The organism is Vallitalea sp. (genome assembly GCF_025211055.1).
Classification (GTDB): Bacteria; Bacillota; Clostridia; order Lachnospirales; family Vallitaleaceae; genus Vallitalea.
On record NZ_JAOARO010000057.1, the window covers coordinates 57672 to 173014 of the forward strand.

At 30.7% G+C, this 115343-nt stretch carries 96 protein-coding genes, 2 CRISPR repeat arrays and 1 other annotated feature (2 of these 99 cut by a window edge); of the genes, 13 read left to right on the forward strand and 83 right to left on the reverse strand.

The features are described from left to right. The 5 genes from N4A55_RS07455 to N4A55_RS07475 form a co-directional block, all read right to left on the reverse strand. On the reverse strand, positions 1 to 251 hold the start of the coding sequence (locus N4A55_RS07455) for a cellulase N-terminal Ig-like domain-containing protein (RefSeq protein WP_293754969.1). It extends 2710 nt beyond the left edge of the window; only the first 251 of its 2961 coding nucleotides appear in the window; the start codon lies at positions 249 to 251; the stop codon falls past the left edge of the window. Positions 252 to 296: 45 nt separating this feature from the next. Beyond that, a complete protein-coding gene (locus tag N4A55_RS07460; RefSeq protein WP_293754970.1) occupies positions 297 to 2873 on the reverse strand; it encodes a GH116 family glycosyl-hydrolase in 2577 nt (858 codons plus the stop codon). Positions 2874 to 2929: 56 nt separating this feature from the next. Then, positions 2930 to 4513 carry an extracellular solute-binding protein gene (locus N4A55_RS07465; protein WP_293754971.1) on the reverse strand — a complete coding sequence of 528 codons (1584 nt, stop codon included), beginning with the start codon at positions 4511 to 4513 and terminating at the stop codon, positions 2930 to 2932. Positions 4514 to 4600: 87 nt separating this feature from the next. Beyond that, a complete protein-coding gene (locus tag N4A55_RS07470) occupies positions 4601 to 5491 on the reverse strand; it encodes a carbohydrate ABC transporter permease (RefSeq protein ID WP_293754972.1) in 891 nt (296 codons plus the stop codon). 15 nt (positions 5492 to 5506) lie between these two features. Further along, positions 5507 to 6457: an ABC transporter permease gene (locus N4A55_RS07475; RefSeq protein WP_293754973.1), complete on the reverse strand. Its 951-nt coding sequence runs from the start codon at positions 6455 to 6457 to the stop codon at positions 5507 to 5509. A gap of 260 nt (positions 6458 to 6717) precedes the next feature. On the opposite strand from N4A55_RS07475, the gene N4A55_RS07480 reads away from it, so the two are divergent. Further along, positions 6718 to 7482 carry a response regulator transcription factor gene (locus N4A55_RS07480; RefSeq protein WP_293754974.1) on the forward strand — a complete coding sequence of 255 codons (765 nt, stop codon included), beginning with the start codon at positions 6718 to 6720 and terminating at the stop codon, positions 7480 to 7482. Continuing rightward, a complete protein-coding gene (locus tag N4A55_RS07485; RefSeq protein WP_293754975.1) occupies positions 7479 to 9269 on the forward strand; it encodes a sensor histidine kinase in 1791 nt (596 codons plus the stop codon). Before N4A55_RS07480 ends, N4A55_RS07485 begins: the two co-directional genes overlap by 4 nt. Before the next feature lie 534 nt (positions 9270 to 9803). Here the strand turns inward: N4A55_RS07485 and N4A55_RS07490 are convergent. Next, positions 9804 to 10160, reverse strand: a complete 357-nt coding sequence (locus tag N4A55_RS07490) for a sigma-70 family RNA polymerase sigma factor (RefSeq protein ID WP_293754976.1) — start codon at positions 10158 to 10160, stop codon at positions 9804 to 9806. A gap of 100 nt (positions 10161 to 10260) precedes the next feature. On the opposite strand from N4A55_RS07490, the gene N4A55_RS17035 reads away from it, so the two are divergent. Further along, positions 10261 to 10380 (forward strand): helix-turn-helix domain-containing protein, encoded by a 120-nt coding sequence (locus N4A55_RS17035; protein ID WP_443083826.1) that lies wholly within the window; start codon positions 10261 to 10263, stop codon positions 10378 to 10380. 587 nt (positions 10381 to 10967) lie between these two features. Here the strand turns inward: N4A55_RS17035 and N4A55_RS07495 are convergent. Together N4A55_RS07495 and N4A55_RS07500 are read right to left on the reverse strand one after the other, a co-directional pair. Next, positions 10968 to 11591, reverse strand: coding sequence for a hypothetical protein (locus tag N4A55_RS07495; RefSeq protein ID WP_293754977.1), 624 nt, complete (start codon positions 11589 to 11591; stop codon positions 10968 to 10970). Positions 11592 to 11795: 204 nt separating this feature from the next. Next, on the reverse strand, positions 11796 to 12125 hold the full coding sequence (locus N4A55_RS07500) for a hypothetical protein (RefSeq protein WP_293754978.1): 330 nt from the start codon (positions 12123 to 12125) through the stop codon (positions 11796 to 11798). Between the two features lie 398 nt (positions 12126 to 12523). Here N4A55_RS07500 and N4A55_RS07505 point away from each other — a divergent pair, with 398 nt between their 5' ends. After that, positions 12524 to 12709 (forward strand): hypothetical protein, encoded by a 186-nt coding sequence (locus N4A55_RS07505; RefSeq protein WP_293754979.1) that lies wholly within the window; start codon positions 12524 to 12526, stop codon positions 12707 to 12709. A gap of 75 nt (positions 12710 to 12784) precedes the next feature. Here N4A55_RS07505 and N4A55_RS07510 read toward each other — a convergent pair whose 3' ends face one another. The 3 genes from N4A55_RS07510 to N4A55_RS07520 form a co-directional block, all read right to left on the reverse strand. After that, complete coding sequence (locus N4A55_RS07510) at positions 12785 to 13078, reverse strand: hypothetical protein (RefSeq protein ID WP_293754980.1); 294 nt, start codon at positions 13076 to 13078, stop codon at positions 12785 to 12787. A gap of 159 nt (positions 13079 to 13237) precedes the next feature. Continuing rightward, complete coding sequence (locus tag N4A55_RS07515) at positions 13238 to 13459, reverse strand: hypothetical protein (RefSeq protein WP_293754981.1); 222 nt, start codon at positions 13457 to 13459, stop codon at positions 13238 to 13240. Between the two features lie 150 nt (positions 13460 to 13609). After that, complete coding sequence (locus tag N4A55_RS07520) at positions 13610 to 13831, reverse strand: hypothetical protein (RefSeq protein ID WP_293754982.1); 222 nt, start codon at positions 13829 to 13831, stop codon at positions 13610 to 13612. Positions 13832 to 14147: 316 nt separating this feature from the next. Between N4A55_RS07520 and N4A55_RS07525 the strand changes: the two genes are divergently transcribed. Beyond that, positions 14148 to 15770 carry a recombinase family protein gene (locus tag N4A55_RS07525; RefSeq protein WP_293754983.1) on the forward strand — a complete coding sequence of 541 codons (1623 nt, stop codon included), beginning with the start codon at positions 14148 to 14150 and terminating at the stop codon, positions 15768 to 15770. On the opposite strand, the gene N4A55_RS07530 is transcribed toward N4A55_RS07525, so the two are convergent. The 11 genes from N4A55_RS07530 to mtaB form a co-directional block, all read right to left on the reverse strand. Further along, positions 15767 to 16117, reverse strand: coding sequence for a sigma-70 family RNA polymerase sigma factor (locus N4A55_RS07530; protein WP_334303779.1), 351 nt, complete (start codon positions 16115 to 16117; stop codon positions 15767 to 15769). The two genes, N4A55_RS07525 and N4A55_RS07530, sit on opposite strands and share 4 nt — an antisense overlap. A gap of 92 nt (positions 16118 to 16209) precedes the next feature. After that, positions 16210 to 17445 (reverse strand): peptidase U32 family protein, encoded by a 1236-nt coding sequence (locus tag N4A55_RS07535; protein WP_293754985.1) that lies wholly within the window; start codon positions 17443 to 17445, stop codon positions 16210 to 16212. A gap of 38 nt (positions 17446 to 17483) precedes the next feature. After that, complete coding sequence (locus tag N4A55_RS07540; protein ID WP_293754986.1) at positions 17484 to 18131, reverse strand: O-methyltransferase; 648 nt, start codon at positions 18129 to 18131, stop codon at positions 17484 to 17486. 185 nt (positions 18132 to 18316) lie between these two features. Continuing rightward, positions 18317 to 19387: an endolytic transglycosylase MltG gene (gene mltG / locus N4A55_RS07545; protein ID WP_293754987.1), complete on the reverse strand. Its 1071-nt coding sequence runs from the start codon at positions 19385 to 19387 to the stop codon at positions 18317 to 18319. Between the two features lie 78 nt (positions 19388 to 19465). Then, entirely contained in the window at positions 19466 to 19810 is a 345-nt protein-coding gene (locus N4A55_RS07550) for a YlbF family regulator (protein ID WP_293754988.1), read from the reverse strand. Between the two features lie 58 nt (positions 19811 to 19868). Next, on the reverse strand, positions 19869 to 21530 hold the full coding sequence (locus N4A55_RS07555; protein WP_293754989.1) for a ribonuclease J: 1662 nt from the start codon (positions 21528 to 21530) through the stop codon (positions 19869 to 19871). 264 nt (positions 21531 to 21794) lie between these two features. After that, positions 21795 to 22238, reverse strand: a complete 444-nt coding sequence (locus N4A55_RS07560) for a Fur family transcriptional regulator (RefSeq protein WP_293754990.1) — start codon at positions 22236 to 22238, stop codon at positions 21795 to 21797. 166 nt (positions 22239 to 22404) lie between these two features. Continuing rightward, complete coding sequence (locus tag N4A55_RS07565; protein ID WP_293754991.1) at positions 22405 to 22671, reverse strand: DUF1292 domain-containing protein; 267 nt, start codon at positions 22669 to 22671, stop codon at positions 22405 to 22407. Positions 22672 to 22789: 118 nt separating this feature from the next. Continuing rightward, positions 22790 to 23215 (reverse strand): Holliday junction resolvase RuvX, encoded by a 426-nt coding sequence (ruvX, locus tag N4A55_RS07570; protein WP_293754992.1) that lies wholly within the window; start codon positions 23213 to 23215, stop codon positions 22790 to 22792. A gap of 128 nt (positions 23216 to 23343) precedes the next feature. Beyond that, positions 23344 to 23604: an IreB family regulatory phosphoprotein gene (locus N4A55_RS07575; protein ID WP_293754993.1), complete on the reverse strand. Its 261-nt coding sequence runs from the start codon at positions 23602 to 23604 to the stop codon at positions 23344 to 23346. Positions 23605 to 23741: 137 nt separating this feature from the next. Next, positions 23742 to 25043, reverse strand: a complete 1302-nt coding sequence (mtaB, locus tag N4A55_RS07580) for a tRNA (N(6)-L-threonylcarbamoyladenosine(37)-C(2))-methylthiotransferase MtaB (protein ID WP_293754994.1) — start codon at positions 25041 to 25043, stop codon at positions 23742 to 23744. Positions 25044 to 25219: 176 nt separating this feature from the next. Here mtaB and N4A55_RS07585 point away from each other — a divergent pair, with 176 nt between their 5' ends. Beyond that, complete coding sequence (locus N4A55_RS07585; protein ID WP_293754995.1) at positions 25220 to 25453, forward strand: HPr family phosphocarrier protein; 234 nt, start codon at positions 25220 to 25222, stop codon at positions 25451 to 25453. Positions 25454 to 25560: 107 nt separating this feature from the next. On the opposite strand, the gene thiI is transcribed toward N4A55_RS07585, so the two are convergent. From thiI to gpr, 13 genes are all read right to left on the reverse strand, one after another. After that, entirely contained in the window at positions 25561 to 26757 is a 1197-nt protein-coding gene (thiI, locus tag N4A55_RS07590; protein ID WP_293754996.1) for a tRNA uracil 4-sulfurtransferase ThiI, read from the reverse strand. Positions 26758 to 26804: 47 nt separating this feature from the next. Continuing rightward, positions 26805 to 27962 (reverse strand): cysteine desulfurase family protein, encoded by a 1158-nt coding sequence (locus N4A55_RS07595; RefSeq protein WP_293754997.1) that lies wholly within the window; start codon positions 27960 to 27962, stop codon positions 26805 to 26807. A gap of 139 nt (positions 27963 to 28101) precedes the next feature. Beyond that, positions 28102 to 28467: a response regulator gene (locus tag N4A55_RS07600; RefSeq protein WP_293754998.1), complete on the reverse strand. Its 366-nt coding sequence runs from the start codon at positions 28465 to 28467 to the stop codon at positions 28102 to 28104. 1 nt (position 28468) lies between these two features. Further along, positions 28469 to 29206: a 16S rRNA (uracil(1498)-N(3))-methyltransferase gene (locus tag N4A55_RS07605; RefSeq protein ID WP_293754999.1), complete on the reverse strand. Its 738-nt coding sequence runs from the start codon at positions 29204 to 29206 to the stop codon at positions 28469 to 28471. A 27-nt stretch (positions 29207 to 29233) separates the two neighbouring features. Beyond that, a complete protein-coding gene (prmA, locus tag N4A55_RS07610; protein ID WP_293755000.1) occupies positions 29234 to 30169 on the reverse strand; it encodes a 50S ribosomal protein L11 methyltransferase in 936 nt (311 codons plus the stop codon). A gap of 55 nt (positions 30170 to 30224) precedes the next feature. After that, positions 30225 to 31370: a molecular chaperone DnaJ gene (gene dnaJ / locus N4A55_RS07615; protein ID WP_293755001.1), complete on the reverse strand. Its 1146-nt coding sequence runs from the start codon at positions 31368 to 31370 to the stop codon at positions 30225 to 30227. A gap of 335 nt (positions 31371 to 31705) precedes the next feature. Continuing rightward, a complete protein-coding gene (dnaK, locus tag N4A55_RS07620) occupies positions 31706 to 33583 on the reverse strand; it encodes a molecular chaperone DnaK (RefSeq protein WP_293755002.1) in 1878 nt (625 codons plus the stop codon). Between the two features lie 156 nt (positions 33584 to 33739). Next, entirely contained in the window at positions 33740 to 34330 is a 591-nt protein-coding gene (grpE, locus tag N4A55_RS07625) for a nucleotide exchange factor GrpE (RefSeq protein WP_293755003.1), read from the reverse strand. Positions 34331 to 34345: 15 nt separating this feature from the next. Further along, positions 34346 to 35380 carry a heat-inducible transcriptional repressor HrcA gene (hrcA, locus tag N4A55_RS07630; protein ID WP_293755004.1) on the reverse strand — a complete coding sequence of 345 codons (1035 nt, stop codon included), beginning with the start codon at positions 35378 to 35380 and terminating at the stop codon, positions 34346 to 34348. A gap of 184 nt (positions 35381 to 35564) precedes the next feature. Next, entirely contained in the window at positions 35565 to 36704 is a 1140-nt protein-coding gene (gene hemW, locus N4A55_RS07635) for a radical SAM family heme chaperone HemW (RefSeq protein ID WP_293755005.1), read from the reverse strand. Positions 36705 to 36713: 9 nt separating this feature from the next. Continuing rightward, positions 36714 to 38525: a translation elongation factor 4 gene (lepA, locus tag N4A55_RS07640; RefSeq protein WP_293755006.1), complete on the reverse strand. Its 1812-nt coding sequence runs from the start codon at positions 38523 to 38525 to the stop codon at positions 36714 to 36716. 111 nt (positions 38526 to 38636) lie between these two features. Continuing rightward, positions 38637 to 39851: a stage II sporulation protein P gene (spoIIP, locus tag N4A55_RS07645; RefSeq protein ID WP_293755007.1), complete on the reverse strand. Its 1215-nt coding sequence runs from the start codon at positions 39849 to 39851 to the stop codon at positions 38637 to 38639. A 348-nt stretch (positions 39852 to 40199) separates the two neighbouring features. Continuing rightward, positions 40200 to 41222, reverse strand: coding sequence for a GPR endopeptidase (gene gpr, locus N4A55_RS07650; protein WP_293755008.1), 1023 nt, complete (start codon positions 41220 to 41222; stop codon positions 40200 to 40202). 248 nt (positions 41223 to 41470) lie between these two features. Here gpr and rpsT point away from each other — a divergent pair, with 248 nt between their 5' ends. Then, complete coding sequence (gene rpsT, locus N4A55_RS07655; RefSeq protein ID WP_293755009.1) at positions 41471 to 41731, forward strand: 30S ribosomal protein S20; 261 nt, start codon at positions 41471 to 41473, stop codon at positions 41729 to 41731. 160 nt (positions 41732 to 41891) lie between these two features. On the opposite strand, the gene holA is transcribed toward rpsT, so the two are convergent. From holA to N4A55_RS07690, 7 genes are all read right to left on the reverse strand, one after another. Beyond that, positions 41892 to 42878, reverse strand: coding sequence for a DNA polymerase III subunit delta (holA, locus tag N4A55_RS07660; protein ID WP_293755010.1), 987 nt, complete (start codon positions 42876 to 42878; stop codon positions 41892 to 41894). Between the two features lie 15 nt (positions 42879 to 42893). Beyond that, positions 42894 to 45332, reverse strand: a complete 2439-nt coding sequence (locus N4A55_RS07665; RefSeq protein ID WP_293755011.1) for a DNA internalization-related competence protein ComEC/Rec2 — start codon at positions 45330 to 45332, stop codon at positions 42894 to 42896. Positions 45333 to 45377: 45 nt separating this feature from the next. Then, positions 45378 to 46331, reverse strand: coding sequence for a GerMN domain-containing protein (locus N4A55_RS07670; protein ID WP_293755012.1), 954 nt, complete (start codon positions 46329 to 46331; stop codon positions 45378 to 45380). 34 nt (positions 46332 to 46365) lie between these two features. Beyond that, a complete protein-coding gene (locus N4A55_RS07675) occupies positions 46366 to 47802 on the reverse strand; it encodes a sensor histidine kinase (protein WP_293755013.1) in 1437 nt (478 codons plus the stop codon). After that, a complete protein-coding gene (locus tag N4A55_RS07680; RefSeq protein WP_293755014.1) occupies positions 47768 to 48466 on the reverse strand; it encodes a response regulator transcription factor in 699 nt (232 codons plus the stop codon). Before N4A55_RS07680 ends, N4A55_RS07675 begins: the two co-directional genes overlap by 35 nt. A 10-nt stretch (positions 48467 to 48476) precedes the next feature. Further along, the gene (locus tag N4A55_RS07685; RefSeq protein ID WP_293755015.1) at positions 48477 to 49091 is read right to left on the reverse strand and encodes a helix-hairpin-helix domain-containing protein; all 615 of its coding nucleotides are present in this window, start codon (positions 49089 to 49091) and stop codon (positions 48477 to 48479) included. A gap of 89 nt (positions 49092 to 49180) precedes the next feature. Beyond that, positions 49181 to 49630 carry a methylglyoxal synthase gene (locus N4A55_RS07690; RefSeq protein ID WP_293755016.1) on the reverse strand — a complete coding sequence of 150 codons (450 nt, stop codon included), beginning with the start codon at positions 49628 to 49630 and terminating at the stop codon, positions 49181 to 49183. A 472-nt stretch (positions 49631 to 50102) separates the two neighbouring features. On the opposite strand from N4A55_RS07690, the gene N4A55_RS07695 reads away from it, so the two are divergent. The 3 genes from N4A55_RS07695 to N4A55_RS07705 all read left to right on the forward strand — a co-directional run bounded on the left by N4A55_RS07695 (position 50103) and on the right by N4A55_RS07705 (position 52831). After that, the gene (locus tag N4A55_RS07695) at positions 50103 to 50327 is read left to right on the forward strand and encodes a hypothetical protein (RefSeq protein WP_293755017.1); all 225 of its coding nucleotides are present in this window, start codon (positions 50103 to 50105) and stop codon (positions 50325 to 50327) included. A gap of 150 nt (positions 50328 to 50477) precedes the next feature. After that, entirely contained in the window at positions 50478 to 50690 is a 213-nt protein-coding gene (locus tag N4A55_RS16925) for a TraX family protein (RefSeq protein WP_293755151.1), read from the forward strand. Between the two features lie 200 nt (positions 50691 to 50890). After that, positions 50891 to 52831, forward strand: a complete 1941-nt coding sequence (locus tag N4A55_RS07705) for an NAD(+) synthase (protein ID WP_334303780.1) — start codon at positions 50891 to 50893, stop codon at positions 52829 to 52831. Between the two features lie 52 nt (positions 52832 to 52883). On the opposite strand, the gene N4A55_RS07710 is transcribed toward N4A55_RS07705, so the two are convergent. The 11 genes from N4A55_RS07710 to argC all read right to left on the reverse strand — a co-directional run bounded on the left by N4A55_RS07710 (position 52884) and on the right by argC (position 66248). Beyond that, positions 52884 to 53300: a hypothetical protein gene (locus N4A55_RS07710; protein ID WP_293755019.1), complete on the reverse strand. Its 417-nt coding sequence runs from the start codon at positions 53298 to 53300 to the stop codon at positions 52884 to 52886. A gap of 77 nt (positions 53301 to 53377) precedes the next feature. Next, positions 53378 to 54334: a hypothetical protein gene (locus tag N4A55_RS07715; protein ID WP_293755020.1), complete on the reverse strand. Its 957-nt coding sequence runs from the start codon at positions 54332 to 54334 to the stop codon at positions 53378 to 53380. Between the two features lie 160 nt (positions 54335 to 54494). Further along, positions 54495 to 54923: a DMT family transporter gene (locus N4A55_RS07720; RefSeq protein WP_293755021.1), complete on the reverse strand. Its 429-nt coding sequence runs from the start codon at positions 54921 to 54923 to the stop codon at positions 54495 to 54497. A 169-nt stretch (positions 54924 to 55092) separates the two neighbouring features. Continuing rightward, positions 55093 to 56481, reverse strand: coding sequence for an NADPH-dependent glutamate synthase (gene gltA, locus N4A55_RS07725; RefSeq protein WP_293755022.1), 1389 nt, complete (start codon positions 56479 to 56481; stop codon positions 55093 to 55095). A gap of 12 nt (positions 56482 to 56493) precedes the next feature. Next, entirely contained in the window at positions 56494 to 57327 is an 834-nt protein-coding gene (locus tag N4A55_RS07730; RefSeq protein WP_293755023.1) for a sulfide/dihydroorotate dehydrogenase-like FAD/NAD-binding protein, read from the reverse strand. Between the two features lie 244 nt (positions 57328 to 57571). Further along, on the reverse strand, positions 57572 to 60769 hold the full coding sequence (gene carB, locus N4A55_RS07735) for a carbamoyl-phosphate synthase large subunit (protein WP_293755024.1): 3198 nt from the start codon (positions 60767 to 60769) through the stop codon (positions 57572 to 57574). A gap of 27 nt (positions 60770 to 60796) precedes the next feature. Beyond that, on the reverse strand, positions 60797 to 61849 hold the full coding sequence (carA, locus tag N4A55_RS07740; RefSeq protein WP_293755025.1) for a glutamine-hydrolyzing carbamoyl-phosphate synthase small subunit: 1053 nt from the start codon (positions 61847 to 61849) through the stop codon (positions 60797 to 60799). Further along, complete coding sequence (locus N4A55_RS07745) at positions 61849 to 63036, reverse strand: aspartate aminotransferase family protein (RefSeq protein ID WP_293755026.1); 1188 nt, start codon at positions 63034 to 63036, stop codon at positions 61849 to 61851. Before N4A55_RS07745 ends, carA begins: the two co-directional genes overlap by 1 nt. 28 nt (positions 63037 to 63064) lie before the next feature. Further along, positions 63065 to 63928 carry an acetylglutamate kinase gene (argB, locus tag N4A55_RS07750; RefSeq protein WP_293755027.1) on the reverse strand — a complete coding sequence of 288 codons (864 nt, stop codon included), beginning with the start codon at positions 63926 to 63928 and terminating at the stop codon, positions 63065 to 63067. Positions 63929 to 63946: 18 nt separating this feature from the next. Then, a complete protein-coding gene (argJ, locus tag N4A55_RS07755; protein ID WP_293755028.1) occupies positions 63947 to 65167 on the reverse strand; it encodes a bifunctional ornithine acetyltransferase/N-acetylglutamate synthase in 1221 nt (406 codons plus the stop codon). A 37-nt stretch (positions 65168 to 65204) separates the two neighbouring features. Continuing rightward, on the reverse strand, positions 65205 to 66248 hold the full coding sequence (gene argC / locus N4A55_RS07760; protein WP_293755029.1) for an N-acetyl-gamma-glutamyl-phosphate reductase: 1044 nt from the start codon (positions 66246 to 66248) through the stop codon (positions 65205 to 65207). A gap of 165 nt (positions 66249 to 66413) precedes the next feature. Here argC and cls point away from each other — a divergent pair, with 165 nt between their 5' ends. From cls to argH, 3 genes are all read left to right on the forward strand, one after another. Beyond that, positions 66414 to 67877, forward strand: a complete 1464-nt coding sequence (gene cls, locus N4A55_RS07765) for a cardiolipin synthase (RefSeq protein ID WP_293755030.1) — start codon at positions 66414 to 66416, stop codon at positions 67875 to 67877. A gap of 144 nt (positions 67878 to 68021) precedes the next feature. Further along, positions 68022 to 69257, forward strand: a complete 1236-nt coding sequence (locus tag N4A55_RS07770; RefSeq protein WP_293755031.1) for an argininosuccinate synthase — start codon at positions 68022 to 68024, stop codon at positions 69255 to 69257. A gap of 99 nt (positions 69258 to 69356) precedes the next feature. After that, a complete protein-coding gene (gene argH, locus N4A55_RS07775; protein WP_334303781.1) occupies positions 69357 to 70751 on the forward strand; it encodes an argininosuccinate lyase in 1395 nt (464 codons plus the stop codon). A 101-nt stretch (positions 70752 to 70852) separates the two neighbouring features. Here argH and N4A55_RS07780 read toward each other — a convergent pair whose 3' ends face one another. From N4A55_RS07780 to N4A55_RS07925, 30 genes are all read right to left on the reverse strand, one after another. Next, on the reverse strand, positions 70853 to 71623 hold the full coding sequence (locus N4A55_RS07780) for a zinc dependent phospholipase C family protein (protein ID WP_293755033.1): 771 nt from the start codon (positions 71621 to 71623) through the stop codon (positions 70853 to 70855). A gap of 34 nt (positions 71624 to 71657) precedes the next feature. Then, positions 71658 to 72389 (reverse strand): ZIP family metal transporter, encoded by a 732-nt coding sequence (locus tag N4A55_RS07785; RefSeq protein WP_293755034.1) that lies wholly within the window; start codon positions 72387 to 72389, stop codon positions 71658 to 71660. A 301-nt stretch (positions 72390 to 72690) separates the two neighbouring features. Continuing rightward, a complete protein-coding gene (locus N4A55_RS07790) occupies positions 72691 to 72912 on the reverse strand; it encodes a hypothetical protein (protein WP_293755035.1) in 222 nt (73 codons plus the stop codon). 219 nt (positions 72913 to 73131) lie between these two features. After that, a CRISPR array of direct repeats spans positions 73132 to 76860; the repeat unit is 30 nt; unit sequence ATTTCAATACAACTATTGTTAAGGTTCAAC. Between the two features lie 176 nt (positions 76861 to 77036). After that, positions 77037 to 77327 carry a CRISPR-associated endonuclease Cas2 gene (gene cas2, locus N4A55_RS07795; RefSeq protein WP_293755036.1) on the reverse strand — a complete coding sequence of 97 codons (291 nt, stop codon included), beginning with the start codon at positions 77325 to 77327 and terminating at the stop codon, positions 77037 to 77039. A 10-nt stretch (positions 77328 to 77337) separates the two neighbouring features. Next, a complete protein-coding gene (cas1b, locus tag N4A55_RS07800) occupies positions 77338 to 78339 on the reverse strand; it encodes a type I-B CRISPR-associated endonuclease Cas1b (protein WP_293755037.1) in 1002 nt (333 codons plus the stop codon). Between the two features lie 11 nt (positions 78340 to 78350). Next, the gene (gene cas4 / locus N4A55_RS07805; RefSeq protein ID WP_293755038.1) at positions 78351 to 78845 is read right to left on the reverse strand and encodes a CRISPR-associated protein Cas4; all 495 of its coding nucleotides are present in this window, start codon (positions 78843 to 78845) and stop codon (positions 78351 to 78353) included. A 10-nt stretch (positions 78846 to 78855) separates the two neighbouring features. Then, a complete protein-coding gene (gene cas3 / locus N4A55_RS07810) occupies positions 78856 to 81447 on the reverse strand; it encodes a CRISPR-associated helicase Cas3' (protein WP_293755039.1) in 2592 nt (863 codons plus the stop codon). Between the two features lie 165 nt (positions 81448 to 81612). Beyond that, positions 81613 to 82371 (reverse strand): type I-B CRISPR-associated protein Cas5b, encoded by a 759-nt coding sequence (cas5b, locus tag N4A55_RS07815; RefSeq protein WP_293755040.1) that lies wholly within the window; start codon positions 82369 to 82371, stop codon positions 81613 to 81615. Continuing rightward, complete coding sequence (locus N4A55_RS07820; RefSeq protein ID WP_293755041.1) at positions 82371 to 83270, reverse strand: type I CRISPR-associated protein Cas7; 900 nt, start codon at positions 83268 to 83270, stop codon at positions 82371 to 82373. The genes cas5b and N4A55_RS07820 overlap by 1 nt, the downstream gene beginning before the upstream one ends. Beyond that, complete coding sequence (locus N4A55_RS07825) at positions 83271 to 84992, reverse strand: hypothetical protein (RefSeq protein WP_293755042.1); 1722 nt, start codon at positions 84990 to 84992, stop codon at positions 83271 to 83273. It abuts the gene before it with no gap. Positions 84993 to 84996: 4 nt separating this feature from the next. Then, the gene (cas6, locus tag N4A55_RS07830) at positions 84997 to 85695 is read right to left on the reverse strand and encodes a CRISPR-associated endoribonuclease Cas6 (protein WP_293755043.1); all 699 of its coding nucleotides are present in this window, start codon (positions 85693 to 85695) and stop codon (positions 84997 to 84999) included. Positions 85696 to 86234: 539 nt separating this feature from the next. After that, positions 86235 to 88496: direct repeats of the CRISPR family, unit length 30 nt; unit sequence ATTTCAATACAACTCTTGTTAAGGTTCAAC. A 376-nt stretch (positions 88497 to 88872) separates the two neighbouring features. After that, positions 88873 to 89103, reverse strand: a complete 231-nt coding sequence (locus N4A55_RS07835) for a DUF2164 domain-containing protein (protein ID WP_293755044.1) — start codon at positions 89101 to 89103, stop codon at positions 88873 to 88875. Positions 89104 to 89273: 170 nt separating this feature from the next. Beyond that, on the reverse strand, positions 89274 to 91463 hold the full coding sequence (gene glgB / locus N4A55_RS07840; protein WP_293755045.1) for a 1,4-alpha-glucan branching protein GlgB: 2190 nt from the start codon (positions 91461 to 91463) through the stop codon (positions 89274 to 89276). 273 nt (positions 91464 to 91736) lie between these two features. Continuing rightward, entirely contained in the window at positions 91737 to 92666 is a 930-nt protein-coding gene (locus N4A55_RS07845; RefSeq protein WP_293755046.1) for an SPFH domain-containing protein, read from the reverse strand. Positions 92667 to 92680: 14 nt separating this feature from the next. Further along, the gene (gene hflK, locus N4A55_RS07850; protein WP_293755047.1) at positions 92681 to 93715 is read right to left on the reverse strand and encodes an FtsH protease activity modulator HflK; all 1035 of its coding nucleotides are present in this window, start codon (positions 93713 to 93715) and stop codon (positions 92681 to 92683) included. Between the two features lie 224 nt (positions 93716 to 93939). Continuing rightward, positions 93940 to 95184 carry a DUF1015 domain-containing protein gene (locus tag N4A55_RS07855; RefSeq protein ID WP_293755048.1) on the reverse strand — a complete coding sequence of 415 codons (1245 nt, stop codon included), beginning with the start codon at positions 95182 to 95184 and terminating at the stop codon, positions 93940 to 93942. A 51-nt stretch (positions 95185 to 95235) separates the two neighbouring features. Then, entirely contained in the window at positions 95236 to 96399 is a 1164-nt protein-coding gene (locus tag N4A55_RS07860) for a phosphoglycerate dehydrogenase (RefSeq protein WP_293755049.1), read from the reverse strand. A gap of 42 nt (positions 96400 to 96441) precedes the next feature. Then, positions 96442 to 97524: a 3-phosphoserine/phosphohydroxythreonine transaminase gene (gene serC / locus N4A55_RS07865; RefSeq protein WP_293755050.1), complete on the reverse strand. Its 1083-nt coding sequence runs from the start codon at positions 97522 to 97524 to the stop codon at positions 96442 to 96444. 440 nt (positions 97525 to 97964) lie between these two features. Then, positions 97965 to 98513, reverse strand: coding sequence for a GNAT family N-acetyltransferase (locus N4A55_RS07870; RefSeq protein WP_293755051.1), 549 nt, complete (start codon positions 98511 to 98513; stop codon positions 97965 to 97967). 24 nt (positions 98514 to 98537) lie between these two features. Continuing rightward, entirely contained in the window at positions 98538 to 100199 is a 1662-nt protein-coding gene (gene ilvB / locus N4A55_RS07875) for a biosynthetic-type acetolactate synthase large subunit (protein ID WP_293755052.1), read from the reverse strand. A 47-nt stretch (positions 100200 to 100246) separates the two neighbouring features. Then, a complete protein-coding gene (ilvD, locus tag N4A55_RS07880) occupies positions 100247 to 101905 on the reverse strand; it encodes a dihydroxy-acid dehydratase (protein ID WP_293755053.1) in 1659 nt (552 codons plus the stop codon). Positions 101906 to 101924: 19 nt separating this feature from the next. Beyond that, entirely contained in the window at positions 101925 to 102980 is a 1056-nt protein-coding gene (gene leuB / locus N4A55_RS07885; RefSeq protein WP_293755054.1) for a 3-isopropylmalate dehydrogenase, read from the reverse strand. A 169-nt stretch (positions 102981 to 103149) separates the two neighbouring features. After that, a complete protein-coding gene (gene leuD, locus N4A55_RS07890; RefSeq protein ID WP_293755055.1) occupies positions 103150 to 103638 on the reverse strand; it encodes a 3-isopropylmalate dehydratase small subunit in 489 nt (162 codons plus the stop codon). 96 nt (positions 103639 to 103734) lie between these two features. Then, on the reverse strand, positions 103735 to 104994 hold the full coding sequence (leuC, locus tag N4A55_RS07895; protein ID WP_293755056.1) for a 3-isopropylmalate dehydratase large subunit: 1260 nt from the start codon (positions 104992 to 104994) through the stop codon (positions 103735 to 103737). Between the two features lie 107 nt (positions 104995 to 105101). After that, on the reverse strand, positions 105102 to 106694 hold the full coding sequence (gene cimA, locus N4A55_RS07900) for a citramalate synthase (RefSeq protein ID WP_293755057.1): 1593 nt from the start codon (positions 106692 to 106694) through the stop codon (positions 105102 to 105104). A 182-nt stretch (positions 106695 to 106876) separates the two neighbouring features. Continuing rightward, complete coding sequence (gene ilvC, locus N4A55_RS07905) at positions 106877 to 107863, reverse strand: ketol-acid reductoisomerase (protein ID WP_293755058.1); 987 nt, start codon at positions 107861 to 107863, stop codon at positions 106877 to 106879. Positions 107864 to 107901: 38 nt separating this feature from the next. Beyond that, positions 107902 to 108405, reverse strand: a complete 504-nt coding sequence (ilvN, locus tag N4A55_RS07910; protein WP_293755059.1) for an acetolactate synthase small subunit — start codon at positions 108403 to 108405, stop codon at positions 107902 to 107904. Positions 108406 to 108588: 183 nt separating this feature from the next. Then, positions 108589 to 108823, reverse strand: a binding site (T-box leader). A gap of 280 nt (positions 108824 to 109103) precedes the next feature. Continuing rightward, positions 109104 to 111527, reverse strand: coding sequence for a homocysteine S-methyltransferase family protein (locus N4A55_RS07915; RefSeq protein ID WP_293755060.1), 2424 nt, complete (start codon positions 111525 to 111527; stop codon positions 109104 to 109106). 84 nt (positions 111528 to 111611) lie between these two features. Beyond that, on the reverse strand, positions 111612 to 113390 hold the full coding sequence (locus N4A55_RS07920) for a bifunctional homocysteine S-methyltransferase/methylenetetrahydrofolate reductase (protein ID WP_293755061.1): 1779 nt from the start codon (positions 113388 to 113390) through the stop codon (positions 111612 to 111614). A gap of 9 nt (positions 113391 to 113399) precedes the next feature. After that, a protein-coding gene (locus N4A55_RS07925) for a DNA topoisomerase III (protein WP_293755062.1) crosses the window boundary here: on the reverse strand, positions 113400 to 115343 show its 3' portion. The gene runs 195 nt beyond the window's last position; 1944 of the gene's 2139 nt are visible here — the last part of the coding sequence; the start codon falls outside the window, past its right edge — the gene reads right to left on this strand; the stop codon is at positions 113400 to 113402.

The following is a 115343-nucleotide window of genomic DNA, read 5'->3' on the forward strand; positions in this document are numbered from 1 at the left end:
TGAGCTGCGGTAGTGTCGTTATATAACATAATCGTTGATTCATAGGATAAATCCCTTGCTGTCTCTTCAAAGTTCATACTTGCCGTATTTGTTCCACGACCAATTACTTGGGGACTATTATTTTCCATGCCACTTGGAAAAACTGATGGCCAAGTTAGTGTGTTCCCTGTATAAGCATTAATTGTACTAACATTCATGGTTCCTGTTAATAAAGCAATACATAATATTATATATAACATTCTATTTTTCATAATTTACCTCTCTCCTTAAACATAATATTAGTTTAACCTTTATCTTTACTCCATGACTAATCTTATTTTCTGATCAATTTTTATTGTTGTACCACTAAACAAAATAACACCCTTATTTACAGCAAATTCAACCTCTTCATCTGCAATATATACTTTTTTTACTTGTTCCGCCTTTACAAGACCTATAGATTTTAATTGCAATGAGCCATATTTTACAAAGATAACTTGTTGTTCTTCATTAGACTCATAACTCCCCCATGCACTGTTTATACACCAGAACGTGTTAAACTCTTCTTCATTTACTTTTGGTGCAAATCCAATATGTTGCTTTTTCATATCATATTCAAATCCGCTAAGAGCCAAAAGCAGACTATAAGACGCCATACTTCTAGCATAATTGCTCCCGCATTCAATCTCATTATATGGATTACGCTTCTTTCCATCATAACGATCTCTTATGGCAGCTATAACTTCAAAAGCCTCATCTATTAACCCTTCATAGATCATATGAGAAGCTATCTGATATTCAAAACCAGTCATACACTCTGCTGCATATGGCACTGGAACTTTGGGTCTATTACCCTTTGGCCATGTACAAATCATTGTACCTTTTTCATCATTTAATGCATAGACTCTATATGGATTTGGATACTCTCTAAAAGCTTCTACAAAATTATACTTATATATAGATTTTAGGGATTTTACTACCTTATCTTTATCAAAGATATAACCAATGCCTAATATATGAGCATACCATTGACCAATTACTTGATCTATATGACACCCTTCGCCTATTTGGTATTTCATTTCACCTATCTCATCATCAATAGGATACGCAGAATCTGTCAAATCAATTTTTTGGTGAAAATACTCCCCATTAAATAGATTGTTATTTACCCATTCCTTAGCGTTTTCAAACATATCTCTATATTTCCCTGCTTGGTCATCATTAACAGCCTTCGCCATTTCAGATGCTGTAAGAAGTGCCAACATATAATAGCCAGCTATATATGAGTTAGGTCCATACATATCTACATCTAGAGTATGATGTTGAATTCCTTCCATAATTCCGTCGGCATCACGATCCCACCATTCGTTATTGTTAGGATTCCATGCATACTCTAGTGCTTTTTTAGTTGACGGCCAAATTTTTCTTAGCCAATTATCATCGCCACTAATTTTCCACTCACGATATGTCTTAAAAATACCGCCCATCTGTCCATCTGCCGCTGCTTTCCCAGTTCCAGCAAGTTCATTAGATTGTTCTTCCCCGCCTCTTCCTGGTGGCAATAACATTCTAAAGAACATTTTCCCATGTTCATTCTGATTACTATTATAATCAATCTCTCTCATAGAACGCTCCAAACTTGGGAACAAGAAAGCAGTTGCCTGTACATAGTTCCATACATGTGTACAAGACCCTTCACAACATCCAGCATGAGTATGGCATCCTTCAAATCCGTACAAAGTTCCATCTGTTAAACGAGTACATGTAGCTGATTTGAGTACTGATAGATTACTAGCAATAGCATCCACAATAAATTCTTTGTAAGTTGAAGCAAATAGAGTGTCTCTGAAACACAATGTTTCTTCATATAAACGGTCAATATGTTTCCATGTATAATTCATGGCATCTTGAGAATCCCTATATACAGTGGCATAGTAATTCTTCCATTTTGGATTTTTCACTTCTCCAGGATTCCAGTAATTAATGAAGTTTGGGAAATACCAGTGAATCATAAATTGAAAAGTTTCTGTATCTCCCGGTTGAATAGTCTTTTCACTACAAAGAGTACCTACATCACAAAAGTTCACTGTAGCATTCCAACTATTACTATCTTTTACTTGATCGTATATACGATCTTTTAATGGCCCTTTTTTAGCGAAATCATCCCAGAATACCATAAGATTATCAAACCATTCACCTCTGTACCAATAAGTTTGTCTACTAACATTTTGATCCATAGTACTTAATGTCATATCTCCATACTCCACATCATCTTGGTCATAATGAGTAGTTCCAAACTTAATGGATTTCACCTTATTAGATTCAATATAAGAATTAACTCCACCTTTATTAAAAGGATTAGATAAACTTCCAGCTAAACTAACTACAACTTCCTCTTCTCCTTTATTAGTTACATCAAACATAAAAATCGCACATGGAATTGATGAATCTTTATCATTTAATGGAATGAAAGGATTAAAAGCAGTCATTTTTATATCAATTAGTGCTTTTTCTTCTTTAAAATTAATAGATGCCATAGGGAATGTACCAGTGAACTCTGCTGTCTTAAAATGAGGCATACCAGATAGATATTCCCTTTTCACTCCAAACCCATACGTCCAGTCTTCATTACCATTTCCAATATAACCATTATTTAAATCACCATTAAGTACCTTGGCAAAAACTGTCCCATCATTTTTTTCACATTTGACAGAGAAAAAAGAATAACCATTAGTACTACCATTCTTATTAGGTCTATTAAAAATTTCCCAATCAATAAGCCTTCCGTTACCAGCTAGACCTATACATCCTGTTCCAATTCCTCCCAAAGGAAATGAAATCTCTGTAGTATACTCCCCTGTATATGTTTTATATGAATGTTCATTTATTGTCATTATTCTGCCTCCTGCTCCTTGTATTACAAAAAGTATGTGGATACTAATCAATTAATTTATTTAATACCTTGTTTCCTAACTTCTTCATTAAATTCATCAATAACCTCTTGCATATTGTAATTATCATATACATTTTTTAGGTAATCATTGAAATGTTTCTCTATATCAGTTGTTCCCATAAATCCTTTAAATAACATTTCTCTATAGATATCTCCAATTTGCATTGAATCTACTGCTGGAGTTGAGATATATCTAACTCTAGGATCAATATCTCTCTCATAAGGTACTAACAAATCATGTGCTTTCTTTTCAAGCTCTATACAACGCTCAGGCATAGATGGCTCTAACCATCTTCCATCAACATCCCAAGTAACTAATGCTTTTATACCCGCTGTAGGTTGCTCTAATGTCAATGTCTTAGGTAAGTTTGTGTCTGGATCAATTGGAAGTAAACTTTTGTAATTATCTCCATCCATTTCAAAATGCTTATCTTCAAGACCAAAACGTCCAAGTTCTAATCCTTCTTCTGATAATAAGAAATCATATATTTCAAGACAACGTTTCATCTTATCATCGTCCATAGAGCCTTTAAATAACGTACCTGACCAATAGTTATCAAAACTATTAACAACAGGATCACCATATTCTGTTGCAACAGGTGCAATAATATCTACTACATCTGGACCCCATTCTGAATTAATCTTCATCATTTTATCTACTAGATTTTCTTTAAAATGATAAGCTTCTGATGTATATGCTATTGCACCAACTTTACCAGAGATAAATTTATCCATACCTTGTTCAGGTCTAATAGTTGTATAGTCAGGATCTATAATACCTTCGTCATATAATCTCTTCAAATACTTAATAGCATCAATGTTTCTCTTAGATATCTTACCAGGAATGTATCTGCCATCTTCTTCAATCCAGTTCGCATCTTCAATCTGGAACATATTAAGAACCCAAAGATCTTCTCCACCTTTTGTAATACCATAAGTATCATCTTTACCATTTCCATCTGGATCGTCATATGTAAAAGCTTTTAATAATTCATATAATTCTTCTGAATCAGTTGGCATCTTAGTTATTCCAACATTCTCCATCCAATCTTTTCTAACCCACATTGCCTGACTTACAAATGCATTTTCTGGTTTCCATGCAGTTCTTGGTAACATATAATGAGAACCTTCTCTAGTTCTTAAGAACTCAAAGTCTTTCATAAGTGCTGAGATATTCTTATATTCGCTAAGATCTTCTGGTAGTGGTTTAATTACCTCATGTTGAATCCATTGGAAAAATGTTGTTCTTGTATCTACATTACTCCAAGCAGGATGAGCAAACATATCTGGTAACGATTCACTTGATGCAGCAACATTCAAACTTTGTAAATAATCTGCCCAACTAAAATTTTCAAATGATAATGTCACATTGAACTTTTCATTTAGATACTCAGCTATATCATCATCACCATAATTAGCACTATCCCATAATCCTATTTTAATATTATAATGTTTATTAGTTGCTTCTCCACCATTGCTTGATACAGCCTCATTATCTTTATCTGCTGTTTTGCCGCATCCAACACTGGCGAGTATGGTAATTATTAAACATATACTTAATACTACTTTAATTTTTTTCATAAAACTTTCTCCTCCTTTTAAAATCCCAAAAATTAATTATAACTATAATACTTTTGTTATATTGCACCTCCTATTAACAATAACTATTTATTGCTTCACTGCCCCAGCCATAACTCCTTTTACAAAATACTTCTGAAAGAAAGGAAATAATACGGCAATAGGAACAATGGTAACAACCGCAGTCGCCATTTTGACAGCTTCACCACCTACATAAGAACCCGTTACTTTACGATAACTTTTTGCCATGTTACCTGCACCAAAATTATTAAAAACAATATCTCTTAATAATTTCTGTAATGGTATTTTGTCTGTATCTTTAATGAACAACATAGCATTAAACCATTCATTCCATCTCTCTACTGCGTAGAACATAAGGAATGTTGCAATCATTGGTTTTGAAAGTGGTAGTATAATCTTCCACAGTATATGTATGTCATTAGCTCCATCAATCCTTGCTGCCTCACGTAAACTTTCAGGAATCTCCATAAAATAATTTTTAATTATAATAAGATACCAGATATTAATACCCATTGGCAAAATCATTGCAAAAACATTGTTTATCAATCCGAGGTTTTTTACCTGTAAATAAAGAGGTATTAATCCTCCTTGAAAGAATAAAGGTATTATAGCAAATGTCAAAAATATTTTTCTACCTGGTAATTTCTTAATAGACAATGCATATGCATAAGATATTGTTAAAAATAAATTATACATAGTACCAAAAACAGTTACAAACAAACTTACTCCAATAGAACGAATGATTTCATCAGATGCAAAAATAAACCTATATGCTGATAAATCTAGTTTTTTGGGAAGTACTAAAAAACCACTTTCGGCAAAGGTTTTATAGTCCACAATAGAAATCATAAATACATTCCAAAAAGGATATATCATAATCAAAATGACTAAGGTGAAGAACACCACATTGAATATGTCAAATTTCCCCCACTTTTTTTTATTTTTTGTCTTTACACTCATATTTCTTCACCAACCTTATTCATAAATTCCAACGCCTTTTAATTTTCTTGATATCCTATCAACAATTAATAACAATATTAAATTGATGAAAGCTTTAAATAATCCAATTGCTGTAGCAAGACTAAACTGACCTCTTACCATAGCTTGACGATATACATAAGTATCCAAAATATCAGCGACACTATAGACTACTTGATTATAGATATTAACAATCTGGTCAAAACCACCATTCATCATATTTCCAACACAAAGAATCAACACAGTTAGTATAATAGTTTGCATACCTGGCAAAGTAATATGCCATATTCTTTTAAAACGGTTAGCCCCATCTACATATGCCGCTTCATATAATTGTTGGTCTATATTAGTTATAGCTGCCAAATATAATATCGTTGAATATCCTGCCATTTTCCATATATTAGATATATATACTATTGGCCTAAACCAACTAGTTTCAGTCAAGAAGTTTACCGTATCCATTCCAAGCATCTGTAGAATACCATTGATTACTCCACCATCTACTGAGAATACATTCTGTAACAACGTATACATTATAATCCATGATATAAAGAAAGGAAAATACAATAACGATTGAACTACTTTTTTGAATTTTACTGATATCAATTCATTAATTAAAATTGCTAAAATAATAGGAATTGGAAATTCAAAAATTAATCTACCCAGAGAAATGTGTAAAGTATTGAATGTAACTTCCCAAAACTTCTTATCAGAAAAAATATGTTCAAAATACTTAAAACCTACCCAAGGGCTACCGCTAATTCCTTTTGTTACTATAAAATCTTTGAACGCTAATGTTACTCCATATAATGGCATGTAATGAAAAACTATGTAAAAAATCATGCCTGGTAAAAGCAACATATAAATAAATTTGTATTCTTTCAACTGTTTTATGAGTTGATTTTGTTTTTTCGATTGGCACGTGCCAGTCATAATTGTGTTATCCACACCGAACCTCCTTTTTGCTTGTCATGCTTTAATTTATATAAATCTTTAATTTAATTATAATGTAGAGTATCAAATATTTAAATTCACTTTTTTCGGATAAAAATTCACTTTTTTCGGATAAAAATTCACTTTTTTCGGAATGTATATAAAAACAAATTCTTTACAAAGATTTTAAAAGCTAATATAATCTAAGTCAGACAATATATTTTTATACTATCAATATACTATTTTTAAAAACACTTATTTTAGGGGGTATTTATATGTATTCTGTCTATTTATTAGATGACGAACCTTGGGCTTTACGAGGCCTAATAAGCAGTTTTGATTGGGAGAAATTAGGATTTTATATCGCTAAGCACTCTACTAATCCTTTAGAAATTTTTGAACTAGCAAAAAAGACTCCACCAGATTTGATTATAACAGATATTCGTATGCCAGGTATGAATGGTATTGAATTAATAAAATCACTACGAAAATTGGAAATACCTTGTGATTTCATAATTGTGAGTGGATTTGCCGATTTCTCTTATGCCCAAAAGGCCATTGAATACAATGTTCTTAATTATATTCTAAAACCTATAGATGTGGAAGATACAATTCCTCTACTACAAAAAGTACATACTGATATTGACCGTAAACAGAAATTAAAATATTATTCATCTCAGATTAGTCAATCCACTAATCACTACTGCAATCAGCAAGCTAATGAACATTTTAATGCAATGATAGAATATATTAACAGTCATTTTTCCTCAGATGACATGAATTTACAATGTATGGCTGATAAATTCTGTCTTAACAACACCTACATATGCGATTTATTTAAGAAAACACTTTCTATGACCTTTAATGAGTATGTCACTGAATTAAGATTAAAAAAAGCCTGCTCTCTACTCTCCAATACTAACTTGACTGTTTATGAAATAGCAGAACAGACAGGTTATAAACCCTATTACTTCAACACACTATTCAAGAAAAAATATAACTCTACTCCATTGAAATATAGAAAGGAGAACTCTCGTTGAAATCATTATCAAAATTCAAACTAAGAACTCAAGTATCTATGTTTATCATCATTGCAACCCTCGCGATGATATTCATACAGATGTTTTATTATATTAATTTCAAAGATTTGAGCACTATGAAAGCTGACCAGTACTTCTCTAGTATGATTCAACAAGTGGAGAATCAGATTATTGACCTTGATAAGGATATACGTACTATTTCTGGCATGATATCCGCAGATAATAATCTTCAAGAATTTATTATAGAAGATGACCCAATTGTTAGATATGAGATGTCTACAAAGCTCTATCCAAGTATAGACGCTAACATTTGGCTAAACAACTATATCCGAACTATTCAAGTCATTGATTACAAAAATCGCATTATATCCAATAATTCAACTGAACTTGTAGTTATCTTCAACCAAATGATTAATGATTATGACTTGTACAATACAGATTACAAGAGACCTTTTTATACAAATGCCTACTATGACTCAAAAACCAAAGATTATTACTTAGCATATATCAATCCTATATATAATAAGTTTCAATACAATAAAAAACCTATCGGCAAGAGTATACTTATTTTCTCTACTAGTCTTATTCATTCGACTATTAATGCATTACCAATATCCCCACAATCATTGATTTTTCTAGCTGATGGCACTGATAAGATTATTGCATCCACCAACAATGATTTACGAGGTGTTAAAATAACCAACTTAGATTCTCATGTCAATTTATTAAGTAGTTTCAACAATACAGAACCTATAAAATATGATTATAATGACTACCATATAAAGTTTGTTGAATTACCTTCCATTAATAATTGGTATCTTCAATTTCTAATTTCCAAGTCAGATATAACTAGCGATATGCTTCCAATCGTACATAATGGTATCATTATAACAGTAGCTTTCACCATACTGATACTGTTTTTTGGTATAAGAATGATGTTTAATATTGCATGGCCCATATCCAAAATAACCTCTCAATTAAAACATATTGGTGATGGTCATTATAAAGCAAGGCTAAAAGTTACATCAAATAATGAATTAGGAATTATTGTTAATGATATTAATAATATGTTGTCTAGGCAAGAGACTATGACCAAGAAAATATTTACTACTCAAGATCAATTATATACACTAGAACTTGAAAAAAAAGAAGCAGAGTTATCTGCATTACAAAGTCAAATCAATCCTCACTTCCTATATAATACTTTGGAATGCATTAGAAGCATCGGAATATATCATAATATCTCTGAGATTCAGCAGATTTCAACATCTATGGCTAAAATATTTCGCTATGCAATTAAGAGCCAAGAACAAGTTACTATATTGGATGAAATTCAATGTATAGAAGATTACCTAAGAATCATGAATATACGTTTTATGGACAAGTTTAACTTAATTCTACATATTGAAGCAGAACATTACTCTCTAAAAATCAACAAAATGGTACTACAGCCTATAGTAGAAAATGCCATATATCATGGACTTGAAAACATAATTGGCAAAGGTACCATTACTATAGATGCTACTGTTGATGAAACAATACAATGTCTATCTTTAGAAGTGAAGGATAATGGAAAAGGTATTGAACCAGAACAATTAACCTGTTTGCAACAGAAATTATCTTCTAATACAATCAGTACTATCACCAAAGAGACTCAACGTAGCGTTGGTATCATCAATATCCATAACCGATTAAAGCTAAACTATGGTGATGATTTTGGAATTAATATTGACAGCCACTTAGGAGAAGGCACTAGCATCTATCTGCAAATTCCTATATTGAGGTAGATTCATGGTAGTGATATGTTGTGAACAGGCTAAAGTAAGTATTAAGTTTAATAATGGACAACGGTTGTATATTGAAACCATATATAGTGATAATACACTCTCGTTACGTTTGTTGCTTCTATCTGTTTCTAAGGTAGAGCAACAAACCGTAAATATCGTTATTATCACTATATATGGTTCTTTCTATATTTACCACTCTTAAGTCAGTAAAAAAATGTGGCTTTAGCCTATAAAGTCTTTGCTGTCAAGTTAGACATTTTAAGATGTGTCAATGCAATTTTTGTTAAGGTTCAACTATCCTTTAACTTTTATGCCGTCCGCCATTTTGATTTATTTCAATACAAATCTTGTTAAAGTTCAACGCTAGATACATTAATTAGAGTTCCTGTGATTATTCTATTTCAATACAAATTTTGTGTAAATGGTAAAATGTTATTGTATCATTTATAACCAATTAACAAAGAGCTATTGCATTAAAAATTCCTTTAATAATGCAATAGCTCCCAAAGTAGAAATCATATCATAAAAATACAATCAATTTCCATTTCCAGCGAATTCCTTATTCAACTTACTTAACGCTTTTTTCTCTATCCTAGAAACATAAGACCTAGAAATCCCCAACATATTAGCAATCTCTCTTTGAGTCTTTTCTGCCCCATTATTCAACCCATATCTTAACTCTATTACTGTTTTCTCTCTCTGTCCTAATACGTACTTCATTTTATTATATAATAGACGTATTTTCATCTTCAGATCAACTTGGTCTACAATAGAATCTGATTTTGTTTCAATAACATCAATTAAACTGATTTCATTTCCTTCTTTATCAATTCCTATAGGTTCTTGAAGTGATATTTCTTTTGCATGTTTCTTTTCATTTCTAAGCATCATTAGCAATTCATTATCTATTCATACCAAAAGACGTAAATAAATATTAAATTATAATAAGGTAGTTATAGAGTCTTTACCACAAATCACCATAGGCAATAGAATTAGAAAAAGCAGAGTAGTAAGAGGGTTATCACAAAAAGACCTTTCAATAAAATCAAAAATAAGTAGAAGTTATTTAATAGGATTTGAGAATGATCAATTTATTCCTTCTTTAATATAATATACGTAAAATCGCTAATATATTACAAGTAGATGAAGACTATCTATATGATGATTATCTTTATATCTAATAGGTGGCAATCCGTCATTTAATGAACTATTTTATATTTTCTCAAATTTAAATTACTCCTTCCAATCTTATTACTCTCAGTATTTTACATTTTAGAATATATATTGTCAATAAAATAATTTTTCGTCCTATGTCTTTTTATACAAAAAATATATGTCAGTTTCTTGCCAATATGAAGTTTTATATAACTTATTATCGATATTGACTATAAGATTATATCCATTAATATTAACATTTAATAATAAGCAATAAAAAAAGAACCTACCCTCAATTATGAAAATAGGTCTGTACCTGCCCTAAAGCTTGTTTTAGCATAGTATCAACTAAATGCTTTTATTTATTCTTTTTCATTTAAAGAAAGGTTATATAATTATAATAATAAAATATTAGCTTTTACTGCAATTTAGCTCCACAATTAGGACAATAGACTAATTCTCGTATTTTTGTTCTTGGGTCAAATCTATAAGAACAGGGGTCCACTATTAACAGCATCTATCATACTTATTTTCCAATCTGTATCATAGTAATGTTGAGAATAATAAGTATTTTATTGGTCTCTGATTAATATCAACTGATACAACAATATCTTGAATTTCCTGTTTAACCTTTATTGTTTTTAATAAATCTTGTTTTTCTGGATTCCATTCAGGAACTCCCTCATAAACAGTATATATATACCATTTTTTATCTAATTGTAACGCATAATCTCCTCCTTGAAAATTATTACAAAACAGAGAAATTGGAACCAATAATTTCAGCAATTTTCCAGCATATTTGGTTTTTGAGCCAAGTACAAGATTATAAGCAGCTGATACAATAGTTTTAATACCATGTGATGTATCAGGTTCAGTCTTTTTAATATAAGGAACAGTATATATATAAGTAGAAATACCATGACCTCCAGAACCAGGATCTTCTATTACTTCTTTTGTTGAAATACCACTATATTTTAGTTTATAAACTAAAATCTCAAATCTTTCATAACCCTCTAAATCTTGAATTTTATCTAAATCCTCAATTTCTTTTAATTGTTGTTGTGAAAGATAAGATGTATCTAAAATATCCACTTGTTCTGGTGAAAAATCGCTAGTTGTTAACTCTATAAAAAATGTCAATTTACTCTGATCCTTTATAGGCATCATTCCTTGCACTGCAAATGTAATATTAAACTTACTTATATCAATAAAATCATTTAATGATATTTTAACTGTTTTTTTATATTAATTATTACAGTAAGGAGTGTAAGTAATAATTTAACACAATACTATTATATCATCTATATATTATAATATAGCTCTATAAAAGCTTAAGTATGTCCCACAATCTAATCATAAAAAGGTCACGAATCATAGTCCTAACGATAATTGAGTAGATTTTGTATCAAAATCATATCTCTCATTATAGATGTATTCCTGCATCTTGGCTAATGCTCTTTTCCTAACTCTATTACATTGGCTTCCACTAAGTTTGACATGATATTCTACCTGCATCCAAGTATTTTGTTCAATCTCTCTATAAGTAATAATCTGTCTATCAATATCACTAAGTATAGTTAATGCTGCATCAATCTGCATGATGATATCTTGGTATACTCTTATCCTGTTTTCTTTATCCAATCTCCTCTGGACTAAATCCTCTGTTACAGAATACATCTTATTAATTGCTGAAGTTTTCACTCCATCATAACTTACTCCATTCAGAGGACTTTCCTTTAGGTATTTTTCATCTAACTCACTCCTTACCTAAACAAAAAACCCCACTGCTTCACCATACAGTTATTAATATGATAATCTAACTTTTTAATATTATATTTTTATCCTAGCAAAACTTACCTTTTCCAACGTCCTCAATAAATACTGGCATTATAGCCTGCTTGTACAAAGCTCTCAAGATATATTCACATATCTCAATATTCCCAATGTTCCCTTGCCTTTTGTAGTGCCTTAAATCGCACTTTATGTAACTTAATTGGGTCTAACATTTTATACCCTCCAATCTGAATTAAACCAAGCCTTTGTGCCTATATTTATATACCTAAACAATGTGATATAATATCTTATTGGAGGTGATTTTAATGAACGTTATTACAATATTTTTTATACTAGTTAGTATAGCTAACTTCATTGGTTGTATTTACTACTTAGTGTCTTCAAACATATCACTATCTATTTTCTGTGGATTTGGTGCTTTATTGAGCATCCTTAAAGTACTTTCAGACAAAGAGAAGTTAAAAGCTAAAAAGGATACAATCAAACAATAATATATACATCGCTAGAGGATTATTCCCTCTAGCAGTCATTCAAAATTTCTCTTTAGCGCTTCTCTAAACACAATTTTACTCTTGATTTTTCTCTTTAAACATCTTAATTCTCTTATCAGCTAATGCTTTACATACCCAATGGGTTAGCTCCTCTATATAGAATAGCTCATTACACCTAGGGCATGTAGGTAACATTTTATCCTTACGTCTATAATGACTTTCTAAATTCTTAATAACTCTTAAATGTGGCTTATATTTTGCTATCTCTCTTTTTTGACGTATATATTTTAGTTCTTCCTGTAATTCCTGAATCTGTAATTGGTAATAACTCTCCCTGAACAGTATAATTTTTTCCACTCCAATACCCATAAGCATTAAATATCCTTGTAATATCACTTTCACTTGTTAACCATATTACATACAATTAAATCAATCTTTAATCTATGTCCATATAGCTATTGTACATAGAACCATCTTTTATACCTGTCGCATCTTGAAGCCATGTATTAACTTTATAATGCTTATTTCCTATTTCTCTACCGGCTTATTGATATCTGTTATTACCACTATATCTCTTATGTTATCAGCCTTATTAATCTTAATTCTATACTGTTCGCTGATTTTGAGATATTTAGCTTCCTCTGCTGATTCCTTTAGGTTATAGAGAGTATGATCGCAATACTGAAAATACTTTGAGCCATCTTCACCATTCTTCATTTTTTCTAGTAACACCATGGTATTATCTTTCATACTCTAACCACCTTGAGATTCAAGCTCTTGTATTTTCTTAAGATACTGAGCTTGAGTTATTTTTCCTAAGTCAAGTTGATCTTTCAAATTTATCTTTTGTTCAATTATCCTGTATTGTTCAGTATCTGTCTGCTCATAGATCCCCTATTGTTATGTAATTAATCCTTGCTCAATAAACTGTTCTTCTAGCCTATCATGTAAATAATCTAATGCATCATACCATTGATGTTCTGGATAATTCTCTTTTACAACTTTTAATAATTGATTTGCATAAAATTCACATAAAGCGTCATTTATACGCTGTATACCTTCTTTTTCCTCTCCTTCTGGAAACTTACATACCACTTCAATTTTTGGTGGTTTTCTTGACATATACAAACTCTCCTTATTTCACTTTATAAAATGTATGCATTACTAGTTGTCTGATATTAGAGAATATAGTTAATTTACATATATTCCCGATACCAATGAACGATTAGCATTTGATAGCCTTTCTAGGTCCCTTATGGATAGATCATTTCTTAATCGGTACTCTTTAACTAGTAATTTCAATTAATTCACCCCTGATGTATTTATTCTTATGTCAAAAATTACTTTTATTTAACTATATTATAAGTTATTATCCTAAAAAAAAACTAGATAATATAATGCTATATATGTTATATTTAAATAGTGGAGGTGTACAAAGATGATAGCCGGAATATACGTAAGGAAATCTAAATTTACTGGTAAAGGTGAATCTATACAAAATCAAATTCAACTATGTAAAGAGTATGCTATCTCAAAAGGATATACTGTTGATGATAGCTTAATATATCATGACGAAGGTTTTTCAGGTGGTAATATCAATAGACCTGCTTTTCAAAAGATGATAAAAGATGTTAAATCTTATAAATTTGATGTCTTGATATGTTATCGCTTGGATAGAATAAGTCGTTCTGTTGCTGATTTCTCAGATACCCTTGAAATGCTTAATAAATACGATGTATCATTTGTTTCTATAAAAGAACAGTTTGATACTACTACTCCAATGGGGCGTGCTATGATCTACATATCAAGTGTATTTGCTCAGTTAGAAAGAGAAACAGCAGCGGAGAGAATAAAAGATAATATGCTATCACTGGCTGAAACTGGAAGATGGCTTGGTGGTATTACTCCAACTGGTTATTACTCTGAATCAATTGAATATATTGATAGAGATATGAAAGAACGTACAATGTATAAGCTATCCCCTATAAAAGAAGAGTTGAATCTTGTTAAATTACTATATAATAAATACTTAGAATTTAAAAGTCTTGCTCAAGTAGAAACCTACTGCTTACAGAACCATATTAAAACTAAGAAAAATAAAGATTTTAATAAAAATACAATAAGGACTATATTAATTAATCCTGTTTATGCTATAGGAGATGAAGATACCTATAATTATTTATATAGTATAGGTTGTCAGATATTTTCTAATAAAGAAAAGTTCAATGGAAAATATGGTGTTATGGTATATAACAAAACAATAGAGAAAAAGAATAGAAGTAATAAGCTACGTGACCCAAGTGAATGGATTGTAGCTCTTGGTAAGCATAAAGGTATCATTAAGGGTGAAAAATGGGTTTTAACACAAAATATGCTGTTTAAAAACAGAGATAAGGCACCAAGACAGGGTACATCATCCGTTGGTCTTTTATCTGGCCTAATTCGCTGTAGTAAGTGTGGTCAACCTATGCGTGTAAAACATGGGCATATTAGAAAAGATGGTACCAAAAATTATTATTATGTATGTACATTAAAAGATACTTCTAGAAGTAAGCGTTGTGATAATAATAACCTGAATGGTCCTTATGGTGATAGATTCGTTGTAAAACGTATCAAAGAGTTTTTTAATGCTCCTGATGGTCTATTAAGTGATGTTGAGGATAATAAAAATAATATTAACTCACTTAAGAAAGAATTAGAAAAGGAACGTGAAAAAGTTAAGATACAGATTAATAACAATCAAAAATCTATTAATCATTTAGTTAAGCAATTAGCTGATAATGAAAATAGTTCAGCTTCTAAATACATAATTAAAGAGATTGAAGAACTAGACAAAGAAAATATCAAACTTCAAAATGAGCTTAATACAGAATTATCACTTGCCAAATTAAATAATGAATTAATAAATATATCTCTGCTTAATGAATCAGCTACTGATTTTGTTGAATCAATAAATTCTGCTGATACTGAGGAAAAGAAAAAACTGCTACATAACGTAGTATCAAGTATATACTGGGATGGAGACAAAATAGAGGTCAACTTTTTTGGTAAAAAAAACTAAATAATAAGGGCTATCCATACAATAATCTTGATGCGTCTTTTGGTGTGGATAGTATTTTCTATACACCTAGCAGCATAAGTCGCCAGCCTTGTACCTTTATCTATATTAAAGGTTGTAATTGCTTTTATTAAACCTATTGTTCCGATAGATATTAGATCATCCATATCTCTGTCTGTAGTATTATATTTTTTAACTATATGAGCAACTAAGCGTAAATTCCTCTCAATTAAAACATTTCTCGCTTGCATATCTCCATCTTTACACTTAATTAAATATTCCCTTTCTTCATCACTTGATAAAGGTTTAGGAAATGATTGAGATGTTGTAAAGTAGAACCCTGGTAAAATGAATGTTAAAAAATTGAATAGCAAACAAAAGCACCCCTAAATATGTATTCATAACAGTTTATGAAAAAAATACTTAGAAAGTGCCTTTCCAATTAAAATTCTTTACTTTTTAATCTAATTATTGTGTTTTTCGGAAATTCTTTATGGATTTTAAACCTTATAACTTGTTTAGGATGAGGAGCGCTTTTAACTAAGTTCCCTTCTTCATCCCACATTTCTTTTATTGTAGTTATATAATTCTCACCATCTGTAGCCATAAATTCTACTTGATCTCCAACACAGAACTTATTTCTCTGTTGTATAGTAATTATCTGTTCAGTAGAGTTATAATCTATTACCTTACCTATAAAAGTATAACTTCTTATATAAGTATTACTATTATATATCTGTTCATTTTCATCAGGTCGTTCTAAATAAAAACCTGTTGTGAATTTTCTATGAGTGCACTTCTTAATCTCATCCAAGTAATGAGGAATATTATTCATGTATTTGGATTCATCTTCAAAAAAATCATCGATTGCTTTTCTATATGTCCTTGTAACAGTTGCGACATACAATTGTGTTTTCATCCTGCCTTCTATTTTGAAACTATTAACACCAGCATTAATAAGCTCAGGAACATATTCTAGCATACATAAATCTTTTGAATTATATACATAAGTACCTCTTTCATTTTCGTAAACAGGCATGTATTCGTTAGGACGAGTTTCCTCAACTAGATGATATTGCCATCTGCAAGGATGTGTACATTCGCCTTTATTAGCATCTCGACCAACCATATAGTTACTTAATAGGCATCTTCCTGAATAAGATATACACATAGCTCCATGAATAAAAGCTTCTATGTCTAGAGTGTCAGGACTATTTTCCTTAATCTGATTTATTTCTTTAAAAGATAGCTCACGAGCAACTACTACCCTCTTAACACCAAGTTTATGCCAAAAATTAACACTTTTATAATTAGTATTATTAGCTTGTGTACTAAGATGTATCTCCATGTCTGGTAACATTTCCTGGGCAATAGTCAAAATACCAGGATCAGCAATAATCAATGCATCTGGCTTTATTTCTTTTATTTCCTCAAAATACTCATAAACTTTATCAATATCATCGTTATGAGCAATTATATTAGCAGTTACATAAACTTTAACATTATGTTTGTGAGCAAACTCAATGCCTTCTTTCATTTGTTCCATAGAAAAATTTTTTGCTTTTGCTCTTAACCCAAAATATTGTCCTCCTATATATACTGCATCAGCACCATACAGAACAGCTACTTCTAGATTTTCTAAGCTTCCTGCAGGTATTAGTAATTCAGGTTTATTCAATGTTTGCCTCTCCTCTCAAAGCTATAATTAATTCATTACTACTTTTTATAACTAAGTGTTACTCCATCAGCAATAGGAAGTATTGATGTTTGCAAGTTTTTATTATGATTCAATTCCCATAAAAATTCTCTCATACGACCATGTATTGTTCTTTGCCTTCTTGGAACACTAAATCTTGATTTTGCTACTGTACCATTTTGAAGAACATTATCACATATAAGGATACCGCCTTTTTTCAGCAATCTAAGACATTCTGGTAAAAAAGTTAAATATTGACCTTTTGCGGCATCCATAAATATAACATCAAAAGAATTATCAATAGCAGATAGGATATCACTGGCATCCCCTTCTAATAATGTTATAATGTCTTCTTTACCGGCTTTTCTTATATTTTCTTTGGCTTTCTTAATCATGTCTTCTGACCTCTCAATAGTAGTTATACAACCATCTATATCAATAAAGTCACTCATAATTATTGAAGAATAAGCTACCGCAGTACCAATTTCCAATACTTTGCTTGGTTTTCTGGTAGCTAATATCCATTTTAACAAGTTCTTGACTTCAGATTTAATTATAGGAACATTATTATTGAGAGCATCTTTCCTAATAGTACGAATAATAATGTCATCATCTGGTTCTATGGCCATTAGGTAGTCTCTTATATATTTATAAGTGATTTCACTCATTGTTTAACTCCTTATAAACTTAATTTAAAGGACTGTCTCAAAATACATCTACTTTTATACATTCTGTTTAAAAGGGTCCCAGCTATGTCTTTTGTGACCTAACTTACCATCAAACAGAGTCTATCTTACTAGTATATTAAAGTAAAATGTATTATGAGACAGCCCTTTTTTATTGTATAGTATAATTAAAATTCTTTTTGTAATTTACCTTTAACTTTGTTATGAGCATCTAAAGATTTATTAAATTCATGTTCTCCAGTCTCTGCATTCTTGAGAGAGAAATAGAGATAATTACTCTCAGTTGGATAAAGAGCTGCTTCTATTGAACGCTGACCTGGATTAGAAATAGGTCCAATAGGTAGACCAGGATTCATATAAGTATTATATGGTGATTCAATCTCCAAATCTGAATATAACAATCTTTCTCTAGGCTTGTCAAGAGCATACATGACAGTTGAACACATCTGTAGTTTCATAGGTTTCTTTAATCTATTATATATAACACCAGAAACTAATTCTCTTTCAGAATCAACTCTTACTTCTCTTTCAATAATAGATGCAATAGTTATTATTTCATCTATCTCATAACCTAATACTTTTGCTCTTTCATAATATTTATCTTTAAAAATTTTATCAAATTGTTTTAACATTATGCTAACAATATCTTTAGCAGTCGCATCAGTATATATCTCATAAGTAGATGGGAATAGATAGCCTTGTAATTTTAAGTTTCTATCTGGTACTTCATCAATAAACTTATAATCATAACATACGTTAGTCACAGCATCCAAGAATTCGGATTCTTTACATATATTTTCCTTAGCCAATTTTTTGGCTATTTGTACAACTGTATAACCTTCTGGTATAGTAAACTTTATTGTTTCCTTCTTAGCTCCTTGAGTTGTTAATATATTAGCAATTTCTTCATCAGTCATTCCTGTATTCAGTGTATAGTCGCCATATTGAAATTTATTCTCTTTACCAGAAAGCTTAGAATATAATAAAAAATAATAAGTATTTTTTATTAATCCATTATCATGCAATATCTTTGCAATTTCTTTTGATAAAGTACCTTTTGGTACTTTTATGTCCACTGTTTTAACAACTATATCTTTTGCTGGAGTTTTAGCCATTAATTTATAAGAGTAATCATATACTTTTTTACCTGCAAAAAATATAATCAATACAGCTACAATCAATATTACAACTTTTGACAAAGCATGTAACCCTATTAATAAACCTTTTTTCTTTTTCATATTTTGTCACCTTTCTGGTTAACTCAATCCGTATTAAGTCTCTAGTATTATTACCTGTATAGTGTAGTATCAACGGATTTATTCAATGAATGAAATACCTAAATCAATTTCTTTTGCTATGAGGTCAAATACCTCTTCAATTACTCTTGCTAATGTATTTTCAGCTTCAAGAAATTCTTTAACTTCTGGTTGTTCAATAATTTCATCATATTCCTTGTTAAGTTTTAACATATTTTCATAACATTCAAAAGAACCATCACCATATTCTATATGGATATTAAAAGACTTCTTTTTGTATTCACTAACTTTTTCTAACAACTGTGGATTAGTTTCTATTACATTCTTGCAATTTTGATAATCAGTATATTCTTCTAAATGTTTTATTTTTTCAACAAATATTTTTGTTTCTTTTATATAATCCACGAATTAGCATCCTCTCAATATCAAATAAAAATATTAATTTAATCTATTTTCTTACAACCTAAACTTCCATTATAATAGGTAAAATCATAGGACTTCTTTTCGTTTGTGTCCACAAATAGTCTCTTAGCGCATCTCTAACTACACCTTTTATCTTAGACCAATCAGTTATTCTCTTTTTATTACATTGATCTAATGCTTCTTTTACCACTTTTCTAGCTTCTAGCATCAAATCTTCTGATTCTCTAACATAAACAAATCCTCTTGATATTATATCAGGACCACATAATACTTGTCCAGTTTGTTTTTGTAAAGTAACAACAACTATTAATAATCCATCTTGTGAAAGTTTCTGTCTATCTCTTAAAACTATATTTCCAACATCTCCAACTCCTAGACCATCAACTAGAATTTGTTCTGCAGGTACTTTACCAGTTACCTTTCCGCCCGCTTTGTTAATTTCTAGGACGTCTCCACTAGAAAGTATAAAAATATTATCTTTTTTCATACCAATGCTCTCAGCTAATTCAGCATGTTTAACTAGATGTCTATATTCACCATGTACAGGGATAAAATATCTTGGTTTAACCAATGTATGAAGTAATTTTAACTCTTCTTGTAACGCATGTCCTGAAACATGGGTATCTTCGCAGATTACTTCTGCACCTTTTCTATATAAATCATTTATTACTTTTGAAACTGTTTTCTCATTTCCTGGAATTGGCTTAGAACTAAATATAATTTTATCTCCTGGCTTAATCTCTATCTTTCTGTGTACGGATGAAGCCATTCTAGATAATGCAGCCATAGCTTCTCCTTGACTTCCAGTAGTAATTATTACCAATTGTCCATCTTTATACTTATTAATATCCTCTACACCAATCATCATTTTATCTGGAACTTTTAAATATCCTAATTCAATAGCTGTCTTAACTACATTAATCATACTTCTTCCTTCAACAACAACTTTTCTATTGAATTTTTCAGCTGTCCAGATGATTTGCTGTACTCTATCAACATTAGAAGCAAATGTAGCTACTATTATTCTCTTTTGATCAGAATCTAGGAATATATCATCTAATGATTCTCCTACAGTTCTTTCAGACATAGTGTACCCTTTTCTTTCAACATTGGTACTATCTGCCATAAACAAAAGTACACCTTTTCTACCTAACTCAGCAAATCTTTGAAGATTGATAGCTTCTCCTCTAATAGGTGTATAGTCAATCTTAAAATCCCCTGAATGTATTACAACACCAACAGGTGTAGTTATAGCTAGTGCTACCGCATCCGCTATACTATGATTAGTTCTGATAAACTCAACCCTAAAAGAACCTAATGTAATAAATTGCCCAGGCATAATACATTTTCTTTTAACGCTTCTTAACATATTATGCTCCTTTAATTTATTTTCTACTAACCCAATAGTAAGTCTTGTACCATAAACAGGCACATTAACATCACGAAGAACATAAGGTAATGCTCCAATATGATCTTCATGTCCATGAGTTAGGACAATACCCTTTACCTTCTCTATGTTATCCTTTAGGTATGTTACATCTGGGATTACTAAATCTATCCCTAACATTTCATCTTCTGGAAACGCTATACCGCAATCAACAACGATAATTTCATCGTTATATTCAAAAGCAGTAATATTCATACCTATTTGCTCAAGTCCGCCTAAAGGTATAATTTTAAGTTTTGATTGTTTTTTTGTCAAACTGACACCTCCTAAATTAGTAAGATAATTTCTGCATCACCCAATCAGTTATTGAAGAAATTATCTTCTATGTTCAACTTAAAATATTACAATTTTTGCATAGTCTAAAACTTCTTATTTTCTTACTAGATTTTCTAATAATACGAAGATATCACTATGTACTGCCTATTCAAATATTATCCTTTAAGTTAAACCTTAACGCCCAAAGATATATTTTTGCATTATAAATATATCTCTAATAATTTTAATCCCGTACATTGATAACTATTTACAGTTTTTACAAATACCATAAAATTTTACTTTGTGGTCAGTAACTTTAAAGTCATATTTTGCTTCAAAGCCTTCTTCAATAGATTCCATTAAATCGTCTTCTACTTCAATTACTTTGCCACAACTTTCACAGATTAAATGATGGTGATGGTGATGGTGATTATCATCATTAAACTTGCCAATTTCATACCTTATAAATCCATCGTCTAAGTTTAATTTATCTATTAATTTTAACTCATGCAAGAGTTGTATAGTCCTATATACCGTAGCTAGTCCGATTTCAGGGCATTTCTCCCTTACTATCTCATAAATCTCCTCAGCTGTTAAATGATCCCCTTCATTATTTTGAAGTACATCAAGTACCATTCTTCTCTGAGTAGTAAGTTTAAATCCTTTTTCTTTTAATATTCTTTTAAAATCTTCACTGCTAACAGACACATATATTCCCCCAACTTTTTAATATACTTTAATTTTATATAACTATTCATTAAGCATATCTTTCAATAGTATAATTGTAGTTATTTATTAGTTTAAAATCACTATTAATGTAAAATATAGATAACTCAATTATAAATCTCTACTAACCTTTTGTCAAATTTGGCTCTTACATATCTATATCAATATCTTCTACTAGTTCCATTAGTTTTTCACTAACTGGTAGAAGCTCATCGTCATCGTCAACTATTTCATAAATTACATCTTCGCCATCTAGGCTAATTGCTTTTAATACATAAGCTGTCATATCATCAAGTTCTAACTCTTCTTTTTCAACAGCCAATAAATATGTCTCTTCGTCATATTCTAAAGAACTTAAAATTGCAAATTCCACATCTTCACCAGTCTCTTCAAACGTAAATACAATTGTTTCCACTAAAAAATCCACCTTTCAAATTATTACCAATTTTTAATTAGTTTATAATATATATGTTAACTTATTTTAATTCATTGTTTATTAATAACATTAAGATCAATTCACAAAAAGTATTTTATTAGTTTCGTTGTAAATTGTCAAGATATCCTTGTAAAATAAAAACAGCTGCCATTTTATCTATGACTTTACTCTGTTTTTTTCTACTTAAATCAGCTTCCAAAAGTGATCTTTTAGCTCCTATTGTGCTTAATCTTTCATCCCAAGTTTCTACTGGAATTGAAAATTCCCGCATCAATCTATCTTTAAAATATAAGGTTCTATCTACTCTCTCTCCAGATGTATTATTCATATTTTTAGGGAGTCCTAATACTATCTTTTCTATATTATACTCATTTATAATATCACCTAATCTTGCAATTGTTGATTTCAGATTATTTTCATCTTTTCTATTTATAGTTTCTATACCTTGAGCAGTCCAACCGAATGGGTCACTAACTGCTACACCTAATGTTTTACTCCCATAGTCCAAACCTAAAATACGCATTTTATCACATCCAACTTTTGTTTTCTATTGAATAATTTTCTCTGTAGGATAATAAAAGTGTGCATCTGCACACTTTTCATCATTGAATAGTATACCTAACTATTTAATTTAACTTTTATATTATACGACTACTTACAGTTATTGTCTATATAATTTTTTACTAATTCTTCTAATAATTCATCTCTTTCAACTTTACTTATTAAACTTCTAGCATTTTTATGGCTAGTGATATAAGTAGGATCACCAGATAAAATGTAACCAACAATTTGATAAATAGGGTTATATCCTTTCTCTGTAAGGGCTTCATATACACTTACTAAAATTTCTTTTGCATCTTCTGGTTCTTTTTCGAATTTCTTAAAAAATTGAGTACTATTAATGTTTTTCACCCATATCACATCCTCACTTAAACAATTCTTCTATAATCTAGCCTTTTGGTTTTATATTCCTTTTACTATATATTAATATATATGTAAGTAAAATACAATTAAAATTTGCCTTGTAATATTATTTTAATGTTAATTTATTATATGCTTCCAACTAGAATATCATTTTGGATTTTTATAATCATTGTTGATAACTGTAAATTTCTAATATTACTGTCACTGAAAACTTTTACTTTTATATAATTATCAGTAAATCCATAGTAACACTTTTTCCCATCTATTATGGATTCTTCTTCAAACAGTACATCAACCTCTTTATTAATAAAGCTATTTAAAAACTCTTCTCTTATTTTACTTTGAACATTAGTCAAACTATGACTTCTCTCAGCTTTTACTCTAGGGTCTATTTGGTCATCTCTAGCAGCAGCTGGAGTACCTTCTCTCATAGAGTATTTAAAAACATGTATTCCACTAAACCTTATCTTTCTAATAAAATCTAATGTAGCATTAAATTCCTCATCTGTCTCCCCTGGAAAACCAACTATAATATCAGTTGTTATTGAAGGGTTTTCATAAGCTTTTCTTATAATCTCTACTTTGTTATTATAAATCTCAGTAGTATATTTCCTATTCATTCTTTTTAAGGTAGCATCACAGCCACTTTGGAGTGATAAATGGAAATGTGGACATATTTTATTTAATTTTGATAGTTGGGCAATAAATTCCTCTGTAATCAAATTAGGTTCTAATGAACCTAGTCTAATCCTTAATATTCCGTCTATCTCATTCAACCTCATCAAAAGTTCAATTAATGATGTGTTAGTTAAGTCTTTTCCATATGAAGCAATGTGTATACCTGTTAAGACGATTTCATGATATCCATTACTTGCTAAAGTATTAACTTCTTTTATAACACTGCGCATCTCTCTGCTTCTTATTCTTCCTCTTGTATATGGAATAATACAATATGAACAAAATTGATTACAGCCATCTTGTATCTTAATATAGGCTCTTGTTTTATCATTAACCTTTGTAATCAAAATATCCTCGTATTCAGTTGTTTTTCCAATATCCTCGACTACATTTATTTTATTGCCCTCATGGATATATTCTTCTACTAAATCAACTATTTTATTTTTATTATTACTACCGATCACTAAATCTATATTGTTATCTTTTATCAACTTGTCTTTTGCTATCTGAGCATAGCATCCTACTGCCACAATAATAGCTTCTTCGTTATTATGTTTTGCCTTTGATAACATTTGTCTTGATTTTTTATCAGCAACATTAGTGACAGTACATGTATTAACAACATATATATCAGCAATATCTCTAAAATCTACTATTTGATATCCGGATTCTTCAAACAATTCTTCCATAGCTTCAGTCTCATACTGATTAACTTTACAACCTAAAGTATGGAAAGCAACTTTTTTCATATTAATACCTCACAATAATAATTTATTTTTTTGTATATTATTTCAGTAGTTTAACAAAAAGCACCTAATATAGTTTACTTTTTTTGGTAATTTTAGTTATTGACTTATTCCTTATAAAAGGTTAGTATATTGATGTATTCAATTATTAAAAAAACACTTTTAAGGGGGTCAATTACATGAAAACAGTTAAAGTAACATTAAATTCAATCGATAAAGTTAAAAATTTTGTAAATGCAATCAGTAAATTTGATTCTGATTTTGATTTAGTTTCTGGTCGCTACGTTATTGATGCAAAATCAATCATGGGTATCTTTAGTTTAGATTTAAGTAAACCAATTGAATTAACAGTACATGATGATGATGCATTCAATGAAGTTGCTGGCACTTTAGAAGAATTCATCGTTGAATAATTATCAATTTCATGTTTATGAAATACTAATATGGATTAAACCATATTATAAAAATCCACTTGTCAGTGGATTTTTGTTATAATCCTATCTATAATTTATAACTATCCTTACTCTTCCTCATCTGGCTTAATTTTAACAAGTTCTACGTTATTAATTGCTTCTTCAATCATTTCATCGATTTTTTCTAATCTTCTTTCAGATCTTATAATCGATTTTAATGAAGGTTTTGTTACTGGATGTTTAGCAACAAATATAGTACAACAATCTTCATATGGCAAAATTGAAGTTTCATAAGTATCAATCTTTTCACTTATCTCAACTATTTCTTGCTTATCAAAACCTATGAGAGGTCTGAATACTGGCATATTACAAACAGAATTAGTAGCATTAAGACTTTGAATTGTTTGTGACGCTACTTGCCCTATACTTTCACCAGTAACCAATGCTAGTGCTCCATGTTTTTCTGCTAATCTTTCAGCTATTATCATCATTATTCTACGCATAATTATTGTTAATTGTTCATGAGGACATTGCTCATAGATATATAGTTGAATATCTGTAAACGGTACAACATTAAGATTAATCCTACCTGAATATCTTGAAACAATCTTGGCTAAATCAATTACTTTCTGCTTAGCACGTTCACTAGTATATGGATGACTATGATAATATACTGCATCTAATTTAACTCCTCTTTTAGCTACTAGATAACCTGCTACAGGTGAATCAATCCCTCCTGATAACATAAGCATAGCTTTACCATTAGAACCAACTGGCATACCACCTAAACCTTTAATAATCTTAGAATAAATATATGCTCTACTTCTTATTTCAACCCATACTTTTACGTCTGGTTTTTTTACATCAACTTTCAATTCAGGTATATGGTCAAGTAAATATGCTCCGACTTCACAAGCTATTTCCATTGAATTAAGAGGGTATCTCTTATCAGCTCTTCTTGATTCAACTTTAAAAGTAAAATTCAAGTCTTCATATTCATCTTTCATGTACATTAGTGCTGCTTCTTTTACTGCTTCAAAATCCATATCCTCAAGAACAATTACTGGACAAATTCCAACAAGACCAAATATCCTTGATAATCTTTCAACTACTTCATCGTAATCATAATCAGAAAATGGTTCAATAAAAATTCTTCCTTGCTCTTTACTAACTTTGAAATCCCCACATGGTTTAATCGCTCTACGGATATGATCTGCAAGTATATTTTCAAATATATACCTATTTTTACCTTTAATTGCAATTTCACCATATTTAACTAGAAAAGCTTTCTTTAAATTACTCATTATTTAATCCAATCCTTCCAAAATACGTAATCTTTAACATCATTCATCTAATGTCTAACAAACTTTCTTAATAATGGTACTACAATCTCTAATTCATCTACGCACTTATCTAATTCCTCTATAGTATTGTTAATACAAAAACTAAATCTCACTGTGGATAGCGCTTCTTCATTATTTAATCCTATTCCCTGTAAAGGACCTAATTTAGAAGGTTTATTAGATGAACATGCAGAACCTGTGGATACAAATATATCTTTTTCTTCTAGGCTATGAAGTAATACCTCGCCTCTTACTTTATTGAATCTTATACTTAATATATGTGGAGCACCTTTATCTACATCTATTCCATTGATAAGAGTATCTGCTATTTCGTTAATAATCCTACCTGCTAAATGTCTTTTTAATTTATATAAATGTTCTATATTGGAATCTAAGTTATCATACATCATCTTTGCAGCAACACCAATAGCTGCAATTCCTGGTACATTCTCTGTTCCAGACCTTATACCATTTTGCTGATATCCACCATATATGATAGGGCTTATCTTAATATTATCATTGATATAAATAACTCCTACTCCCTTTGGAGCATGGAATTTATGTCCACTTATACTTACTAAATCAATATTCCATTTTTTAGGATATATATTTAATTTCCCAAAAGATTGTATAGCATCTACATGAAAAATAGTGTTTTTATTCTTCGATTTAATTACCTTTCCAATCACATCTATAGGCATTATTGTACTGATCTCATTATTAACATGCATTATTGATACTAAAATAGTATCTTCACGTATGCTGTCTCGTAATTGTTTCAAATCAATAAGTCCATTACTATCAACTGGCAATACTGTTATCTCATAATCATTATCCCCCAGATAATTTATTGTATTCTTAACTGAAGAATGTTCTATTGTTGTAGTTATTATATGCTTACCTGATCTTCTATACGCCTTTGCTACACCAAGTATTGCTAGATTATTGGATTCTGTTCCACCAGATGTAAAATAGATTTCCTTTTGATTTACTTTCAATATTTTAGAAAATATATCTTTTGACTTAATAATATATTTTTCAGCTTCAAATCCTTTTTTGTGTAAAGACGAAGGATTGCCATAATCTTCTCTAAAGACTTTACACATTTCTTCTATAACAACTTCAAATGGTTTTGTAGTAGCCCCGTTGTCCAAATATATTTCCATTCTAAGGCATCCTTTCAATAATAGTCTAATTTATATGAAATACTTTGTAATATAAAAACATAAGAAAGATATACTATATTAAACTTAGTGTTTAATATAATATATCTTGCCCAAAACTTCTCCTAAACTATAGTCTTCACTATTTTTTAATAACATTTTCTATAGCTTGTACTACTCTTGATTTTTGGAAAGGTTTCACAATAAAATCTTTCGCTCCATTTTTAATCGCTTCTATAACCATAGGTTGTTGACCCATAGCTGAACACATAATTACTTTTGAATTAGGACTTACCTTAAGTATTTCAGGAAGTGCAGTTACTCCATCCATTTCAGGCATTGTGATATCAAGAGTAATTACATCTGGTTGTAATTCTTTTGCCTTCGTTATTGCCTCTTTTCCGTTATTAGCTTCTCCACAAATATCATAATCTTCTTCTGATAACATTTTCTTTAATACAGTTCTCATGAAAATTGCATCATCAACGATTAATACTCTTAATGCCATACTATTCCTCCTCAAGTTGAAACATTAGTAATGATAATATAGCTAAACCTGCTGTTTCTGTCCTTAGTATTCTTTTTCCTAGTGTTATGATAATAGCCTCACTACTCTTAGCCTCTTCTATTTCATTTAGACTAAATCCTCCCTCAGGACCTATAAATACTCCAATCCTCTTACAGTCTAGATTGTTTATAAATTCTTTGGTTTCTGTTATATTATTCGCATTTTCATAAGGGACAATAATTGTATCCAGTTGCTTTGAATATTCTATTGCTTCTTCAAAATTCATTATTTCATTTACTACTGGAATAATACCTCTCTTTGACTGCTTGGCTGCAGACTGAGCTACCTTATTCCATCTAGCTAATTTTTTCGTCCCATTTTGTTTATTTATTTTAACAACGCTTCTTTCAGTAATAACAGGAATTATTTCATATACCCCTAGCTCTACTGCTTTCTGCACAATTAATTCCATTTTAGCTTGTTTTGGCAAAGCTTGAAAAAGGTAAATTTTTGTTTTTAGTTCAGTAATTGATTGTTTTTTAGTGACAATTTTTGTATTTATATATTCATCTTCAATATTATTAATTATACAATAATAGTCATTACTATGTCCATCACAAATTATAATTTCGTCATTTTTATTCATTCTAAGTACATTTTTGATATGTTTTACGTCTCCACCAACAATACTAATCTCGTCTTCAATAATTTGGTTAGGCTCTACAAAAAATCTATGCATATAAAACCTCTATCCTTTCAAAAGCACTTATGAAATAGGTCTAGCAACAATAGCCGCCCATTCTCCCATCCTCTTAATCTCTAGTATATCAAACCCATTAGTTAATAACGCATCCTTAACATCTTTTACTCTATCTAATATAATTCCAGAGGATATAAAAATACCGTTAGGAATTAAGTATTTAGATACACCTTTTGCTAATATCATTATTATATCTGCCATAATGTTAGCTACAACCATATTAGCTTTAATGTCAACCATTTCTAGTAAATCACCGTTAAGTACATTAACCTTGCTATCTACCTTGTTAGTAACAACATTTTCTTTGGTAGCTTTGACTGCATTTTTATCAAGATCAATACATGTCACTTCTTTAGCTCCTAATTTGGCGGCCGTAATTCCTAATATTCCACTTCCACAACCTACATCAATTACTAGATCATCCTTTGATAAATATTTATTAATCATACTGACACACATGGAAGTGGTCTCATGTGTACCTGAACCAAATGCCATACCTGGATCAATTTCTATTATAACATCATCATGCATTTTCTCTGAATACTTTTCCCAAGTTGGTTTTATAATTATATTATTATCTATCTTAAAAGGCTTATAATACTTTTTCCAATTATTCGCCCAATCCTCATCATCTATGATAGTTAACTCAATCTTGGTTGTACCAACTTCCAGATATTTACCAATATCTTTGATTTTAGCTTTTATTTTATCTACTTTTTCAGTAACATTCTCTTGTTCTGATAAATAAAATCTAATAAAAGTATCTCTGTTATTATCAATAACCCCATCTTCAATATAATCTACGATTATTTCTTCCATATCTTCCTTTGATAGAGTATTATCAACTACTTCTATACCTTGTATTCCCTGTTCAGTAAGCATATAGCTTACAGCTTCTATGGCTTCATCATTGATATAGACTTTACACTGGGTCCATTTCAATATATTACACATCCTTTTAGCATACTATAATATTTTTACTTATGTAGCCTATAATTTAATCAAAGGCATCCATGACTTTATCATACCACTTTTTTTTCTTACCGTCTTTGAATTCTTTTACTTGCTCTCCAAAAGTAGTAGAAAATTCTTTCAGTAATTCCTTTTGCTTATCATTCAATTTTTTAGGAACATCTACAACTACAGTAACATATTGGTCTCCTCTAATCTTAGCATTTCTTATATGAGGTACACCTTTTCCTTTTAACCTAAATCTAGTATGTGTTTGAGTTCCTTCTTTTATTTCATATTTTACATTTCCGTCAAGAGTAGGAACTTCAAGTTCTGCACCAAGTGCCGCTTGAGCAAAAGATATAGGTAATGTAAAGTAAATATCAACACCTTGTCTTTCTAAGAATTCATGAGGTTTTACATATACAGTTACTAGTAAATCTCCTCTTGGTCCACCATTAGTACCAGGTTCACCCTTTCCACTTAACCTTATGCTTTGACCATTATCAATACCAGCAGGAATATCTACAGCTATTTTCTTTCTCTTTCTAATATATCCTGTTCCTCTACAAGATGAACACTTTTCTTTTATTACTTTTCCTGTTCCACTACAATTATTACAAGTCTTAACACTTGTTATGTTACCAAACATAGTCTGTTGATTATATCTCACTTGACCTGAACCTTTGCAATGAGGACATGTTTCTGGCGTTGTTCCTTTCTTAGCTCCAGTACCTGAACATTCTTCACAAGTCTCAGAGATAACCATATCAATTTCTTTTTCTACACCAAATACGGCTTCTTTAAAATTAAGTGTAACAGAAGTTTTTAGACTTGCACCCTTTGTAGGAGCATTAGCATTTCTTCTACGACCTCCGCCGCCACCAAAGAAATCACCGAATATATCTCCAAATATATCTCCAACATCTGAGAAATCAAAGCCTCCTGCTCCGCCGCCTCCATTACTAAATGCAGCGTGGCCAAATTGATCATATTTTGATCTTTTTGATGAATCACTTAATACCTCGTAAGCTTCTGTTGCTTCTTTAAATTTGTGTTCAGCAGATTCATCACCTGGGTTCATGTCAGGATGATATTGTTTAGCTAATTTTCTATATGCTTTCTTTATATCAGCGTCAGTAGCACTTTTCCCAACACCTAATACCTCGTAATAATCTCTTTTATCTGCCATTATTCCCACCTACCTCTTTTTATGATTAATTTTAAATTATCTAATTCAACTTATATTTGATAGCTCAACTTTCCCACCTTTAATTTAATGCAGGTAAATTAAAGGTTATAGGTTTTTAATTAGCTTACCTGCATACAATATTAAAGTGGGAAAGTTAAGTTAATAGTATTAAATTCACCACAATATATATTGCGTTATTAATTATATCCTAACCATTATATATTGTGGTCAAAATATCACATCCAGAATTACAATTATAAGTTTTTATCTAAAATATATATATTCTTTAAGAAAGCCAAAGACCAATGTCTTTGGCTTTTTTACAATTTTATATTTTACACTTCTTTGAAGTCTGCGTCAACTACATCATCATCATTATTTGGTTGTTCTTGATTTGGTTCAGCTCCTGGGGCACCTTGTGGCCCTGCTCCTGGGGCTGCACCGGCAGCTCCAGCTTGTTGATATAATTTAGTTGAAAGCTCTGTAAAAACAGTCATTAACGCTTCTTTTGCTACTTTGATTTCTTCTACATTAGTATCTGTCATATTATCAATAGTTGATTTACCAAGTACTTCTTTTAACTTAGTAACTTCAGCTTCTACTTTTTCTTTTTCAGCAGCGTCAACTTTATCGCCTAATTCATTTAATGTCTTTTCAGTTTGGAATACAAGTGAATCAGCTTCATTTCTTACATCAATAGCTTCTTTTCTCTTCTTATCTTCTTCTTCGAAGTTTTGAGCTTCATCAACTGCTTTGTTGATTTCATCATCAGATAAGTTTGTACTAGCTGTAATTGTAATATGTTGCGTTTTGCCTGTTCCAAGATCTTTAGCCGTAACATTAACAATACCGTTAGCATCTATATCAAAAGTAACTTCGATTTGAGGAATTCCTCTTGGTGCTGGTGGAATTCCATCTAATTGGAATCTTCCAAGTGTTTTGTTATCCTTAGCAAATTCTCTTTCACCTTGAACTACATGAATATCAACAGCTGGTTGATTATCTGCAGCAGTTGAGAATACTTGGCTCTTCTTAGTAGGAATTGTAGTGTTTCTTTCGATTAACTTAGTAGCTACACCACCTAAAGTTTCAATACCCAGTGATAATGGTGTTACGTCTAGAAGTAATATGTCTCCAGCTCCAGCTTCACCTGATAATTTACCACCTTGAATGGATGCTCCTATAGCAACACATTCATCTGGGTTAATACCTTTGAATGGCTCTTTACCTGTTAATTTGTTTACTGCATCTTGTACAGCTGGGATACGTGTAGATCCACCAACTAATAATACTTTATCAAGTTCATTTGCTGATAATCCTGAATCTCTTAAAGCATTGTTTACAGGACCCATTGTCTGCTTAACAAGATCAGATGTTAATTCATCAAATTTAGCTCTAGTAAGTGTAATATCTAAATGTTTTGGTCCTTCTTGTGTAGCAGTAATGAATGGTAAGTTAATATTAGTTGTTGTTGCTGATGATAATTCTTTTTTAGCTTTCTCTGCTGCTTCTTTTAATCTTTGAACAGCCATCTTATCATTAATTAAATCTATACCATCTGAAGTTTTGAATTCTTTTATAAGGTAGTTCATAACACGGTCATCAAAGTCGTCTCCACCAAGTTTGTTATTACCACTTGTAGCTAATACTTCAATTACACCGTCTCCGATTTCAATAATAGATACATCAAATGTTCCACCACCTAGGTCATAAACCATAATTTTTTGTTCATTTTCATTATCAAGACCATATGCTAAAGCTGCAGCTGTAGGCTCGTTGATAATTCTCTTAACTTCAAGACCAGCTATCTTTCCTGAATCCTTTGTTGCTTGTCTTTGGCTATCAGTAAAGTATGCAGGAACTGTAATAACAGCCTCTGTAACTTTTTCACCTAAATAGCTTTCTGCATCGGATTTTAATTTTTGAAGAATCATAGCTGAAACTTCTTGTGGAGAATACTTTTTATCATCAATAGTTACTCTAAAATCAGTACCCATATGTCTCTTAATTGAAGCTACTGTTTTATCTGGATTAGTAATCGCCTGTCTCTTAGCAGGTTCTCCTACTAATCTTTCTCCATTTTTTGTAAAAGCAACAACTGATGGTGTTGTTCTAATACCTTCTGCGTTAGCAATTACTACTGGTTTTCCACCTTCCATAACTGCAACACATGAGTTAGTTGTACCTAAATCAATACCAATTATTTTACCCATTTAATTTCCTCCTTCATATCAATATACTCGTCAATATTTATTATATTTTAATTTTATTCGACGAAGATTATTTTTTAAGTAATTAATAATATATATATAAGATGCACAATATTATAATCATACATTCTATATTTCTTAAAATTTTATCTTGATAAACTAATTTACTACTTTTACCATGCTATGTCTTAAAACTGAATCATTGTACATATATCCTTTTTGGAATACTTCTGCAACTATATTTTCACCTAATGACTCGTCATCAGCATGTGTAACTGCATGATGGAAGTTAGGATCAAATTCATTACCTTCAGCTTCTATTTCTTCTACTCCAAGTTCGTTAAGAGTACTCATTAACTGTTTTAATATCATCTCAACACCTTGTGTAAAAGGTAATTCTTTTTGTTCTTCTGAAATACTGTCTAGAGCACGTTCAAAATTATCTACAATAGGTAATAATTTTTCTAATGTTTCTTTTGCTCCATTTTCATACATCATAGATTTTTCTTTTATGGTTCTTTTTCTAAAGTTATCAAATTCTGCCATAGTTCTTTGTAATTTATCTACGTATTCGTTAACTTCCTTTTCTTTTTGTTTCAGTTTTTTATTCATATCATTTTCTCCAGTAGAATCTTCTTCTAAGTTTACATCTTCCACTTCTTCTAAATTTTCTTCTAAATCTTTTTCTTCAACTTCTTGTGCATTAATTATTTCATCTTTTATTTCTTCTGAAAATTTTTCTTCAGCCACTATATAACCACCTTCCTATTTTAACTTATTAATAATTTCTTCCATCTTTGACATTAAACATGAAAGAGACCCTATTGTATTTTCATAATCCATCCGTTTAGGACCAATGATACCAATGAATCCAATATTCTCTTCACCAAGTTTGTAAGTTGTAGTAATCAAACTACAATCTTTCATTTCATCAATAACATTTTCGTCACCAATAGTAACTTTTATATTCACACCATTTTCTTCTAATACAGTATAGACCATGTCTTTTAGAGCTTGTTTTTCTTCAAGTCTATGCATTAGATTGGTTGCTTTTGATATATCATTGAATTCTGGGAATCTTAATATATTAGTTGCACCAGATGTATATATCTCTGTATCATCAACAGATTTTATAGTATCAAAAATAGCATCTAATACTTTATTAACTATGTCAGCATTACTTCCCGCAAAATCTTTTAGTTGTTGAATAAGTGGTAAATTAATCTGTTCAAGAGTAAGACCATATAACTGCTCATTAAGAACAAAAGTCAATCTATTCAACATTGTTTGATGTACTGGTTCATTAATATTAATCATGTAATTCTTAATAATATTTCCATCTGTAACTATAACAGCTAAGATTTTCTTTTTCTGTACACCTATTAATTGTATATTTTTTATTTTGGCTTTATTTATCTGTGGCGATGAAACAATCGTAGCATAATTAGTTTCATTTGCCAGCATTTTAGCAATATTTTTCAACAAAGATTCTATCCTATCTACACGTTGAAACAGTTGTTCTATATATAAACCATTGTTTATCTCATCATGATGAAGATTCATAAGCTTATCAACGTATAGCCTATACCCCTTGTCAGATGGAATCCTACCTGCAGACGTATGAGGTTGCAATATAAGACCTAATTCTTCTAGATCAGACATTTCGTTTCTTATAGTAGCAGGACTTATACCTAAGTCATAATTCTTTGAAATTGTTCTTGAACCTACTGGTTCAGCTGTTTCTAGGTAATTTAAAATTATTGCTCTAAGAATTTTAATCTTTCTATCATTCAGTTCCATATCGCACCACCTTTGTCAGCCATTTTTTGTTAGCACTCTACTTCAATGAGTGCTAATGCTTGAAATAAAAATATCACTTGCAGATAGATTTGTCAAGTAATTTTACAAAATTTAATTATTTTTTTTATACTTAATACATTTGTAACGTACTATTCCAGCTGTATTTATACCTATTATAGTCGTATTATTCAAATAAAAACATGGATAATGCAAAATTACTAACGTCAATTCCCTTTTTAGTTAATCTTAAACTTGACCCATCTTCCATAATAAGTCCTTTCGCTATAAGCTCCTGTATAGCATCTTGATAATAATATTCTATTTCATGTCCCCACCTATTATAAAAATCAATCTTGTCTATACCTTCTAATAATCTCAGTCCTAAAAACATATATTCTTCAATAGAAGTCTTTTTACTGATTTTCTCAGTACATTCCTTAAGCTTACTAATATCTCCATTAATATCTATATAATTGGATAGACTATTGATATTCTTATATCTAAAGCCCTCAAAATATGAGGAAGCCCCTAACCCCATACCTATATATGCTTCTTCTTTCCAATATACCTTGTTATGATAGCATTCTCTGTCATCCAGTGCATAATTAGATATCTCATAGTGTTTATAACCATTATTCTGTAAGGTATCATGAATTAACCAATACATATCACGTTCTATATCTTCCGCTGGTAAAACAATCTTGTTATCATCATATAACTTATAAAAATTAGTTCCCTCTTCAATTATCAAGGAATAATAAGATATATGCTCTGGTCTAAGGCTGATTATCTTTTTCAAATCATTCTCTATATCACTTATAGTTTGATTTGGTAGAGCAAACATCAAATCTATATTTATATTATCAAAACCACAGTTTCTAATCATATTATAATTTATTAGAAATTCATCCCAAGTATGGATTCGTCCTAATTTCTTTAATAATCCATTGTTACATGATTGTAATCCCATACTTATACGATTAACAGCTGATGCAAGAAGTACTTTTATTTTCTCCTCATCTAGCGTTCCTGGATTAGCTTCGATTGTTATCTCGGCATCTCTATCAATATTATAATATGATTTTAGTGAATCAAAGATTTTTTCTATATCAGAACATGACAGAATAGACGGTGTACCACCGCCTATAAATATGCTTTTCACATTATATTCTTTTGTAAGTTCACTATAACTTTTTATCTCATTGATTAAAGCATTTACATATTCCTTCATGACACTATTTTTATTATCAAAAGATAAAAAATCACAATAATTACATTTGCTTTTACAAAAAGGAATATGAATATATAAACTGATATTTTTCATCTCTAACACCTAATCATCTAGCTTAAGAACACTCATAAAAGCTTGTTGAGGTACTTCTACATTACCTACTTGACGCATTCTCTTCTTACCTTTTTTCTGTTTTTCAAGAAGTTTTCTTTTTCTTGATATATCTCCACCATAACACTTAGCAAGTACATCTTTTCTCATGGCTTTAATAGTTTCTCTAGCAATTATTTTATTACCAACTGCTGCTTGTATTGGTATTTCAAATAGGTGTCTAGGTATTTCTGTCTTCAATTTCTCTGCTATCTTTCTTCCTCTATCATATGCCTTATCAACATGAACGATAAAGGATAATGCATCTACAACTTCTTTGTTAATTAGTATATCAAGTTTTACTAATTCAGATTCTTTGTATCCAACTAATTCATAATCAAAGGATGCATAACCTCTTGTCCTAGATTTTAGAGCATCAAAGAAATCATATATTATTTCATTAAGTGGAAGTTCATAAGTCAGCATAGCTCTTGTCTCTTCAATGTAATTCATGCCGAAATATTCTCCACGTCTTTCTTGACAAAGTTCCATTACCGTTCCAATATAATCTGTTGGAACCATAATCTCAGCTTTCACTATTGGTTCTTCCATAGTTCTTATCTCTGAGACATCAGGTAAATCCGTTGGGTTTGCAAGATCAATAACTTCACCGTTAGTTTTATATACTTTATATATAACACTTGGTGCAGTTGTAACCAAATCAAGATTATATTCTCTTTCCAATCGCTCTTGTATTATTTCTAGATGCAACAATCCCAAGAAACCACATCTGAATCCGAAACCAAGAGCTATTGATGTTTCTGGTTCAAAGTTAAGTGCTGCATCATTTAGTTTTAATTTATCAAGTGCATCACGTAAATCTTGATACTTAGACCCATCTGCTGGATACAACCCACAGAAAACCATTGGGTTAACATTCTTATACCCTGGTAACGGCTCATCTATTGGGTTATTAGCATCTGTAATGGTATCACCTACATTAGTATCCCCAACATTCTTGATACTAGCTGTAATGTATCCTACCGTACCTGCCTGTAATGAATCAGCCGGTATGAATTGTCCAGCTCCAAAATACCCTACTTCCACTACTTCAAATTCTTTTTCCGTAGCCATCATACGTATTTTCATGCCCTTTTTAACAGTTCCCTCTTTTACCCTACAAAATACTATAACACCTCTATAAGGGTCATATAGAGAGTCAAATATAAGCGCTTTCAAAGGTGCATTTACATCTCCTACTGGTGCTTTAATATCTGATACTATTTTTTCAAGTACATCTTCTATATTAATGCCTTCTTTTGCAGATATCAGCGGTGCATCTTCTGCATCTAATCCAATAACATCCTCTACCTCTGCTTTTACCCTATCAGGTTCCGCACTTGGTAAATCAATCTTATTTATTACTGTAACTATCTCTAGGTCATGTTCAAGCGCTAGATACACATTAGCTAATGTCTGAGCTTCAATTCCTTGTGCCGCATCTACTACAAGAACAGCTCCTTCACATGCAGCTAAACTTCTAGATACTTCATAGTTAAAATCTACATGTCCAGGTGTATCAATAAGGTTAAATATATATTCTTCACCATCTTCGGCTTTATATACTAGTCTAACTGCCTGCGCTTTTATTGTTATACCTCTCTCACGTTCTAGATCCATATTATCTAAAACTTGAGCCTGCATTTCTCTAGCAGTCAATAATCCTGTTAACTGAATGATCCTATCTGCTAATGTTGACTTACCATGATCGATATGTGCAATTATACAAAAATTTCTTATATTATCCTGTTTAAATTCTGCCACAGACCAACATCCTCCTTAGCCCATTTTCTGTTGGTTATTATAGCATATATATATATAATTTAGCAACAAAATATATTTTTTAAATAATTATCTCAACTTTTACACCCTTTATTATTTAATAACCTCATATAAAATTTTCGCTAGAGGCTCCATAGCATTCATTGCTTCGCTGACAGTATTTGTCTGGGCGCCAACTTCAACTAACAGAGATTTTGGCTTTAGGTGCAGATTATATCTATACCCTCTAAGATATATTTTTCTAGTGAAATTAGGATATAACTCATTAGCTTTCAACTGCATCTGAAAGCTGAATGCCATATTATCAACAACATATTTGTTAGGCATTACAGGATATAATGCTAAACCATTAAAAAACATAATCTTAGCTGTTTGCTTATCATTAATATTATTCACTAACCTTACATTACCTCTAACTCCATCCCTATGAATATCCATCATAACTTCTATGGAAGGATTCTTCTTAATCAAATCTTTCAATGGCGCTTCTATTCTTTGATAAGCCTCATCTCTATCAATCTTACCATTGATGATATCATACTCTTTCCTATGATGAAGAACCTTAATATTATATTTCTCTTCAAGTATACGAGCTAATTCATCTCCTACCCCTACTACAGTATCTTCTTTCTTCCCTTTCACACTATCTACAAAACTTTCTTGTGAATGTGTATGATATATCAACACTTTTGGCCCATCTCCACTCTTATCTATTGACATATCCTTACTTAAGAATTTATCAATAGGAAACTTATCTTGTGTGGGATTGATACTAGGATCAAAAGTGTACAAATTAGATTTCAAAAACGAAAAATTATTAAGCTGTTCCATAGTATAATTAGTTATATTAACCACTGGAATCTGCTGTTCTAACGTATGAGATGAGAAGAAACTTTCATCATGCTCATAATGTTCCAAATCATTTTCAAAGGATTTATCCGTCTGATTAATCTTAGGATAATTTTCTGAAGCAGTACAATAAGAATAATCATTCTCGTTCATTACAAATGAAATAAGAGGTATATTATAACCATACAATGTCTCAATCTTATTATAATTACTTATATCTAGCCTAGTCTTATTATTGCTCTCTAAATAATACTCTACTGAAGGATTAACCGAATGCATTATATTAGTAAAAAAAGATGAATCAATATCTGAAAAAACAAGATTCTTAAAACTTATTATCTCATTAGTAAAATATAATCCAAATAATTTTATTATAATTACAATAGACAACACTATCAAAACTGCCATATAAACAAGTGAAGCTTTCCTATTCTTCTTAAGTAAATACGCTTTATTCATCTAATCACCCTTATCCTCACAGTAGACAATAAATAATTGCCCTACTCATATTCAACATGTCCTCATTAAATTAACATCTTATAAAAATATATTTTTGGACAAGGAGATTTATTACAAAAACTAATATGAATCATTTTAAAAAAATATATTACCCTCTTATGATATATTTATCTACTCACTAAAATTTCAAATAAAGAAGTGTAAAGTGTTACAATCACGCAGACCGACCGCTTCTCAGGGTAAGGCAAGTGATTGTAACACTTTACACTGACTCATATGCACACATTTATTAATTCTATAAACTTTTTTGCACAAAGTTCTTCTTTATAACCGAATATATAAATTACCCTACGATAAAAACTTAGTAATCTCATCAAACTCAAGATTAGGCTGCAACATTATATTCAACGAAGAAGCTATTATATTACTCAATCTTTTAATAACCGCATCAATCTCTTTTGGAGTAACAAACAAATTACCGATATAAGGATAAAGAACCTCTTTTATCAACTGATACTTTTCTTGTTCACCTAAACTATTAATCATATCTACTATCTCAGTATTTTCCTTTGCCTGCTTTTTCATCTCTATCAACAATTCTTCCATTGTATCATTAACTATAGTAGCCGCATCAACTACCGTAGGAACACCAATAGCTATTACTGGAACTCCTAAGGACTCCTCTGTAAGTCCCTGACGTCTATTACCCACACCAGAACCTGGATGAACTCCCGTATCCGCAATCTGAATAGTAGAATTAACCCTAGTAGTTCGTCTGGAAGCCAAAGCATCAATAGCTATAACTAAACTAGGCTTTATCTTATCAACAATTCCTTGAATTATCTCAAAAGTCTCCATACCTGTTTGCCCCATAACACCAGGTATAATTGCACTAACCTTATTAAATCCATCTTCACCCTCAGGTTCACCAAACTCTTGAAAAAGATGCCTTGTAACCAAAACATTAGAAACTGCTCTAGGTCCTAGCGAGTCCGGTGTCACATCCCTATTCCCAAGCCCTACCACTAGAACTGTCATATCTTTATCAATTTTAACTAACTCACCTAATTGTTTTGCTAACTCTCTCACTATTTCCTCATGAGCTTCTGGCACATTCTGCTTTATCAAATCACATTCCATAGTCACATAACTACCTATAGGTTTATTAAGCGCTTTTGAACCATGTTCATCAATAATATTTACTTTTGTTATAGATAACTCAATATCTTTTATGTTATCTACTATTACTTCAACCCCTTTTATCTCAATATCTTCTTCCCCAACCATTTCTCTAGCTTCAATCGCTAAGTCAGTTCTAACGTTATATTTCTGTTCCACTTGTTCTAATTTTTCTTGATTATTGTTATCCATCCAAATTAATTCCCTTCTAAAAAATAATTGCATCCTGTTTAGGAAATATTTTTTCCAATTATTTTATTTATATTCATTGACTTATTATGCATTATATATTAAAATTAGAGCGTATGTTTATGTGCGATATTTATTTGAAGTCCAAAAAAGACTTAAGACCACGAATAATGGTCTAGAAATAAATGTTTAGTTTCCTAATTCCCACTGCGAAACAAAAATATTTATAAAAAATATCGGAGGTTATTTCATTGGCAAATATTAAATCAGCGAAAAAAAGAATTAAGGTAACAGAAACAAAAACTGCTAGAAACAAAGCAATTAAATCAAGAGTAAAAACAGAAACTAAAAAAGTTTTAGCTGCTGTTGAATCCGGAGATAAAACAACTGCTGAAAAACAATTATTAGTAGCAATTTCTTATATTGATAAAGCTAAAGTAAAAGGTATTTATCACAAAAAAACTGCTGCAAGAAAAGTTTCTCGTTTAACAAAAGCCGTAAATAACGCATAATTAAGAGCCGTACAAGCGTACGGCTTTTTTATTGTGACTTTTAAAGGAACCTTAGCTTTTCTTAGGCTCCTTTAACCCGAACTACTTTATTGTACCCATCAATCCCATCTGCGGATGTCTTGCACTCAACTCATCATTCCTCCACAAAATTTACACCCAATTAGCTATACTTCATTATAATAACTTCCACACCTATCCTAGCATCAATTTTACCTGTCTTAATATTACTATCCATCTCCAAACAATCCTTCAAAGCTTCTTTTAAATTATCTACCGTTATATTTCTACCCTGTCTCAAACATTCTCTTACAATAAACGGAGCAAGCTTAATTCTACTCCCTATATCCCTCTCACTCAATCCTTTTTTTAACAACAACTTACTTTGTAAAATTAATCTGAATTGACGTATCAGCATAAACAATATTCTCCCTGGAGGCTCCTTCGCAATTATCATATCATGATACAATAACACTGCTCTTTCCCTTCTATTCTGCCCCATAGCACTTACCAATTCAAAGATCTTATTCTCTATACTCCTTGTACATATTTCATAAATTACTTCCTTTGTGACTACATCTTTATCTTTACAGTACATAACAACTTTTTCTAATTCATTATTAATACTAGCCATATCAGTTCCAACTGTCTTTAGAAAATGTAAAGCTACACTTTTCTCAATTTTTTTACCTGAACTATGTAACTTCTGTCCAACCCATTTTACCAAATCATTTTCAGACATCTTATTAAAACTTGCCACATAGCCATTTTTATTTATTAATTTATATAACCTACTTCTTTTATCTATTTCCTCTTCCAAAAATATTACCGTTGTGGATTCTGGTATATCTGTAATCCTATCAGCAATGGTATTTGAATTATTATTCTTTCCTTTAAATAATTTAGCATAGCTGACAACAATAACTCTTCTGGCTGCAAAAAAAGGCAAAGTCTCAATTGCATCAAATAACTTATCAACACTCATATTACTTTTATCAAAATAATCATAATTCATAGTAGGGTCAGTATCAACCAATAACCCATCAATCAATTTTTTTAGATACATATCTAACAGATATTTTTCTTCTCCATAAAATAGATATACATTATTATATTCATTGTTTTGTAGTTGTTTTTTTAAACCTTTCATTATTTGCTCCTAAACTCATTTTACTCCCAAAAAAATCTGTTTATTACTGTAATATGTACTAATACCCATATTATACCCATCTGTATTGATGGTAATCGCTCCATCTATTGATGTATTAAAAACGGGTATATCATAGTCCAAATATCGCTCTAGTACCTCCTTATGAGGATGCCCAAATCTATTATTCCTACCAGAACTTATTACAGCTAATCTTGGCATAACATATTCAATGAATTCCTTTGTTGATGAACTGTTAGAGCCATGATGGGGTACTTTAATTATATCACTGTTTAAATAATCTGTATATTTATTGTTTATTTTTTCTTCTTCTTGTTTCTCTATATCACCAGTAAAAATTTCATTATAAGCTTTATATTTTAGATTTAATACTAATGAATAAGCATTATTATTATGAAAACTGGTTGTGTCTCTAAGAGGATATATAGTTTCAAACGAAACATATTTATCCCTTATTATATTATTCTCATTTAGGTATACTATATTGATATTTTTCCTATTAGCTCTATCAATTAGCTCTTTTAGTAGAATATCTTCTTCCTCTTTGTTTTTATAAGCATACGGCAATACAATATTATCTATCTCAAAATAATCTATTAGCTCAATTAAGCCTCCAACATGATCTCTATCACTATGAGTCATTATTAGGCAGTCAATATTGCTGATACCGTTATATTTCAGATAAGGTCTTACGATATAATAACCTGTGTCTCTATCTGTGGTTTTCTTCCTGATATTTCCTCCTCCATCAATAACATACACTTTCCTAGCAGGAGATATTACAACTGCACTATCTCCTTGCCCTATGTCTAAATGTACTATTTTAAGGGGTTTAGGACTAATATAAAACACCAAATTCAATATTACCAATAGACAAGCAATTATTGTAATACGCTTTTTGGTTACTTCTTTATCAACCTTCTCATAAGCTAACATTGATATCAATGCTAATATTATAATAAACAAAATAATATTAATAAACTTAGGCTTTCCAATTGTAATTGTACTAAATGGAAGGCTTCCTGCCAATTCACAGCATAAGTCATAAAAGTTAAGTATATAAAATATGATGCCAGAAATTAATCTACCAAAATAAATGGACAGTGAACCAATAACAAGTCCAAGAAATCCAAACAAAACAACTATTGACATAAGGGGAACTACTAAGATGTTAACCAACACAGAATATATATGTAATTCATAGAATGTTAGAAGCATAACAGGCATAGTACCAAATGTAGCCCCTAAACTAACATTAAATGTTGCTATTATTATATTACCTTTTTTATTATACAATTCATCAAGTGCTGGCGTTATTGCTATTATACCTATAACTGCTGAGAAAGATAATAAAAACCCTGTATCCCACAAGTTATAAGGATTAATCATAAGAATTATTATTCCCGCAGTACAGAGGGATGAATATATATCATATGACTTTCCAAAGAAGTATGCTAATAATATTATAGAAATCATGATTACAGCTCTAACTGTGGAAACGCTAGCTCCAGTTAAAATTAAGTAGAAGACTAAAAAGCATATAGTGAATATTACACCTTTCTTTTTAGACACCAATAAACATATCAAACTAAAGAAACCATACCCAAGAATTGCTATATGCAAACCTGATATAGCTAAAACATGCGAAATACCAGATTCCGAATACATATCCTTGGTATCTATAGATAAATACGATTTTTCTCCTAATATCATGGCTTTCATCACATTAGCTTGATTTTCTGGTAGAATACTATCAAAAACCTTAACCCATTTATTTCTAAGGAATGATAACTTCTTATTCATATAATACTTGAGCTTGCATAGAATATCCAATTTTTCATTATCTATTATTTTATACTCTTTCAAGAATAGTTTATATTTTATTCCTCTTATCCTATAATATTTTTCTTCGTCAAATTGTCCTTGATTAGTGGGTCTACTAGGTTTACTTAATTTTCCCCTTATACTAATATAAGAGCCAATATCTACATTATCAATATCTGTACCATAAACCTTAATCTTGACTTTATCAGTATACGTCTTATCTTCTATTATTATTTTATTGGTACTAATAATTAGTTGAGTCTTATCTTCTTGGCTGATGATATTATCTATATATCCTTCTGTAGTACATGATAGTGAGTCATCAAACGTCTTACCTAATTCATTATTACTTGATTCTATATGATTATATATATTTATGTACGCAAAAAAGCATATCAATGGAAAAACAAATACACCTTTCCATGAATATGTTTTATATAGAATGATAGATAATATAATTGCAATACCAAATAATAAAATAACCAATAATAAATCTTTTACATAATACCCTGTTAAGAGTCCAGTAAGATAAAAAATACTAATAAAAACAGCAGGTCTTTTCATATAACTTATAGCTCCCCAAAACCCTCTCATAGCACCACTAAAAACCAAAAAATATTTTCCACTCCTATGTATAATTAAGAAGTGGAAAATATATCATTTCTTATTATTGTCTAATACTAAATCCAAATTTCTTTCAAATAATATATTAAATTGTAAATGTCCCTTAAAAAGCTCCTCTTTTTCACCTTCAATTAAGAATTGAACCTTATTAATATCAGGAAGCTCAGTTAATGTATTAACTATAGAATAGATAGTAAGTAACTCTCCTGTTGATCCACCTGTATGTTTTGCTTGAAATTCTTTGCTAAAATCAACATAGCATACACCCTCACTTATTGATGTACTAATAACTTTAGTCTCTGCAGGTATAGTTCTTACTTCTGTATCATTTAATGGGCCATTTATCAAAAGGTTAAGAACTGTTTTCTCTAATGGTTCATTAGGATTAACTTCTACTTGTACCTCTTCTGGAACTAATCCAAGACCTTCTTTATCAGAAAAATATAATAGCACTTTCTTTAAAGTTTTACTTTCATTTTCTGGGTCATCAAAAACCAATTGATCTTTGCCAATAGATCCTAGCGCTTTACCATCTGGTCCTTTTAGAGGCATTCCCTCAACATATATCTCTACTTTTTCAACAAAATCCAATTCTGTAAGAGATGATATTAAAGAAACACGGCATAAGTTTTCTTCTACAGTATCTAATTTATAATACTCTTCTGAAACATTCAATATTAGATTTGATTTTTCTAATTTCACTTCTAATAATCTTATAAAAGAAGGTACAGTAGTTATTGTATCTAGCTCATCTTCTATACCTGTTTGCAATATTTCAAATATCTCTGTGACAATATCCTCATTATTTACACTTGAAATATTCACATCTTTATTAATCCATGAATTTTTTTCCTTGTTTGATAAAAATATTTTAACACTTTTCTCACTTGGCTGTTGCTCAACATTAGCTTTTTGCTTGTTCCCACAGCCTGTTAACGCTAATAGTAGAAAAACATACAACAAACTAATTCGCAATATTTTCCCCACTTCATAACACCTCCAACGAAATAAGCCCTTAGATTTATATATTATCATGTATTGGCCTTTTTAGTGGTAGACTGACTTCAAAAGTCGTTCCACTTCCTAGTTCACTACTACATCTTATAAATCCTTGATGCATCAGTATAGCTTGGTGCGTAATAGATAATCCAAGCCCCGTACCCCCTGTTTCCCTCGAACGTGTTTTATCAACTCTATAAAATCTCTGAAAAACTTTATTTATACTTTCCTTAGGTATACCTATCCCCGTATCAATAACAAATATTTGTGCATTTTGATAATCAGAATTAAGTATGACTTTTATAGTTCCGTATTCTTTATTGTATTTTATTCCATTCTCGATTAAGTTAGTTAATGCCAATGAAATCTTAGTTTTATCTACTTCTGCAATAACTTCTCTATAGCTTTCAAAAACCATTTCTACACCTTTTATATCTGCTAAAGGCTTTAGTCTATTTAATATTGACTCAATAAGTAAGTTAATGTTGGTTTCACTAATATTCAACTCATTTTCATTCTTATCCAATGTAACCATAGTTAGTAGATCGTTAATTATAGTAGTTTCTCTTTCTATTTCCTTACTAATATCTTCAAAAAATTCTTTGTACAATTCTTTTGGTGCATCTGGCTGCATCAATAAGGATTCAGCTAATACTTTCACTGAACTTAGGGGTGTCTTTAATTCATGTGATACGTTAGCAACAAACTGCCTTCTACTCTCATCAACTTGTTGTAACTTTTCAGTCATATGATTAAATGCTATCCCTATTTCTTCAATCTCATTATTACCTTTGATATCAATCTTTTCATCAACATTTCCATCGGTAATCTTATTAATACTTACTAATAGTTTTTTGAAAGGTTTCGTTATAAGTCCTGAGAAATTATAACTAAGAGTTAGAATCAAAATCAACAACGCTAATATTATCAGGTACGAAATACTTTTCAAACTGCTTATAGAATTATTAATATCATCATAGGAGTTAGTAAGTATGATAGCGCCATATACTTCATCTTTTTTCTCATCTTTAATAGGAGTTACTACCTTAGCAAGATTCATACTTTTTTTGAACACTGAACTACTTTGACCTTTTAGAGCATCTATAACTTCTTGTTTAGCATATGCCCTGCCTGTATCAATTCCATTAGAATCAAATTTAACAGTACTCCTAGAATCCAATATAACTATTCTTTCATAATCTTGTCCGCCAATAATACTAACAAAATCTTTGATACCTGAACTATCGTTTATAAATCCTCTAACCATGAGATTAGTTGATATTATATTGGCTTGTCTAAACATAGACCTAGATTTTTCTTTTACATAATAACTTTCCAAAGAATTAAGTAATATGTTTATTAATAAAATAAGTGGTATAATACTTACAACTACATAAGAAATAAATATCTTAGCCCTTATACTATTAAATATTTTTCTTGTTTTGATAATAATAACCAACACCCCACTTAGTATGAATGAACTTTGGCTCGCTTGGATTTGGCTCTACTTTTTCTCTAAGTCGTCTTACATGTACGTCCACCGTTCTTACATCACCAGGGTAATCATAGCCCCAAACAATATTGAGTAGATTCTCTCTACTATATACTTTATTCGGGTGCTTACTAAAAAGTTCAAGTAAATCGAATTCCTTAGCTGTCAAATTAACTTCTTGATTGTTAATGAATACTCTTCTGCTTTCGCAATCAATCTTTAACTCTCCAGAGTTTATTACAGCTTCTAAGTCACCGTTATATTCAGTTTTAATCCTTCTAAGAACTGCTTTCATTCTAGCTTTTAATTCAAGAATATTAAATGGCTTTGTCATGTAATCATCTGCACCATATTCTAGTCCTAGAATCTTGTCCATATCCTCGCCCTTAGCAGTAAGCATAATAATAGGCATATTAGAAAACTCTCTTATCTGCCTGCATACTGATAACCCATCTATCTTAGGTAACATAACGTCTAATATAACTAGATCATATACATTTGTTTTAGCTAAATCAAAAGCTTCCTGCCCATCATAAGCAACATCAACTATCATGTCATCCTGCTCAAGACTAAATTTTATACCCTTAACTATTAATTTTTCATCGTCCACCACTAATATCCTTCTAGACATAGTAGACACCTCACTTTACAATAATTGAATCTTTTATCTTATTATAAGCCCCTTCTTTTATTCCACTTACTTTCATTATATCTTCAATTGTCTCAAAATCTCCGTGTTCTTCTCTATAATCTATGATTAGCTTAGCACGTGATTCACCTATTCCAGAAAGTGTTGTCAATTTTTCAATTGAAGCTGTGTTGATATTGACTAATTTTTCTGTATCCTCAACAGAGAATTCACCATTTTCCATCTGCTCTTTGCTTGGAAAAATTATTTTTTCACCATCTTTTACTTGTCGTGCTAAATTAACATAATCTGTAGCGGCTTCTTCAGTTAAACCACCAGCAAGTTCTAACACTTCGTAAACTCTTGAATCTTCTTTTACAGTATAGACTCCTTCATTCACTACTTCACCACAAATATGTACATAAATGGTCTTATCTAATTTCTCTTCATTATCCTGTTCATCAGTATTATATTCCTCATTATTGTCTTCTTCACCAATATTATTTTCTACGTTATCTTTTGTATCTTTGTCAACTTCTATTGATACACTACTTTCTAAATTAACATAGATTATACCAACTACTATTACTAATAATATAAAAGCACCATAATACCATTTGTTCTTCATAATCATTTCTCTCCATCCATAAACTAGTCAAGTTTTAGTAATTACAAATATTGAGTAAATATAATTATGAATCCCCTCTAAAATATTTTTTAATATTTTCTTTTGATTCTTGTTCCATAATCAATAATATATCTGTTGTAATGTTTATCCATAAGAGGTGAACTGAATATAAAATCTGCTGTAGCCACATTAGATGCCACTGGTATATCATATAGTACAGCAATCCTAAGTAGTGCTTTAACATCAGGATCATGTGGTTGAGCTTCTAGAGGGTCCCAGAAGAATACAAGAAAATCAATATCATCTTCTATTATTCTAGCTCCTATTTGTTGGTCACCGCCTAATGGACCACTTTTATACCTTCTTACAGGTAGATTAGTTTCTTTTGCTATTATGCTACCTGTTGTTCCAGTTGCATACAAAAAATGCTTAGATAATATCTCTCTATTATTAGAAACCCATTCAATTAAATCTTTTTTTCTATTATCATGAGCAACTAATGCAATATGTTTTTGTTTCCCCATTTTGACTTGAAACATATATCTTCCTCCTGTTCATGATTTATTATTCTAAAGTTTTACCTATATACAATGAATTTAACAATAATATTATAATTTATAACTTAATTAAATTCAATATACAAACCAGAGTAATAATTTCTTAACTCTACTACTCATTGTACATAAAATCTATTCATTTTACAATGCATTTAACACAAATATAATAATTAAATATGTAATAGCATAGGTTAAGTATACTCTACCAGTCTACAAATCCACATTATTATACAGTAAAATATGACAAAAAACCAAATAGGCTAATCTACTTGTATAACAAATAATTTTAACTGGTTATAATTTAAAATATACTTTAAAAATTCTAATTTAAAATACAATGGTATCCCAGTGCTAAATCATTAGAGAATGTACCTATTCAAGAATTAGGAAAATTCCTTAAAAAAGTCAGTAATCATAATCTTTCAGAGGAAAGGGCAACATTTATCCTTGATATATGTTATCAAGTAGTACAGGAGAGACAATAATCTATGGTAGTGCCGAAGAACGAGGTGAGTTAGTAGGAGAAGTATTGATTGATGTAGCACTTGGAAAAGGTATTCAGAAAGGTACAAAAATTCTTGGAAAATCAAAATTCAAAAAACTATACCTAGAAAAATATGGTGATGATTTTGGTAAAATGGGTAAATATGTTGAGAATCCTAATATTACCGTAAATTAGGATGAGTTTGATTTAGTACGCTATACTATAAACTACTCCTGATCTACTTTCCTTATAATTGTTCAACAATATTGAACATGCTATCATCAAAGATACTTTATATATTGTACAATGTATACATTAATAACAGATTTAGTACCTAGAATTATTATGTATTCTGAAAGGTATTTTCAGACTATTTTACCTGCATACAATCAGTCTTGGTACATTTTGAAAAACGAACAATGGTTAATGGTTTTGGCATTACCTTTTATGGTTTTATACAATGGCAAAAGAGGAGGTAAATGCAAATATTTCTTTTATTTATTTTATCCTATACATATCTATGTATTATATATACTAGGAGCATTAATTAATAATTAATTTGCTAAAAAATTAGGGAAACACGAAAAAGTAACAGTTACTATAACTATCTCTATTTACTGAAAAACTCTGAATTATAATTTATAACTATTAAATTCAATATGTAATAGCATAGGTTAAGTGTGGTATAATAAATACGATAAATGAGTTTTGATAAACAAAAGATAAATATCTTAATAGTAAATGGAGTGAATAACATGATAAATGACGGATTTGTTAGAGTCGCTTCTGCTTCCCCTGTTATCAAGGTTGCTGACGTAGATTTTAACACAGATAAAATAATGAAATTAATAGACGATGCAATTGATAAAGACGTATCAATTCTGGTTTTTCCTGAATTATGTATTACAGGTTATACATGTGCAGATCTTTTTTTCCAAGAACCTTTAATTAGAAACAGTATGGAAAAATTGGTTAACCTCAAAAAGTACTCTCTAGGAAAGAATATACTATTTGTTGTTGGTGTTCCTATTAAATATAAAAACTCATTATACAACTGTGCAGCAGTTATTTGTAATGGAATAATATTAGGTATAGTACCTAAGACATATATACCCAACTATAATGAATTCTATGAGCAACGTTGGTTTTCATCTTCTGAAACAATAATTAATGATACCATAGTAATTGACTCGGAAGAAATCCCATTCGGTTCTTCTATATTGTTTAGACATAATGAATATGAGGATCTATGTGTTGGTATTGAGATATGTGAAGATCTATGGTCACCACTTCCACCTAGTACAATTCATGCTATCAATGGAGCAACTATTATTCTTAATCCATCAGCAAGTAATGACTTAGTAGGTAAAAGTTCATATAGAAAAGCTTTGGTATCTTCTCAATCAGCAAAAACTATTACTTCTTATGTCTACTCTTCATCAGGATTTGGCGAATCCACTACTGATGTTGTTTTTGGTGGACACTGCCTTATATATGAAAATGGTACAAAATTAGAAGAGAGCAAAAGATTTATGTTAGAATCAACTATAATATATTCAGATATCGATATTGATAAGTTAATGGCTGATAGAATCAAGATGACAAGTTATTCTAATCACCTAACTAATCGTTTTGATTCTGAGTATATGTTTATTTCTTTTGATTTGACACTTAAGGAACACAATACTATAAATAGATTCATTGACCCTAGCCCTTTTGTACCTAACAATCAAGAAAAAAGAAGTAAGAGGTGCCAAGAGATATTCTCTATCCAAACATTAGGACTTGCAAAGAGAATCACTCATATAGGCTGTGAAAAAGTCATTGTTGGTATTTCTGGTGGTTTGGACTCCACTCTTGCACTTCTTGTATGTACCATGACATACGACCTGCTTGGTAAAGACAGAAAAAATATTATTGGTGTAACTATGCCTGGTTTTGGAACTACAGATAGAACATACAATAATGCTATATCTTTAATGAACCATCTTGGAGTGACAATCAAGGAGATCTCAATTAAAAATGCTTGCCTAGTCCACTTTGAGGATATTGGTCATGACCCAAATGACCATAGTACAACTTATGAAAATGTTCAAGCCAGAGAAAGAACCCAAATATTAATGGATTTATCCAATAAGTATAATGGTATAGTCATCGGCACCGGTGATTTATCTGAAATGGCTCTTGGCTTTGCAACCTATAACGGTGATCATATGTCTATGTACTGCGTTAACACTACTATCCCTAAGACTCTAGTAAGATATCTAGTGACATGGATTACTGAATACAAAGTAGGAGATGATGCCAAAGCTGTACTATTGGATATACTTGATACTCCAGTTAGTCCAGAACTTCTTCCACCTGACATGGAAACTGGAAAGATCAAACAGAAAACTGAGGAAGTTGTTGGTCCATATGAATTACACGATTTCTTCTTATATAATATGTTAAGGTTTGGTTTTTCTCCTAAAAAGATATATAGGCTTGCATTACAAGCTTTCAATAATCAATATACATCTGATACTATTAAAAAATGGATTAATACTTTTTACAGAAGATTTTTCATGCATCAATTCAAGCGTTCATGTATGCCAGATGGTCCAAAAGTGGGTTCAATCTGTCTTTCTCCAAGAGGAGACCTTAGAATGCCAAGTGACGGGGTATCTAAGATTTGGTTAGAAGAAATAAAAGATATTTAGATAATTAAAGGGTTGTAGAATATATCTAATATATCCTACAACCCTAGTATATTTACTCGTTACTTATATTAATATTAGAAAAATGTATGTTATACTCAATATTAATAGTAATATCCTTACTTTCTTCGTCATCTTCTTTAAAAGCATCAATTTCTATATTACTAGCTTTATTATTTCCTTCCGCAACAATTTTCCATTCTTTTGGAACTTTAATTGTCATATTACTAAATAACGCTAATACTTTTATGGTTGTTCCATCTTCAATATCAATATCTGTTAAGTCAATATTAAGACTACCAAAAACAACTGCGGCATCTTCAATTTCTTGATCTAGTTCGTATTTTATGTCTTCATTATTAAAAATAACAACTTTACTAAAAGTATCGGTTATCTTTTGGATTTTCTTATAAACACAATAAGCTCCTCCACCAATTGCAGTACCTAAAACAAGTAATCTTTTTTTCTTCATTAGTATCCCCCTTTTATTGTAAGTACTATCTAATTATATCACTAAAAAAATAATAGTAAAGATTTTACATATAAAATTTATGCCTCTTCTATTATTGTTTCTATCTGGTTATTTATAGAATATTTTTTATTGTTAAGATTATTACTCTCTGTTTCTAATCTTCTCAGAATGTTATTAACTTCATATTTCGTGTCCTCAACTTTTTCTATAGCACTATTAATCTTTGATTGAACAGCCCAATCCACAAAAAACCCATCAAAGAAATAATCAGCAAAGCCTAAGAAATCACCTAAATCCAACTCTGCATTAATGTAATCATCTACATCACTAAGTTCTCGAGCAAAAGACCTTATCCACTTTTGCATATCAGAGATATAATCCTGAGCTTCTGACATATTTTCTCTTTTTGCCATAGTAGATAATAATCCTCCGCCAAGCATATCTAAAGTTCCCCAGTTCTTTGCTGATTGAAGAGCTTCTCTTGCATTATTAATACATGCCATTGTATTTTTACCCACACTAATTGCTTCATCAATTTCTTTTAGCTGATTACTTATTTCTCTATTCTTTTCCATCAAACTCTCAATTTCATCCCATTTATCTGGCATATATGTCAGAATGAAGTTCCTTTTTTGTTCTAAGAGCATTTCATATTCTTCTTCTGCTTGACTAAGCTTCCTATATTTTATATTAAGTTTTTCTAGTGATGTTTTGCAATCTTCTAACTGAGTTAGTACACTATCACATTTTAACTTAGCAGTTATCGCCTCTTGTTTTTCTTTGTTTAGCTTTTCAGCTTTATCATTAATCATAGTATGTAAAAAATTAGTAAAAGTAACTTTTGTAAGTTTTTCCACATCTTGTTCTTCTTTTCTAAGTTCTTCTTTTAATTGATGCCACTTATTATTTAGCTTCTTATAATCTTCTCCAGTTGACTTAATAAGCTTCTTATAGCGATTAGCCTCACTCATATTTTCTAAACATTGTCTTAACTTATCATCTAATTCTTTTTTTCTTTCATTATCATAATTCATTTTGTTCAGCCCCTTAGTCTTTGTTTATTAATATTGTAAATCAATTATGTATTATTGTACACTCCACAAATTATATATTATCACTAATATAAACTCACTAATTATAGAAAACTAAATTTTTGATAGCAAAATATGGTTGCAAAAAAAAATCCAAATGAGTTTAATCCCATTTGAATAATATGATACCACCAATCATAATAACTACAGCAATAACTTTTTTCCAAACAAAGGGTACTTGTTCAGTACCAAATAAGCCAAATAATTCTATTAAATAGGCAATTATCAACTGGGAAATCAAAATCAGCATTACTGTACATGCAGGACCTAATGTAGTCATTCCTTTAACTACAGTGAATATAATAAATGCACCTAGTATACCACCTGTAAGATACCATTTACTATCTACTTTCAGTAAATTAGCAAAACTATCTCTTCCAGTCAAGAACCATGCCCCAATACAAACTATGAAACCTGTTATCTGAACTAACGAATTAGTTACCCATATAGATGAACTCTCTGTAACCCTTGTATTGAAAACACCTTGGATACTCATTAGTGCCCCAGAAATAATTGCACAAATAGCAGCCATGTTTATCACCTTTCTTACAAACCCTAATCAGTTTTTTATATAATTTATTAATTTCTCCCATATTCCTCTTTAATACTAGATTTATTATTCTCATTAATTATTATAAATATACATAACTGTAAGTCATTATTAAACAACAACAATTGTCATCTAAATAGTTCCACTATATTTACTTACTTAGTCTTTCATCAATAGCTTTTGCTGCTTTCTTTCCAGCTCCCATAGCCAGTATAACTGTTGCTGCTCCTGTAACAGCATCTCCACCAGCATATACATTCTCTAATGTAGTTTCCATAGTATCTTCATTAACTACAATACAACCTCTTTTATTAACGTCAAGTCCATCAGTTGTATCTCTAAGAAGTGGGTTAGGTGTTTGACCAATAGCTACTACAACTATATCAACATCCATTATTTCTTCGCTACCTTCAATAGGCTGTGGCCTTCTTCTGCCACTTTCGTCTGGTTCACCAAGTTCCATCTTGATACACTTCATACCAGTAACATGACCATCTTCACCAATGATTCCAACTGGATTCTTAAGAAGATCAAATATGATTTGTTCTTCTTCTGCATGATGTACTTCTTCTACTCTTGCAGGTAACTCTTCTTTACTTCTTCTATATACAATCTTAACTTCTTTTGCTCCTAATCTCTTAGCTGTTCTTGCTGCATCCATAGCAACATTGCCACCGCCTATAACAGCAACTTTTTCACCTATTCTTACAGGTGTTGGGCTATTAGGGAAATCATAAGCTTTCATAAGATTAACTCTAGTTAAGAATTCATTAGCTGAGTAAACCCCATTAAGATTTTCTCCTTCTATATTCATGAATCTAGGAAGTCCAGCTCCACTACCTACAAATACAGCTTGGAATCTTTCTTCTTCAAATAATTCTTCTATAGTTATTGATTTACCAACTATAACATTTTTTTCTACTTTTACACCTAGGTCAGTAACACTTTTTAATTCTCTCTGTACTAGACCTTTTGGTAAACGAAATTCAGGGATACCATACATTAGAACACCGCCAAGTTGATGAAGCGCTTCGTACATAGTTACTTCATAACCTTTTTTAGCCAAATCAGCTGCACATGTCAAACTTGCTGGACCACCGCCAACAACTGCAACCTTTTTATTGTTTGACTCAGGTTTTTCAACGTCTTTTTTAATGTTCTTCATATAATAATCTGCAACAAAACGTTCAAGTCTACCAATAGCCACTGGCTCACCTTTACGTCCTCTTACACATTTACCTTCACATTGTGACTCTTGAGGACAGACTCTTCCACAAATAGCTGGTAATCTATTTTCTGTAGCAATAATATTATATGCCCCTTCTATATTACCTTCACTAACTTCTTTTATGAATTCTGGAATCGGAACACTAACTGGACATCCCCCAACACATGGTCTAGTCTTACACTGCAAACATCTACTAGCTTCTTCCATAGCTTCTTCCAACGTATAACCACAAGTAACTTCATCAAAATTCTTTATTCTAAGTAAAGGATCCTGCTCCTTCATTTTTACCTTTTCTTTACTCATGTTAGGCATTTTATTCCCCTCCTACTTTTTATTTTTGATACCATCTAGCTTACATACATGGTCTTCTTCTTCTTTATAATAGCTTTGTCTTCTCATGCATTCATCAAAATCAACTAAGAATCCATCAAAATCTGGTCCATCAACACATGCAAATTTTGTTTCGCCCCCTATAGTAACACGACATCCCCCACACATACCAGTTCCATCTATCATAATAGGGTTAAGAGATACACCAGTTGGTATATTAAGAGGTTTAGTAACTGAAACAACAGCTTTCATCATAATCAAAGGTCCTATAGCGATAACCTCGTCATATTTATTCCCCTCTTCCAATAAATCATTTAGAACATCAGTTACAAATCCTTTTGTACCTCTAGTTCCATCATTAGTAGCAAAATATATGTTATCACATATTTCTTTGAACTCTTCTTCGAGAATTATGTACTCTTCACTACGACCACCAATAATAACGTCAACACTAACGCCCATTGATTTTAATTTCTTTATTTGAGGATATAGTGGGGCAGCTCCAACACCTCCGCCTATTCCTAATACTCTTTTATGTTTTTTTAATTCAGTAGCTTGACCTAGAGGACCTACAAAGTCATTAATATAATCGCCTTCTTGCTTCTTACTAAGTAATTTAGTTGAATACCCAACAACTTGGTATATAATTGTTACTGTTCCCGCTTCTCTGTCATAATCAGCAATAGTTAGTGGAATTCTTTCGCCTTCCTCATTAACTCTAAGAATTATGAATTGTCCTGGCTCACATTTCCTAGCAGTAAAAGGTGCTTCAACAACCATTAATTCAACTTGACTATTGATGGTTTTCTTCTTTACAATTTTGTACACTTAAATTACCTCATTTCTATATTCTATTATTTTATCTAAGTCTTTTTTAAATTATATCATAATTTATTATATAATAAAAAATTAAATTTCCCTTAATAAATAAATATAACTGTACAGATAATGTTATACTAAAACTATAGTATATAATACATCAAAACATATTATATACTATTTTATTAAGCAAAAAAAGGATTTTATTAATTTAATTCTATAAATCGTTAAATTATGCATACAAAACTTTATTTTAATTAGTTTGATAATAATCTATTGTTTCATAATCAAATTCATTTTCTTCCTTAATGAATTCCATTACACTAAGATATTCCCTTAGAGTGTCAATGCAAGTGAAACAAGGTATTCCAAGATGCTGTGCAAAAGTACGAAGTTTGAAGCCGTCCCTGTTTATATCTTTACCTTTAGTTGGAATGTTGAATATCATTATTATTTCACCGTTCTTCATCTTATCCCTCACAACTTCTATGTCATTAGATATTTCAGTACTATCAATCTTTATACTGTTTAGATACTTATTAGTACCAGCGGTAGAATGAATGTTAAAACCAAAGTCTACAAGCTTTTTAATATAGATGAGTGCTTCTTCTTTGCTCTCATCATTGATGGATACTAATATATCCCCTCCATCATAAAACTTATATCCAGCTCCTATGAAAGCCTTGTATAGAGCTTTTTTATAATTAGAATCTATACCTAATACTTCACCCGTGGATTTCATTTCTGGAGTTAATGCTACATCTACGTTATTTAATTTGACAAAGGAAAATACTGGGGCTTTTACTGCTACCAAATTAGTTGTATTTGCAAGATTAATACCATAAGGTAAGTCTTTTAATTTATTACCTAGTATCGTCTCCATAGCTATTTGAACCATAGGTATTTTAGTTACTTTACTAAGTATAGGTACAGTTCTTGATGCTCTTGGATTAACCTCAATGATATATACTTCTTCATTTCTAACAACAAATTGTATATTCATAAGACCAATAACTTCTAATGCCTTAGCAATCTTCTTAGTATAGTTAATTATAGTCTTAATTACTTCCTGTGATAATGTTTGAGGAGGATATACACATATACTATCTCCTGAATGAACTCCTGTTCTTTCGATATGTTCCATAATACCAGGTATTAGTATATCTTCTCCATCAGATATAGCATCAACTTCCACTTCTACACCTTCTATATACTCATCAATAAGTATTTGGTAATCCGTTGATAAGGACACAGCTTCTTGTAAGTATTGCTTTAAGTCATTATCATTTCTTACAACCATCATTGCTCTACCACCGATTACATATGAAGGTCTTATGAGAACTGGATAATTTATTTCATTAGCTACCTTTATAGCTTCATTAACAGATGCAACAGAACCTCCTTTTGGTCTATTAATGTTTAATTGATTTAGTAGCTTGTCAAATCTTTCTCTATCTTCTGCAACATCAATAGAATCTACAGAAGTTCCAAGTATCTGCACACCATTTTTAACTAGTTTTGGAGCAAGATTAATAGCTGTCTGTCCTCCGAATTGGACTATAACACCTTTTGGTTTTTCTTTTCTAATTACATTAAGAACATCTTCTATAAAAAGTGGTTCAAAATATAGTTTATTGGATATATCAAAATCTGTACTCACTGTTTCAGGGTTATTATTAATTATAATAGAATCGTACCCTAAGTTTCCTATAGACCATACTGCATGAACTGAACAATAATCAAACTCGATGCCCTGTCCTATTCTTATTGGTCCTGAACCTATAACAATAATCTTCTCATTTTTACTGATTTCATTTTCATTTTCCATTTCATATGTTGAATAATAATAAGGTGTATGGGATTCAAATTCTGCTGCACAAGTATCCACCATTTTATACACTGGATAAATATTGTAGGCTCTTCTTAATGTATCCAACATTTCGTAAGAGTTATTAGATAAATCCATAATCTCAATATCTGTGAAACCTAGTGCCTCAGCTTTTTCTAATAATTCTCTAGTAAGTAATTCAGATTTCAACTCATTTTCTACGATAATTATATTCTCTATTTTGTACAAAAACCATTTATCTATTGCTGTAATTTCATTAATGGTATCTACCGATATATTTTTTCTAAGAGCTTCTGCTAATACAAAAATACGCCTATCATCAACAACTTGCAACTCATCATATATTTCTTCTTTTGTCAGTTTTTGGAGCTCTTCTTTTCTAAGCCCTGTTTCTTTTCCTTCTAAGGATATTACAGCTTTTAATAAAGAACTTTCAAAGGTTCTATCAATAGCCATTACTTCCCCAGTTGCTTTCATTGCCGTACCTAACTCTCTATTTGCATAATCAAATTTGTCAAAAGGCCACTTTGGAATCTTAGTAACAACATAATCAAGAGCTGGTTCAAATGAAGCCTTAGTCTTTTTAGTTACTGCATTATCTATTTCATGTAGATTAAGCCCTATAGCTATCTTAGCAGCAATCTTAGCAATTGGATAACCTGCTGCTTTTGATGCTAGTGCAGATGAACGACTAACTCTAGGATTAACCTCTATAACTATATATTCTTTACTTATTGAGTTAAGGGCAAATTGTACATTACATCCACCCTCGATTTTTAGGGCTTTGATTATTTTAATAGAAGAACTTCTGAGCATATGATATTCATTGTCAGTCAATGTCTGAGAAGGCGCTACAACAATACTATCTCCTGTATGAATACCTACAGGATCAATATTTTCCATATTACAGATTATGATACATGTATCATTACTATCTCTCATAACCTCGTATTCAATCTCTTTCCAGCCTGCCACTGACTGCTCCACTAGAACTTGACCTATTCTGCTGTGCATTAGACCAGTATGCAATATGTCTTTTAACTCTGATTCATTATGTGCAATTCCACCACCAAGACCACCTAATGTATAAGCAGGTCTTACAATAATTGGGAATCCAATCTCTTTTGAAAACCCTATACCATCCTCTATATTACAGATGATTTTACTTTTTGGAATAGGTTCATTAATCTCAATCATCAAGTTTCTGAAGCTTTCTCTGTCTTCAGCTTTTTTTATAGTTTCAAGAGACGTGCCAAGTAATGTTACATTATATTTATCTAAAATACCTGCTTCTTTTAATTCAACAGCCATATTAAGTCCGGTTTGACCACCTAATGTAGGTAGAATGCCGTCAGGTCGCTCTTTGTCTATAATATAGTCTAGTGACCCTACTGTAAGTGGCTGGATATATACTTTGTCAGCAATATTGTCATCTGTCATTATTGTAGCCGGATTACTATTAACCAGTACTACTTCTATACCTTCTTCTTTCAGAGCTTTACAAGCTTGAGTTCCTGCATAATCGAATTCCGCTGCTTGACCAATAACGATAGGTCCTGAACCAATAACCAGCACTTTTTTGATATCCATGTTCTTAGGCATTTTCTCACCCTTTCTGTTATCTCTTTTCTAAATAATTGCTTCAATCCATTCCTTAAAAATATAATGACAATCTTCTGGTCCTGGTCCTTCTTCTGGATGGAATTGTACTGTTTTGATATTGTAATCAGAAGAACTAAATCCTTCAATGGTACCATCATTAACATTGATAAAAGTCTTTTCCATGTCTTTTGTAAAACTGCTTTCTTCTACTGCATATCCATGATTCTGAGATGATATAAATACCTTTCCTGTATTCATATTCATTACTGGATGATTGCTTCCTCTATGTCCGAATTTTAGTTTATATGTATCTGCTCCAAGTGCAAGTGCAATAATCTGATGGCCAAGACATATTCCCCAAATAGGTAGTTTACCTATTAACTCTATTACAGTTTTGATAGGAATAGAAGCCTCCTTTGGATCTCCAGGTCCATTAGAAAATAGTACTCCATCTAAATCATATTCAATAATATCTTTAGAACCAATATCTTGTGGGAAGATATATATATCACAATCAAGACTTACTAGTTGGTTAATTATTCCTGACTTGATACCAAGGTCAACAATTCCTATTTTCTTACCTGCCCCTTCTATATGTTTGATATCTTTCCTAGACACCTGTTCAACAATATTACTAGGGAACTTATAATCCTTCAATTTCTCTAATAACCTATCTTCATCTTCAGTGGTTATCATACATTTCATAGTTCCTTTTTCTCTTATCTTCTTAGTTAACATCCTTGTATCAATACCATATATACCAGGAATATTATTTTCCTTTAGATATGTGTTTATATCTTTTTCACATTGCCAGTGATTAGGATTAACTGAATATTCCTTAACTACAAATCCTGAAACTCTGATATAGTCCGATTCCATATCTTCAGTATTTATTCCATAATTACCAATCAAAGGATATGTCATTGTAACCACCTGACCTGCATAAGATGGGTCTGTTAATATCTCAGTATATCCTGTCATACCAGTATTAAAAACCAATTCACCACATACCGTAGTCTTAGCTCCAAAACTTTTTCCTTTTATAACTGTTCCATCTTCAAGAATTAATTTAGCATACATTAAATCTCTCCTTCCAGAACACTGCCAAGTACCAAAATAGCAGAATCTATATCTTCTTTTTTTACAATAAGAGGTGGAACGAACCTAATTATACGCTCACCAGACCCAACTAGTAATAATCCTTTCTCCATACATTTTATTATTATATCTTTTACAGGGATATCCATTTCCATTCCTAGCATTAATCCATGTCCTCTAACATCAGTTATGAAATCATATTTATCTTTTAATTCATTTAACTTCATAGTCAGGTAATTACCTTGAACCTTAACGTTATCAAGAATTTCATTATCAGATATTTCCTCTAATACAACTTTTGCAGCTGTACATACTAGAGGATTACCACCAAATGTACTTGCATGGTCTCCTGGGCAGAACCCCTTAGCGACTTCTTCATTAGCTATAACTGCTCCAATAGGTACTCCACCGCCAAGTCCTTTTGCTAGGGCTACAATATCAGGTTTTACTTCGTATAATTCATATGCGAATATTTCTCCTGTTCTTCCAATACCACATTGGACTTCGTCAAATATCAAGACTAGTTTATTTTTATCACATATCTCTCTAACTTGTTTCAGGTACTCTTTGTTAGCAGGTCTTATACCACCTTCACCTTGAATTGGTTCCATTAATACTGCACACGTATTATCATCTATGACTTCTTTTAGAGATTCAATATTATTAAACTCAGCGTATTTCACACCTGGAAGTAATGGGTCTAAGCCTTTTTGGTATTTCAGTTGACCTGTTGCAGTAACTGCCCCGTAGGTTCTACCATGAAATGAATTCTTCATAGTAATGATTTCGTTTTTATTAGTACCTAGATTTTTCTTGGCATATTTTCTTGCTAATTTCAGAGAACCTTCTATTGCTTCTGCGCCACTATTACAGAAGAAAACTTTATCAAGTCCACTATATTCTACCAATAATCCTGCTGCTTCTATAGCTGGTTCATTCCAATAGAGATTAGAACAATGTGTTAGCTTATCCAATTGTTCTTTTAATTCTGTTACTAATCTTTCATTTTTGTATCCTAGAGAATTAACAGCTATTCCAGCAACAAAATCTATGTATTCATTACCATCTTCATCATATACTTTTACTCCTTCTCCTTTTTCTATAACAATAGGAAACTGAGCGTATGTACTCATAAAAACTTTTTTACCTTTATTTATCAATTGCTCCATTTGTTCTCACCACTTTCATTAAATAGTATTACGCTCCATAGAACATAGTTCCTACACCGCTCTTTGTGAAGATTTCTAATAACAAGCTATGTTCTACTCTTCCATCGAGTATATGTACACTTTTAACACCTTTATAGATTCCTGATGCACAACACTCAGCTTTTGGAATCATTCCACCGCTGATAACACCTTGTTCTATATATTCTGGTACTTCTTTGACATCTATCTGTGATATTAGTGAACCACTATCATTCACATCTCTAAGAATACCTTCTACATCTGTTAGAAATATCAACTTTTCCGCTTTTAGGGCTCCAGCTATTGAACTTGCCGCATAATCAGCATTTATATTATATGTATCACCATTATCATCTGTCCCGATTGGTGCAATTACTGGTATGTATTCATTTTCTAGGAGAGTTTCAATAAGTCCTGTGTTGACTTTTGTAATTTCCCCTACATATCCAACATCATAATCTTCAAATTCCTTTTTTGTTACCTTCAGTGTTTTACCATCTTTACCGCTTATTCCAACTGCATTAATATCATGATTCTCTATAAGCTGTACTATATCTTTATTAACTTTTCCTGATAATACCATCTCAGCAACTTGAACCGTCTCTTCATCTGTAACCCTGAGTCCATTGATAAACTTACTTTCTTTACCTATTTTACTTAACATCCCGCTTATTTCCTTGCCACCGCCATGGACTATAACAGGCCTTAGTCCTACTAGTTTCATTAATACAATATCTTGAATAACTGACATTTTAATGAATTCATCCACCATAGCACTACCGCCATATTTGATTACTACTATATCACCATTGAATTTTTTTATATAAGGTAAAGCTTCAACTAATACCTTAGCTCTTTGAATATATTTTTTCATATTTATTTTCCTCTCTTATCAAGTTCTATATTCTCCGTTGATTTTTACGTATTCATAACTAAGGTCGCACCCCCAAGCCTTAGCTTCACCATCTCCTTCATCAAGCTCTATTTCTACGATAATATCTCTTTCACTGATAATTAATGATGCATAGTCTTCATCAAAATCAATAGGTAATCCATTTTCTACAAGAGTTATTTTACCTTTACCACTTACGTAGTGTAAGCTTACTTTACTTGGGTCAAATTCTGCACTAGAGTATCCCATAGCACATAGTATTCTTCCCCAGTTGGCATCTTCACCAAAGAATGCTGTTTTTACCAGATTAGATGTTATAACTGATTTGCCGAGTAATCTTGCATCTTCTTTATTTTTAGCTCCTTTTACCGATACTTCAATGAATTTGGTTACACCTTCTCCATCTGCTACAATTAGTTTGGCTAGATAAATATTGATGTAATCAAGGGCTTCTTTGAAAATTTTATAACTTTCATTAACTTGGGATATTTCTTTATTACCAGCTTCACCATTGGCTAATAGAATAACCATATCGTTAGTACTTGTATCACCATCAACGGATATCATGTTGTAAGAGTCTTTTATACTGTCTGATAGCGCTTTTCTAAGTAGCGTTTTTGATATGTTAATATCCGTTGTTATGAATGAAAGCATTGTAGCCATATTAGGGTGAATCATTCCTGAACCTTTTGCCATACCGCCGATAGTAACTTTTTTACCATCTATCATAACAGTAACTGCTATTTGTTTACTGTATGTATCAGTAGTTCTGATTGCATTAGCGGCATCATCCGCTGATTGTTCAGTATCTCCAAGTTTATCTGATAGATCAATTATTCCATTACATATTTTATCTATTGGTAGTTTTACTCCTATGACACCAGTAGAAGCTACCAATACTTCTTCTTCATCTATCCCTAGTACTTCTCCTGTCTTAGTAGCCATTTCATTAGTATGAATCATGCCTATTTTTCCTGTACAAGCATTAGCATTTCCACTATTAACAACAATTGCTTTAACTGTATTACCTTCATCAAATATCTTTTTATTCCAAAGCACTGGTGCTGCTTTTACTATATTCGTTGTAAATGTTGCCGCCATATTGGCTGGAGTCTTAGTATGAACAATAGCTAAATCCTTATTTTTTCTCTTGGCACCACAGTGTACTCCACCTGTCAAATATCCTTTAGCCGCCGTTACACCGCCTTTTACTATATCCATGTCGTCATCACCTTTCATAAATGTTATCTATTTCTAATTAAATTGGGAAACCAGGAATCATTTCAAGTCCTGTACTCTCTTTTAATCCAAAAATTATATTCATATTTTGAACAGCTTGACCTGCTGCACCTTTTATTAGATTATCAATTGTACCAAGTACAATTATTCTATTGGTTCTATCATCTATCTGGAAATTGATATCGCAATAATTTGAACCTTTTACCCATTTAGTTTCTGGGAATACTCCTTCTGGTAAAAGTCTTATGAACTGTTCATCTTTGTAACACTCTTCATATACCTCTTTTATATCTTTATATGCATATTTATTATTAAGACTAGCATAAGACGTTATAAGGATACCTCTATTCATAGGTATGAGATGTGGAGTAAAAGAAATTGAGATGTTGCTATCTGTCACACCACTTAGTTCCTGTTCAATTTCTGGTGTATGTCTATGAGATGCAATTTTGTATGCTTTGATTGATTCATTACATTCAGTATAATGAGTACCTAGATTAAGTGCTCTTCCTGCACCAGTAACACCAGATTTGGCATCAACTATAATTGAACTCTTATCTATGAGATTATTCTTTACCAACGGCATTAAGGATAATATGCTGCAAGTTGTGTAACAACCAGGATTAGCTATTAGATTAGATTTCTTCACATCTTCTCTTTTTAACTCGCACAATCCATAAACAGCTTCATCAATTAGTTCAGGACTACCATGAGAAACACCATACCATTTTTCATATACTGATAAATTATTCAACCTGTAATCCGCACCAAGATCAATTACTTTAGTATTTTCTAAGGTTTTTGATGATATTTTATTAGATGCTATACCATGTGGTAATGCAATGAATAGTACATCCACTTTTTTTGATATTTCATCAATCTCTTCATCAACTAATTTATCAGATGCTATACCCATGAAATTACCATATACTTGATCATAATTAGTATTTTTATATGTTCTAGATGAGATTACCTCAACTTCACAATCTGGATGTTGCATTAATAATCTCATTAATTCTTGCCCTGCATAACCTGTAGCTCCGATAATACCTGCCTTTATCATATAATCACCTCTCGAACTTTTTAATAATTATACATTAATATTAATATTTATGCAATAGGTTTTAATAATATTTAGTTAATTATTGTATATTATAGAAAAAGCTTGATTCTAGCTATATTTAATTGTAAAATATGGTATAATATAAAGATGTAAGGGGGAATTCTAATGGAAAATTATGTGATTACATTAAGTTATAATTATGTCCTTTTCTTCTTATTTAATTTAATATTTACAGCAATAATTATAACATTAGAAAGAAAATCACCTACAACCACGCTCGCCTGGCTGTTATTTATGATAATGCTTCCCGGTATTGGATTTATTTTTTACTTGATCTTCTCTCAAAATATATCTAAGAGGAAAATATTCAAATATACATTTGAAGAGAGTAAGTTATATAAATCAATACTTAATCAACAGAGAAAAGAATTCGAAAATCATTCTTTTAAGTTCAACGACAAATCAATGGCCAATTATACTGATATGATTCTATTTCATAATAAATTAAGTGAATCTTTTTATTCGCAGAATAACAATGTGCAGATTGTCACTGATGGAAAACAGAAATTCCATATATTATTTGATGAGATAAAAAAAGCAAAAAACCATATCCACATAGCTTATTATATTATGAAAAATGATTCTATAAGTTATGAGTTATATGACCTTCTTAAGCAGAAGGCTCTTGAAGGTGTAAAAGTTAGATTATTAGGCGACCATATCGGTTGCAGACATATAAAGAAGCAGACATATAAAGAATTAAAAGAAGCAGGAGTTGAAGTTGCCCTATTCTTTCCCTCAAGATTTAAACTGATTAATTCAAAAGCCAACTATCGTAACCACCGTAAGATTGCTGTAATAGATGGTGAAGTCGGTTTTATCGGTGGTTTTAATGTTGGCGATGAATATCTAGGACGTAATAAGAGATTTGGCTATTGGCGTGACACCCACTTAAAGATTGAGGGGGATGCCGTTATTGGTTTACAGATGCGCTTTTTATTAGATTGGAGAAACGCTTCCAAAAAATCACTAGAATCATCATTAGATTATTTCAAAGAATCCCCTAGCCCATCATTGGGTAAAATCGGAATACAGATAGTAACAAGCGGACCTGATTCAATTAATGAACAGATAAAGCATGGCTATATCAAAATGATATCTTCTGCTAAGAAGACAATTATTATTCAAACACCCTATTTCATACCTGATGAAAGCATCATGGAAGCTCTAAAAATCGCTTCTGTATCTGGCGTGGATGTACGTATAATGATTCCTAACAAGCCTGATCATATGTTTGTTTACTGGGCAACTTATTCTTATATTGGTGATTTACTAAAATATGGTATACGTGCTTTCACTTATGAAAATGGTTTCTTACATTCTAAGATGATAGCCGTAGATGGAAAATTATCTTCTGTTGGAACATGTAACTTTGATATCAGAAGTTTTAAACTTAACTTTGAAGCTAATGCTTTTATATATGATAGACAAACTACCAGAAAGCTTGAAAGAGAATTTGAAAAAGATTTGCCGTTATGTAATGAAATAACAAAAGATGATTATATAAATAGATCTCAACGTATCAAAATGAAAGAAACTATATCTAGGCTCTTTTCACCAATACTATAGATGTTTATATCAATTATTCATTTATGTATTATCAAAAAGTGTACAAATGTACGCTTTTTTTATTTTTTCTATTGAATATTTATTAGTTTTAATGTATAATTATAAAAAAGTTATTAATTACATAAAGTATAGGAGGCAATATATATGAATAACAATAATAATGAAACTAAGAAAAAAGTAGTATTGGCATATTCCGGTGGATTAGATACTACGGTTATTATACATTGGTTAAAACAAAACTATAATTATGAGGTAATAGCTGTTTGTGTTAACGTAGGGCAAGGAAAAGAATTAGATGGATTAGAAGAAAGAGCTTTATCCTCTGGAGCTAGTAAGTTGTACATAGAAAATGTTGTTGATGATTTTGTTGATGATTATGTAATACCAACTGTAAAATCTGGCGCTGTATATGAAGGCAAATATTTATTAGGTACATCTATGGCAAGACCAATCATTTCTAAGAAATTAGTTGAGATTGCTTTAAAAGAAGGTGCTCAGGCAATATGTCACGGTGCTACTGGTAAAGGTAACGACCAAGTTCGTTTTGAATTAACTATCAAAGCTCTTGCACCTCATCTAAAAATTATTGCACCTTGGAGAATATGGGATATTAGGTCACGTGAAGATGCTCTTGATTATTGTGCTAAACATGGTATCGAAGCACCTATGAAGAAAGAAGATAGTTATAGTAGAGACCGTAACTTATGGCATCTAAGCCATGAAGGACTTGACCTTGAATTACCTGAGAATGAACCTGACTATAATAACCTTCTTCAGATGACAGTAACACCTGAAAAAGCTCCTGATGAACCTACATATATTGAATTAGAATTTGACAAAGGAACTCCTGTTAAGTTAAACGGAGAAGAAATGAACTGTACCAGCATCCTTACTAAGCTTAATGAAATAGGTGGAAAAAATGGTATAGGTTTAATAGATATAGTTGAAAACCGTATTGTTGGTATGAAATCAAGAGGAGTGTATGAGACTCCAGGTGGAACTATCTTATATTATGCTCATAAAGAACTTGAATATCTATGCTTAGATAAACAGACTTTAGCTTACAAAGATACTTTATCAATTAAATTTGCAGAATTAGTTTATAGTGGAGAATGGTTTACACCACTTCGAGAAGCATTATCAGCTTTTGTTGATTCTACTCAAGAAACTGTTACAGGTAAAGTGAAGTTAAAATTATACAAAGGAAATATTATTTCAGCTGGTTCTAGTTCTCCTTATTCATTATATAATGAAAGCATTGCTAGTTTTACAACTGGTGAATTATATAATCATAAAGATGCTGAAGGATTCATTAACCTCTTTGGACTTCCACTAAAAGTTAGAGCTATGATGTTTAATAATATTGATTCTAATAAATAGCTCAATTTCCCACCTTTAATTTAATGCAGATAAATTAAGATTATATGTTTGGTTTACAGAAAAGATAGAAAAAACACCTATATTTTTAAGGAGGGATGTATAATGAAACTTTGGGGCGGACGTTTTGAAAAATCAACTAATGTTATGGTAGATGATTTTAACTCATCTATCCGTTTTGATAAAAGATTATACAGACAAGATATAAATGGCAGTATAGCCCATGTTACAATGCTAGGCAAACAAGATATCATTCCACCAGAAGATGCTGATGTGATTAAAAAAGGACTTGAAGAACTTCTACTTGATATAGAAAACAACAAAGTAGCTTTTGACATAGAATCCGAAGATATTCATATGAATATTGAAAAACTTTTGATAGGAAAAATCGGTATCGTTGGTAAAAAACTTCATACGGGAAGAAGCAGGAACGATCAAGTTACCCTTGATATGCGTATGTACCTGAAAGAAGAAATCATAGACATAAAAAAATTAGTTATTAATCTATTGGAAGTTTTATTAGATATAGCTAAAAATAATACTGATACTATTATGCCAGGATATACTCATCTACAGAAAGCCCAACCTATAACTTTTGCTCATCATGTAATGGCATATTTTGAGATGTTAAAACGTGATATAGGAAGACTTGATGATACTTACAAAAGAACCAACTCTCTTCCACTAGGAGCAGGAGCATTAGCAACCACTACATACCCTCTTGATAGAGAATACGTAGCTGAGTTACTTGATTTTGATAGTGTATGTCTGAATAGTATTGATGCTGTTTCAGATAGAGATTATTGTATAGAACTAATCAACTCCCTATCCATGTTGATGATGCATTTAAGCAGATTTTCTGAGGAAATTATTTTATGGTGTTCTAATGAATTTCAGTTTATTGAATTAGATGATGCCTATAGTACTGGTAGTAGTATTATGCCTCAAAAGAAAAATCCTGATATAGCTGAATTAGTTAGAGGTAAAACAGGCAGAGTCTATGGTTCACTAATAGGTCTTTTTACTACCATAAAATCCTTACCTCTTGCATATAATAAAGATATGCAGGAAGATAAAGAAGCAACTTTTGATGCTATTGATACTGTAAAGATGTGTCTTCCTATCTTTACAGATATGCTTAAAACAATGAAAATCAACAAGGAAAAAATGTATGATGGTGCTGGTGGAGGTTTCACTAATGCTACAGATGCAGCGGATTATCTGGTTAAAAAGAATCTACCATTCAGAGATGCTCATGCAGTAATCGGTAAATTAGTTCTATATTGTGTAAACAACAATAAAAATCTTGAAGATATGACTTTAGATGAATATAAAAGTGTTTCCCCTATCTTTGAAGATGACATATATGAAGCAATATCTTTAGAAACTTGTGTCAATAAGAGAAATGTAATCGGTGGTCCATCAAAAGAAATGATGTGTAAAGTTATTAATATGAATCAAGAATATTTAACTACTGTTTTGAAAACAATTGATTAGCACTATTATGAAAGTTTACTTTTAAGAGTTTCTTTCTGTATAGCTAATAATATATAATTTTTCTCCTTTTGTAAGGGGCTGTTTCAAACCATAAAACGTATTTATGGTTGAACAGCCCCTACCTTTTTCAAATCTTTCAAGAACAATAGATAACAACCTGCTGTAGTTCGTTGTGCTAACGGTAATGTATATAAAGTCTTGTTATAATATCTTAATTTGGTATTAGGAATATCTTTTACCTTTTTTTCTATCCTAATAGCCTTCTTTGCATTATACCTAATATAATTTTCTGGCGAATCCAATAAAATAGGTGGTTTAGTTGCAATATACTCTTTTACTAAGTCATGAGTATATTTTACATAATTTTCATATTGTCTATGTTTGTTAAGCAATCTAATCTGAACATGCTGACTTATAGTAAGGTCTTGGATTATATGAACGCAAGCACCCAAATAAAACATGGATTTACTTTTGTTACCTTCTTTCCATAGTTTAAGAGCCTTATTATAGTAATCTTTTGTCACTGTCAGAGAATGACTATGTCCGAATAACCCTCTTTCTATGTTAGGGTTATAAAAATGTGCAATACTTCTGAAGTCTTGATCTGCCCAGACAGATCCTTCATTAATATCCTCTAGGTAATCATGAAATAAATCATATTCATCTTCATAGTTATATTTTTTTAATAATTGTAATCCTTGATAATTATTGAATTTATGAACTTCACAATCTGTAGATATAAATATTTTTTTGATTGGATTGATTATTTTTAATAATCTTCTAAAGGATTTACCATAATATTTTTCAAATCTTTTTCCCATTGTCATTCCTTCTTTGTCATCACTTACGTTATATAAGATTATTATACCCAATATTAAGATACCTATTTATATTATTTATTATAAGTTAATTATGTGATAATAGAACACCTAATATCATGCCCAATATAATTGAGATAGTTATTGATCTCCCTTTCCATTGATTCATTGATTTTACGATAATTTCTCCTGTTGTTACATATAGCATGATACCACCTGCAATACCTAATGATATGGAAATACACTCAGGGGATATCTGACTAAGTGATAATCCTATAATTGCTCCAATACCCATAGAAAGGCTTATAAAACTTACCATTAAAAATATATAAACCATTCTAACCTTACTTTTTATAAGTGGCATGGCTATAATCATACCTTCTGGTATATTATGTACAAGTATTGCAAAAGCAAATCTTAATCCTTCTCTATTAGAAATACCTATCATTGAACCAATAGCAATGCCTTCTGGTATATTATGTATCATAAATGCAATTGATAAAAGGATGGCACTTTTGATATATCTATTATCTGTGTCTTTTTGAATTTTTTTGCTCTTATCAAGGTAATCTTCTAGTACCAAAACAAATATTATACCTATTCCAATACCTATCAGCCCAATATTCAATCCCCCTATTTCAAATGCTTTTGGTAATAACTCAAATGAAACAATAGCTAACATTAGTCCTGCTGTAAAAGCAAGCATAACACCTTCGAATCTTTTACCTCTATCAGATATTCTATATGTCATGATTACCCCTAATGAGAGACCAATTAATCCAGTTAGTGAGCTAACTAAAAAAGACAAACTATTACCCATATATAATCACCTCTTTTAATGTATATATGATATAAATCATATAAGTATGAGTTAATTACTTAAGGTAATAAGTTTCTTTGTCAGTATTCTCTAATGTATATTTAATTAATCTTTAATTTTTCTTTTACTTGTACTTAATGTACATAGTATAAAATGTCATTATGATGTAAAAAGGAGGATATATAGTGAAAAAAGGGTTACTATTATTATTTACAATGATTGGAGTATATGCAACAATACATCATAAATTCATAAGCAAAAAAGGTTCATATTGCCAATCTAGGTAATATGAACTCTTTTTTTATTTATCCTTTTTGTAAACAAACCATTCTATTAGGCTTATTATCAAGTATAATATTATCATACTAATACCAATAGTTAATAACCAGTTATTATTACTAACTGGACAAACCCCATCTGGAAGTTTACTTCTTTCATAATAAGTTTTTCCTAATGCAAATATAGATATTCCTTCAGCAATATAAAATATAGTGTTAGATAGTATACGTAGCTTTTTATTCATAGGATAACCACCTCACGTATAATATTTGATATCTTTATTATACACTAAAAAACTATTATTTAATATTTTTTGAATGATATTTTTTTATCTTCTATTATTCTAAAACATATACATATGACAGGATATAATAAACCTAGTTTTCTTACAAACTATAAGTTTTTATATCTATTGTTAAGGTTCAACCAGAGTGGTACATAAACGGAGATAATAAGCAAGGAGATTTCAATACAACTCTTGTTAAGGTTCAACTAGTTTGTCGGCTTGGAGTGTTCCTCTTTATAGCGTATTTCAATACAACTATTGTTAAGGTTCAACCGCCTTAAAGGGCTTCCTTTAATACTCCGATTAGCAATTTCAATACAACTATTGTTAAGGTTCAACTTGGGTACCACAATTAGAAAAGAATTAACAAATGATATTTCAATACAACTATTGTTAAGGTTCAACACCATCTAGATTTAGATTTTTATGTACTACAACTATTTCAATACAACTATTGTTAAGGTTCAACACTTGCAATACATCTAAGAGTTTTTTTGTTATGGTATTTCAATACAACTATTGTTAAGGTTCAACTGGACATTTTCAAGGATTATTAAGCTTTATAATGAAATTTCAATACAACTATTGTTAAGGTTCAACAATCTCCTGTAGTATGCTTGGTATATTAGCTACCTGATTTCAATACAACTATTGTTAAGGTTCAACTATCACATAGTCATTATTTTTAAATGTTTTTGATCCATTTCAATACAACTATTGTTAAGGTTCAACCGAATGTGCTAACTATTTCATCAGCAATTTCTTCTGCATTTCAATACAACTATTGTTAAGGTTCAACAAGTTCTTCCATAAATCATAATTGACTTTAAGACAAATTTCAATACAACTATTGTTAAGGTTCAACACCTAATAAAAATCAAAATTCTAGCCAATTTATTCAATTTCAATACAACTATTGTTAAGGTTCAACCCGAGGATAGAGAGTACATAAAATACTATATTTCAATATTTCAATACAACTATTGTTAAGGTTCAACGAGAGTTATATCTAACTCATGTTTTAGGACATAAAAATTTCAATACAACTATTGTTAAGGTTCAACTTGTCAGAAATCAATAAAAATAAAGGAGTGATATTGATTTCAATACAACTATTGTTAAGGTTCAACAAAACAAAAGTATAGAGATATTGAGTTCATTAACAAATTTCAATACAACTATTGTTAAGGTTCAACTTGGAACAAGAACATTAGTTAATATTAACTCTATCTAATTTCAATACAACTATTGTTAAGGTTCAACTTACAACTCTTAGCATATTCTTTCAATCTTTGGGTTATTTCAATACAACTATTGTTAAGGTTCAACAAACTACGAGATTATAAAGAGCATAATTAAAATCATATTTCAATACAACTATTGTTAAGGTTCAACTATTAAAGTATATTATTGGTTCTCCTGATGTTGGTTAATTCAATACAACTATTGTTAAGGTTCAACATGAGAGAGATAGAGATTAGAGGTAAATCATTAGAATTTCAATACAACTATTGTTAAGGTTCAACATGGAACACCTGACTTTCTGAATAGATATTATTTAATATTTCAATACAACTATTGTTAAGGTTCAACACCATTGAAGCTTTAAAGTTACACAAGAAAGCTCAATTTCAATACAACTATTGTTAAGGTTCAACTTAACACCACCAATCTATTTTACTTTTTTCTGTTTTATTTCAATACAACTATTGTTAAGGTTCAACTAATATTAGTTTAAGAAAGTTAGAGAAATTAGTTATATTTCAATACAACTATTGTTAAGGTTCAACTGTTGTCCATTTAAACTAATTATAGATGATAGAGCATTTCAATACAACTATTGTTAAGGTTCAACAAATTATAAAGAACAAGGCAAAAAACATTTAATCCAATTTCAATACAACTATTGTTAAGGTTCAACGGGACGACTATTTTGGACAATGGAACACATGGTCTGATTTCAATACAACTATTGTTAAGGTTCAACATTATTTTGTTTTTAGATTTTTCTTTTTCAGAAGAATTTCAATACAACTATTGTTAAGGTTCAACCAACTTGCAATGGCAATGAGCAACTGACAAGCACATATTTCAATACAACTATTGTTAAGGTTCAACTTTAAGTTATGATCCAAACCCAACTATCAATTTTATTTCAATACAACTATTGTTAAGGTTCAACGCTACTTGTCTTGATACAGGAGGTCACTATACTAAATTTCAATACAACTATTGTTAAGGTTCAACTCATTGCTCATTCTTAATTCTTGTTTCCAATTCAAAATTTCAATACAACTATTGTTAATGTTCAACTAAATATGTAGATTAATATAGATTATAATTATATAGGATTTCAATACAACTATTGTTAAGGTTCAACTTATATTAACCAAACTATGGTCAATTTTTAAAAAGTATTTCAATACAACTATTGTTAAGGTTCAACTATGTACAAAAGACAATGGTCACAGAATTGCTGACGAATTTCAATACAACTATTGTTAAGGTTCAACAGTTTCGGGAAATATAACCCACAACGTAAACTAAGATTTCAATACAACTATTGTTAAGGTTCAACAGTATATCCTACTTTAGATTTAGCAGAGTATACAAGATTTCAATACAACTATTGTTAAGGTTCAACTACTGGGATGATCGAGCTATAAGAATACATTAATATATTTCAATACAACTATTGTTAAGGTTCAACTTATAATATAGCTCATGGACAGATATACTCATTTAAATTTCAATACAACTATTGTTAAGGTTCAACCTACCCAACAAATATATCAGCACGTAACGGAAAACAATTTCAATACAACTATTGTTAAGGTTCAACCTTTAAAGCTTGGTTGGGAGGTAAAACTAGTGCAATAATTTCAATACAACTATTGTTAAGGTTCAACGTATAATGGGAAGTGGAAAAACAACATGGGCTATAAAATTTCAATACAACTATTGTTAAGGTTCAACACAGCTGTTATAAGAGCAACAGGGTCAGACACCTTAGAATTTCAATACAACTATTGTTAAGGTTCAACTCCAATACACTTAATTTACCTTCCGACTTTACTCCATTTCAATACAACTATTGTTAAGGTTCAACAATTAAACAACAAATAAAAGCACTTATTAATATTCAATTTCAATACAACTATTGTTAAGGTTCAACAAGAAGACATATATTACAGTACATCAGATGCATTAATATTTCAATACAACTATTGTTAAGGTTCAACAAATGATTTAGAGGACATTGAAAAAGCACAAGGACTATTTCAATACAACTATTGTTAAGGTTCAACTTTAATTACATGATGTTAGGTAGATTAAAAATGGATTGATTTCAATACAACTATTGTTAAGGTTCAACTGAGAACAGAACTCATCCAAATGGGTATTCTCTCAAATTTCAATACAACTATTGTTAAGGTTCAACTTGATTTAGCATATAAAGTTTGTTGTAAGTATCCTAAATTTCAATACAACTATTGTTAAGGTTCAACCTAGTATACAAGAAATTCAAGATGAATTAGAGTTTCAATTTCAATACAACTATTGTTAAGGTTCAACCTTATATTATATTTTTACATTACCAGTTAACTTCAATTTCAATACAACTATTGTTAAGGTTCAACAATCAACATAATATAAACCCCCTTAATTTTATTCAAATTTCAATACAACTATTGTTAAGGTTCAACGAAAAAATAGAAATTACAGAAGAAGATTTGGAAACATATTTCAATACAACTATTGTTAAGGTTCAACTTTTTTACCTAAAATAATTATTGTGGAGTTCTGCGAATTTCAATACAACTATTGTTAAGGTTCAACATATATATGAAAATCCAGAGCTACTGGAAGGGAGCAATTTCAATACAACTATTGTTAAGGTTCAACCAATATAAATCCAACATTCCTCTAACTAATATTAAACCACAAACCCTCTAAAATATCAACATTATCTTCATTTTTTCCACCCTAATTCATAAAAATATTTTTGAGTGTGCAAAGTGCTCTTTAACGTTGATAAATAGAGGGTTTAAAGTTTTTTCAGAATATTCATACCTGGAAAATCAAATGAATAAATCGCCATCAGGCTGTTTAGGATTAGTCCCTAGTGTTACTTCATCAAATACATAATCTCCTAATAAATTAATAAAAGTTACAAAGTCCTCTTCCTCATATATTATATTTTTTAATTCACTTTCTAACTTAATCAGTTTTGCAGTAGTAATCTCACCTCTAAATACAGATTTCTGATGATGTGTTAAATATTTTTTGCATATTTTGAACACCTTTGCTACTCTTTTTTCATTAACGTCATAGAAGACAAATATATAATTATAGTTTTTCTTCTTTTGCATTAGTATCACCTTATTTCTTTAGATTTTCATTAAATGGTTGAAATGGCTTGTCTTCCATAAGATACTTAATTAATTTATATCCATCATATTTTATAGCTGTTTCATAAGTGATTTTTCTATTTAATCCTTCGTGCTGAAACACTGTATGTAAACGATTTTCATATCCCTCTATGAATATTTTCTTGCCTTTTTCATTAAGTAAACAATAATTTAAATTTTTATCAAAATGTTTACTAACAGTCAATTGCCTAGTATTAACTAGATCAAATATAGTCTTATACACAATAACTGGTTTAAAAACTTCCGATATATCCAAACTAAGGGAAAACCTAGATTCGGAAGGTTCATGAAGATAACTAATTGTTTGATCTAGGTGAGTATGATATAGCATAGTTATTGTTTTAGCATATAACATAGAATTACCAAATGAAATCAGTGAATTAATTGGATTATCAGGAGGTCTTTTAACTCTCTTAGCCATAACGAAATCTTCTCTAAGAAAATATTTAAAGCTACTGTAGAATCTAGCCCATAATGAACCTTCTATCATAAGTATATATTTTATATTATCTTCTTTCACTAATAATTCATCTATATCTTTGCAATAATCTATGAACTCTTTTAATTCTTTCTTGCCATGTCTATAGTAATGATATAATACATCTCTCATATTAGAAGCAATTCCTTTAACTATTGCTCTTGCAATAAACAACCTTTTTTCGTCAGTATAAGCTAAAGCTTGTTTTATTTTCAATTTTCCACTAAGCAGATATTCTTTCGAATAAAATGTCCCACTATAATTATTATAGTAATTGAAAAAGTGAACTACTATTCCTGCTCTTGATAAAAAATCTAACAACTTTGTATTAATACTTACTTCATTAAGTATGTATAGCTCTCTTACATTTTCTATTGGTAAATGATTTAGTATTCCTCTCTCATTTCTAAAGCATAATGTATTATCTTTTCTTTTTAAATCTCCCATTGTAAATATATATTTAGTTTTTCCCATTTATGTTCCCCCTATATATAGCAGTATTCATAATATGCACATTTCTTGCAAGTAGGTTTATTAATGACACTTGGAATACTATCTGTTTCTAATAGATTAATAATATGACTTTGTAACTCTAATATCTGCTTCTCACTTTCCTCATCCAACTCAACATAATGAGTTTTTTTATTATCTTTTTTCTTTTCTACTACTACAATTTTGCCTTTTTTAGCTATTCCTTTTTGTTTCAGTATGTATAGATAGAATAATAACTGCCATTTAGCAGCATTAATATCTGCATCAGATTTTTTTATCTCTACTACATAATCCTCAGTTATTTTATCAATCTTAATATTATCTATTGCTATCTCTGTATTTTTCTTACCTTTATTTTTCAATTCGTGTAAAACTCTTCCAATCATAACATCTTCTGAATTATTTTCTAGATTAAGCTTATTACCAAATAGATAACATTGTCTTTTACAATGAAAATAATAATTAATTAGAGTTCCTGTTACTTTCATAATCCACCTCCTATAAGAAATCACTTTCACAAAAATTATTTTTCAAAAGCTCATATGCCTTTTCTTTACTGAACTTATCATCTTCAATAAATCTCTTACCATTCTCATAATAATATAACTCTCCCAATTTATCGTTATAATCATTAGGCTCAATTTTCATACCTTTCTTCTTCGTTCTTACATAGATTGAATATATGAAATAATTCATTTTTGCTTTTACTTCTGATAATAGTATTTTTTTCTTAGCAAAGGGAATTGTGGTGTCATGTAATAGAGTAATATACTCATTCCATACCTGTTTTCCATCCACTTCAATTCCATCTATTTTTTCTTTTAGATTTAAAAATAGCTCTATAGTATTTTGTTCATCTATTAATTTCATCTTATCTTCTATTGCAGTGAAATTAAGGCTATCTATTTCGTTTAGGGTTATAGTAAAATTATTACCATCACATCTATTTTTCACATTTTCAATATCTTCAAGAGCTTTTCTATAGAATGGTTCAAAATCCTTATCTATAAGCATCTGTTGAATATTAGTGTCTAGTAATGTTTGATTCATTCTATAGTCGTTTCTATATACTACTTTTGCTTCATCCATATTAAAGAAGTATGCTATACTCTTGTCTTTGTTTTTACAAGACCTATTAATTCTTCCTAAGAACTGCTCTTCAGCATCTAGAAAAGAAATTGATTTGAACCCTATATTCATATCAATGTCAACACCTGCTTCTATTACTTGGGTAGATATTAATAGACAATCTTCAAACACATTTTTAACATTATTTATTATATTCTTTCTTACATTTTTATTATCACTTCCTGTAAGTTCTAATATTATTCCTTGATCATATTTATCCTTCCATTTTTCCTTAGCCATATTGTAAAATATTCTAGCTGTTCTAGTTTGCAAAAACTCAACTAATATTTTACATTTTCCTCTTGATTCCCAGACTTGTCCTACTTTATCAAGTAGATTCTTCAATTTTTCATTAATATCTTCTCCCTGTAATGGATTATTAATCATTGAGAAATCTAGATTAACTCTATTTTTGAATAAAGGTTTTTTATAATATTTATTTCTATCATTAATTAGATTGACATATTTGGCTTGTTTATTATTAAGTAAAATATCTATTTTAGGCAGAGTTGCGGACATGATAATTACTTTTATATTAAGCATGGAACTATATCTATCTAGAAAATATATCATTTCTTTCCATAACTTAATTGCATAACTTTGTATTTCATCAATAATAATAACACTATTAGCTAGATGAGCAATAGGTATGCATTCTTCTCTTGTAGTACCAAATAACATATTAAAAAGCTTAACATGTGTTGTAACTACTAATGGATAGTTTAGAAAGATATAATTAAGATATCCTTTCTCATAATCAACTATTTCTTCATCATTACTATTATTGTGTACATTAGTTTTTATAGGCGTTATAGAGTTCATTATTGTTATATCTATTATTTTACCAAAAGATTTATCAAGTTCTTCTGCTGTTTGTTCTACTAGTGTATTAAATGGGAATATGTAAAATAATTTGTTTAATTTTTTATTAGCTTTAAATAAATTAAGTGCCAAATTAATAGATGTGTTAGTCTTACCACTTCCTGTAGGAGCTTCTAGGTAAAATATATTTTTATCACTATTTCTAATAATATTTTCAGTAGCTTCTAGAAACATCTCTGACCTAAGTTCATTAATAGGTGTTTTGGTAAAAGGATTTTCAACATTTTTATTTTTATTAATATGCATTGAGTATTGTTTTATCTTCTTATATATAGAAGTATTTTCATATTCCTTACTTATTTCTTCTATATAGTTATTCATATTCCCCATATCTTCTAGCTTAATATCACTATCTGACATATATTCATAAGTTGCATAGTAGTCAGAACCCACTAAAATAGAGTAAAATAATTTTGATAAGATAAACATTGCTCCTTTTGGCTCAATTAAACTATATATACTTATTAATCTATTTTCTTTAAGTGAATCAACATTATCTTCAACATCTTCCATGTAACCAGTAACATAGAACTCCTCAAAACTATCGTTAAATTCATTAATAGATTCTCCGTATGAAAGAAGTGTACTAAGTCTTGTATGGTGTTTGCTTATTAGATATGAAAATATGTAAATACAATAATATAGAAATTTAAATTCATCATCATCTATATCTAATTCATTTAATCTCATATAAAATATATTGCTATATAATACACTGGAATTCATTGAATGATTGAAATCTCCAACATAATTCTTAAATATTGGATTCTTCATTCTAGCTTTCTGGAAATTGGCATTAATTTTGCCTATATCATGAAGATATATTCCATTTATAAAAAGCTCAAATAGGAATTGTTTTACATTAGGTTTAATAAAATTACTTCTATACTTAAATTCATTTAAAATATTTTCTAATATACTATCAATATTTTTGCCTTGAAATATAAGCTCCATATATTTTTTAGTTCTATCCATATGTTCTAACAGTTTTTCTTTCTCTTTATTACTTTTGCAAGTATGAGCAAAATAATTGTCTATACTTGGAATATATTCCTTGATCTTAATATAATTATACTTCATATAAAAGCCCTCCCTAGTCATAAATAATATCAAAATACATGTATTGAAAAAAACTAATATATGTTAATTGCTGTTAAGCTATTGAAAGGGACATATTAACAATATATCTACTTATATATGTATAATATATCAAGTAAAAATGTATTGTATAATAGTCCCTTATAATCAAAACATATACAAATTATTGCCTTCACAACTATATATGCATTTATCTTCCAAAATATCTTTTACATATTGGTTTGTATATATAAAAGTATCAAATACATAAATATTGTCATATGGCACTAATTCTATTGGTAGACTTTCTTTAAACATGAACATATCTTCTTTATTTTTATTTCTTAATGAACCTGTTGTAAAATTAATTTTTTTCATTGATACTAGACTATTAATTTTATCTACTTCTTTTGGTATACTAAATTCCACTTCTTTTACATGAGTTATATCTGCTAAATGATCATTTTTCCCAAGATATGGAGTATATACGCATTTACCTCCAAGTAAATAATCTTTAAGTTTACTCATTATGTTCTGATTGGCACTATATAGATAAATTTGCCACTTAGGGTATTCTAACCAATACTCTCTTACTATAAGATTGCCTCCCTCTTCTGCACTAGCATAACCTACACTGTTATTAAATACTTGCAATTTCTTGGAGAAATAGCCTTTTGAAGAAAGAGGTACTATTGCAACTTTTAAATCTTGTAGCTTTTCATAGAACTTAGGAAACTCCATTTTATCTTCATGTAATTCATTATACTGAAATTGTTGTAAATAACCATCTAGTCCAATTATAGAACCAAGAAGTCCTAATAAAGCAACTTTATGTATATGATTATAAGTAAGATAAATACTGCTATTTACATCACGTTTTTTAAACATTGCAGTATTTCCACTAAGTCTAAAAGTTAACCCTGTCATTAAATCACTTCTTTCGTAAAGATATTCATATATGTAGTTTTATCACTATCAAATCCTTCTACTTTAGTTGAATATGGATTGTAATATACTTCTATCTTCTGAATACCTTCTTGTTGAAGTAGTGAAGAATTCTTTAATCTAATAATGTCATTTTCGCCTTTTTCAAATTCAATATAAGCGGCTAGATTAGGTAGATATACATCTTCTTCACATTCTAAGAAAAAGGTAAATTCATTTTCACATCCAATTTTACTATTAGTTGCTAATAATGTAGCACTACATAGACTAGCTTCTTTGAAAAGCTTATATGCTTCTTCACTAAAGCCATTAAAATCATCTATTATATTTATATAATTGTTATATGCTTTTGGATTAACTACTACTGGATAGAAATAATGTGCCTCGTCACTTACAATCTTTTTACCTAGTGTTGATGCATCTTTAGTCTCATCAGTACTGAATGGTGATAAAATATCTTGTATTTCCACTTCACTTTTCTCATAATGATTAAATCCCTGCCCTACTTGAATAGCTCCTGTTATAGAAATATTATTTTTTTCTGCTGCAAATGTTGCTCCAAAACACATAATATCTATAGCACTGAATAAATTTTTCAATATATTTTCTGAAGGTGTTTTTTTATCTATTGGTTCAAATAGCTCTGCGTATCTTCCTTCTAATGTTTTTGGCTGTAATTTTTCTTTATTTATTTGGTAAGATTTCATATATAATACTTTTTCGCCTTTATTTTCCCAATATTTTTTCATACTATATTTTAATGCTTTATCACTTCCAAAAGTCCTATTATCACTTATAGTTTTGGGACGTCCTGTAAAATCAGCATTCCAATTAGACATAATACTCTTAACCCCTATTACTCCATAAACTCTATTATCCATCTATTCATTCTCCTTCTTATATAATATATTGGCTGCTAGATAACCTGCTAAGAACATCTGTGTGTCAACTTTACTATTTTCAGGTTCATACATCTGTACCATTGATAGTGCATTATTAAATCTAATATCTTTCATTACAATAGCATGACTATATTTCATAAATGTATATTTTATTTCATCTTTCAGTTTTTTATCATTGTTGCATTCTAAGTAAGTATTCACCACATCATGATTTTGATTCTTGTCTTTTGCTTTAGTTTTCTGTAATATAAATCTAACTACCTGTCCAGCTAAAAAATAATACTGTCTATCATTATCACAATCTGCGTGACTTTCTTTTATTTTAGAATACAATGTATCCATTGTATCATTTAGCATTCCTGGCATATCTTCATTCCCTCCTATTTGACTCACTAGTGCAATATATAGATTATAGGCTTTTATAGCTTTTGATATTGAGTTATCTCTAAGCTGTAATGTTACAATCTTAATACCATATTTGTGAATTATATTATTAATACTATTATCATCACTTAATTTAAAATAATTGAACATAGCTTGTCTAACAATTATAATTATATTTTTTAAGTCTTGACTTATTTTTTTAATATTTTTTGGTTCTTGAAAATAATTAGATTTTAGACGTTTATCAAACCAAATCTCATTTATATAATTTTCTAATTCAATTCTTGTTTTTTTCTTCAGATAAGGATATTCTTCCCACTCATCTTCTATCTTATATTTAGCTCTTAGATAATTATAAATCTCTATATTCACATTACTATTAAACATTGGAATAATATCAAAGTTTTTTACTTCTGCTGTTTTTCCTTGTTCAAGATATAGAAAATAATATCCTTCTTGTCCAATTTTTATTTCTTCCTCAATACCTGTTATGAAATCAGAGTCATACTTTATATATAAGCAACCACTTTTCCTAGTGCCTAACCAATCAAAAAATTTCTTATGCATAAGAATATCTGAGCTTTTTATTAGACAAGGTATATTATTTACCATTGTTTTGTGTTCTAGATATGGTTTTTTAACGTTAAGTCCCATATTATTATTAGTAAGCCCATATATCTCACCATTAATAGTTTTATTATATTCATTAGCATTAAATAAATTGGGAACTAAATATCTTTTTGATTCAATTTCGTAGTCTTCAGTAGGAAAATCAAAAAATATTCTCACGTAATTACTAAAATCTATTTTTTCTAAATTACTTATAATGCTTGGTAAATTTTCCAACATATATTGTTTACACCAAATGATATTTTCTTCATTAATTGGTTCAGTAATACTATTATATAATTCTAATGATTTCTTTCTCTTTTTATATTTTATTTGTGGATCTAACAAAATGTCATAGTACTCAATAATTCTTTCTTCTAACTTACTATAGTCTATTTTCTTATCTCCAATTACAGTATCTTTCTTAAAAAATAGAGTAAGATAATTATTAGAATGCAATTTTTTCTTAGGGTCTATTGGTTTATTCATATCAAGAAGATTGGATATATAATCTCTTTTGCAAAACCACCTATATGTATCATCTCTATAGACTTCATCTTTTTTATCATATATCTTTTGTTCTTCAATCTTACCTTCTCTATTAATCTTAATATAGATACCTGTTTTTAATTTATAACTATCTAAAATAAGTGAATCGCCTTTCACTTCATAAGCTTTTTCAAATAAGCTAACTAATTCTTCTAACAATCTATCACCTTCTTATAAAATTTGCTACACAATACCCAAATCCCAAACTCGACTTTTCTCCCAGTCCTGAAGCTAATGCAAGAGTAGCTAGAGTCTGTGCTTCATCAGTTAAATCAATTTCTAGTTTGAATTTGTAACCTAATAAATTAATATTTTTATAAGGTATTTTTATTGGTTTATCATTAGTTCTTTGAATATTGATAGCTAACTCATTTACTGATAACGTTTTATCAAAATAAGTATTATATTTCTTTTCTAGTAATGCCTTCAATCTTTTTTCTACAAATTCTAATTGATTTAATTCTGGTAGTTTATACCCTTCTTCACTGGTTATTACTACTGGTGTTATAGATACTATTTCTTTTATTGGTTTTTGCTTTCTGATAATTAATTCTGAATTAATTATTTGAAGTGTGTCTACTAATGTGGTCTTCATAGATGTCATAAGATTAGTCAAAAATTGTTGGTCAATACTTCTTATTCTGAATATATATACTCTACCTTTTTTATAGATTTTATCTTTCTCTATTGGATAAAAGCTAGAGAAGTTATATAGTTTTACTTTATTGTTTTTGTGTATATGCTTTAATTCATTGTTTCTAAGCATTGCTTTGTTAATATATTCACTCGTTATGCTAAAACTATGAGCGAATGGAATATCTTGTTTTAGTACTACAGAATTTATTAGTTCGTAATATTTCAATTAATCCCTCCTCGAAATATAATTCAATTATTGCTATTGTATTATATTATAATAATAATATAATTGCTTCTGGCATTATATTATTTTTTTATTTTTCTTTCTTTTGGTATATAAAATGAAATAAGTATTATTAATAAAAAGATAATAATTAATGGTGTGTATCCTATAATTAAACACTCTTTAATTTATTTGCCAGAAGCATTACATCCAATGTCAAGGTTTTTTAATATTAACTTATATACATCTTCTATATAATCATATAAGTTTCAAAATACAATTGTATAATGGTAATTATCTTCTATTAATCATATAGTGACTAGAATAATTACAATATTAATTATAAACGCATACTTCTCAATTGTCAATATGTTTCAATAATAACATCAATTATAATTAGTATAAGTTATTTAATCTATCTTATTTTGTCTATATACTTCCAAATAATATATATACTTCTCAATCAACATTATAAGCTTATTGCTCTAATCTTATTATGGTTCAACTTGGAAGCCCTTAGACTTTCTCAAATGGGTTGTCTAATTTCAATACGACTCTTGTTAAGGTTCAACTCGGATAAATCTCCCTTATCCGCATGTTCTCGAATATTTCAATACAACTCTTGTTAAGGTTCAACAATAAGAAAAAAATAACACTAACTGATATTGTAGCAATTTCAATACAACTCTTGTTAAGGTTCAACTGATATAAAGAATTATGGTGTATTTAAAACAATTTAATTTCAATACAACTCTTGTTAAGGTTCAACTTATCCCATTTGTTACAAGTAAGAAAACAACACAAAAATTTCAATACAACTCTTGTTAAGGTTCAACGGCAATGGATATTTAATATAGTAAGGGGGTCGGGCATTTCAATACAACTCTTGTTAAGGTTCAACCAACAAAACCATCATCATCGGCTCTCATTGCTAAAATTTCAATACAACTCTTGTTAAGGTTCAACTTATTTTATTAGCAATACTAAACACAATTTTACTCTATTTCAATACAACTCTTGTTAAGGTTCAACTTTCTTGGTCTTCATATGCTTGGATAGAATCTAATATATTTCAATACAACTCTTGTTAAGGTTCAACCCATTGTTTCATTGGTAAACATTTTAAATAACGCAATTTCAATACAACTCTTGTTAAGGTTCAACATGTAACATACTCCTACCATTAAGCCTGTAAAAAGATTTCAATACAACTCTTGTTAAGGTTCAACGCTATTCTAATTATATTGTTTGGTACTAATCCTACATTTCAATACAACTCTTGTTAAGGTTCAACTAATAAACTGATTCAATTTATAAAGACCGGTAAGGAATTTCAATACAACTCTTGTTAAGGTTCAACTTGAAATCCAAAACATGAAACTGAATGATATAGAATTATTTCAATACAACTCTTGTTAAGGTTCAACCCATATACCATCTTTATTGATTCTTATCATATACATTTCAATACAACTCTTGTTAAGGTTCAACTTTATCTACCTGATGCTTTTTATATTCATCATTTTATATTTCAATACAACTCTTGTTAAGGTTCAACTTTTGTTTGCAGCATAAGTAATGACTTGATTAACGAATTTCAATACAACTCTTGTTAAGGTTCAACTGTGTAACTACTTGGTCAATAGTTCTGTTTAACGCAATTTCAATACAACTCTTGTTAAGGTTCAACTATTGCATTAGGTAATTCTTCTTTTATCTTTCCTAATTTCAATACAACTCTTGTTAAGGTTCAACTATAGCCTTATCCTTCAACCTGTATATATGTGCCAAATTTCAATACAACTCTTGTTAAGGTTCAACTTTTTAACGCTTCCTTCATATCTTTTACTATATACATTTCAATACAACTCTTGTTAAGGTTCAACCTTTACCATCGATGTTGATAACAGGAGAGTAACCTGATTTCAATACAACTCTTGTTAAGGTTCAACATGCTAACCCATTCCAAATTGGTAGTTCACATTCATTTCAATACAACTCTTGTTAAGGTTCAACTTTATATCAATATATTGTTGAGACAGATATTCTTTATTTCAATACAACTCTTGTTAAGGTTCAACTTTATCATGTAACTTAACTATCAGAAGTAAATCAAAATTTCAATACAACTCTTGTTAAGGTTCAACACCAATTGGACATCAGACGATTATTATAATGCAGAATTTCAATACAACTCTTGTTAAGGTTCAACCTACTTTATCTGGATATACTCCTTCCACTACTGCTCCATTTCAATACAACTCTTGTTAAGGTTCAACTGAATTACCATCTGCATCAATGAAAGTATCATTGAGATTTCAATACAACTCTTGTTAAGGTTCAACAAAACAAAAATATCCATATGTTCCATCTGTATCAGAATTTCAATACAACTCTTGTTAAGGTTCAACGTTCTTTCTCCCAAACCATAATATGAGCGTGAGGAATTTCAATACAACTCTTGTTAAGGTTCAACGTCTTCCTTGGGACATAAAGCGAGCAGTTGACACATATTTCAATACAACTCTTGTTAAGGTTCAACGAGGGTTCATACATGCATTACTATTTTAAAGCACAATTTCAATACAACTCTTGTTAAGGTTCAACTTTTTTACCTAAAATAATTATTGTGGAGTTCTGCGAATTTCAATACAACTCTTGTTAAGGTTCAACTATCCTCTGTTACTTTTGCATTTAACTCACTTTCATATTTCAATACAACTCTTGTTAAGGTTCAACGCTAATCGTACAGGAATAATAATACAAGCTGATATATTTCAATACAACTCTTGTTAAGGTTCAACCAACATAAACTCAACATTCCCTACTCATCCATTAAACCACAAAAGCCCTAAAATATCAACTTTTTCTTATTTTTTTCCAACCTAATGCTATTAAAATTCTAATACTACTCAAAATAACTCCAACTACGCATATTTAGAAGCTCACAGCCCTTTTCAGAATTTTCAAGCCTGGAAAAACTATAAAAAAAATATTGATATCCATAATGAGTGACTTATAAATCATTCTTAGAAAATCTTAGTGAATGTAAGAATGGTTTCCGTTAAGAAACTTAAATGTCTGAATACTATTAGCACTACTTCCTCCTAATAGAACTCTATCAATACTATACCATACAATTATACAAAAGCCTTATTCTTCTACCCTAATAGAATATAATCACTTTTCCAACCCATATAACTCTTCCACCTTATCCTCCATTACTTTCACACAATCATTTATTGCCTCATTATATATTTCAGGACCAATCTTTTCTATAATAAAGTCCATAAAAAGCATAGCTGCTAGATCTCCTAATTCTTCATCTCTTTCTTCATAAAAATACTCTTTAATAAGTCCTTTTATTATTTCCTGCTTCTCTTTTGATAATTTAATCTTACTATTATTCATATATAATCTCTCCCTTATCTTAAAAACTCTATTTTATTAATTATACCTTTGAATAATTACATTGTAAAGCAAAGCATCTAATATTAACAATATTCAAATTATAATTCACTTCCAAAATAAATAAAATTTAATAAGGTATAGCCCTAAGACTATACCCTCTATCAAATCAGTTATTTTTTAACACTCTCATACTTCAATATGGACATTCCCAACGGTGGAACTTTTATATCAATTGCCTGCTTTCTTCCATCCCAATCCAAATCCATTGATCTAATTACCTTCTTATTAATTATACCACTTCCACCATATTTCTCATCATCACTGCTTAGGATCTCTCTATACTCTCCTTTATACGGTACACCAATCCTATGCATAGTTCTTGGTATAGGAGTAAAATTACAAATAAAAACCAACGTATCTTTCATCTCTATTCCTTTTCTTATGAAAGTGATAATACTCTCCTCATAATCACCACAATTAATCCATTCAAATCCACTTTGTGAAAAATCATCATACCAAAAAGCAATTTCTTCATGATACAATTTATTCATATCTCTAACATATTCCTGTATCTGTCTATGACTTTCATATAATAGAAGATGCCAATCAAGACTTTTGCTTTCTGTCCATTCTTCAAATTGAGCGAACTCATTACCCATAAATTGTAATTTTTTCCCTGGATGCCCATACATGAATCCATAAGCCACTCTAATATTAGCAAACTTCTGCCAGTAATCACCAGGCATCTTGCCTATCATTGAACCTTTTCCATGTACTACTTCATCATGTGATAAGACAAGAATAAAATTCTCAGTGTAAGCATATACCATACTGAAAGTCAAATCATTATGATGATATTTTCTGTGAACAGGTTCTTTCTTCATATATCTAAGAAAATCATTCATCCAACCCATGTTCCATTTCATGCCGAAACCTAAACCACCTAGATTAGAAGGTCTAGAAACACCAGTCCATGATGTTGACTCTTCAGCAATCATCATAATACCTGGATACTTTTTATAGACTATTGAATTAAGATGTTTGAGAAACTCTACGGCTTCATGATTTTCTCTTCCACCCTCTCTATTAGGAATCCACTCTCCATAATCTTTTCCATAATCAAGATACAACATTGAAGCTACCGCATCTACTCTAAGTCCATCAATATGGAATTTATCAAACCAATAAACTGCATTAGCAATTAAAAAGTTACTCACTTCATTTCTTCCATAATTAAATATCATTGTACCCCAATGTGGATGTTCTCCTCTTTTTGGGTCATCATGTTCATATAATGCTGTACCATCAAATCTAATAAGACCATGCTCATCTTTTGGGAAATGAGCAGGTACCCAGTCAAGTATTACACCAATATTGTTATTATGGCAGGAATCTACTAGATACATAAACTCTTCAGGTGTTCCAAACCTACTGGTAACTGCATAGTATCCTATGACTTGATATCCCCATGAAGCATCATAAGGATGTTCAGCTATAGGTAATAATTCTATGTGTGTATATCCCATATCCTTCACATATATAATTAATTGATCTGCTAGCTCTTTATAACTTAAAAATTCGTTTTTGTCGCCACGTCTCCATGAACCTAGATGCACTTCGTATATGGAGATTGGTTCATTAATAGGATTCTTGTTCATTCTACTTTTCAGCCATTTGGAATCTTGCCACTCATAGGAATTCACATTAGCCACTATAGAAGCTGTGCTTGGACGCAATTCTGAGTAATTACCATATGGATCACTTTTCTCTAATAGATATCCTTGCTTAGTTTTTATCTCATACTTATATTTTTCACCAGACACCAATGAAGGAATAAATAACTCATATATCCCAGAATTACCTAGCTCTCTCATTTGATGTATTCTCCCATCCCAATGATTGAAATCACCTATAACACTGACTCTCATAGCATTAGGCGCCCATACAGCAAACATAACACCTGACACTGCATCTATTTCTAGAACATGAGCTCCCAGCTTATTATATATTTCATAATGAGTTCCCTTGCCAAAAAGATATAGGTCTACATCACTAATTTGACTCTGAAATCTATAGGGGTCTTCTATCTCCCACTTATAGCCTTCATCATTTATTACATAAAATTTATAATCAATTATCTGATTAATGAGTATAGTATAAAACCCTGCTTCATGTACTTTTTCCATTTTCACTTTCTTAGTATTATTCTTATCGACTAAATATACTTCTTTTGTATATGGCAAAAATACATTAACGAAATATTTATCTCTATATTCATGAATCCCTAGAATATGATGTGGATCTCTGTGATTGGAATTTATTAACACACTTAGTTCATCTTGATTAATATAGTCTTTCATATATACCACCCTATCACTTTCTACATTTTAACATTTATATATTAGTACAACCCCATTAATAATTATACTAATCAAAATCAATTATATGCTTACAATTAAGATTTCATTCTATATAAATTAAATAATTGCTATAGACTAGGAATTATTTAGTTCTATTCACTTTTTATAGTATTGACAAAGATCGTATTATTAATTCTATATTATCTTAACAGCTGTAAAAGCTGATAAAAAAAGCCAACAGTAAAATTTACTGTTGGTCTTTCATATTAGTTCTTATTGATAACCATTTACATACTCTAATAAATCATTGTTCTTGTCTAAGAATATAGTTGTATCTTTTAAGTTCTTGTAGATGTCCATTCTCTGAATGAATTTATAGAACTCTAAGTCTTTCTTAAGAGATTCTTGATAAATCTTGATTGCTTCTGCATCAGCCTCAGCTTTTGTTACTGCTGCTTTTTCAACTGCTGAAGCTATTAATTCTTTTCTTTGACGGTCTGTACTAGCTTTGGCTTTTTGATAAGCAGAATCACCTTCAGCTATTAATTTTTCACTTTCTTTTTCAATTTGCTTAGACATCTTACTTTCGATACTAGCAATATTGTCTTTTGGAAAAGTTTTTCTATTAACACCAACATCTGTTACATATAATCCAAAATCTTCCAATAACTTATTATTCAACTCATCTAATTTTTCTGTTATATGAGACTCAAGGATATGACTTTCAAAAAATTCATTGAACACTAATCTATTCCCTGATTGAATTACAACAGGATAAAGTCTTTGGTCCATAACATAATTAGCACCACTTACATTAATAACAGACTCATTGAATTTGACAGGGTCAATAATTCTATATTGTGCATACATCTGAATATCTAAAAATCTACTATCCTTGGTATTGATTTTTTCTGTAAGAGATTTATAGGTAAGATATTTAGCATCATATTTTTCTACATTTTGTAAGAAAGGAATTTTAAAATGTAACCCTTTCTCTCTAACAATATTAACATCCTCTTTATCATTATCTATAAGATTCTGCTTTACTAAATCATAATCTTTAGTATTAATAACAGTTGTCTTTATCTTCCCAAATTGCTTAATTACAGCAACTTGGTCTTCATTAATAATGTAAGCACTTGAAGATAATAAGATTATACCTACAACTAATAGTATTATAATAACAATATATTTTTTCTTCATATTATGGCACCCCCCTAATTATCCTTAGAACTTACTTGCTTTTTAATAAAGTTGTCATTTTCTAAATTGTAGAATTTATATATGTCTGAGTCATTAGTGATATCTAGAACTATATTATTATTAGTTATAAAATCTCTCATAGATTCAATATAATATTTTTCTTTTACAATCAGAGGATTGATCTTATATTCTTCATATAGAGCTTCGTATTGTGCCACTCCAGCTTTTGCATTAGCAATAACTTCAGCCTTGTACCCAAAAGCTTCCTCTTCTAATTGCTGTGCTTCTGCTTGAGCTTGAGGAATAATTGTATTATTATATTTTTCAGCTTCTTCTAACTTACCTTTCATATACTGATTGGCATTTTCTTTTTGTCTGTAAGCTTCTTCCACAGCATCTAGTAATTTAACATTTTGAGTTTCAACTGTCATTATTTCAATTCCAGCTTCATAATTTCTTAGTTTTTGTTGTAATTCAGGTAGAATTTCATCATCAATAATCTCTTTATTAGTTCTAGCATCATCTAGTGTAAATGTTTGATAGCTATTCCTAACTACATCCTCAAGAGCTAAGCGTAGTGTACCTTCTACATCATCTACCTTGAAAAGGTAATTTCTTGGATCATCAATCTTATATTGTATAATAAGATTAAGCATTATTAATGATGCGTTATTATTAGAGCCATCTACTATAACTCTTGCTTCTGTATTAGCAGTAGAATACTCAGGGCTTTTATTTGTTGTGCCTGATTGGGTTGTTTTGAAACCGTATTCCATCTTGAATACCTTACCTGTTGGAACTTTTCTTACTGTATCAGCAATAGGGATTTTCACATGTAGACCTGCTTTGCTAACTACCTGCTGCACCTGTCCAAACCTAAGAACTACTGCTGATTCTCTATTATCTAACATATAAACACTGTTAAAGCCAACAAAAACTAATATTAATACGATTACAACTAGGGTAATTGATCTTTTTGCATTCTTTTTTAAATTGTTAAACTTTACATCGATAACATCATCTTTGTTACTATTATAGTTATCACTCATATGTTACTCCCTCCTTCATAGAAATTGTATATTATTATAACACACTATTCCCTATATATTTATGAACAAACTGTTAAATTTATAAGCAAATCATAAATAACTATTAAAATATAGGGTCTTAAAAGCATAGAAAATTCTGGATTGATAATAAATCTATAAAAATAGCAAAATATAAACCAGTATACATTTTTGTATACTGGCCAATATAATAACAAAAAAATTAATCAACTTAATTTATGAATAAGTAAACCACTACGTAACTTAGGTTCAAACCATGTTGATTTTGGTGGCATCAGTTTACTAGCATCTGCTATATTCATAAGTTCTTCAATCTTTGTTGGATACATTGAAAATGCAATTTTCATATCAGACTGTGCTCTACGTTCCAGCTCTTTTAATCCTCTGATACCTCCAACAAAGTCTATCCTCTTATCAATTCTAGGATCACCTATATCAAGGATAGGCTGTAACAGATAATTATATAGTATTGAAACATCAAGGCTACGAACAGGGTCATCAATTGATTTTAATTGGTCTTTTGCCCTTAGTTTGTACCACTTACTGTCTACAAACATACCAAACTCTAATTTTTCAGCAGGTTTATAAGGCTTACTTCCAATCTCCTCTACAACAAAATTTCTCTCTACTTCATTAATCAATTCACTTACACTATAATTATTAAGGTCTTTCACTACTCTATTATAATCCATAATATATAACTGTTCATCTGGAAAAACAACTGATAAAAAGAAGTTGAATTCTTCTGTCCCATCATAATCTGGATTAGCTTTTCGTCTCTTCACAGCTACTTTAACTGCTGATGCGGCTCTATGGTGACCATCAGCTATATAGAGACTATCAATGTTCTTAAAATGCATAACTAACTGCTCTATAAGCTTATCATCTTCTACTACCCATACTCTATGACTGATTTCATCATCAGCTGTAAAATCATATATAGGTATATTATCATTGACATACTTATCCATTAGAGCATTAATCTCTTGTTCAGCTCTATAGGTCAAGAAAATTGGTCCTGTATTAGCATCTAGATAGTCAACATGATTAATTCTGTCTTGTTCCTTAGCTTCTCTAGTCAATTCATGTTTTTTGATATTATTATTCAAATAATCGTCTACTGAAGTACACGTAACGATTCCTAGCTGTTTTCTTCCGTTCATTTCAAGTTCATATAAATATAAACAAGGTTTATCGTCTTGAATAAAATAACCTTTTTCAACAAATTCATCAAACTTGTCTCTTGCATGTTGATAAACCTTCTTATCATAGGTATCAATACCCATATCCATCTCAACTTCAGCTCTATCGATTCTCAAAAAGGAATAGGGTTTTCCCTTAACCTCTTCTACTGCTTCTTCTCTATTATAAACATCATAAGGCAAAGCCGCTATATTTTCAGCATACTTAGTAGCTGGTCTTATACCACAAAAGGGTCTAATTATCGCCATTGATTTCACTCCTAATTAGGAACAATTAAGACTAGTTCCTACTTATCTTAATTATTTTAATACTCTAACTTTAACTATACCTTCAATTTCCTTTAATCCATCAACTATTTCATCAGTAATCTTGCTTTCCACATCAATCAAAGTATAAGCCCAGTCTTTCTTGCTCTTATTAATCATATCAATGATATTGATATTCTTAGAAGCAAGAGCAGTTGTTATATTACTAACCATGTATGGGATATTTTTATGATTAACTGCTATTCTTCCCACAGTATTACATACACCCATATTACATTCTGGATAGTTGACTGAATTAGTTATATTACCATTTTCAATATAATCTTTTACTTCACTTACTGCCATAACAGCACAATTGACTTCTGATTCAGGTGTTGATGCTCCTAGATGAGGAATACATACTACATTCTTCATATTAAGAACCTTATCATATGGGAAGTCAGTTATATATCTTGCAACCTTACCTGATTCTAAAGCTTTTTCCAGATCAGCATCATTACATAAGCCTGCTCTGGAGAAATTCAATAATCTAACCCCATCTTTCATAAGATTTATCTTTTCTTCATTAATCATGCCTTTTGTAGCATCCATTAATGGAACATGTATCGTTATATAATCTGATTTCATGAATAATTCATCAAGACTATCAGATTTTTGGATATTATGATTTAATTCCCATGCAGATTCAACTGATATGAATGGGTCATATCCTAATACTTCCATTCCTAGTCTTTTAGCGGCATTAGCAACTAAAACACCTATAGCACCTAGTCCTATAACTCCTAGAGTTTTTCCTCTAACTTCTGGTCCTACAAAATTGGATTTACCGCCTTCTACTAATTTAGGTACTTCTTCACCTTTACCTTTTAAAGTCTTAGCCCAGTCTATTGCTCCTACAATATCTCTTGAAGCTAATAAAAGACCAGCCATAACTAATTCTTTTACTGCATTGGCATTGGCACCAGGTGTATTAAAAACAACAATACCTTTTTCTGAACATTTATCTATAGGAATATTGTTAACTCCTGCACCTGCACGACCTATAGCTTCTAGCCTATCAGGTAATTCCATATCATGCATCTTATAACTTCTTAGTAATATACCATCTGCATCGACATCGTCAACTATTTCAAACTTATCATTAAATAAGTTAAGACCTTCCTCAGCAATATTATTAAGTGTCTTAATCTTATACATTATTATCCGTCCTTCCTATGTATTATTTCTATAAAAACATGTCTACTTATTGTTTTCTTCAAACTCTTTCATGAAATCAACTAATTTCTTAACACCTTCTAAAGGCATTGCATTGTAGATACTAGCTCTCATACCACCAACAGTTCTATGTCCCTTAAGGTTAACCATACCTCTTTCTGCAGCTTCTTTGATAAATTCAGCATTAAGTTCATCAGTAGGCAGTACAAAAGGAATATTCATTAAGGAACGGTCTTTTTGGGTTACTGTTCCTTTGAACAATTTGCTAGAATCAAGATAATCATAGATCAATTTTGCTTTTTCTTCGTTTCTTTTTTGAATAGCACCAATTCCACCTAATTCTTTTATCCATTCAAAAACCATACCAGCTACATAAATACTATAAGTAGGAGGTGTATTGAACATTGAACCCTTATCAGAATGTGTTTTATACTTAAGCATTGTAGGTGTTATATCCTGAGGGTCCCCTATTAAATCTTCTCTAATGATAACAACTGTTACACCAGCTGGTCCCATGTTTTTTTGTGCACCAGCATAGATAACACCATATTTGCTAACATCCACTTCTTCAGATAATATATTGGAGGACATATCAGCTACGATAGGCACGTCCCCTACATCTGGTAATTCATTGAATTTAGTTCCGTAGATAGTATTATTTGATGTTATGTGGAAATAATCTGCATCTTTTGTAAAAGTTTCTTTATCTAATTCTGGGATATATGTAAAAGTTTTGTCTTCTGATGAAGCCGCTACGTTAACTTCACCATATTTTTTAGCTTCTTCTATAGCTTTTTTTGACCATGCTCCTGTATTAACATAATCTGCTTTTTTGGAACTAGTTAATAAGTTAAGAGGAATCATAGCAAATTGAGTGGAAGCTCCACCTTGTAAGAATAATACCTTATAATTATTAGGAATATTCATTATTTCTCTAAGTGTCTTTTCTGCTGTATCAATAATATCTTGGTAAGCAGATGATCTATGGCTCATCTCCATAACAGACATACCAGTATTATTGTAGTTAGTCATTTCTTTAGAAGCTTTTTCAAGTACTTTTATAGGTAACATAGATGGTCCTGCTGAAAAATTGTAAACTCTGTTCATTCTTAATCACTCCAAATCGAAATTTTATATGTAACATATTCAACTATTTGCTCTTTGTCTTTGCAAGACAAACATCATTGTCTGTCTTCAAGCAAAATATTCAAACTATTTAATGTATAATTAAGTAATTATGATTAATAATTATATTATTGTTTGTTAAAAAAATGATAAACTTGCATGAGCCTAACATCTTATATAGTTTAATATGTTAATGCACTAAATATAATATATTATAAAAACCCTAACTAGTCAAGAACAAAAGTTAGTTCCTTATGTGATACAAAAATGTATATTTACTTCTTGCACCTTATAAATATACCACATTTTTCTCTATTTGTTAAATATTTATCAGCTTATAACAAAAAGGAAAAACTTTTCTAAGCCAAACAGCAACATACTGTCCATATTAGAAAAGTTTAATCTTGAATCCATTAACAATACTACTCTAGAAATAAAATCATATAGTATTCATCAGCATAAGTTCCATCACTGTATTTTAGTGCATTTTTCTTAGTTCCATGATTTTCAAAACCAAAATTTTTGTACATTGAAATAGCCCTACTATTTTGAGTAACAACTTCTAGTTCCAGTTGTTCAACACCTTTTTCTTTACACCACTTAATACATTCATTCATCATTATTCTACCAATACCCTTGTTCCAATATTTCTTTCTAACAGATATACCCATAGCAGCTCTATGAAGATATCTTTTATTATTTGAAACTATTCCTACTGAGCAATTGGCTACGATTATATCGTCTATTTCACCAACTAACAATTGGTTATTATCAGCATTCATTGTACTTTTAATAAATTCTCTTTCTTGTTCTAATGTAAAATTAAATTCACCAGGCTCACGTGCCAAGAATCTTGTTTCACTATCAACTGTCTGTAATAAATCAATTAAACCTTGTGCGTCATTTTCTTCTGCATTACGTATAACAAGTTTTTGACCATCTTTTAAAATATTCTCATCATATACTTTCATAAAAAATGCTCCCTATTTGAATTATTATTCAACAATTACATCTTCAATTGGTTTTCCTGGAGCTACCATTGGGAATACTTTATCATCTTTGTCAATAACACAATTTATGATTACTGGTTTAGTTTCTTCGATAGCTTTTCTGAAAACATCTTCCACTTGGTCTTTACTAGTTATATTGAAACCTACAGCTCCCATTGACTCAGCTAATTTTACATAGTCAAGATCTTGATTAAGAGTTGTGAAGGAATATCTTTCATCATAGAATAGTGTTTGCCATTGTCTAACCATACCTAGAACTCCATTATTAATAACTAGTACTATGATCTTGATGTTATGTCTTACAGCTGTTAATAATTCATTGAAGTTCATTCTAAAACTTCCATCACCAGCTATATTGACAACTATTTTATCTGGATTACCTACCTTAGCACCAAGACATGCCCCAAATCCATAACCCATAGTTCCAAGACCACCTGATGTCAAGAATTTTCTAGGCTCTTTGAACTTGTAATACTGTCCAGCCCACATTTGATGCTGACCTACTTCAGTAGTAATTATGGCTTCACCTTCTGTTATTTCATCTAATTTTTCTATAGCGTATTGAGCACTTACACAATCTGTAGGATATTTTAGAGGATATTTTTCTTTTAAGTATTTTATTTCACTTAACCACTCTGCATGATTTTGTTCCTCTAACCTATCATTCAACTGTTGTAGTACTTTTTTGATGTCACCTATCACAGAATGATAAGTCAATATATTCTTATTAACCTCTGCAGGGTCAACATCTATTTGAAGTACTCTTGCTTTATTAGCGAATTTATCTGGTTTTCCAATAACTCTATCACTGAATCTGGCTCCAACTACAATAAGTAGATCACATGTAGTTACACCTAAGTTACTAGCTTTTGAACCATGCATTCCTATCATCCCTGTATATAGGTCATCATTTGTTGGGAATCCACCAATACCCATCAAACTACATGTAACTGGTGCATGAACTTTGTCAGCAAAATCCTTTAATTCTTTAGCAGCTTCTGAGATTATTACTCCTCCACCTGCATAGATATAAGGCTTCTTAGAATTCTTAATTAATTCTATAGCTTCTTCAATAGATTCTGTAGTAATATTCTTAGAGCATCTGCTAACCTTCTTAGGTGCCATAGGCTCATATTCTGCTTGGTTAGCTGTTACATCCTTTGGTATGTCAATAAGAACAGGACCAGGTCGTCCCTCTTTAGCTGTATAGAAAGCTTCTCTAATAATATCAGCTAAATCATTAACATCCTTTACAATATAATTGTGTTTAGTAATAGGCATAGTCACACCAGTTATATCAACTTCCTGAAAACTATCTCTACCAAGTAGTGATACAGGTACATTACCTGTAATAGCTACCATTGGTACAGAGTCCATATAAGCAGTAGCTATACCTGTAACCAAGTTAGTTGCACCTGGACCAGAAGTGGCTATAACAACGCCGACTTTTCCAGTTGACCTAGCATAACCATCAGCTGCGTGAGATGCTCCTTGTTCATGAGATGTAAGAATATGCTTAATACTATCCATGTTTTTATATATTTCATCATATATGTTCAGAACAGCACCACCTGGATATCCAAATACTGTATCAACACTTTGCTCTTTCAAACATTCAATTACAATCTGTGCTCCTGTTAATTTCACTATATCATCTCCTTCTTACATCTTCATGTAAATCTATTTTTTTATTTCTATTCTAAAATTGCTCCAGTACTTGCAGATTTTACTAATTTAGCATATCTTGCCAAGTAACCTTTTTTAATCTTAGGTTCCTTAGGAACAAAGACTTCTCTTCTTGCTTCTAATTCTTCCTCAGTCACCTTAAGATTTATTGAGCCTTTCTCTATATCAATTTCAATAGTATCATTCTCTTTTACAAGTCCTATATTACCACCGTCAGCGGCTTCAGGAGATACATGTCCAATTGCCGCTCCTCTTGTAGCTCCACTGAATCTACCATCTGTAATAAGGGCTACTTCTTTATCAAGTCCCATACCAGCAAGAGCTGAGGTTGGTGAAAGCATTTCTCTCATACCTGGACCACCTTTTGGTCCTTCGTAACGAATTACTACTACATCACCTTTTTTGATCATTCCATCATAGATAGCTTTTATAGCTTCATCTTCTGAATCATATACTCTAGCAGGTCCAGTATGTTGTAACATCTGTTTAGCTACAGCCGATTTCTTGACTACACAACCATCTGGAGCAATATTACCTTTTAATACTGCGATTCCTCCAGTTTTACTGTGCGGGTCATCTATTGGTCTGATTACATTTTCGTCTCTATTCACTGCTTTTTCTATGTTTTCACCTACTGTTTTACCAGTAACTGTCATTAGATCTGTATTCAATAAATCCTTCTTGGCTAACTCTTTCATAACAGCCTGAACACCACCAGCTTTATATAAATCTTGTATATGATAAGGTCCTGCTGGACTTAATTTACATAGGTTAGGTGTTTTACCGCTTATTTCATTAGCTATATCAAGATTAAGTTCTACTTCAGCTTCATTAGCTATGGCAGGTAGATGCAACATACTATTAGTACTACATCCTAGAGCCATATCCACTGTCAAAGCATTTTGAAATGTTTTTTCATTCATTATATCTCTTGGTCTAATGTCTTTTTCAAGTACCTTCATTACTGCCATACCTGCCATTTTTGCAAGTCTTATTCTCTCAGAATATATTGCAGGGATTGTACCATTGCCAGGAAGTCCTAGTCCTAATACTTCTGTTAAGCAATTCATACTGTTAGCAGTGAACATTCCTGAACATGAACCACAGCTTGGACAAGCGTTATTCTCACATTCATATACTTCATCTTCACTCATTGAACCAGCCTTAAACGCACCTACAGCTTCAAAAACACTATTAAGGTCAAGGTCTTTACCTTTTTTATTTATTGATATCATAGGACCACCACTTACTACAACTGTTGGTAAGTTAAGTCTTGCAGCAGCCATCAACATACCTGGAACGATTTTATCACAGTTAGGAACCATAACAAGAGCATCAAAACCATGTGCCATAGCCATTGCTTCTATAGAATCAGCAATCAATTCTCTAGTTACCAATGAATAATGCATTCCTACATGTCCCATTGCAATACCATCACATACTCCTATAGCTGGGAATACTATTGGTGTACCACCAGACATTAGTACTCCTGTTTTAACTGCATCTACTATAGTATCAAGGTGCACATGACCTGGAACTATATCATTTTGTGAATTAACTATACCTATTAAGGGTCTCCTTATCTCTTCATCCGTGTATCCCATTGCTTTAAACAAAGATCGATGAGGGGCTCTTTCTATACCAGTTTTTACACTATCACTTCTCATAAAATATCACCCTATCTTCTTATAATTTACTTGCTATCAAACTACCCATTTCTTTTGTTCCGATTGATTTCATACCTTTACTCATAATATCACCAGTACGATATCCATCTTCCAACACTTCTTCTACAGCTTTTTCTATAGCCTTAGCTTCATCTTCCAAGTCAAATGAATATCTTAACATCATAGCTACAGATAATATAGTAGCGATTGGATTAGCTTTGTCCATTCCCGCTATATCTGGTGCTGAACCATGAATAGGCTCATACATACCAAGCTTAGAACTACCTAAACTAGCTGAAGGAAGCATACCGATTGATCCTGTTATCATACTAGCTTCATCTGATAATATATCTCCGAACATATTTCCTGTAAGGATAACATCAAATTGTTTTGGATTGATTACCAACTGCATAGCGCCATTATCTACATATAGATGATTAACTTCAACCTCTTTATAATCTTTAGCCATCTCTTCTACTACTGATCTCCACAATCTTGAATTCTCCAATATGTTAGCTTTATCTATACTAGTAACTTTCTTATTACGCTTCATAGCAATGTCAAATCCAACTTTTGCTATTCTCTTTATCTCATCAACACTATACTCCATAGTGTCAAAAGCTTTCTCACCTTGTCTACCTCTTTCACCAAAGTAGATACCACCAGTCAATTCTCTTACAACTACAAGGTCAAGTCCACCATCTCCAATTATCTCATCTTTTAATGGACACGCATCCCTTAATTGATCAAACATTGTTGCTGGTCTAATATTAGCAAATAACTCTAACTCACTTCTAAGTCCTAATAAAGCTTTCTCTGGTCTATCAGCTAGATTATCCCACTTAGGACCTCCAACTGCACCAAGAAGAACTGAATCACTCTTCTTACAAACATCTATTGTCTCCTGTGGAAGAGGCTCCCCAACTTTATCTATCGCGATTCCACCTGCCAAAACCTCTGTATACAAGAAACTATGTCCGAACTTTTCTCCTACCTTATCAAGAACCAACTTACCTTGCTCTACGATATCTGGTCCAATCCCGTCACCAGGAATAACTGCTATATTATAATTCATCCTACGTCCATTCCTTTCATCTCACATTTATCACACTAAATATATATACCATAATCATGACGGCAGAAGGGTAAAGTGACATAAATCACGCAGACCGACCGCTTCTCAGGGTAAGGCAAGTGATTTATGTCACTTTACCCTGACCCCTCTACCAATGATTTATATCTCTCTACCTATTATTCTTAATATGATTAATCAACCCATCAGCCTTAATAATCTGCTGCATAAATTCTGGAAAAGCTTCCCCCTGATAAGATTTATTCTTAGTCACATTAGTTATCATACCACTATCAAAATCTACTTCAACTTCATCTCCTGCATCAATACCTTTTACAGCCTCATCACATTCAAGAATTGGAAGTCCGATATTAATAGCATTTCTATAGAATATTCTTGCGAAAGTACTAGCTATAACACAAGATATTCCAGCCGCTTTTATTGATATTGGAGCATGCTCTCTTGAAGAACCACATCCAAAATTCTTATTGGCAACCATAATGTCGCCTTCTTTAACATTCTTCACAAAATCTCCATCTATATCTTCCATACAATGAGCCGCTAACTCTTTTGGCTCAGTTGTGTTTAGATATCTTGCTGGAATTATTACATCTGTATCTACATTATCGCCGTATTTAAAAACTTTACCTCTAGCCTTCATCTAATCACCTCTACGCATATTATTATTTTTTTATTCTTAATATTCTAATTAAATCAATTTCTTCTTATCTGCTTATATTAATCTATATTATTTATTTTATAATTCTTCTGGTCCAGCAATTCTTCCAAGTATAGCAGATGCTGCCGCTACAACTGGACTTGCAAGATATACTTCTGACTCTACATGACCCATTCTACCAACAAAGTTTCTATTAGTAGTAGCTACTGCTCTCTCACCTTTTGCAAGGATACCCATGTGTCCACCAAGACATGGTCCACAAGTAGGAGTACTTACTATAGCTCCAGCTTCTATGAATGTTCTGATTAAACCTTCATCCATAGCTTGAAGATATATTTTTTGAGTAGCAGGGAAAACAATAGTTCTTATTCCTTTTGCTACCTTTCTTCCTTTTAATAGCTCAGCTGCTGCTCTTAGATCTTCTATTCTACCATTAGTACATGAACCAATGACAACCTGATCAATCTTAACCTCTCCTACTTCATCAATAGTACGAGTGTTATCAGGAAGATGTGGGAAAGCTACCGTAGGTCTAAGTTCATCTAGTTTTATTTCATATACAGCATCATACTGGGCATCTTCATCTGCTTCATATACTTTATATTCTTTGCTAGAGTGATCTTTGACATACTCTAATGTCTTATCATCAACTGGGAATATTCCATTCTTTCCACCAGCTTCTATAGCCATGTTAGCCATACTGAATCTGTCATCCATTGAAAGATATTCAAGTCCATCCCCAACGAATTCCATTGATTTGTATAGAGCACCATCTACACCAATAAGACCGATAATGTGTAAAATAACATCTTTACCACTTACCCATTTTGCTGGTTTACCAGTCAATACGAATTTTAATGCTGAAGGAACTTTGAACCAACATTTTCCTGTAGCCATTCCAGCAGCCATATCAGTACTTCCAATACCAGTAGAGAATGCACCAAGAGCACCATAAGTACAAGTATGTGAATCAGCACCTATTACAACATAACCTGGAACAACCAATCCTTTTTCTGGAATCAACGCATGTTCAATTCCCATTTCTCCAACTTCAAAATAATTCTCTACTTCTTTATCAAGAGCAAATTCTCTTACACACTTACATTGTTCAGCTGCTTTTATATCTTTGTTTGGTGTGAAGTGGTCAGGTACTATTGCAACCTTAGTTTTATCAAAAACCTTATCTACACCTATTTTCTTGAATTCCTTTATTGCAACTGGTGTTGTAATATCATTACCAAGCACCAAATCAAGATTAGCTTCTATTAATTGCCCAGCCTTCACTTCTTCCAGACCAGCATGAGCAGCTAAAATCTTTTGAGTCATTGTCATTCCCATTTATATGTCCTCCTTTTGATATATCTATTTCACTTATTTTTTACTATATTATTAATTTGATTATTAACACTAGTATTTATAATGTTATAACTCTTTATTAGTTATTTTTATATATAAGCTTTAATCTTATTTGTTAGTTCTCTAAGTAACTTGACCTCGATTGAATCTATTAAAGCTATTAAACTTGCATTAATGATATCTGTTGAAACACCAACGGTTGACCATTCATGCTTACCATCTGTAGATGATATAAGCACTCTAACTTTTGCAGCAGTAGCTTCTTTTGTATCTAGAACCCTTACCTTATAATCAGTTAAATGTACTTTTTTAAGTTCTGGATAGAATACTTCAAGAGCCTGTCTAAGTGCTTTATCTAGTGCATTTACAGGTCCATCACCTTCTGCAGCTGCCATCTTAATCTTACCATCAACATTAACTTTTACCATAGCAAAAGCAGTTAGTTCTCCAGATGCGTTAGGTTTTTCACCTATTGTTTTAAAATTCTCTAACTTGAAGAATGGTTTATATTTACCTAAGTTCTTTCTTATAATTAATTCAAATGTACTTTCTGCACCTTCAAATTGATAGCCTTCATGCTCTAATTCTTTTAATCTATCCATTATCTGTATTGTTTCAGGTGAATCTTTCTTAACGTCTGGAGCCACTTTTTGTATTTTCTTAAGGATAGTACTTCTACCCGCTACTTCTGACATTAAGAATCTTCTTTCGTTTCCAACAATCCAAGGATTAATATGTTCAAATGATTTAGATGCCTTATTAACACCATCAATATGCATTCCGCCTTTGTGAGTGAAAGCTGCTCTACCAACATAAGGTTCTTTATCATCTAAGGAAACATTAGCTATTTCAGCAACTTTTCTAGCTATATCAGTAATTAGTTCCAGGTTTTCATCATTAATACATTCATAATCATTTTTAACCTGTAGATTACCGATAACTGTTGATAAATTAGCATTACCACATCTTTCTCCAAAACCTATATATGTTCCTTGAACCTGCTTAGCTCCAGCAAAAACTGCCATTATACTATTTGCAACTGCCATACCACAGTCATTATGACAATGGATACCTACTTCTGTCTTATATTTATCTACTACCAATTTGGTAATCTCATAGATTTCATTAGGCATGCAGCCACCATTGGTATCACAAAGAACTAAACTATCAGCTCCACCATCAATTGCAGTTTCTAAGGTTTTCATAGCATACTCAGGATTTGCCTTATATCCATCAAAGAAATGTTCAGCATCATAGACAACTTCTTTACCTTTTTCTTTGAAAAATGCTAAAGTGTCCTTAATCATATTTAGATTTTCTTCCAAAGTAGTATTTATAATATCTGTAACATGGAAATCCCAACTTTTACCAAATATTGCAACTACAGGAGAATTAGCTAAAAGTAATGACTTGACATTAGCATCATCTTGAACTTTGATATTTCTACGCCTTGTACTTCCGAAGGCAGTTAATTTAGTATTATTTAATTCAATACTTTTAATACGTTCAAAAAATTCCAAATCCTTAGGGTTTGACCCTGGGTTGCCTGCTTCAATGTAGGAAACACCTAGTTCGTCAAGAGCTTTTACTATCTTAATTTTATCCTCAACTGAAAAGGATATCCCTTCAGCTTGAGCACCATCCCTAAGGGTGGAATCGTAGATTTTTATGTTTTTTTCCAACTGATATTCCCTCCTATATAATAGACAACTTAATACAATTTATGAATTAATTATCTTAGTGCATTTTTAATATTTTTATTTGATAATTCAAGGTATTTTTTGTAAGTTTTGTATAAATTTACTCTTAATTTTTTTAGAAAAAAGGTCGGTTAATAAACCGACCAAATATTAGTGTTTATTAATTACTTCATCCAGCTCATCATTTTTCTAAGTTCTTTTCCAACTTTTTCAATTTGATGCTCAGATTCTATTCTTCTTCTAGATCTAAATGCTGGACGATTAGCTTTGTTCTCTAATATCCAATTTCTTGCAAAAGTACCATCTTGGATTTCTGCAAGTACTTTCTTCATTTCTTTCTTGCTATCTTTATTAATGATTCTCTTACCAACTGAGTAATCTCCGTATTCAGCAGTATCACTAATAGAATATCTCATGTATGATAATCCACCTTCATTGATAAGGTCAACTATAAGTTTCATTTCATGACAACATTCAAAATATGCACTTTCTGGTTGGTATCCAGCTTCAACAAGTGTTTCAAAACCAGCTTTTATAAGTTCTGATACACCACCACAAAGTACTGCTTGCTCTCCGAATAAGTCTGTTTCAGTCTCTTCTTTGAAAGTTGTTTCAAGAATACCAGCTCTTGCTCCACCAATACCAGCTGCATAAGCAAGTGCTAAATCTTTAGCTCCATTAGCATCTTGGTATACTGCGATAAGACATGGAACTCCTTTTCCTTCAACATATTGACTTCTAACTGTATGTCCTGGTCCTTTTGGAGCTACCATGAAAACATTTACGTCTTCTGGAGGAACGATTTGTCCATAATGAATATTAAAACCATGAGCAAATACTAGAGAGTTTCCAGATTCTAAGTTAGGTTCAATACTTTCTTTGTATAAATCACTTTGTTTTTCATCATTTATTAAAATCATGATGACATCAGCTTGTTTTGCAGCTTCAGCAGCTACTGCAACTTTCAAACCAGCATCTTCAGCTAATTTCCATGATTTACTTCCTTCATATAAACCAACAACTACGTCTACACCTGATTCATGAAGATTAAGTGCATGAGCGTGTCCTTGACTTCCATATCCAATTACTGCTACAGTTTTTCCTTCTAATAATGATAAGTTACAATCCTTTTCATAAAACATTTTTGCCATTTTTATTTCCTCCTATTTTTTTTAAAAGTTTACCTTAGCTAATCGATATATTGTTTTATTTCTTTGCTACCTCTTTCAAGTGCTGTAAGTCCTGTCCTAACAATTTCTTTAACTCCATAAGGCTCTACTAAGTCAAGAAAAGCATTTACTTTGTTTTGATCTCCTGTAATCTCAACAGTTAGGGTTTCACTTGAAACATCTATTATGTTAGCTCTGAAGATACCAACTATTTCTATGATAGCTGCTCTGTTTCCATCTTTTGCGGATATTTTAATAAGAGCTAACTCTCTGTACACAGATTCTTCTGGTTTGAGTTCTATTATATGTATAACATCAACTAATTTATTTAGTTGTTTTGTTATCTGATCAATAATTAAATCATTACCTCTAGCTACAATAGTCATTCTAGAAAATTCTGGATTTTCAGTAACTCCAACAGATAGACTGTCAATATTGTACCCTCTTCTACTAAATAGCCCAGCGACTCGACTCAACACCCCAGAATGGTTTGTAACTAAAACTGATAATACATGTCTATTCATAATTATTCCTCCTTCCAGATTTTATATGTTTACTAAGTAATGAGTTTATCATTTTACTAAGTCAACGTACTAAATAATCAGATTAAACTACCACATTTCCAATGAAAGTTTTACTCTAGTACATTTCATTCTCACTAGCAACATAATTAATTTTATATATAAAAACGCCCCTACAGAATAAACTGTAGGGACGAGGAAACCACGCGATACCACCCTAATTGTCTTTATACTAAAAGACCACTCAAATCAGGTTCTAACAAACCCTAGCCTATAACGGGGCTCCCCGGTAACCACCTACTCTAATTTCAATGGTCCTGCTCAAGAGTGATGTACATCATTGCAGTAGTACTGATTCTCACCAACCATCAGCTCTCTACAACTACATATGCAAATTATACGTCTCTATCACTGCATTTATCAGACAATTCATTTTCGATTGATAGTATTATACCAAGATAAAGTGCTCATGTCAAGCGTTTAATGATGTTTTTTTGTATTATTTTAAAAAGGGTCATGGTAATTTTATACTTTTTAATGTATATTTATAATTAACTCAAATTAATTTCCCGTTTTTTAATGTTAGAATTTTATCTCCTCTCTTTGCCACTTCATAATCATTCCCTCTATACTGTTTATGTATAATTCATTGGATGATACAACTCCAACCCCTGTTATAACAACTTTTATTTATTTAATTATTAATTAGTTAATTGATGTGCAAGCTTCACTGCCATATTAGCATCTTCACTATAACCATCTGCCCCAATTTCTCTGGCATAGTCATTAGTTATTACTGCTCCGCCAATAATCACTTTTGCTCTTAATCCTTCCTCTTTTGCTAATCTAATAACATTTTCCATTTCTAACATTGTTGTTGTCATTAGAGCTGATAAAGCTATAATATCAGCATTAACTTGTTTTGCTTTTTCAACAATTACTTCTTTCGCTACATCTTTCCCTAGATCAATAACTTCAAATCCATGATTTTTTAACATTAATGCTACTAAATTCTTGCCAATATCATGAATATCACCTTTAACCGTAGCAATTACAACTTTTTTCTTTTGTTTATCTTTCTTATCTCTATCTTTTTCAAGCAAAGGGTCCAAATAGTCCATAGCAGCTTTCATTGTTTCTGCACTCATAATCAATTGAGGTAAGAAATATGTCTTTTCTTCAAATAATTCTCCTACTTTTGTAATAGCTGGGATAAGATATTCTTTAATGATTACTTTTGGTAAATCACCATTCTCTATAGATTTTTTTATATTATCCAATATAGCTTCTTTTTCTCCATTTACAACCATGTTGAATATGACTTGTTTAACATCTATTTCTTCGTTAGTATCTATACTGACTATTTCTTTAGTCTTAACTTTTTTCTCTTGTTTACTGAATGATTCAATATATGCAAGGCTGTCCTTATCTTTTATTGCTAAAACATCAGATGCCCTCATAATATTCATCAATAATTCATTTGAAGGATTGGCTATTGCCATTGCTAGCCCTTTTCCTATACCCATAGCTAAAAAAGCTGTATTAATAAGCTTCCTTTCAGGTAAACCAAAAGAGATGTTTGATAATCCCACTATTGTTCCTGTACCAAATTCTCTAAAACACCATTCAATTGTCTCTAAAGTTAATGCAGCTGCTTTGCTATTAGAAGCAATTGTTGTAACTAATCCATCAACGATAATATCTTCTTTTTGATATCCTAATTCTTTTGCATGGGAATATATCGTATTAATTATTTCGTGTTTTTCATTAATACTTTTAGGTAATCCTTTATCACTAAGTGGTAATAAGACAAACATAGCACCATATTTTTTGGCTATAGGTAATAGTTTATCAATCTTATGTTGTTCTAATGATATGGAATTCACCAAAGCTCTACCTGGATAAATCCTAAGCCCTGCTTCTATTGCATCAATATTGGAAGAATCAATACATAGAGGTACTTTTACAAATGTTGATAATTGTTCTATCGCTTGTTTCATAATAACAACTTCATCTATGCCGTTCATACCTACATTTACATCAAGTACTGTAGCTCCTTTTTCAATCTGTTCATGAGCAAGGGTTACTACATAATCCATATTTTTATTTCTTAGGTGCTCTTGTAATTTCTTCTTCCCTGTTGGATTAATTCTTTCCCCAACAATAATAGTTGGGTTATTTCCACCTATAGTTACAGATTTACGCTCAGATGTTAGAATACTTCCTTGTCTATCTTTCCACAAGCTAATATCAATATCTTTCATTTTATCTATTAACTTACTAATAAATGTCTTTGTGGTACCACAGCATCCACCAATAATATTAGCTCCTTCTTCTGCTAACAATGCTCCATAGTGGGAGAATTCATCTTCATCCATATCAAATATAGTTTTACCATTTTCGTATTTTGGCAATCCAGCATTAGGCTTAACAATCAACGGTACTTTGGCATATGGTTTCATAGCTTTTACGATATCTATCATATCATTAGGACCTGTTGAACAATTACAACCTACTGCATCAGCACCAAGATTCTGAAGAGTTATCAATGCTGTCACTGGGTCAGTACCATTAAGTGTATAACCACTTTTTTCATAAGTCATGCTGACCATAACAGGTAGGTCACAAATCTCTTTTACAGCTAATAATGCAGCTCTGGCTTCATTAATATTCATCATGGTCTCAATGACAAATAAATCAACGCCAGCTTCCACCAAAGCCTTAACTTGAGGTTTATACGCATTAACAATGTCTTCAAAATGATAATTGCTTAGAGGATATATCTGTGCTCCTGTTGGAGATAGATCTCCTACAACCCACACATCATCTCCAACAGCTTCTCTTGAAATCCTAACCAATTCTTTATTCATCTTGACAAGCTTATCTTCTAGTCCAAATTCAGCTAGTTTTATAGAATTACAGCCAAAAGTACAAGCATAAACCGCTTTTGAACCAGCTTCTTTATATCCTCTCTGAATATCTATGATGACCTCTTTGTTATCAATAACCCATTTTTCTGGGCATACCCCTCTTGGCATACCTCTTTTCTGTAACTCTGTTCCTGTAGCACCGTCAAGAATCAATATGTTTTTTTGCAGATACTCTTTAAATTCTTTTTTCGTCATAGGAAATCAAACCTTTCAAAACTTATATATAAGTCAATTTTATATAGTCTTACCTATCTAATATATTCACGTTGATTAATTAATTTATCTTATGGTTTTTATTATCTTACTAACCATTTCCACTCTATTAAACGGTGTTATCATGTATATACCATCCACAATATCTTTTATTTTCATAGCAATTTCTACTGCAATTTCTATACCTACATTTTCAGCTTCTTCTCTAGTCATATCTTTTGTAAACATATTGCAGATGTTCTCAGGAATATCTATACCTGCTATTTCGTTATTGAGAAACCTAGCATTCTTATAACTTACTAGGGGCATTATACCTCCTAATATCTTAATATTTGTATTTTCTTTTATTATTTTAAGATTATTGACAGCCTGTTTATTATAAATAGGCTGAGTCAATAGATATTTCGCTCCTGCTTCTTGTTTTCTATTGATTCTCTTAATAATCTTATCTACATAAGTCAAATTAGGATTAAGAGCTCCACCGTATATCATTGCATCTTCAGGATCAAAATCAACATTCAATTCTTTCACCAATTCCATTAATTTAATAGAGTTAACGTTAAAAACACTAGCTGTTTCAATTCTTTCCTCGCTTGGAATAGGGTCACCAGTGACTAATAATATATTTCTGATTTTCTCTATATGAGCTCCTAAGATAATAGATTTTAGTGCTATAACATTCTTATCTCTGCAACAGATATGGGGCATAACATCAATTCCTACTTCTTTCGCTATCTTGTTAGCTATTATTATAGAATCTGCTCTAGGTCTTGATAAAGGTGAATCTGCTATAGTGATAATATCTACACCTTCTGCTTTTAATATATTGGCACTTTCCATGATCTTTTGAACATTACCATTATAAGGAGGGTCCAATTCTACAGCAAAGACAAATTCATTATCCATCAGCTTTTTATAAAATTCATTTGGAGTATTAGTAATACCTTGTTTCTTTCGCTTTTTATTCCTATGATATATGGATGAAGGTTCATAGTTTCCGTCTAAATTTTCTATGATTTCTTCTATATGACTAGGAGTAGTTCCACAACAACCACCAATTACCTTAACACCAAGCTTTTTGATATCAACCATTGTTTCACCAAAATACTTTGCATTATCTCTGTACACTGTTCTTTCATATATCTTATCTGGATATCCTGCGTTAGGTATTGCTACAATATTCTCATCTTCTATATCCAAGTTCTTTATTATTTTATATAAGTGTCCTACACCAATTCCACAATTTAACCCATAAGCAACCAGTCCTTTTATTCCTCTTGCTTCTTCAATGAGTCTTCTACAACTTATTCCTTCTTTTGAGTATCCAAAAGCATTTACTTTGAATTGAGCTATAATTTCCGCTCTATCATTTTTTGATAAAATGTAATCAGTTAGTATTTTTATATAATTGGTACTAGCAAAAGTTTCCAATACAAAAATGTCAGCTCCTAGTTCTAACAAAGTATTAATTATATAATAATATTCATCTAGTATATTATCTTTTTCTGAATCTAGTTTTTCTGGAATAGGACCAATTGATACTCCTACAAAAACATCTTTTCCTTTTGCACAATGAGTAGCTATATTATACCCCTCTGTAATAATTTCTCTAAGCTCTATTCTGCTGCATTTCAGACTAACTGTATTAGCGGAAAAAGTATTAGTTCTAATGAGTTTTGCTCCTGCTTCAATATATTCCATATGAATAGTCTCAATAATTTTCTTATCATTGATATTAGCTAATTCTGAAACTGTAGTATCTTTTAATGTTTTCTTAGAATAATAGGTACCCATTGCACCATCAGTAACTAGAATACTGTTCCTCAAATAGTCTCTTAACTGCATATCATCATCCTATTCTTTACTTTCTTTTTCGATTCTCTTAATATTTTTAAGCTCTATTCCCGTATTATTATTAATCACTAGAGTAGCTATACACTTTTCACCAGTTTGAGGGAGAGTGACTTTGTAATCTTCTATCTTACCCTTTTCTAATAGTTTTTCAACAATTTCTTTTTCAATAGTCCTTGTACCGTATCTCTCCAAAGTGTTTTTCCATATCTTATATTTACAATTATTTCTCCAATCGCTACAATAAAAAGCTCTACTATTTTCAAGTATTTTACCCTTTTCACATACAGGACAGGTTCCTAGACCTTTCACTTTCTTTTTCTTATCCTCTGGAATAGGCTTTCGTTCAAAAGCTACTTTTCCTTTGCTCTTACTTGCTGAGTTAACAAGATATACTACAAACCTTTTGATACTTTCCATAAAGCGGTATGATTCCATATCACCTTTATTGATACTGGTTAATCCCTTTTCCCATTTTCCTGTTGTTTCAGGAGATTTTAGTTCTTCTGGGATAATCTTAATTAACTGACATCCTTTTTTAGTAGGAATCAATGTTTTTCCTTTTCTCTTAATGTATTCAACTTGAATCAATCTCTCAATTATCCCTGCTCTCGTTGCAGGTGTTCCAAAACCAGATTCTTTTAATTGTTCTTTTAGAGTCTCATCTTCAGTGAATCTACCCGCATTTTCCATAGCACTTAGTAGAGAGCTTTCAGTATATGGTTTTGGTGGTGTAGTTTTTTTGTTTAACTTTTCCACATCCACAACCTTTTTGATATCACCCTTTTTAAGCTTAGGCATAATCTGTTCTTTATCATCTTTGGTAGCTGTATAGAGTGCTTTCCAACCTTTGTCAACTATGACTTTACCAGATGATACGAATTTTTCTCCTTCAATATCAAATATTATTTCCGTTGTTTCATATTTATAGTAATCATAAAAAACCGATATAAACCTTTTGACAACTAGATTATAGATATTAAGCTCATCCTTAGTAAGATTATTGATTCTAGGTACAACATCAGTTGGTATAATAGCATGGTGGTCAGTTACCTTACTATTATTAATTATTCTTTTGGTAAATTTCAATTCGCCTTTTTTTAGTAATGGTTCAATAGCTTTGTTATAAGGAGATACATTGATTTTTCTCATAGTACTCTTTACTTTTTTCTTCATATCGTCACTTAGATATCTACTATCTGTTCTTGGATATGTTATTAGCTTTCTTTTTTCATATAGATTCTGTGCTAGACTAAGTACTTTTTTTGCAGTGTATCCGTATTTCTTATTACCATCTCTTTGTAATTCTGTCAGGTCATATAGTAATGGTGGAGGCATTTTCTTAAGTTTTTTGGTTACCTTTTCTACTACACCATCTTTATCAACTATTTTTTCTGCTATTTCTTCTGCTCTCTTCTTATGGAATATTTTAGTATCTGATGGTTTTTCATTGAACCATATAGCTCTAAAATCATCAACAAATACTGCATATACTTCTATATAGTCTTTTGGTACAAAATTATCTACCTCTTCTTTTCTATTGACAATCAAAGCTAGGGTTGGAGTCTGAACACGTCCAATGCTTAGTAATACATCATTGCTTGTAGTATAGGCTCTTGTTGCATTTATCCCTACAAGCCAATCTGCTTCTGAACGACATTTTGCACTATAATACAAGTTATCGTATTCACTTCCGTCTTTTAACTTGTTAAAGCCTTCGTTGATAGCTACATCTGTCATACTGGATATCCATAGTCTTGAAAAAGGCTTACTGCATTCAACATAATTGTATATATACCTGAATATAAGCTCTCCTTCTCTTCCACTATCTGTTGCACATATTACAGACTCTACATCATTTCTATTCAATAATCTTTCAATAATTTTCAGTTGTTTTTCTGTATTAGGGTAAGGTTTTAATTGTATTTCTTCTGGAATTATTGGCAG

Bases quoted from the DNA above. Each gene is read 5' to 3' on its own strand.
- N4A55_RS07820 (WP_293755041.1), bottom strand. From the start codon at position 83,270: ATGGATAATAGAGTTTATGGAGTAATAGGGGTTAAGAGTATTATGTCT.
- argC (WP_293755029.1), bottom strand. From the start codon at position 66,248: ATGATAAAGGCAGGTATTATCGGAGCTACAGGTTATGCAGGGCAAGAA.
- N4A55_RS07505 (WP_293754979.1), top strand. From the start codon at position 12,524: ATGAACGTTATTACAATATTTTTTATACTAGTTAGTATAGCTAACTTC.
- ilvN (WP_293755059.1), bottom strand. From the start codon at position 108,405: ATGAATAGACATGTATTATCAGTTTTAGTTACAAACCATTCTGGGGTG.
- cas4 (WP_293755038.1), bottom strand. From the start codon at position 78,845: ATGAAAGTAACAGGAACTCTAATTAATTATTATTTTCATTGTAAAAGA.
- N4A55_RS07710 (WP_293755019.1), bottom strand. From the start codon at position 53,300: ATGAAGAAAAAAAGATTACTTGTTTTAGGTACTGCAATTGGTGGAGGA.
- mltG (WP_293754987.1), bottom strand. From the start codon at position 19,387: ATGAAAAAGAAAAAAGGTTTATTAATAGGGTTACATGCTTTGTCAAAA.
- leuC (WP_293755056.1), bottom strand. From the start codon at position 104,994: ATGGGAATGACAATGACTCAAAAGATTTTAGCTGCTCATGCTGGTCTG.
- spoIIP (WP_293755007.1), bottom strand. From the start codon at position 39,851: ATGAATAAAGCGTATTTACTTAAGAAGAATAGGAAAGCTTCACTTGTT.
- N4A55_RS07490 (WP_293754976.1), bottom strand. From the start codon at position 10,160: ATGATGCTTAGAAATGAAAAGAAACATGCAAAAGAAATATCACTTCAA.
- N4A55_RS07465 (WP_293754971.1), bottom strand. From the start codon at position 4,513: ATGAAAAAAATTAAAGTAGTATTAAGTATATGTTTAATAATTACCATA.
- cas2 (WP_293755036.1), bottom strand. From the start codon at position 77,327: ATGCAAAAGAAGAAAAACTATAATTATATATTTGTCTTCTATGACGTT.
- argJ (WP_293755028.1), bottom strand. From the start codon at position 65,167: ATGGATATAGTAAAAGGCGGTGTAACGGCGGCTAAAGGATATTTGACA.
- N4A55_RS07690 (WP_293755016.1), bottom strand. From the start codon at position 49,630: ATGTTTCAAGTCAAAATGGGGAAACAAAAACATATTGCATTAGTTGCT.
- N4A55_RS07860 (WP_293755049.1), bottom strand. From the start codon at position 96,399: ATGTATAAGATTAAGACACTTAATAATATTGCTGAGGAAGGTCTTAAC.
- gpr (WP_293755008.1), bottom strand. From the start codon at position 41,222: ATGGATAACAATAATCAAGAAAAATTAGAACAAGTGGAACAGAAATAT.
- N4A55_RS07515 (WP_293754981.1), bottom strand. From the start codon at position 13,459: ATGAAAGATAATACCATGGTGTTACTAGAAAAAATGAAGAATGGTGAA.
- N4A55_RS07470 (WP_293754972.1), bottom strand. From the start codon at position 5,491: ATGAGTGTAAAGACAAAAAATAAAAAAAAGTGGGGGAAATTTGACATA.
- N4A55_RS07720 (WP_293755021.1), bottom strand. From the start codon at position 54,923: ATGGCTGCTATTTGTGCAATTATTTCTGGGGCACTAATGAGTATCCAA.
- hrcA (WP_293755004.1), bottom strand. From the start codon at position 35,380: ATGGAACTGAATGATAGAAAGATTAAAATTCTTAGAGCAATAATTTTA.
- N4A55_RS07695 (WP_293755017.1), top strand. From the start codon at position 50,103: ATGTTATCAAGTAGTACAGGAGAGACAATAATCTATGGTAGTGCCGAA.
- ruvX (WP_293754992.1), bottom strand. From the start codon at position 23,215: ATGCGTATTTTAGGTTTGGACTATGGGAGTAAAACATTAGGTGTAGCA.
- N4A55_RS07915 (WP_293755060.1), bottom strand. From the start codon at position 111,527: ATGACGAAAAAAGAATTTAAAGAGTATCTGCAAAAAAACATATTGATT.
- N4A55_RS07525 (WP_293754983.1), top strand. From the start codon at position 14,148: ATGATAGCCGGAATATACGTAAGGAAATCTAAATTTACTGGTAAAGGT.
- thiI (WP_293754996.1), bottom strand. From the start codon at position 26,757: ATGAGTAATTTAAAGAAAGCTTTTCTAGTTAAATATGGTGAAATTGCA.
- carB (WP_293755024.1), bottom strand. From the start codon at position 60,769: ATGCCTAAGAACATGGATATCAAAAAAGTGCTGGTTATTGGTTCAGGA.
- N4A55_RS07520 (WP_293754982.1), bottom strand. From the start codon at position 13,831: ATGTCAAGAAAACCACCAAAAATTGAAGTGGTATGTAAGTTTCCAGAA.
- dnaJ (WP_293755001.1), bottom strand. From the start codon at position 31,370: ATGGCAGATAAAAGAGATTATTACGAGGTATTAGGTGTTGGGAAAAGT.
- carA (WP_293755025.1), bottom strand. From the start codon at position 61,849: ATGTATGCTAAATTAATTCTTGAAGATGGAACAGTTATAAAAGGAAAA.
- N4A55_RS07920 (WP_293755061.1), bottom strand. From the start codon at position 113,390: ATGCAGTTAAGAGACTATTTGAGGAACAGTATTCTAGTTACTGATGGT.
- N4A55_RS07460 (WP_293754970.1), bottom strand. From the start codon at position 2,873: ATGACAATAAATGAACATTCATATAAAACATATACAGGGGAGTATACT.
- N4A55_RS16925 (WP_293755151.1), top strand. From the start codon at position 50,478: ATGTATTCTGAAAGGTATTTTCAGACTATTTTACCTGCATACAATCAG.
- N4A55_RS07495 (WP_293754977.1), bottom strand. From the start codon at position 11,591: ATGATGCCTATAAAGGATCAGAGTAAATTGACATTTTTTATAGAGTTA.
- leuD (WP_293755055.1), bottom strand. From the start codon at position 103,638: ATGAAGGCTAGAGGTAAAGTTTTTAAATACGGCGATAATGTAGATACA.
- argB (WP_293755027.1), bottom strand. From the start codon at position 63,928: ATGAAAAAATATATTCAAAGAGCTAAGGTATTAGTTGAAGCTTTACCT.
- N4A55_RS07785 (WP_293755034.1), bottom strand. From the start codon at position 72,389: ATGGGTAATAGTTTGTCTTTTTTAGTTAGCTCACTAACTGGATTAATT.
- N4A55_RS07790 (WP_293755035.1), bottom strand. From the start codon at position 72,912: ATGAATAAAAAGCTACGTATACTATCTAACACTATATTTTATATTGCT.
- glgB (WP_293755045.1), bottom strand. From the start codon at position 91,463: ATGAAAGACTATATTAATCAAGATGAACTAAGTGTGTTAATAAATTCC.
- N4A55_RS07770 (WP_293755031.1), top strand. From the start codon at position 68,022: ATGAATAACAATAATAATGAAACTAAGAAAAAAGTAGTATTGGCATAT.
- ilvD (WP_293755053.1), bottom strand. From the start codon at position 101,905: ATGAGAAGTGATAGTGTAAAAACTGGTATAGAAAGAGCCCCTCATCGA.
- N4A55_RS07870 (WP_293755051.1), bottom strand. From the start codon at position 98,513: ATGAAAGTATATGATGAGAATATTTTAAAAGATGGTCAAAAACTTGTT.
- N4A55_RS07540 (WP_293754986.1), bottom strand. From the start codon at position 18,131: ATGAGTGAAATCACTTATAAATATATAAGAGACTACCTAATGGCCATA.
- N4A55_RS07585 (WP_293754995.1), top strand. From the start codon at position 25,220: ATGAAAACAGTTAAAGTAACATTAAATTCAATCGATAAAGTTAAAAAT.
- cas1b (WP_293755037.1), bottom strand. From the start codon at position 78,339: ATGGGAAAAACTAAATATATATTTACAATGGGAGATTTAAAAAGAAAA.
- dnaK (WP_293755002.1), bottom strand. From the start codon at position 33,583: ATGGGTAAAATAATTGGTATTGATTTAGGTACAACTAACTCATGTGTT.
- N4A55_RS07845 (WP_293755046.1), bottom strand. From the start codon at position 92,666: ATGAAGAAAAAATATATTGTTATTATAATACTATTAGTTGTAGGTATA.
- mtaB (WP_293754994.1), bottom strand. From the start codon at position 25,043: ATGAAAAAAGTTGCTTTCCATACTTTAGGTTGTAAAGTTAATCAGTAT.
- N4A55_RS07715 (WP_293755020.1), bottom strand. From the start codon at position 54,334: ATGAATTATGATAATGAAAGAAAAAAAGAATTAGATGATAAGTTAAGA.
- N4A55_RS07855 (WP_293755048.1), bottom strand. From the start codon at position 95,184: ATGGCGATAATTAGACCCTTTTGTGGTATAAGACCAGCTACTAAGTAT.
- N4A55_RS07480 (WP_293754974.1), top strand. From the start codon at position 6,718: ATGTATTCTGTCTATTTATTAGATGACGAACCTTGGGCTTTACGAGGC.
- N4A55_RS07595 (WP_293754997.1), bottom strand. From the start codon at position 27,962: ATGGAAATATATTTGGACAACGGGGCTACTACAAAACCATTTGAAGTT.
- holA (WP_293755010.1), bottom strand. From the start codon at position 42,878: ATGAAAGGTTTAAAAAAACAACTACAAAACAATGAATATAATAATGTA.
- cas3 (WP_293755039.1), bottom strand. From the start codon at position 81,447: ATGAAGTATAATTATATTAAGATCAAGGAATATATTCCAAGTATAGAC.
- N4A55_RS07605 (WP_293754999.1), bottom strand. From the start codon at position 29,206: ATGCATAGATTTTTTGTAGAGCCTAACCAAATTATTGAAGACGAGATT.
- ilvC (WP_293755058.1), bottom strand. From the start codon at position 107,863: ATGGCAAAAATGTTTTATGAAAAGGATTGTAACTTATCATTATTAGAA.
- N4A55_RS07835 (WP_293755044.1), bottom strand. From the start codon at position 89,103: ATGAATAATAGTAAGATTAAATTATCAAAAGAGAAGCAGGAAATAATA.
- gltA (WP_293755022.1), bottom strand. From the start codon at position 56,481: ATGCCTAACATGAGTAAAGAAAAGGTAAAAATGAAGGAGCAGGATCCT.
- leuB (WP_293755054.1), bottom strand. From the start codon at position 102,980: ATGAATTATAATATAGCAGTTATTCCTGGTGACGGGATTGGACCAGAT.
- N4A55_RS07685 (WP_293755015.1), bottom strand. From the start codon at position 49,091: ATGAAGAACAAATGGTATTATGGTGCTTTTATATTATTAGTAATAGTA.
- hemW (WP_293755005.1), bottom strand. From the start codon at position 36,704: ATGAAAAATATCAGTTTATATATTCATATTCCTTTTTGTAAAAGCAAA.
- N4A55_RS07600 (WP_293754998.1), bottom strand. From the start codon at position 28,467: ATGGCATTAAGAGTATTAATCGTTGATGATGCAATTTTCATGAGAACT.
- hflK (WP_293755047.1), bottom strand. From the start codon at position 93,715: ATGAGTGATAACTATAATAGTAACAAAGATGATGTTATCGATGTAAAG.
- N4A55_RS07510 (WP_293754980.1), bottom strand. From the start codon at position 13,078: ATGGGTATTGGAGTGGAAAAAATTATACTGTTCAGGGAGAGTTATTAC.
- cls (WP_293755030.1), top strand. From the start codon at position 66,414: ATGGAAAATTATGTGATTACATTAAGTTATAATTATGTCCTTTTCTTC.
- serC (WP_293755050.1), bottom strand. From the start codon at position 97,524: ATGAACAGAGTTTACAATTTTTCAGCAGGACCATCTATGTTACCTATA.
- N4A55_RS07680 (WP_293755014.1), bottom strand. From the start codon at position 48,466: ATGTCTAGAAGGATATTAGTGGTGGACGATGAAAAATTAATAGTTAAG.
- cas5b (WP_293755040.1), bottom strand. From the start codon at position 82,371: ATGACAGGGTTAACTTTTAGACTTAGTGGAAATACTGCAATGTTTAAA.
- N4A55_RS07745 (WP_293755026.1), bottom strand. From the start codon at position 63,036: ATGGAGCAATTGATAAATAAAGGTAAAAAAGTTTTTATGAGTACATAC.